92 protein-coding genes, 1 pseudogene and 1 riboswitch are annotated in these 81,635 nt (G+C 73.1%); of the genes and pseudogenes, 40 read left to right on the forward strand and 53 right to left on the reverse strand.

What is annotated here, in order from left to right; all coding sequences use genetic code 11:
- The 26 genes from ACFWUY_RS27110 to ACFWUY_RS27235 form a co-directional block, all read right to left on the reverse strand.
- Positions 1-320: hypothetical protein (locus tag ACFWUY_RS27110; protein ID WP_384114712.1), on the reverse strand; the 320-nt coding region annotated here is incomplete at its 3' end.
- Positions 317-607: a hypothetical protein gene (locus ACFWUY_RS27115; RefSeq protein ID WP_384114714.1), complete on the reverse strand. Its 291-nt coding sequence runs from the start codon at positions 605-607 to the stop codon at positions 317-319. The genes ACFWUY_RS27110 and ACFWUY_RS27115, both read right to left, overlap by 4 nt.
- Positions 604-909, reverse strand: a complete 306-nt coding sequence (locus ACFWUY_RS27120; protein ID WP_384114717.1) for a hypothetical protein — start codon at positions 907-909, stop codon at positions 604-606. The genes ACFWUY_RS27115 and ACFWUY_RS27120 overlap by 4 nt, the downstream gene beginning before the upstream one ends.
- A complete protein-coding gene (locus ACFWUY_RS27125; RefSeq protein WP_384114720.1) occupies positions 906-1,427 on the reverse strand; it encodes a hypothetical protein in 522 nt (173 codons plus the stop codon). The genes ACFWUY_RS27120 and ACFWUY_RS27125 overlap by 4 nt, the downstream gene beginning before the upstream one ends.
- 68 nt (positions 1,428-1,495) lie before the next feature.
- Positions 1,496-1,732 carry a hypothetical protein gene (locus tag ACFWUY_RS27130; RefSeq protein ID WP_384114723.1) on the reverse strand — a complete coding sequence of 79 codons (237 nt, stop codon included), beginning with the start codon at positions 1,730-1,732 and terminating at the stop codon, positions 1,496-1,498.
- Positions 1,733-1,805: 73 nt separating this feature from the next.
- A complete protein-coding gene (locus tag ACFWUY_RS27135) occupies positions 1,806-2,627 on the reverse strand; it encodes a hypothetical protein (RefSeq protein WP_384114726.1) in 822 nt (273 codons plus the stop codon).
- The gene (locus ACFWUY_RS27140; RefSeq protein ID WP_384114729.1) at positions 2,624-3,145 is read right to left on the reverse strand and encodes a VUT family protein; all 522 of its coding nucleotides are present in this window, start codon (positions 3,143-3,145) and stop codon (positions 2,624-2,626) included. Before ACFWUY_RS27140 ends, ACFWUY_RS27135 begins: the two co-directional genes overlap by 4 nt.
- A gap of 31 nt (positions 3,146-3,176) precedes the next feature.
- Positions 3,177-3,512 carry a helix-turn-helix domain-containing protein gene (locus ACFWUY_RS27145; RefSeq protein WP_384114732.1) on the reverse strand — a complete coding sequence of 112 codons (336 nt, stop codon included), beginning with the start codon at positions 3,510-3,512 and terminating at the stop codon, positions 3,177-3,179.
- Positions 3,513-3,520: 8 nt separating this feature from the next.
- Positions 3,521-3,790, reverse strand: a complete 270-nt coding sequence (locus ACFWUY_RS27150) for a helix-turn-helix domain-containing protein (RefSeq protein ID WP_384114735.1) — start codon at positions 3,788-3,790, stop codon at positions 3,521-3,523.
- On the reverse strand, positions 3,787-4,095 hold the full coding sequence (locus tag ACFWUY_RS27155; protein ID WP_384114738.1) for a hypothetical protein: 309 nt from the start codon (positions 4,093-4,095) through the stop codon (positions 3,787-3,789). Before ACFWUY_RS27155 ends, ACFWUY_RS27150 begins: the two co-directional genes overlap by 4 nt.
- The gene (locus ACFWUY_RS27160; RefSeq protein WP_384114741.1) at positions 4,092-4,430 is read right to left on the reverse strand and encodes a hypothetical protein; all 339 of its coding nucleotides are present in this window, start codon (positions 4,428-4,430) and stop codon (positions 4,092-4,094) included. The genes ACFWUY_RS27155 and ACFWUY_RS27160 overlap by 4 nt, the downstream gene beginning before the upstream one ends.
- On the reverse strand, positions 4,423-5,190 hold the full coding sequence (locus ACFWUY_RS27165; protein ID WP_384114746.1) for a hypothetical protein: 768 nt from the start codon (positions 5,188-5,190) through the stop codon (positions 4,423-4,425). Before ACFWUY_RS27165 ends, ACFWUY_RS27160 begins: the two co-directional genes overlap by 8 nt.
- A complete protein-coding gene (locus ACFWUY_RS27170; protein WP_384114750.1) occupies positions 5,187-6,269 on the reverse strand; it encodes a hypothetical protein in 1,083 nt (360 codons plus the stop codon). The genes ACFWUY_RS27165 and ACFWUY_RS27170 overlap by 4 nt, the downstream gene beginning before the upstream one ends.
- A gap of 34 nt (positions 6,270-6,303) precedes the next feature.
- Positions 6,304-7,143 carry a hypothetical protein gene (locus ACFWUY_RS27175; protein ID WP_384114753.1) on the reverse strand — a complete coding sequence of 280 codons (840 nt, stop codon included), beginning with the start codon at positions 7,141-7,143 and terminating at the stop codon, positions 6,304-6,306.
- Entirely contained in the window at positions 7,140-7,325 is a 186-nt protein-coding gene (locus ACFWUY_RS27180; RefSeq protein ID WP_384114756.1) for a hypothetical protein, read from the reverse strand. The genes ACFWUY_RS27175 and ACFWUY_RS27180 overlap by 4 nt, the downstream gene beginning before the upstream one ends.
- On the reverse strand, positions 7,322-7,696 hold the full coding sequence (locus ACFWUY_RS27185) for a hypothetical protein (protein WP_384114759.1): 375 nt from the start codon (positions 7,694-7,696) through the stop codon (positions 7,322-7,324). Before ACFWUY_RS27185 ends, ACFWUY_RS27180 begins: the two co-directional genes overlap by 4 nt.
- Before the next feature lie 30 nt (positions 7,697-7,726).
- Entirely contained in the window at positions 7,727-8,695 is a 969-nt protein-coding gene (locus tag ACFWUY_RS27190) for an AAA family ATPase (RefSeq protein ID WP_384114762.1), read from the reverse strand.
- A complete protein-coding gene (locus ACFWUY_RS27195; RefSeq protein WP_384114765.1) occupies positions 8,692-9,531 on the reverse strand; it encodes a PD-(D/E)XK nuclease-like domain-containing protein in 840 nt (279 codons plus the stop codon). The genes ACFWUY_RS27190 and ACFWUY_RS27195 overlap by 4 nt, the downstream gene beginning before the upstream one ends.
- 97 nt (positions 9,532-9,628) lie before the next feature.
- Positions 9,629-10,165: a hypothetical protein gene (locus ACFWUY_RS27200; RefSeq protein WP_384114768.1), complete on the reverse strand. Its 537-nt coding sequence runs from the start codon at positions 10,163-10,165 to the stop codon at positions 9,629-9,631.
- A gap of 162 nt (positions 10,166-10,327) precedes the next feature.
- Positions 10,328-10,510 carry a hypothetical protein gene (locus ACFWUY_RS27205; protein ID WP_384114772.1) on the reverse strand — a complete coding sequence of 61 codons (183 nt, stop codon included), beginning with the start codon at positions 10,508-10,510 and terminating at the stop codon, positions 10,328-10,330.
- Positions 10,511-10,595: 85 nt separating this feature from the next.
- A complete protein-coding gene (locus ACFWUY_RS27210; RefSeq protein ID WP_384114776.1) occupies positions 10,596-10,799 on the reverse strand; it encodes a hypothetical protein in 204 nt (67 codons plus the stop codon).
- Entirely contained in the window at positions 10,796-10,987 is a 192-nt protein-coding gene (locus tag ACFWUY_RS27215; protein ID WP_384114779.1) for a hypothetical protein, read from the reverse strand. The genes ACFWUY_RS27210 and ACFWUY_RS27215 overlap by 4 nt, the downstream gene beginning before the upstream one ends.
- Positions 10,984-11,460 (reverse strand): hypothetical protein, encoded by a 477-nt coding sequence (locus ACFWUY_RS27220; RefSeq protein WP_384114783.1) that lies wholly within the window; start codon positions 11,458-11,460, stop codon positions 10,984-10,986. The genes ACFWUY_RS27215 and ACFWUY_RS27220 overlap by 4 nt, the downstream gene beginning before the upstream one ends.
- Before the next feature lie 8 nt (positions 11,461-11,468).
- The gene (locus ACFWUY_RS27225; protein ID WP_384114786.1) at positions 11,469-11,708 is read right to left on the reverse strand and encodes a hypothetical protein; all 240 of its coding nucleotides are present in this window, start codon (positions 11,706-11,708) and stop codon (positions 11,469-11,471) included.
- 118 nt (positions 11,709-11,826) lie between these two features.
- Positions 11,827-12,138 (reverse strand): hypothetical protein, encoded by a 312-nt coding sequence (locus ACFWUY_RS27230; protein ID WP_384114794.1) that lies wholly within the window; start codon positions 12,136-12,138, stop codon positions 11,827-11,829.
- Positions 12,107-12,340, reverse strand: coding sequence for a helix-turn-helix domain-containing protein (locus ACFWUY_RS27235; RefSeq protein WP_384114797.1), 234 nt, complete (start codon positions 12,338-12,340; stop codon positions 12,107-12,109). The genes ACFWUY_RS27230 and ACFWUY_RS27235 overlap by 32 nt, the downstream gene beginning before the upstream one ends.
- 246 nt (positions 12,341-12,586) lie before the next feature.
- Between ACFWUY_RS27235 and ACFWUY_RS27240 the strand changes: the two genes are divergently transcribed.
- Together ACFWUY_RS27240 and ACFWUY_RS27245 are read left to right on the forward strand one after the other, a co-directional pair.
- On the forward strand, positions 12,587-13,081 hold the full coding sequence (locus ACFWUY_RS27240; protein WP_384114802.1) for a multiprotein-bridging factor 1 family protein: 495 nt from the start codon (positions 12,587-12,589) through the stop codon (positions 13,079-13,081).
- Positions 13,082-13,451: 370 nt separating this feature from the next.
- Positions 13,452-14,750 (forward strand): tyrosine-type recombinase/integrase, encoded by a 1,299-nt coding sequence (locus tag ACFWUY_RS27245; RefSeq protein ID WP_384114809.1) that lies wholly within the window; start codon positions 13,452-13,454, stop codon positions 14,748-14,750.
- A gap of 96 nt (positions 14,751-14,846) precedes the next feature.
- On the opposite strand, the gene ACFWUY_RS27250 is transcribed toward ACFWUY_RS27245, so the two are convergent.
- A complete protein-coding gene (locus ACFWUY_RS27250) occupies positions 14,847-16,058 on the reverse strand; it encodes an acyl-CoA dehydrogenase family protein (RefSeq protein ID WP_384114812.1) in 1,212 nt (403 codons plus the stop codon).
- Between the two features lie 162 nt (positions 16,059-16,220).
- On the opposite strand from ACFWUY_RS27250, the gene ACFWUY_RS27255 reads away from it, so the two are divergent.
- Complete coding sequence (locus ACFWUY_RS27255) at positions 16,221-16,868, forward strand: TetR family transcriptional regulator (protein ID WP_384114815.1); 648 nt, start codon at positions 16,221-16,223, stop codon at positions 16,866-16,868.
- 61 nt (positions 16,869-16,929) lie between these two features.
- On the opposite strand, the gene def is transcribed toward ACFWUY_RS27255, so the two are convergent.
- A complete protein-coding gene (gene def / locus ACFWUY_RS27260) occupies positions 16,930-17,490 on the reverse strand; it encodes a peptide deformylase (RefSeq protein ID WP_384114817.1) in 561 nt (186 codons plus the stop codon).
- A gap of 126 nt (positions 17,491-17,616) precedes the next feature.
- On the opposite strand from def, the gene ACFWUY_RS27265 reads away from it, so the two are divergent.
- The 5 genes from ACFWUY_RS27265 (at position 17,617) to ACFWUY_RS27285 (ending at position 22,241) form a co-directional block, all read left to right on the forward strand.
- Entirely contained in the window at positions 17,617-18,864 is a 1,248-nt protein-coding gene (locus ACFWUY_RS27265) for a MurT ligase domain-containing protein (protein WP_384114821.1), read from the forward strand.
- Between the two features lie 19 nt (positions 18,865-18,883).
- Positions 18,884-19,612 (forward strand): type 1 glutamine amidotransferase, encoded by a 729-nt coding sequence (locus ACFWUY_RS27270; RefSeq protein ID WP_384114825.1) that lies wholly within the window; start codon positions 18,884-18,886, stop codon positions 19,610-19,612.
- 158 nt (positions 19,613-19,770) lie between these two features.
- A complete protein-coding gene (locus tag ACFWUY_RS27275; protein WP_384114829.1) occupies positions 19,771-20,796 on the forward strand; it encodes a 6-phosphofructokinase in 1,026 nt (341 codons plus the stop codon).
- Between the two features lie 104 nt (positions 20,797-20,900).
- Positions 20,901-21,851 carry a cytochrome c oxidase assembly protein gene (locus ACFWUY_RS27280; protein ID WP_384114833.1) on the forward strand — a complete coding sequence of 317 codons (951 nt, stop codon included), beginning with the start codon at positions 20,901-20,903 and terminating at the stop codon, positions 21,849-21,851.
- A 183-nt stretch (positions 21,852-22,034) separates the two neighbouring features.
- Positions 22,035-22,241 (forward strand): hypothetical protein, encoded by a 207-nt coding sequence (locus ACFWUY_RS27285; RefSeq protein ID WP_384115036.1) that lies wholly within the window; start codon positions 22,035-22,037, stop codon positions 22,239-22,241.
- Here the strand turns inward: ACFWUY_RS27285 and ACFWUY_RS27290 are convergent.
- Complete coding sequence (locus ACFWUY_RS27290) at positions 22,238-23,230, reverse strand: DUF3048 domain-containing protein (protein ID WP_384114842.1); 993 nt, start codon at positions 23,228-23,230, stop codon at positions 22,238-22,240. The two genes, ACFWUY_RS27285 and ACFWUY_RS27290, sit on opposite strands and share 4 nt — an antisense overlap.
- 79 nt (positions 23,231-23,309) lie before the next feature.
- On the opposite strand from ACFWUY_RS27290, the gene ACFWUY_RS27295 reads away from it, so the two are divergent.
- Together ACFWUY_RS27295 and ACFWUY_RS27300 are read left to right on the forward strand one after the other, a co-directional pair.
- Positions 23,310-24,023: a lysophospholipid acyltransferase family protein gene (locus ACFWUY_RS27295; protein WP_384114849.1), complete on the forward strand. Its 714-nt coding sequence runs from the start codon at positions 23,310-23,312 to the stop codon at positions 24,021-24,023.
- A 70-nt stretch (positions 24,024-24,093) separates the two neighbouring features.
- Entirely contained in the window at positions 24,094-25,131 is a 1,038-nt protein-coding gene (locus ACFWUY_RS27300; protein ID WP_384114852.1) for an NAD-dependent epimerase/dehydratase family protein, read from the forward strand.
- Between the two features lie 55 nt (positions 25,132-25,186).
- Here the strand turns inward: ACFWUY_RS27300 and ACFWUY_RS27305 are convergent, their stop codons facing one another.
- The 8 genes from ACFWUY_RS27305 to ACFWUY_RS27340 all read right to left on the reverse strand — a co-directional run bounded on the left by ACFWUY_RS27305 (position 25,187) and on the right by ACFWUY_RS27340 (position 32,196).
- The gene (locus ACFWUY_RS27305; protein WP_384114855.1) at positions 25,187-26,767 is read right to left on the reverse strand and encodes an alpha/beta hydrolase; all 1,581 of its coding nucleotides are present in this window, start codon (positions 26,765-26,767) and stop codon (positions 25,187-25,189) included.
- 130 nt (positions 26,768-26,897) lie between these two features.
- On the reverse strand, positions 26,898-27,641 hold the full coding sequence (locus ACFWUY_RS27310; protein WP_384115024.1) for an urease accessory protein UreD: 744 nt from the start codon (positions 27,639-27,641) through the stop codon (positions 26,898-26,900).
- Positions 27,638-28,315 carry an urease accessory protein UreG gene (gene ureG / locus ACFWUY_RS27315; RefSeq protein ID WP_384114859.1) on the reverse strand — a complete coding sequence of 226 codons (678 nt, stop codon included), beginning with the start codon at positions 28,313-28,315 and terminating at the stop codon, positions 27,638-27,640. The genes ACFWUY_RS27310 and ureG overlap by 4 nt, the downstream gene beginning before the upstream one ends.
- 20 nt (positions 28,316-28,335) lie before the next feature.
- Complete coding sequence (locus ACFWUY_RS27320; protein WP_384114862.1) at positions 28,336-29,001, reverse strand: urease accessory protein UreF; 666 nt, start codon at positions 28,999-29,001, stop codon at positions 28,336-28,338.
- A complete protein-coding gene (locus ACFWUY_RS27325; protein WP_384114864.1) occupies positions 29,001-30,722 on the reverse strand; it encodes an urease subunit alpha in 1,722 nt (573 codons plus the stop codon). Before ACFWUY_RS27325 ends, ACFWUY_RS27320 begins: the two co-directional genes overlap by 1 nt.
- Positions 30,715-31,056, reverse strand: coding sequence for an urease subunit beta (locus tag ACFWUY_RS27330; protein ID WP_384114867.1), 342 nt, complete (start codon positions 31,054-31,056; stop codon positions 30,715-30,717). The genes ACFWUY_RS27325 and ACFWUY_RS27330 overlap by 8 nt, the downstream gene beginning before the upstream one ends.
- A gap of 11 nt (positions 31,057-31,067) precedes the next feature.
- A complete protein-coding gene (locus tag ACFWUY_RS27335) occupies positions 31,068-31,370 on the reverse strand; it encodes an urease subunit gamma (RefSeq protein ID WP_384114873.1) in 303 nt (100 codons plus the stop codon).
- Positions 31,371-31,530: 160 nt separating this feature from the next.
- Positions 31,531-32,196, reverse strand: a complete 666-nt coding sequence (locus ACFWUY_RS27340) for a TetR/AcrR family transcriptional regulator (protein ID WP_384114879.1) — start codon at positions 32,194-32,196, stop codon at positions 31,531-31,533.
- Between the two features lie 107 nt (positions 32,197-32,303).
- Between ACFWUY_RS27340 and ACFWUY_RS27345 the strand changes: the two genes are divergently transcribed.
- Entirely contained in the window at positions 32,304-33,341 is a 1,038-nt protein-coding gene (locus tag ACFWUY_RS27345; protein WP_384114885.1) for an ABC transporter permease, read from the forward strand.
- A 109-nt stretch (positions 33,342-33,450) separates the two neighbouring features.
- Here ACFWUY_RS27345 and ACFWUY_RS27350 read toward each other — a convergent pair whose 3' ends face one another.
- Positions 33,451-33,729, reverse strand: a complete 279-nt coding sequence (locus ACFWUY_RS27350; protein WP_384114893.1) for a type II toxin-antitoxin system Phd/YefM family antitoxin — start codon at positions 33,727-33,729, stop codon at positions 33,451-33,453.
- 58 nt (positions 33,730-33,787) lie between these two features.
- Between ACFWUY_RS27350 and ACFWUY_RS27355 the strand changes: the two genes are divergently transcribed.
- From ACFWUY_RS27355 to ACFWUY_RS27365, 3 genes are all read left to right on the forward strand, one after another.
- Positions 33,788-34,411 carry a ClpP family protease gene (locus ACFWUY_RS27355; protein ID WP_384114896.1) on the forward strand — a complete coding sequence of 208 codons (624 nt, stop codon included), beginning with the start codon at positions 33,788-33,790 and terminating at the stop codon, positions 34,409-34,411.
- Positions 34,412-34,418: 7 nt separating this feature from the next.
- Positions 34,419-34,724: a hypothetical protein gene (locus ACFWUY_RS27360; protein ID WP_384114900.1), complete on the forward strand. Its 306-nt coding sequence runs from the start codon at positions 34,419-34,421 to the stop codon at positions 34,722-34,724.
- A gap of 400 nt (positions 34,725-35,124) precedes the next feature.
- A riboswitch (cyclic di-AMP (ydaO/yuaA leader) is annotated at positions 35,125-35,247 on the forward strand.
- 2 nt (positions 35,248-35,249) lie between these two features.
- Positions 35,250-35,726: a C40 family peptidase gene (locus ACFWUY_RS27365; RefSeq protein ID WP_384114907.1), complete on the forward strand. Its 477-nt coding sequence runs from the start codon at positions 35,250-35,252 to the stop codon at positions 35,724-35,726.
- 236 nt (positions 35,727-35,962) lie between these two features.
- Here the strand turns inward: ACFWUY_RS27365 and ACFWUY_RS27370 are convergent, their stop codons facing one another.
- Positions 35,963-36,400, reverse strand: a complete 438-nt coding sequence (locus ACFWUY_RS27370; RefSeq protein ID WP_384114914.1) for an ATP-binding protein — start codon at positions 36,398-36,400, stop codon at positions 35,963-35,965.
- A gap of 235 nt (positions 36,401-36,635) precedes the next feature.
- Positions 36,636-37,823 (reverse strand): 8-amino-7-oxononanoate synthase, encoded by a 1,188-nt coding sequence (locus tag ACFWUY_RS27375; RefSeq protein WP_384114919.1) that lies wholly within the window; start codon positions 37,821-37,823, stop codon positions 36,636-36,638.
- A gap of 143 nt (positions 37,824-37,966) precedes the next feature.
- Between ACFWUY_RS27375 and bioB the strand changes: the two genes are divergently transcribed.
- The 12 genes from bioB to ACFWUY_RS27435 all read left to right on the forward strand — a co-directional run bounded on the left by bioB (position 37,967) and on the right by ACFWUY_RS27435 (position 50,189).
- Positions 37,967-39,235 (forward strand): biotin synthase BioB, encoded by a 1,269-nt coding sequence (bioB, locus tag ACFWUY_RS27380; protein WP_384114922.1) that lies wholly within the window; start codon positions 37,967-37,969, stop codon positions 39,233-39,235.
- 5 nt (positions 39,236-39,240) lie between these two features.
- Complete coding sequence (locus ACFWUY_RS27385; protein ID WP_384115027.1) at positions 39,241-40,521, forward strand: adenosylmethionine--8-amino-7-oxononanoate transaminase; 1,281 nt, start codon at positions 39,241-39,243, stop codon at positions 40,519-40,521.
- 28 nt (positions 40,522-40,549) lie between these two features.
- Positions 40,550-41,287 (forward strand): dethiobiotin synthase, encoded by a 738-nt coding sequence (bioD, locus tag ACFWUY_RS27390; RefSeq protein WP_384114925.1) that lies wholly within the window; start codon positions 40,550-40,552, stop codon positions 41,285-41,287.
- 102 nt (positions 41,288-41,389) lie between these two features.
- Entirely contained in the window at positions 41,390-41,734 is a 345-nt protein-coding gene (locus tag ACFWUY_RS27395; RefSeq protein WP_384114928.1) for a VOC family protein, read from the forward strand.
- A 10-nt stretch (positions 41,735-41,744) separates the two neighbouring features.
- The gene (locus ACFWUY_RS27400) at positions 41,745-42,416 is read left to right on the forward strand and encodes a class I SAM-dependent methyltransferase (RefSeq protein WP_384114931.1); all 672 of its coding nucleotides are present in this window, start codon (positions 41,745-41,747) and stop codon (positions 42,414-42,416) included.
- Between the two features lie 168 nt (positions 42,417-42,584).
- Positions 42,585-43,010, forward strand: coding sequence for a GNAT family N-acetyltransferase (locus ACFWUY_RS27405; protein ID WP_384114934.1), 426 nt, complete (start codon positions 42,585-42,587; stop codon positions 43,008-43,010).
- A 214-nt stretch (positions 43,011-43,224) separates the two neighbouring features.
- Positions 43,225-44,568, forward strand: a complete 1,344-nt coding sequence (locus ACFWUY_RS27410) for a hemolysin family protein (protein ID WP_384114937.1) — start codon at positions 43,225-43,227, stop codon at positions 44,566-44,568.
- Positions 44,565-45,584, forward strand: a complete 1,020-nt coding sequence (locus ACFWUY_RS27415) for a hemolysin family protein (protein WP_384114940.1) — start codon at positions 44,565-44,567, stop codon at positions 45,582-45,584. The genes ACFWUY_RS27410 and ACFWUY_RS27415 overlap by 4 nt, the downstream gene beginning before the upstream one ends.
- 148 nt (positions 45,585-45,732) lie before the next feature.
- Positions 45,733-46,515, forward strand: coding sequence for an SGNH/GDSL hydrolase family protein (locus ACFWUY_RS27420; RefSeq protein ID WP_384114943.1), 783 nt, complete (start codon positions 45,733-45,735; stop codon positions 46,513-46,515).
- Positions 46,516-46,755: 240 nt separating this feature from the next.
- Positions 46,756-48,198: an adenylosuccinate lyase gene (purB, locus tag ACFWUY_RS27425; RefSeq protein WP_030545949.1), complete on the forward strand. Its 1,443-nt coding sequence runs from the start codon at positions 46,756-46,758 to the stop codon at positions 48,196-48,198.
- A 62-nt stretch (positions 48,199-48,260) separates the two neighbouring features.
- On the forward strand, positions 48,261-48,752 hold the full coding sequence (gene mug, locus ACFWUY_RS27430) for a G/U mismatch-specific DNA glycosylase (protein WP_384114947.1): 492 nt from the start codon (positions 48,261-48,263) through the stop codon (positions 48,750-48,752).
- Between the two features lie 279 nt (positions 48,753-49,031).
- Complete coding sequence (locus tag ACFWUY_RS27435; RefSeq protein WP_384114950.1) at positions 49,032-50,189, forward strand: ROK family transcriptional regulator; 1,158 nt, start codon at positions 49,032-49,034, stop codon at positions 50,187-50,189.
- A 72-nt stretch (positions 50,190-50,261) separates the two neighbouring features.
- On the opposite strand, the gene ACFWUY_RS27440 is transcribed toward ACFWUY_RS27435, so the two are convergent.
- Both ACFWUY_RS27440 and ACFWUY_RS27445 read right to left on the reverse strand, forming a co-directional pair.
- Positions 50,262-51,002, reverse strand: a complete 741-nt coding sequence (locus tag ACFWUY_RS27440; protein WP_384114953.1) for a GntR family transcriptional regulator — start codon at positions 51,000-51,002, stop codon at positions 50,262-50,264.
- 280 nt (positions 51,003-51,282) lie between these two features.
- A complete protein-coding gene (locus tag ACFWUY_RS27445; RefSeq protein ID WP_384115030.1) occupies positions 51,283-52,176 on the reverse strand; it encodes an RNA polymerase sigma-70 factor in 894 nt (297 codons plus the stop codon).
- Positions 52,177-52,371: 195 nt separating this feature from the next.
- Between ACFWUY_RS27445 and ACFWUY_RS27450 the strand changes: the two genes are divergently transcribed.
- The gene (locus ACFWUY_RS27450) at positions 52,372-53,202 is read left to right on the forward strand and encodes an alpha/beta fold hydrolase (RefSeq protein ID WP_384114956.1); all 831 of its coding nucleotides are present in this window, start codon (positions 52,372-52,374) and stop codon (positions 53,200-53,202) included.
- A 480-nt stretch (positions 53,203-53,682) separates the two neighbouring features.
- Here the strand turns inward: ACFWUY_RS27450 and ACFWUY_RS27455 are convergent.
- A pseudogene (locus ACFWUY_RS27455) lies at positions 53,683-54,144 on the reverse strand (EamA family transporter); the annotation flags it as partial.
- A 65-nt stretch (positions 54,145-54,209) separates the two neighbouring features.
- Here ACFWUY_RS27455 and ACFWUY_RS27460 point away from each other — a divergent pair.
- From ACFWUY_RS27460 to ACFWUY_RS27485, 6 genes are all read left to right on the forward strand, one after another.
- Complete coding sequence (locus tag ACFWUY_RS27460) at positions 54,210-54,620, forward strand: RidA family protein (RefSeq protein ID WP_384114959.1); 411 nt, start codon at positions 54,210-54,212, stop codon at positions 54,618-54,620.
- 14 nt (positions 54,621-54,634) lie between these two features.
- Positions 54,635-56,107 (forward strand): PLP-dependent aminotransferase family protein, encoded by a 1,473-nt coding sequence (locus ACFWUY_RS27465; RefSeq protein ID WP_384114962.1) that lies wholly within the window; start codon positions 54,635-54,637, stop codon positions 56,105-56,107.
- A gap of 245 nt (positions 56,108-56,352) precedes the next feature.
- On the forward strand, positions 56,353-57,942 hold the full coding sequence (locus ACFWUY_RS27470; RefSeq protein WP_384114965.1) for an alkaline phosphatase D family protein: 1,590 nt from the start codon (positions 56,353-56,355) through the stop codon (positions 57,940-57,942).
- A 160-nt stretch (positions 57,943-58,102) separates the two neighbouring features.
- Positions 58,103-59,482 carry an SWIM zinc finger family protein gene (locus ACFWUY_RS27475; RefSeq protein WP_384114968.1) on the forward strand — a complete coding sequence of 460 codons (1,380 nt, stop codon included), beginning with the start codon at positions 58,103-58,105 and terminating at the stop codon, positions 59,480-59,482.
- Positions 59,483-59,520: 38 nt separating this feature from the next.
- Complete coding sequence (locus ACFWUY_RS27480; protein ID WP_384114971.1) at positions 59,521-62,352, forward strand: DUF6493 family protein; 2,832 nt, start codon at positions 59,521-59,523, stop codon at positions 62,350-62,352.
- Between the two features lie 76 nt (positions 62,353-62,428).
- Positions 62,429-63,892 (forward strand): GNAT family N-acetyltransferase, encoded by a 1,464-nt coding sequence (locus ACFWUY_RS27485; protein ID WP_384114974.1) that lies wholly within the window; start codon positions 62,429-62,431, stop codon positions 63,890-63,892.
- Here ACFWUY_RS27485 and ACFWUY_RS27490 read toward each other — a convergent pair.
- A complete protein-coding gene (locus ACFWUY_RS27490; RefSeq protein ID WP_384114977.1) occupies positions 63,792-65,030 on the reverse strand; it encodes a trans-sulfuration enzyme family protein in 1,239 nt (412 codons plus the stop codon). The two genes, ACFWUY_RS27485 and ACFWUY_RS27490, sit on opposite strands and share 101 nt — an antisense overlap.
- Before the next feature lie 59 nt (positions 65,031-65,089).
- Between ACFWUY_RS27490 and ACFWUY_RS27495 the strand changes: the two genes are divergently transcribed.
- The 3 genes from ACFWUY_RS27495 to ACFWUY_RS27505 all read left to right on the forward strand — a co-directional run bounded on the left by ACFWUY_RS27495 (position 65,090) and on the right by ACFWUY_RS27505 (position 67,857).
- Positions 65,090-65,587, forward strand: coding sequence for an Lrp/AsnC family transcriptional regulator (locus tag ACFWUY_RS27495; protein WP_384114980.1), 498 nt, complete (start codon positions 65,090-65,092; stop codon positions 65,585-65,587).
- Positions 65,588-65,635: 48 nt separating this feature from the next.
- Positions 65,636-67,339, forward strand: a complete 1,704-nt coding sequence (locus ACFWUY_RS27500) for a DUF885 domain-containing protein (RefSeq protein ID WP_384114983.1) — start codon at positions 65,636-65,638, stop codon at positions 67,337-67,339.
- A 68-nt stretch (positions 67,340-67,407) separates the two neighbouring features.
- Entirely contained in the window at positions 67,408-67,857 is a 450-nt protein-coding gene (locus tag ACFWUY_RS27505; RefSeq protein ID WP_384114986.1) for an Lrp/AsnC family transcriptional regulator, read from the forward strand.
- 57 nt (positions 67,858-67,914) lie between these two features.
- Here ACFWUY_RS27505 and ACFWUY_RS27510 read toward each other — a convergent pair whose 3' ends face one another.
- The 4 genes from ACFWUY_RS27510 to ACFWUY_RS27525 all read right to left on the reverse strand — a co-directional run bounded on the left by ACFWUY_RS27510 (position 67,915) and on the right by ACFWUY_RS27525 (position 74,479).
- Positions 67,915-70,956, reverse strand: a complete 3,042-nt coding sequence (locus ACFWUY_RS27510; protein ID WP_384114989.1) for an AAA family ATPase — start codon at positions 70,954-70,956, stop codon at positions 67,915-67,917.
- A complete protein-coding gene (locus ACFWUY_RS27515; RefSeq protein ID WP_384114992.1) occupies positions 70,953-72,122 on the reverse strand; it encodes an exonuclease SbcCD subunit D in 1,170 nt (389 codons plus the stop codon). Before ACFWUY_RS27515 ends, ACFWUY_RS27510 begins: the two co-directional genes overlap by 4 nt.
- A gap of 269 nt (positions 72,123-72,391) precedes the next feature.
- Positions 72,392-73,018: a YigZ family protein gene (locus ACFWUY_RS27520; RefSeq protein WP_384114995.1), complete on the reverse strand. Its 627-nt coding sequence runs from the start codon at positions 73,016-73,018 to the stop codon at positions 72,392-72,394.
- A gap of 9 nt (positions 73,019-73,027) precedes the next feature.
- Positions 73,028-74,479, reverse strand: a complete 1,452-nt coding sequence (locus ACFWUY_RS27525; RefSeq protein WP_384114998.1) for a PucR family transcriptional regulator — start codon at positions 74,477-74,479, stop codon at positions 73,028-73,030.
- A gap of 310 nt (positions 74,480-74,789) precedes the next feature.
- Between ACFWUY_RS27525 and ACFWUY_RS27530 the strand changes: the two genes are divergently transcribed.
- Positions 74,790-75,236, forward strand: a complete 447-nt coding sequence (locus ACFWUY_RS27530) for a CoA-binding protein (protein ID WP_384115001.1) — start codon at positions 74,790-74,792, stop codon at positions 75,234-75,236.
- Positions 75,237-75,271: 35 nt separating this feature from the next.
- Here the strand turns inward: ACFWUY_RS27530 and ACFWUY_RS27535 are convergent, their stop codons facing one another.
- Entirely contained in the window at positions 75,272-75,835 is a 564-nt protein-coding gene (locus tag ACFWUY_RS27535; protein ID WP_384115004.1) for a YbaK/EbsC family protein, read from the reverse strand.
- A 44-nt stretch (positions 75,836-75,879) separates the two neighbouring features.
- Positions 75,880-76,452 (reverse strand): helix-turn-helix domain-containing protein, encoded by a 573-nt coding sequence (locus tag ACFWUY_RS27540; RefSeq protein ID WP_384115007.1) that lies wholly within the window; start codon positions 76,450-76,452, stop codon positions 75,880-75,882.
- A gap of 104 nt (positions 76,453-76,556) precedes the next feature.
- Between ACFWUY_RS27540 and ACFWUY_RS27545 the strand changes: the two genes are divergently transcribed.
- Entirely contained in the window at positions 76,557-77,420 is an 864-nt protein-coding gene (locus ACFWUY_RS27545; protein WP_384115010.1) for an EamA family transporter, read from the forward strand.
- 51 nt (positions 77,421-77,471) lie between these two features.
- Here the strand turns inward: ACFWUY_RS27545 and ACFWUY_RS27550 are convergent, their stop codons facing one another.
- Positions 77,472-78,239, reverse strand: coding sequence for an acyltransferase (locus ACFWUY_RS27550; protein WP_384115013.1), 768 nt, complete (start codon positions 78,237-78,239; stop codon positions 77,472-77,474).
- A 131-nt stretch (positions 78,240-78,370) separates the two neighbouring features.
- On the opposite strand from ACFWUY_RS27550, the gene ACFWUY_RS27555 reads away from it, so the two are divergent.
- Complete coding sequence (locus tag ACFWUY_RS27555; protein ID WP_384115016.1) at positions 78,371-78,898, forward strand: gamma carbonic anhydrase family protein; 528 nt, start codon at positions 78,371-78,373, stop codon at positions 78,896-78,898.
- A gap of 108 nt (positions 78,899-79,006) precedes the next feature.
- Here the strand turns inward: ACFWUY_RS27555 and ACFWUY_RS27560 are convergent, their stop codons facing one another.
- Together ACFWUY_RS27560 and ACFWUY_RS27565 are read right to left on the reverse strand one after the other, a co-directional pair.
- Positions 79,007-79,666, reverse strand: a complete 660-nt coding sequence (locus tag ACFWUY_RS27560; RefSeq protein ID WP_384115019.1) for a DedA family protein — start codon at positions 79,664-79,666, stop codon at positions 79,007-79,009.
- A 197-nt stretch (positions 79,667-79,863) separates the two neighbouring features.
- Positions 79,864-80,301: a DUF4442 domain-containing protein gene (locus tag ACFWUY_RS27565; RefSeq protein WP_384115033.1), complete on the reverse strand. Its 438-nt coding sequence runs from the start codon at positions 80,299-80,301 to the stop codon at positions 79,864-79,866.
- Between the two features lie 121 nt (positions 80,302-80,422).
- Between ACFWUY_RS27565 and ACFWUY_RS27570 the strand changes: the two genes are divergently transcribed.
- Positions 80,423-81,535 (forward strand): hypothetical protein, encoded by a 1,113-nt coding sequence (locus ACFWUY_RS27570; protein ID WP_384115022.1) that lies wholly within the window; start codon positions 80,423-80,425, stop codon positions 81,533-81,535.
- Positions 81,536-81,635 lie beyond the last annotated feature (100 nt).

The raw sequence follows: 81,635 nt of genomic DNA on the forward strand, positions 1-81,635 counted from the left end.
GTCGGGCAGGGGTGGCCTTGGGGGCCGTTGTCGCAGCTGCCGCCGCCGTAGCCGGAGCAGTGGCCGCAGATGGTCCGCCCTCGGTGGTTCACGGGGGCGTGCAGCTTGCGCACGGCAGTGAGGGCGGCCTCGGCCTTGTCGGCGCGGGCGTGCTGCTCGTTCCGCTCCCGCTGAAACTGGTCGCGTTCGGCGGTACGCCGGTCTTCGTAGTCGCGTGAGGCGAGATAGGCCTGGTGCCACCAGTCCCGTTCGGCGTACAGCTGGTCGAGCTGGTCGCTGGTGAGTTGGTCGATGCCGGGCCGGTCCGTGGGCTGGGTCACCGGGCGTCTCCCTGCTCGGTGTACTGGTGGGCGTCGCCTCGGAGGACGGCGTAGTAGTTGCCCTCCTCGCGGAGAGTGGCGTAGACGACACCTCGCATGATCGGAACGTCCAATGGGAACGGCTCGCTGTCCCGGTGACGGCTGCCGAGGACGTAGCCCATGACGGCGGCGTCGCGGACGAGGGAGCGTTCGCGGGGGGTGAGTTCGGCGAGGCGGGCGTCGATGTCCTGCTCGCGCTGTCGGGCGCGCGTCTCGAAGTACGCGGCCAGCTCGGCGGGGGTGGTCATGAGCGGGCCTCCTCGGCCATCCGGCGGAGGTGGGCGGCCATGCTGCGGGTCGCGGCGCCTTCGAGTTCGGTGTCGCGGTCGAGTTCGCCGTACTCGGCGCGGATCTCGGCGTCGAGCTTGTTCTGCCGCGCGTCGATGGCGTCGGCGGCTTCGCGGAGAGCAGCGGCCCGGACTTCGGCCGCGTGGGCGTCGATGAGCCGGTTGAGGCTGTCGGTCTTCGGTGTACCGGGCGGGCCCCAGCGGTACCAGGACTGGTCGAGTGCGTCGTACAGGTCGGTACGCGCGGGCTGCTGCTGGGTCATCGGGTTTCGTCCTCCACGGTCCAGGTGGTCGTCTCCCGCACAAGGCGGTGGGTTGCTTCGGGGCTGCTCTCCCGGGTGGCCTTCAGGTACTTCTCAGCGCTGGTCCGGTCGTCGACAGCGGGCAGGGAGAACGTGCCGCCGTTGGGGTAGCGGGACTCGACGCCCCACCGGACGCGCGTCTCGGCCTCGTCGGTGGCCTGTGCTTCGGCCGGCTGCCCGACAGCGGGGCACTCGGCGCCGCAGGTCGCGTGCTGGTCGGTCTCGCAGGCCGGGTCGGGGCACTTCTCTCGGGGACCGGCGTGGGGCTCGGGGTATCCGGCGATGTCGTAGCCCGAGTGCGTCTCGGGCTGCTGTCCGCTGGCGGTGCGGGCGGCGCCCCGGACCGTGGCGGCGTCGGCGAGGAGCTGGTTGTACAGCTTCTGGGTGCGCTCGTCGACGACGGTCGGCGACGTCCATGAGTCGGCCGTGGCCATGCGGACCATCTTGCGGAGCTGGGCGTAGGCGGGGCGGTCGTTCACGTGTGGCTCCTGTCGGGTTGGGCCCGCCCCCGTGCGGGGTGTGGGGGCGGGGATGGAGACGAGGGCGGTCAGGCGGGACGTTCAGCGGTGAAGCTGATGACGATCGCGTCGTCGGTGACGTGGAACTGGAGGGCGTTGCCCGGGAGCGGGGCGTCCTCAGCGAAGCCGTGGATCTTGCGGTAGTGGATGGCCGCGACTGCGGTGGCGGACTCGACATCGGCGAGGGCGGCGCCCCACGGTTCGGCGGCGGGGATCTCCCACTCGTGGCGTGTGCTGGTAATGGTGCGACTGGTCCACGTGGCCATGGGTCTGCTCCTGGGTGGTGGGATGCTGGATACCGGTCCCCCCGCGCTGCCTGCGGGGGGACCTGCTGCGTGCTCAGGCGGCGGTGGCGAAGTAGTCGAAGGCGAGCTGCTCGGGCACGAACGGGGCGGGCCGGGAGTCAGCGAGCGCGGCCAGGACTCGGTCGCGCCAGGCGAGGGCGTAGCGCAAGCAGTTCGCTTCGTTCTTGTGGGGCCCTGGGTGGCGGGGGAAGCGGAAGTCGCAGCCCTGCTCCTCGCGCCGTCCGGCCGCGCTCCAGGCCATGGAGTCGGAGGAGGGCAGGAGGTGTCCGACCCGCCGCAGTCCGTCGATCTTGAAGCCGAAGCCGTGGAGCCGGATCCCGTGAGCCGCGATCCGCTCGATCAGGCGGGCGGCCTCGATGGTGCCCTGCCGGCGGCATACCGATCCGATCCCGACGAGCGGCAAGCTCCGCAGGTCGATCCCGGCCTGGTCGTACAGGGTGATGCAGTGCTCGTAGTCGGCGATCTCCCAACCCTGGAGCACGGGAATGATCGGCGCCGCGGGGTCGATGCCCTTGAGGTCGAGGTAGTTGCCGACGGTGCGCCGCTGGTGCTCGATGACGGACAGGCCGGTCTTGGCGACGATCCACGGCTCGCACATCCAGTCCTGTGGGGCGGCCCAGTTGATACCGACCTCGTCGACGTAGCGGCGGACCTGGCCGGCGTACTGGCGGGGGGTGGGCCCGTGGTCCCAGTTGCCGTGGTCGTCGAGTTCGGAGAAGCCGCCAGAGTCGACGGAAACGGGGCCTTGTGCCCGGTACAGCTTCTTGAGCTTCGACAGGGGGCGGTTGGAGATGAACAGGGGGACATCGGTGTATTTCATGAACGCGGGCGGGGCGCCGAGGAGGAAGACGTTCACGCGACCGCCGCCTGGGCCCGGCGCCGCTGGATCAGCGCAATGACGGCGACGGCGGCGAGGGTCATCCACGTCTTGCCGAGGATCTGGCCCGGCAGGTAGGCGTAGGAGTCGAAGGCGAGCTTGAGGAAGATCAGGCTGTCGGCGAGGAGACCAATGGCGTTCGAGGCGAGCATGGCGATCAGCAGGCCGCGCTGGCGGAGCGGTTCGTAGACGGCGAAGTCCATCGTCTCGGCGACGGCGAAGGCTGCGGCGGACGCGACGGCCAGCTGCGGGTCGGCAAGGACGAACGACAGCACGGTGCCGACGGCGATCGCGGCCAGGACCGCACGACGGCCGAGGGTCTCGCGGGCGAGGTCGCGCAGGACCAGGGCCAGGCCGACCAGGTACACGCCGGCGGGTGCGGCCTGGCCGAAGCCGACGGGGAGGACTCCGATGTGGGTGACGGCCAGGTTCGCGGCGGGGATGGTGGCGATGTAGGCGGCGAGGGTGGCGACACCGGCAAGGGTGGGACGGTTCACAGGGGTGTGTCTCCTTCGTGGCGGGTCCGGATCAGGCGGCGGTGCGGATGCGGCTGCGGATGCGGTGGACGGTGCGTGGGGTGCAGCGGGTCTGTTCGGCGATCTGCCGGGCACTGAGCCCGCGGGCGTCGAGTCGGCGTATGGCGGCGGCTCGTTCGCTCGGGGTGAGCCGCGGCGGCGGGTCTCCGAGGACAACCCGTTCGACGGCGATCTCGTCGGGGGCGGCGGGGACGTAGTGGGCGTGGTACCAGCGGCGGTAGGCCATCCGTCGGCATTCGCGGCAGCTGGTCCAGCCGCGGGCGTCGACGACGAGGTTCTCGGGGTACGGGTGGCCGTGGGCACAGCGCTCGCTCGTGGGGCGGGTCACGGTGGCTCCTAGGCGGCGGGACGGAGGGCGGCGAGAAGCCGTTCCCGGTTGGCGGCTTGCTGTGCGGGCGAGGTGGGCATCCGCTCGGGCCGGTAGTCGCGGACCTGCCCGGTGGGGGCCTCTTCGGCGTACAGGCGGCCCAGGGCGTCCGCGGGCGGGAGCCGGAGGGCTCGTCGGACCTCGTTCACGGTGCCGCGGCCGCATCCGAGGCGTCGGGCGATGGAGGCGTCGGAGTGGCCGGCGCGAACAAGGGCGGCGATGTCGGCGCGGACCTTCATGCGGCCATCTCCTCGGCCTCGAGGTAGCGGCGGGCGTGGACAAGGTCGGGGAGCGGAATGCCGTCGGTGTGGCAGGGGGTGCCGGGGGCGACCTGGCAGTGGGGGCAGCAGGCGGTGGCTTCGGCCCAGGCGGAGCGGCGGGCGGGGTGGGTGTCGGCGAGGGTGCGGCCGCTGGACATGACGCGGCAGGGCCGGTGGGCGGCGGCACCGCAGTGGGGGCAGGCGACGGACCGGGTGGGGTGCTGGCCGGCGCGCATGAAGTGGCGGAGCTCGATCGGCATGGGGGCGTTGGGGCGGATGGTCACTGGTCCTCCTTCTGGGTGGGCGGGGTGCAGCCGGTGCAGCCGCAGATCTGGCCTTGGTCCATGAACTCGGGGTGGTCGGCGGTGCGGAGCCATTCGCGGTAGTCGTCGAGGGCTCGGGTCCAGTCGGCGGCGGTGTGCCGGGAGGGCGCGCGGCCGACGGGGGCGGTTCCTGTGGGCCAGGCACCTGGCGGGCGGCCGGTGGGGCGCCTCGGGGCCGGGATGGCGGGCTGGTCGCGCTGGGCGCGTCCGGCGCGGAGTTGCTCGCGGAGGAAGCTGGACAGGTCTCCCTCGCGTCGCATGGCCGCGATGTCCTCGGTGCTGAAGTCGTCACTCACTGGCGGGCTCCTCGTCGATGATCTCGGCGTCCGGGATGTCCTCGTCGGCTGCGATTCGGGCAAGGGCGAGGCGGGATGCTTCGCGGATGCGGTCTTCCTCGGCGGCCTGCCGGGTGGGGTCGACCGCCGGTTCACCGGCCGCGACCCTCCGCCGGACGGTGTGCGGTTTGGCGAGCGGCTTGCCGAGAGGGTGCTTGGCGGTGGAGATGCCGGACTTGCAGGGGTGCCCGATCTCGGCGGAGCAGGCGGGGCACTGGACACCGAGGGGTCCGGTACGGCGGACAGTGTCGGCGAGCCGGGGCTGCGGGATGCTGCCGTCCTCGTCGGGGACGGTCCGGTTGCCCTGCCAGCCGATGGCTTCGAGCTCGGCCAGAACGCGGGGGTGCGGTCCGCCTTCAAGCTGCGGCCGGCCGGTGGGGGCGGCGAAGCGTCCGCTGGCGATGGCCTGGACCTGGCCGCGATAGCGGGCGAGGTACTCGCCGGTGGTCTCGTCGGGGCGGGGCTCGTACTGGAAGTTCTCCAGCCGGGCGGACCGGATCTTGGAGCGGAGGGTGCGGACGTGGTGCGGCAGGATCCACAGGCGTTCGTTCGGGTTCTGTGGCGGGGTCGTGTAGTAGGCGGCGACAGCGGCCTTGGTGTCGTCGTCGAGGGGCAGGTCGTGGAGGGCCGAGGCCCATGCGGTGGCGGCGGCTTCGGAGGGTTGCCGGTTGTCGAAGGCGGCGCAGTGGCCGAGGAGCACGCTGGCTTCGGTGCGGTTCATGCGGAGTCCTCCGAATCTTCGGCGGCGAATTTGGCGGCGATGGCTCCCCAGCCGGCGACCTTGGCGTCGGTGCCGGTGAGGGTCTGGCCGCTGGGGAGCTGGATGACGTTGCCGGTCTGGCGTCGTTCGCTGGCTCGCTTGGCGGAGTCCCCGAGCCACTTGCGCCAGGCCTCGTGCCAGTTGCGCTTCTTGCGGCCTTCGGCCCGCCAGTAGGAGATGAACTGCTGGGTCTCGAAGTCGGGGTCGAGTGCCGGATAGGTCGAGGCGGCGAAGCGGCGCATCGTGTCGTTGAGGTGGAAGTCGTCAGGGATGGAGTGGAGGCCGTCAGGCCGCTGCTGCTCCGCCACCGCGAAGGGTTCGACTTCGACGCCGGAGGCACCCACCCCCTCCTCTTTCGGGGCTGGGGCAGGGGTAGGGGTAGGGGCAAGGGCAGGGGAATGCGCGCGTGACGCGCCCGCGCGCCCGCGCGTAGAGGCTTTCGGACCCCCCTCGTCACCCCCTTCGCGAGGGGTATCGGAGGGGGTTACCGAAGGGGTTCCGGAGGGGGTTACGGAACCCCTTCCGGAAGGGTCGGGCGTGAGGTCTCCGAAGGCCTTCCGCAGGGCCTGAATGTGGGCGGCAACCTGAGCCCGGATTGAGGGCCCGTCCTCGCCGCGGTACTTCGTCGGCTCGCCGCTGAGTTCGTCGAGGGGGATGCGGTCCATCTCTTCGAGCAGTGCCCGCTGCAGGTGCTTGGAGGAGATCTCCAGGGCGCCCGAGACCATGGCGCCCATGACCTTGGGCATCCTCCAGACGCCGTCGTTGCGGACGAAGGAGCGGATGAGGAGTTCCTCGGTGTCCTCGTCCATGACGATGAACCGGGCTCCTTCGAGGGACTGGAGCAGCTTCTCCAGTTCGACGGAGGTGAGGCCGCGGGCCTTGCGGGACCAGCGGCGCAGGGTCAGGTCGAGGAGGCCGGCGTGGTTGAGGTTGGGCTGGGAGATGAGGAACAGGTAGAGGCGCTGTTCCCGCTCATCGAGGGCGAGGAAGTCGGTGTCCTCCCAGATGCTGGTGAGGATCCGGCCGTGGCCACGTGCCATGGGAGGTCTGCTTCCTGGAGTAAAGGGTGGTGGTCTAGGCGGCGACGTCGAGCGCGTACTTGGGGTGGTCGCGGAAGGCGTGTTCGACGTAGGCCTTGCTGACGCCGAGACGTTCGGCTGCGGCGAGCTTGGTGAGGCCGTTGGTCCGCATCAGCCAGGCGGCGTCCTGGGCGATCAGCTCGCGCTTCGTGACGCCGTACAGCGGCTCGAAGTCCGGGTCGTCGATGACGTCCATGCGGGTCGCCCAGTAGGCGACAGTCGGCCAGCGGCGCTCTGCAGCCAGCTTCTTGGCCCGCTTGATGCTCACGGTTGAGATGCCATGCTTGGCCGGCGACTGCACCCGCAGCTCGTCGTAGACCACAGCAATGCGCTGAGCTGTGGTGGCCCGCATAGACGCGGCCTTGAAGATGGTGTTGCGGTTCGACGGGTGGATGCCGACTCGCTGGGCCGTGTGCAGGGTGGGCCAGCCCAGGGTCACCAGCGCCTGGAAGCGGCGCTGACTGCCCACGGGGCTGACGTAGCCGGAGTCGGTGAAGCCGATCGCGAGGATCTTGGCCGCTACCTCGGGAGTTGCGCGGCGGCGACGCGGCGAGGCGTACCCGTAGTCGTGGTGGACGAAGGCGCGCACCGACTTGTACGGGAGGCCGGTGAGGACCGAGACGCGGTGGATAGTGATCCCAGCTGCGTCGAGTGCGAGCAGGTGCTGACGGACGGGCTCGGCATCGACGAGGGGCTGCCAGGTGCCGGCGGTGATGGCCTGTCCGCGTTCGCGATTCCAGGCGTTGTACCTGTCCCGGCAGTTCGGGAGGCGGCATCCGTAGTCGGTGTAGCAGGTGAGTGTGTTGTGGTTCGGGGGCTGGCGGTCGGTGGTCACTGTCCGTTCTCCTTCCGGGTGGGCTGGCGCGCGGGGAGGGCGTAGAGGGTCTGGCAGAGCTCGAGGGATTCGACGGCTTCGCGCATAAGCTGGTCGGCTCGCCATCGGGCGACGTCGGCGCGGATCTGCTCAGCGGTACGGTGCCGTTGCCAGGCGCGGTCCTGGCCGTCTCCGGCGCTCATGCCGCGGGCCTCGTCTGCTGGGCCCGGGCGCGGCGCTGCTCGGCTATCAGCAGGCCCTTGACGGACAGTCGCCACAGGGCGAGGCGGTGGCCGTGGGTGGAGTCGAGGGTGGAGGGCACGACCTGACCGGTGTGCTCGATGACGCCGGCGCTGCGGAGGCTGTTGATGGCGGCGCCCAGGAAGCCGTGCCCCATCTCGGGCAGTACGTCTCGGACGTCGTTCGCGGAGAAGGTGTCGTGGCGGAGACCGAAGGCGTACACGGCCTGCTCGACGAGGAACCGGTCCCAGGACGACTGTTCGGCGATGGTCTCGAGGAGGAAGTCCTTCTCGGCGGAGGCGAGACGCTCAGCCGGGGAGAGGCGGCGGGTCATGGCGGTGTCCTTCCGATCGGGTGGGGTGGGCTACTTCGCGGCCTTGAGCGCGAGGCCGCGCTCGCGGATGTAGGCGCCGAGGTTGGTGGGCTGGCCGGTCTCGGGGTGCATGAGCGGGGTGGCGAGCGCGCTGGCCGCTTCGACGTCGCGGTACAGGGCGAGGAGGCTGTCCGGGGTAGCCGCGCTCGAGCTGGCCGCGTCGACCCAGGCGGTGGTGTCGATCTCCTTGGCGCCGGCGCGCAGCCAGTCCAGGTACGGCTTGGCGATGTCGACGGCGCCGTTGGGCCTGTCGATTTCGCGGCCGTTGAACGCGGGGCAGCGGGACTTGATGAACCGCAGCTGATTGGCCCGGCTCAGTTCGGCGGCGACCCCGAACTCGAACTCGATGCCCTGCCGCTGTTCGGCAAGCATCCCCTTGCTGACGGGGGTCTTGCTGCCGTTCTCCAGGACCATCTTGATTGAGGACCGCATGGTCGCGACCACGTGCCCGGGGTAGGACATGAGCGCTTCGATCATCTCGTCCTGGATCTCGCCGCCGTCCTTCCAGGCCGCGAACGTGTTACCGCGGTACTTGCTGTCGGCGACCTGCGAGACCTGGTCGAGCGTGCCTTCGGCGCCCTTCCAGAAGTGGGTGAGCGAGTCGACCATGACGACCGGGTAGCCGGCCTGGGCGGCAGCGGCGAGCGCCTTGACGAGGCCCCGCGGGTTGTAGCGGCGCATGGGGAGAACGTCGAACGGGGCGCCGACCTCGGTGACGTAGAGGCCGGAGGCGCCGCGCTCCGTGTCGATGACGGCGAACCGCTCACCCTCGGCGAAACCCGCGGCGGCGAACAGCCCGGTCCACGTCTTTCCCGATCCCGAGGGGCCCTGGAGGGAGAGCCGGGCTTTCTGCCCGTCCTTGGAGGCGGGGCGGAACGTGACCGGTCCGTCGTCGTACTCGTCGGCGGCCGGCGTCTGCTGGGGCTGTGCCCGGCGGACGGGCGGGGGCAGCTGGGTCACGAGGTCTCCTCGATGTACTTGCGCTCGGCCCACGGCGGGAGCGAGATGTACGTGGTGGTGTTGCTGTAGGCGGGCCACTCGCCGGTGGCCATGCAGCGGAGGTAGGTGTGGATGGCCCGGTCGTTGCGCTCGGAGCCGATGACGCGGGCGGGGAAGTCGAGCTCGACGACCTGCACGAGGTAGGGCTCGGTCTTCTCCTGGAACACGAACTTGAAGAAGCCGTGGGGCGGGATGAGCCCGAGCTCGATCGCGGTCTCCCGGTAGAAGGCGTCCTGCTGGAAGTAGGCCCACTTCTCGACCGTCTTGCTGATGGCGTCGGGGTGGACGGAGGTGGTGGTCTTGTAGTCGGCGATGCCGTCGGGCCGGAGCCAGTCGAAGCGGACTCGCCGCCAGACGCCGCGGGGGTCGGGCCAGAACGCGGACTGCTCGGCAACGCCGGCGCCAGGAGTGAGGAGGTCGGATGCTTCGGGGTGGGAGGCGAGGACTTCGGCCATGTCGTCGATCCGCTGCTTGGCCGCGGCCTTGAGGGGCACGTTGCCGGCGGCCCGGATCTCAGCGACCTGGGCCTTGATCTCCTTCGTGTCCCAACGGTCGGCGTCGACGACGATCAGCTCGGGCCCGTCGCCGAGGACGACGGTGTGGGCTGCGGTGCCGAACTCGTAGGCGGGCTTGTAGGGCTCGGGGTTGTCGAGGAAGTACTTGAAGCGGGCGGGGCAGTCGGTGAGGCGCCGGATGCCGGTGGAGGAGAGGCTGCCGCCGGGGATGGGATCACTGTGGTAGAGCTCGGCGGGGATGTCGTACAGGCCGGGCTCGACCCCGTCCCCGGCGGCGGTCACTGGGTGCCGTCCTGAGCGTCGAGGCAGTCCTCGCAGACGGGGCCTTCGGGGCGGCGGACGAACGGGCCGACGGTGTCGGTGCAGCGGGAGCAGGTGATCACGCCGCCACCTCGGCAAGGTTCGCGATGGCGAGGATGCGGGAGTGGGCCTCGTTGAACGGCTCGGTGTCGAGGCCCATCCACGGCACCGTGTGGGCCATGGCGGAGAGGAGCTCCAGCCCGTCCATCTGCTCGTCCGCAGCGGCGCGGGCCGCCTCCTCGATGTCGGCATCGGTGTAGCGGCCGTTGTGGCTGACATCGTCGGCCATGCGGTCGACGTTCGGTCCGCAGCAGTCGTGTCGGAGGAGGATCGCGAAGAGCTCGTCGGTGTCGATGCTGGCCTTGACGGTGTCGGCGTCCCGGGTCCAGTCGGCGAGGGTGGAGATGACCTTGATGGCGCGGATGCCGTCCTCGCGGCGCATGGCGTCAGCGATACCGAGTCCACTCGGCGTGTGGCCAATTCGCCAGCGCCGCGGGTTGGTGGGGAGCATGCCGTCCGGGAGACGGAAGAGGACGAGGCCGGGCGAGAGCGGGAGAGCGTCAGGGACGGTGTAGGTGCCGTCCTTAGTGGTGACCGTGTACGGGATCGGTTCCATGCGGAGCTCCTGAGGGTGTAGGAGGCCAGGCCGCCCCGGCGTGAACGGGGAGGGGCGGCCTGGCTGGCGCGGAGCCCAGGGGGTGGCTCGACGCGCCGTCTATGGGGTTGTGGTCTTGTCCCGCCGGCCTGCCGGTGGTGGCACGTCAGGCCGGCGGGCGGCTCAGGCGGCGGCGCGAGGGCCGGTGATGGGGAGGAGCATCTGCGCCTGGTGGCTGGCGGAGAGCTCGGGGAATTCGTGCTTGGCGATGAGGTGGTCGGTCATGTCCTCGGCCGCGGCCCGGGTGGTGCTGAGGTACGTGTGGTGCTCGCAGTTCGGCGCCGGGCAGCGCAGGTAGCCGGTCATCGGGTCTCCTTGGAGAGGTGGCGCCCGAGGAGGATCAGGGCGAGGGATATGGCGGTGCCGCCGGCGAGCTGGAGCCAGATGCGGGTCACGACGCCTCCCGTCCGAGGACTCGCAGCGTCCAGTCGTCGAGGCTCTCGGTGTGCCCGTCGCGGATCGACGCCGTGAAGTCCGGGTCAGGGGTGAGGCCGAGGGAGCGGAGCAGCATCCCGCCAGCCGACTCGCGGACCGGGGCAGGCGCCGCGTCCAGGTCGCACAGGAGAGCGGACACGATCGCCGTCTGCGGGGTCACGGGCGCCTTCCTCCGGTGTAGTCCTGTCCGCGGAGGTCGGGGTCGATGTCGAGGTACTCGTGCCACTGGTCCCAGTGGGCGCCGTCGGGGTCGGGGTTGGCGGCGCGGGCGTGGGTACGGATCTCTTCGATCTGCTGCTCCAGGTCGGCGAGCGGTACGTCCAGGCGCTCGATCGGGTTGATGGTCACGACGCCTCGCTCCTCTGCTGCGGGATGGAGACCGGAGTGCCGCATCGGCAGGTGTGGGGGCAGCGCTCGCAGTCCTCGCAGATCTCGTGCGGGCAGTGGCCGCAGTCGAGGCGGCGGACCAGCGGGATACCGCATCGGTGGGTGACGCCTGCTTCGGGACGCTCAGCTTCGATCCGGCGCCACTCGGCGGCCGGGTCCACGGTGCCCTCCTCGACAGCGGCCTCCAGTTCGGCAACCCGGGACCGCAGCTTGGTCAGCTCGGCCTCGGCGTCCAGCAGGCGCCGCAGAACCGGGCCCATCCGCTCACCCATGAACGCGGTGAGGTTCATGCAGTACCAGTCCTCGCGCTGCGTGGCGTGGTCGTGCGTGAGCCGGTCCCGGACGGACTCGGCGAGCTCGATCAGGACCGAGTCCCTCGCGGGCTTCGCTCCGCCGATCAGGTCGGCGATCTCCGCGAGCTGCTGCTCGCTCATCGATCCGCTCATGCCGCACCCCGCACGATGAGCAGCGGGTTGTAGGCGGCGAGCGTCTTGTTGGCGCGGGCCAGGTCGGCGAGCGCGTACTCGCGGGCCTCGCGGTACTCGGGCTTCCGGCAGAGGCTCACGTTGTACGCCTGGTTCGTCGCCTCGATCTCGGCGGCCAGGATGTGCTCGGGGATCTGCCGGCCGATCAGCACGGCAACCGCATCGGGGATCGGGACGGGCACCAACTCGGGGTGCATGGGGGATACTCGGGACACGGGGTTCTCGCTCTCTCTCGCAGGTGTTTGCGGTGGAGGGGTTGATCTCGGAGGGCTGGCCGTCGCGGTGTAGGAGCCCGGCGGCCGCCCGCAAAGCCGGCTAAGCGGCGAGGGCGCGGGGGCTGTACTTGTGCGGCATGACCTCGCCGTTCTTGATGACCCACCGGATGTGCTCGGCGGTCAGACGGGGCGTCTTGCCGATGCGCGTGAAGGGGATCGTGCCGAGCTGGATCTGCTCGGTGACCCAGTTCTCGCTCTTGCCGATGAAGGCTGCGGCGTCGGCCGGCGAGTAGGTGCGGATCTCGGCGTCCGGATCGGCCTTCAGTGCCTCGACGGCCCGGACGAGCTGCTCGAGGATCGTGATGTCGAGGTTGGGCTGATCAGCTACAGGGGCCAGGGTCTTCCTGGTCACGGGTTTTCTCCCTTGTGATGGCTTCAATGGGGACCGCCAGTGATGTGGCGATCCGGCCGAGCGTCTCGGGCGACGCCCCGTCGTCCTCCGTCTCAATGTGTGAGAGGAATCCCGGGCTTCGTCCTATGAGGCTTGCGAGCCGTCGCAGGCTCAGTCCGCGTGCCTCACGGATGGACCTGATTGCGGCTCCGTTCGGTGTCACGACACACAAACTATGGGTGTAGCGCCGGGAATGCAAGCGGTACCCCCGGATTCTTTGGGTGTTGCTCTGCCTGGACTGGGTGCCTTTGTGTGCACGGCGTGCCAAGGGAGGGCTGCGCGCGAGGCACTGCGTGCGTGCGCCGGAGCTTGAAAGGGCAACATAAATGCGCCTTAAGCACCGATCGGTACAGGTCAAATGGGTGCCGCAGTGGGTGTGTGTTGCCTAGATTTCATGCATCATGAGCGCATGGGCAGTAGGGACTGGAAGCACCTCGCAGACACCATCGAGGCAGCCAGGGAGACGAGGAACCTGACTCAGGTGGCGCTCGCCGAGAAGGCAGGCGTCAGCGAGTCGACGATCCAGAACCTGGAGTCAGGACAAGAACGCAAACGCGTACCGGCTTCGCTCCACAAGGTCGAGCGGGCACTCGGCTGGACGCCGGGCTCCGGCGAGCGCGTCCTCGAAGGGGGCGAACCTGAAGAGCAGCAGGAGGAGACCGCGGCCCCGCCGTCCGACCTTCCTCTGCGGATCGTGCACGAGTTGCAGGACGGCCCCCTCCTCGATGCCACCGTCCTCGACCTTGGCGGGTTCGGCTCGCAGGCCCGGATGATCGTCGTCGTCAAGGGCGCTCCGGATGCGAGCCCCGAGCAGATCCGCGCCGATCTCCTCGCCTGGGCCAGGACCCAGAAACACCTGCAGAACCTGCCGGCCGACGACGAGCCGGACGAGACAGGTAACTGACCGCCACATTTTGCTCACAAGTAGGCGCAAGGCACTCCCCTACGCATATGCCGATGTGATCTCATATGCGGTACCAGCGAGCGGGCCAACCTCGGTGGCACGTGGGGGACCTATGTCAGTCAGGGTTCTTCGAGTTTCCGGAATGCCGCACAGCGTGCAGGTGTGGTGGACCACTCGGAACGGCAAGCCGGTTCTCTGTATAGATGAGAGCCTCACTACGAGCGAAGGTGCGCGACAGCTGGAGGCACGGCTCAACGCCTTGCCGCAGGGAGGGGCTTCGACGCCCCGGGTCTCCCACACTGGATGACGGCGACGCCGGCAACCCCCATGAGCCGGCTCCCCGTCGACCATCCCGTCCAGTGAGGTGAGCGTGGCGTACTCAGAGAAGCGCGGCAAAGGCCGCGACGGCCGCATGCGGTACCGCGGTCGCTACAAACTCCCCAACGGCCGCTGGGGCTCCGTCTCCCGCGACGACCAGGGGAACCCGTTCTACACCGCCCGGTCTGCCGAGCAGTACGCCTCCGGCCTCGAGACCGACGTCCGCCGCAAGACGTTCATCAACCCGCGCGACGGACGCATGACCGTCGAGGAGTGGGCCCAACACTGGCTCGAATCCATCGACGTTGGTCCGCTCAGCGAGAAGGAGTACCGGCTCCGCATCAAGAACCAGATCCTGCCCGAGTGGGGATCGGTGGCGATCGGAGACCTCTCCCCCACCGGCATTGCGGCCTGGGAGAAGCGACTCCGGCAGCAGCTGAGCAAGAACTACGCAGACGGCGTCCTGTCGGTCCTCAGGACCATGCTCGACGACGCGGTCGCGGAACGACTTCGGATGGACAACCCCGTGGCTGCGAGGAAGTCCGGGCGCCGCGGCAGGTACCTGCCGAAGGCGAAGGACGAGAAGGTCACCGCCACCCCGCGGCAGGCGCTGCTCATCGCGCGCAACGGGCTCGCGATGCGAGGACTGAACGAGTACGCGATCGTGCTGGCGAGCGCCTACACCGGCCTGCGGATCGGCGAGCTGGCTGGCGTACACCGTAGCCAGGTCGACCTCAAGGACACGGGACAGGGTGCGCGCCTGCACTCGGTGCAGCAAAGCCAGTACGTGAACGGTGCCTTCACCGAGATCGGCAACAAGTACGACTCGGGGCGCGGTCTGATCCTCCCGCCGTTCCTTGCCGAGTTGCTTGGCGAGTTGATGGCGAGCAGGCCGGAAAGCGAATGGGTCTTCACCGCCCCGAAGGGCGGTCGGCTGCTTCGGGGCGGCGACTGGTACGCGGAGACCTGGCGGCCGATGGTGTCGGGCCGCGCGCCACGAGGGGTCGTGCGAGGAGCCAAGGAGAGGGCCGGCGTCCGGCCGGTGCTCGGCGTAGAGGGGCTGACGCCTCACGGTCTGCGGCACTCACAGAAGGTGTGGCTGGACGAGGGCATGCACCCCCGGGTCGCGGTCGAGGCCCGCATGGGACATGTGCTGCAGGGTGTCGAAGGAACGTACTCCCATGTGACACTGAAGATGGAGCTCGCCATCGCCGACTACCTGCAGGGCCTGTGGGAGGAGTCGCTGCGACCGGTTGTCGACCGCCGCGAGTTCGGCGCCTACCCCGTGTTCATCCCCACTCGCCGTAAACGATCTCCCAAGAATCTCCCAGAAGCGCAAATGACCGTCTAAGCCAGACGCAACCGGGCCCGCACCGGCTTGGTGCGGGCCCACTCTTCAAGGATCCCTCTATGCGCGTCCTACTGGCATGTTGCCCCGTCCGGTCGGCTACTTCGCGAGCGCGCGGCTGATGACCATGCGCTGGATCTCGCTGGTGCCCTCGAAGATCGTGTAGATGGCGGCGTCGCGGTGCATGCGCTCCACCGGGTACTCGCGGGTGTAGCCGTTGCCGCCGAGGATCTGGATGGCCTGGGCGGTGACCCGCTTGGCGACCTCGCTGGCGTACAGCTTGGACATGGAGCCCTCGGCCGCCGTGAAGGGCTTGCCCGCCGTGGCCATCCAGGAGGCGCGCCAGACCAGGAGCCGGGCCGCGTCGATCTCGGTGGCCATGTCGGCGAGCTGGAAGGCGACGCCCTGGTTCTCGATGATCGGACGGCCGAACTGGACGCGGGTCTTCGCGTAGTCGAGGGCCACCTCGTACGCGGCGCGGGCGGTGCCGACGGCCATGGCGCCGACCGCGGGGCGGGAGGCCTCGAAGGTGGCCATGGCGGCGTTCTTCACGCGCTCACCGCTCTGGGCGCGCTCCCGGGCCCGGGCCAGCCGCTCGTCCAGCTTCTCCTTGCCGCCGAGGAGGCAGTGGCCGGGGATCCGGACGTCCTCCAGGACCACCTCGGCGGTGTGGGAGGCGCGGATGCCGTGCTTCTGGAACTTCTGCCCCTGGGACAGACCGGGGGTGTTCGGCGGGACGATGAAGGAGGCGTGGCCCTTGGAGCCGAGTTCGGCGTCGACGACGGCGACGACGACGTGGACGTTGGCGATGCCGCCGTTGGTCGCCCAGGTCTTGGTGCCGTTGAGCACCCACTCGTCCTTGGCCTCGTCGTACACGGCCCGCGTCCGCATGGAGGCGACGTCCGAGCCGGCGTCGGGCTCGGAGGAGCAGAACGCGGCGACCTTGATGTCGTCGGCGTCGCCGTACATCTGCGGGATCCAGGTGCCTATCTGCTCCTCGGTGCCGTTGGCGAGGACGCCGACGGCGGCGAGGCCCGTGCCGACGATGGAGAGGGCGATGCCGGCGTCGCCCCAGAAGAGCTCCTCCATCGCCATCGGGATGCCGAGGCCGGTGGGGTCGAAGAACTGCTGGGCGTAGAAGTCGAGCGAGTAGATGCCGAGCTTGGCCGCTTCCTGGATGATCGGCCAGGGGGTCTCCTCACGCTCGTCCCATTCGGCGGCCGCGGGGCGCATCACATCGGCGGCGAAGCCGTGGAGCCACTCGCGGACCTGCTTCTGGTCATCGTTGAGTTCGAGCGTGAACTCGCCCATTTTCCCTCCCAGCGTTAGGTTACTTGCGGTAACACCAGTCTGTTACCGGCTGGTATGGGCTGTCAACCAGCGGCGGAGCGGTTCGGCCCGGCCAGCGACGGGCACCGGCCGGGTGTTACGTTGCGACAGCCTCACGGAATCGCACGGGCGGGGAGACACGCTATGGACATCGCACACCGGACCACCGACCAGCAGACGCCCACCGAGCAGCGGCGGCGCGAACTGCTGGAGGCGGCGGACCGGGTGGTGCTCCGGGACGGCCCCAAGGCGTCCATGAACGCGATCGCCGCCGAGGCCGGCATCACCAAGCCGATCCTCTACCGCCACTTCGGCGACAAGGGCGGCCTGTATCGCGCCCTCGCCACCCGGCACACGGACGCCCTCCTCTCCGCCCTGCGGGCCGCGCTCGACGCGCCCGCCGACCGGCGCCGCCGCGTCGAGGCCACCCTCGACACCTATCTCGCCTCGATCGAGGCGATGCCCCAGGTCTACCGCTTCCTCATGCACCCCGCGGAGGAACCGCACCAGACCGAGCAGGGCTTCGACGTCGGCCGCCACTCCGCGCCGCTGCTCCGCCGCATGGGCGAGGAGCTCGGCCAGGTCATCGCCGAGCGCGTCGACCTCGGGCCCGCCGCCGAGGCCGAGGCCCGGATCTGGGGCCACGGCATCGTCGGCATGATGCACGCGGCCGGCGACTGGTGGCTCGGCGAGCGCCCCTGCTCCCGCGCCGAACTCGTCCGAAGCCTGGCGGACCTGCTGTGGGGCCGCCTCGCGAAGGCCGACGACCGCCCCGACGGACCCGGGTTCTAAGGGCATCCGGGACATCGGGGCATCAGGGCACCGGGGCGTCAGGGACGTCGCCGGTCGGCCCTCAGGACCCCAGCACCCCTGCGCCACTCCCCCACGGCTCCTTGCGGATCGACCGGAGCAGACGTGACTTGCGCCACCCCGTGACCCGGTCCGCGTAGACCCCGCCCTCCAGGTGGTCGCACTCGTGCTGGAGGCAGCGGGCGAAGAAACCCGTCCCCTCCACGCGTACCGGCGTCCCGTCGGCCCGTACGCCCTCGACCACCGCACGGTCGTAACGGGGCGTCGGGGCTTCGAGTCCCGGCAGCGAGAGACAGCCCTCCGGGCCCCGGACCACCTCGCCGTCCGCCTCCACCAGGCGCGGGTTCACCACATGGCCCAGATGGCGGTTCTCCTCGTCGTCGGGACAGTCGTAGACGAAGACGCGCAGGCCCACGCCCACCTGGTTCGCCGCGAGGCCCACGCCGTTCGCCGCGTACATCGTGGCGAACATGTCCTCGACGAGCCGGGCCAGTTCGGGCCCGAAGTCGGTGACGGGCTCACACGGACGGTGCAGTACGGGGTCGCCGAGCAGAGTCATCGCTCGGACGAGGCCGGAACTGCCGGGGATGGGGCGGTTTCGCATGGCCGTAAGGGTACGGTCCGCCGTGACCTGGCTGTTTCCCGCGGCCGCTCCACGGTGCCGCTGTTCGGGCTGCTGGCCGGATCTCGATAGGCTGAGCCCGGACCGACGCAAGGAGGAACAAGAACGATGTCAGGACACCCCGGTAATCCAGAGCCGCTGTCGCCGCGCGCCAAGCTGGCCGTGACGGCGGGCAGGGCCGCTGCCGCGGTGTCGCGTGCGGCGGGGCGCGGCAGTGGATCCGTGATCGGCGGCAAGGTGGCGCTGAAGCTCGACCCGGACCTCCTCGGCCGGCTCGCACAGCATCTGGACGTCGTCCTGGTGTCCGCGACCAACGGCAAGACGACGACGACCCGGCTGATCGCGGAGGCCCTGCGCGCCGCGGGCCCCGTCGTCTCGAACGCGCTCGGTGCCAACATGCCCGCCGGCATCACCTCGGCGCTCGCCGGCGGCTCGGACTCCAAGTACGGCGTGATCGAGGTCGACGAGAAGTACCTCGCCGGAGTCGCTCGTGACACCACGCCCAAGGTGATCGCGCTCCTGAACCTCTCCCGCGACCAGCTCGACCGCGCCGCCGAGACCCGGATGCTCGCCGAGAAGTGGCGCGAGGGCCTCAACGGCACCAAGGCCGTCGTCGTCGCCAACGCCGACGACCCGCTGATCGTGTGGGCCGCCTCCTCCTCCCCCAACGTGGTCTGGGTGGCCGCCGGCCAGGAGTGGAAGGACGACGCCTGGTCGTGCCCCGCCTGCGGCGGCGTGATGCAGCGTCCGGGCGACGACTGGTTCTGCGGCGAGTGCGGCTTCCGGCGTCCCGCGCCGAGCTGGGCGCTCAGCGGCGACCACGTGCTCGACCCGCACGGTTCGGCCTGGCCGATCCGTCTCCAGCTGCCCGGCCGCGCCAACAAGGCGAACGCCACCAGCTCGGCCGCCGTCGCCGCCGTCTTCGGGGTGCCGCCGCAGGTCGCCCTGGAGCGCATGTACCAGGTGCAGGCCGTCGCCGGACGCTACGACGTCGTCTCCTTCCAGGGCCGCGACCTGCGTCTGCTGCTCGCGAAGAACCCGGCGGGCTGGCTCGAAACGTTTTCCCTCATCGACCAGCCGCCGACCCCGGTGATCCTCTCCGTCAACGCGCGCGGCGCCGACGGCACGGACACCTCCTGGCTGTGGGACGTGGACTACGGCCGGCTCGCCGGCCACCCGATCATGGTGATCGGCGACCGCAAGCTGGACCTCGCGGTCCGCCTGGAGGTCGCGGGCGTGGACTTCCGCGTCTGCGAGACCCTCGACGAGGCCGTCGCGATGGCCCCGCCCGGGCAGATCGAGCTGATCGCCAACTACACCGCCTTCCAGGACGTCCGCCGCCGCGTCGGCAACTGACCCGTAGAGGACATGCAGCATGACTGACAGCAGCCTGCGCCTGGTCTGGGTCTACCCGGACCTGCTCAGCACCTACGGCGACCAGGGCAACGTCCTCGTCGTCCAGCGCCGCGCCGAGCAGCGCGGTCTCAGCGTCGAGCGCGTCGACGTCCGCAGCGACCAGCCGGTGCCGACCTCGGGCGACATCTACCTGATCGGTGGCGGCGAGGACCGTCCGCAGCGGCTCGCGGCCGAGCGGCTGCGCCGCGACGGCGGACTGAGCCGGGCCGCCTCCAACGGCGCGATCATCTTCTCGGTCTGCGCCGGCTACCAGATCCTGGGTCACGAGTTCATCAACGACCTCGGCGAGCGCGAGGCCGGTCTCGGCCTCATCGACGTGATCTCGACCCGCGGCGAGGGCGAGCGGTGCGTCGGCGACGTCCTCGCGGACATCGACCCGCGGCTGGGCCTGCCCCAGCTGACGGGCTTCGAGAACCACCAGGGCATCACCCACCTCGGCCCGACGGCCCGCCCGTTCGCCCGGACCGTCCTCGGCAAGGGCAACGGGACCGGCGACGGCACCGAGGGCGCGTACAACGACACCGTCTTCGGTACGTACATGCACGGCCCCGTCATGGCCCGCAACCCGCAGATCGCGGACCTGCTCCTGAAGCTGGCCCTCGACGTGAACGCGCTGCCGCCGACCGACGACCGCTGGTACGAGGCGCTGCGCGGCGAGCGCATCGCGTCGGCCACCCAGCCCGCCTGAGTCGTCCCGCGCGCCGCCGTTGGTCCCTCGTACGAACGTACGTTGTCCACTGTGCGGACATCCGGTTCGGTCCCGCCACCCTGCGGCGATAGGGTGGCGGGAATCCAGCCGGACGACGTGGTCCGGGAGTCGGCCCACGTTGCAAAGGTTTTTGGGCTATGCGCATTGGCGTGCTCACCTCCGGCGGAGACTGCCCCGGTCTGAACGCTGTCATCCGTTCCGTCGTGCACCGCGCCGTCGTCGACCACGGCGACGAGGTCATCGGCTTCCACGACGGGTGGAAGGGCCTCCTGGAGTGCGACTACCGCAAGCTCGATCTCGAAGCGGTGGGCGGCATCCTGGCCCGGGGCGGCACCATCCTCGGCTCCTCGCGGGTCCAGCCCGCGCACCTGGTCGACGGCGTCGAGCGCGCCCGCGGCCACGTGGCCGACCTGGGACTCGACGCCATCATCCCGATCGGCGGCGAGGGGACCCTGAAGGCGGCGAACCTGCTCTCCGAGGCGGGTCTCCCGATCGTCGGCGTCCCGAAGACCATCGACAACGACATCGCCTCCACCGACGTCACCTTCGGCTTCGACACGGCCGTCACCGTCGCCACCGAGGCCCTCGACCGGCTCAAGACGACCGCCGAGTCCCACCAGCGGGTCCTCGTCGTCGAGGTGATGGGCCGCCACACCGGCTGGATAGCGCTGCACTCCGGCATGGCCGCCGGCGCGCACGCCGTCGTCGTCCCCGAGCGCCCCTTCGACATCGACGAGCTGACCGCCCGGGTCGGCGCCCGCTTCGAGGACGGCAAGCGCTTCGCGATCGTCGTCGTCGCCGAGGGCGCGAAGCCGCGCGAGGGCTCGATGGACTTCAAGACCGCCGGCACCGACATCTACGGCCACGAGCGCTTCACCGGCGTCGCCAACCAGCTCTCGGTGGAGCTGGAGCGGCGGCTCGGCAAGGAGGCCCGCCCGGTGATCCTCGGGCACGTCCAGCGCGGCGGCACCCCGACCGCGTACGACCGTGTCCTCGCCACCCGCTTCGGCTGGCACGCGGTCGAGGCGGCGCACCGCGGCGAGTTCGGCATGCTGACCGCCCTGCGCGGCACGGACATCACGATGGTCCCGCTGGCCCAGGCCGTGGAGGCCCTCAAGACGGTCCCCGCCGACCGCTACGCCGAGGCCGAGTGCGTGCTCTGAGCCGCCGCCGTACGTGACATCCGCCCCCGGTCGTGGTCGCGACCGGGGGCGGTTCTAGTCTGGTGCGGACAACAAGCGCGAATCGGGCTCCAGGAGTGCACACGATGGATCACAGCGGGCACGGCATGACCACGGATCTGCCGCCGTTCACGCTGGGGCGGGGCCTGGAGTTCTCTCCCGACCTCTTCTTCCTGATCGGCTGCCTCGCGGCGCTCGGGCTCTACGGCGTGGGCGTGGCGCGGCTGCGGCGGCGCGGGGACGCGTGGCCGGTGAGCCGGACGGTGTTCTTCGCCGTCGGCGTGCTGACCGTCGCGCTCGTGACCTGCACCGGGCTCAACGACTACGGCATGGTCATGTTCAGCGTGCACATGGTGCAGCACATGGTGATCTCCATGCTGTCGCCGATCCTGCTGCTGCTCGGCGCGCCGGTGACGCTCGCGCTGCGGGCGCTGCCGGTGGCGGGACGGGGCTCGACGGGTCCGCGCGAGCTGCTCCTGAAGCTGCTGCACAGCCGGTACATGAAGGTGGTCACGCACCCCGGCTTCACGATCCCGATGTTCATCGCGAGCCTGTACGGGCTGTACTTCACGCCGCTCTTCGACTTCCTGATGGGCTCGACGCCCGGCCACATCGCGATGATGGTCCACTTCCTGATGGTGGGCGTGGTCTTCTTCTGGCCGATCATGGGCGTCGACCCGGGCCCGCACCGGCCCGGCTACGTGATGCGGATGCTGGAGCTGTTCGCCGGCATGCCGTTCCACGCCTTCTTCGGCATCGCGCTGATGATGGCGTCGGAGCCCATGGTCGAGGCGTACGCGAACCCGCCGGCCTCGCTGGGGATCGACGTGCTCACCGACCAGAACGCGGCGGGCGGCATCGCCTGGGCGTTCAGCGAGATCCCGTCCGTGCTCGTGCTGATCGCGCTGGTCTACCAGTGGTACCACTCCGAGCAGCGGCAGGCGGTCCGCCAGGACCGGGCCGCCGACCGGGACGGGGACAAGGAGCTGGAGGCGTACAACGCGTACCTGGCCTCGCTCCGGACGCAGCAGCGCTGACGCTCCGCGCGCTCCTTCCGGGCACTCCTCCGGGCACTCCTCACCGGGCCCCGCGTCGATCACGGCGCGGGGCCCGGTTCTCGTTCCGGCGCGCACCGGAGCGTCCGGGGAGTAGCGCGCGCCCCTCTCCGGGGGTCACGATGGCCTGGACGGCTTCCGTGGCCTCGGCGAGGAGGGCGGACCATGTCCGGTCCCACGAAGACGATGACGGTGCTCACCTGCGCGGCGCTGGTGCTGGCGACGGCGTACACGGTGGCGCTCGGCGGCAGCGGCTGGCTCTGGTTCGGCTGGGTGGTGCTCGGAGTGGCCACGATCGGGATGGCCGCCTCGGACAGCGCTCCCCCGTCCGGTCCCCGCCGCCGCCCACCGACCGGCCCGGCGCGTTCCTAGCCCTTCGGGGCCAGGACCACCCAGGTCTGTCCGGGCGCGAAGGCCAGTGGCGCTCCGCCCGGGGTGGTGAAGGTGGTGCCGGACGCCGTCGAGGGCCGGGACCAGCGGGCCTCGTGGGCGCGTCCGTCGCGCAGGACGAGCGCGGTGCCGCTGCCGACGGTCTCGGTGTACGGGGAGACCGCGCCGGTCCTGTCGTGGAACTCGGAGGCGCGGACGGTGACGCGCTGGACGACCACCGTGGACGGGGTCAGCGGTCCGGTGTCCGTGGCGCGGGCCGCGCGGCCGTCCATCGCCACCCGCCAGTTCCGGTCGGCGGCGGACCAGGTGAAGGTGTAGCGGGCCGCGGGGAAGCGGACGGTCTCGGAGTCGACCGGGGTGCCGCCGGCCGGGGCGGGTCCGAAGCGGAAGCCGATGTCCCGGGCGTTCGGCGCCCCCGGGTCGGTGGCGAGGGCCCGCTCGGGGCGCAGGTAGAGGTTGTGCGGGGCGGGCCGGTCGGGGGAGCGGCGGAAGGCGCCGGGGGTGGTGCTCTCGGTGACGGGGTGCAGCGGCGCGGCCCCGAGCAGCGGGTTCAGGGCGGACTGCGCCCCCGAGTAGGCGAGGACCGGCCGGCCGAAGGCACCGAGCAGCTCGATGTCGGACTCGCGGGCGCTGCGGACGGGTCCGGCGAGTTCGGGGAGGCGGGAGGAGTACACGGCGAGGAGCCGGGTGGCGCCGCCCTCGACCTGTTCGACGTAGACGAGATCGGCCGCGCCGAGCCCGGTGTGGGGGCGGGCCGCGACCACGTTGTCGATCTTGACGGCGAGGACGGGGGCGGGCCGCGCGGGCAGCCCGGTGAAGGGCGAGCGGCCGGTGGGTGCCGTGGTGGCGGGCGAGGGGGCCGGTTCCGGCGCGCCGGAACCGGCGCAGCCGTACAGCCCGGCCGCCGTCAGCGCGCAGAGCAGCGCGGTGAGGACGCGGCCGGGACGCCTGGCTCCCCGTTCGCCCGTCATATGACGCTCCCCCACCAGTGGACCACGGGCCCGCGTACGGATACAACGGGCATGACCGGACGACGAACGGGGGTCGCGGGTGTTCTACCACCTGATGAAGTACGTACTGCTGGGACCGCTCCTGAAGCTGCTCTTCCGACCGCGGATCGAGGGGCTCGAGCACGTCCCCGAGGAGGGCGCGGCGATCGTCGCGGGCAATCACCTCTCCTTCTCCGACCATTTCCTGATGCCGGTCGTGCTCGACCGGCGGATCACCTTCCTCGCGAAGCAGGAGTACTTCACGGGGCCGGGCATCAAGGGGCGGCTCACGGCGGCGTTCTTCCGGGCAGCCGGTCAGATCCCGGTCGACCGCTCGGGGAAGGAGGCCGGGAAGGCGGCGATCCGGGAGGGCCTCGGGGTGCTGGACCGGGGCGAACTGCTCGGCATCTACCCGGAGGGGACGCGTTCGCACGACGGGCGGCTCTACAAGGGGAAGGTGGGGGTGGCGGTGATGGCGCTGACGGCCGGGGTTCCGGTGGTGCCCTGCGCGATGGTGGGGACCTTCGAGATCCAGCCGCCCGGGAAGGTCGTGCCGAGGATCCGGCGGGTCACCATCCGGTTCGGGGAGCCGCTGGACTTCTCGCGGTTCGCCGGGTCGGCGGACGAGCGGGCGGTGGTCCGCGCGGTGACCGACGAGATCATGTACGAGATCCTGCGGCTGTCGGGTCAGGAGTACGTGGACGAGTACGCGACGGTGGTGAAGGCCGCGGAGACGGACGGCGCGGGACCCTCGCGGAAGTTCCCCCGGAGCTGACGCTGAGGGCGGATCCGCGCACGGCGCAATCCCCTGGGCCGGGGCGCCGGACGGCCGTAGCGTCGCGTCCATGAGCAAAGGAAACGCGTTCGTGCTGGGCGGGACGGGACAGGTGGGACGGGCGTCCGTGCGGGCCCTCGTCGCGGACGGCTGGGAGGTGACGGCCGCCTCGCGGGGCGGCGTCAGGGACGAGAGGTGGCCGGACGAGGTCCGGTCGGTGCGGCTCGACCGCACCGAGGAGGGGGCGCTCGCGGCGGGGCTCGGCGACGGCTGTGACGTGCTCGTGGACATCGTCGCCTACGACGGGGCGCACGGCCGTCAGCTGACCGGCCTCGCCGACCGGATCGGTTCGGCGGTGGTGGTGTCGAGCGGCGCCGTCTACGAGGACGAGCAGGGCCGCAGCTTCGACACGCAGGACCGGCCGGACGGCTTCCCGGCCTACCCGGTGCCGGTCCCGGAGGACTGGCGGACGGTGGCGCCGGGCGACACCTCGTACAGCACGCGGAAGGTGGCCCTGGAGCGGGAGTTGCTCGCGGCGGGCGACGCGCTGCCGACGACGCTGCTGCGGGCGGGCGCCGTCCACGGCCCGTACTGTCCGGGGCCGCGCGAGCTGTGGTTCGTGAAGCGGGTCCTCGACCGGCGGCCGGTGCGCCTCCTCGCGTACGGCGGCGCCTCGCGGTTCCATCCCGCCCACGTGGACAACCTCGCGGAGCTCGTCCGGCTCGCCGCGGCGAACCCGGGCAGCCGGGTGCTCAACGGCGCCGATCCCGAGGCGCCGACGGTGGCGGAGATCGGGGCGGCGATCGACGCGGCCATGGGGGCCGGGAGCGAGACGGTGCTGATCGAGGGTGCGCCGCCGGAGGGGATCGTCGGGCTGACCCCGTGGACCGCTCCGCGTCCCATGGTCTACGACATGACGGCGGCCGAGCGGGAGCTCGGGTACCGGCCGGTGGTGTCGTACGCGGAGTCGCTGCCGGAGACGGTCGCGTGGCTGGCCGGGCACCTGGCGGGACGGGAGTGGCGGGAGGCCTTCCCGGGCCTCGCGAAGTACGGGGTGGACTTCTTCGACTACGCGGCGGAGGACGCCTGGCTGGCCGCCCGGCGGTGAACGCGGGTCGGGGGGAGGGACGGCCGCCCCTCCCCCCGGCCGGTGGCGCGGGCCGTTACGGCTGCGGAGTGGCGTGCGGGGCGCAGGTCTGGTTCCCGGCGTCCAGCTTGCCGGTCAGCAGGTAGGCCTCGACCTTGGTGTTGAGGCAGGGGTTGACCAGGTTGGTGATGCCGTGCGATCCGGCGTCCTTCTCCGTGATCAGGCGCGAGCCCTTGAACCGCTTGTGCAGCTCGACGGCGCCGGCGTACGGAGTGGCGGCGTCGCGCTCGGCCTGGGTGATGAGCACCGGCGGCAGGCCCTTGCCGGTCCGCACCTCGGTCGGGCGCTGGCGCGGGGCGGACCAGGTGGCGCAGGGCAGGTTCATCCAGGCGTTGGCCCAGGTCATGAACGGGTACTGCTCGTGGAGCCGGCTGTTGTCCCGGTCCCACTTCTTCCAGCTGGTCGGCCAGGGCGCGTCGGCGCACTCGACCGCGGTGTAGACGGCGTTGCCGTTCTCCGAGGCGGCGTTGCCGACGGTGTCGGTCGGGTCCGAGGCGGCCGAGTCGATCAGCGGCTGCGGGTCGCCGGCGGCGTACGCGCTCCAGGCCTCGGCCACCGGGGCCCACATGGAGTCGTAGTACGGGGCGTTCTGGAAGAAGCCGATGAGCTCGGCCGGGCCGACCTTGCCGCCGAGCGGCGCCTTCTTGGCGGCGGCGCGCAGGGTCTCCCACTGCTGCCGGACCTCCGCGAGGGTGTCGCCGAGGTGGTAGGTGGCGTCGTGCCGGGCGACCCAGGTCATCCAGTCCGTGAGCCGGCCCTCGAAGGCGATGTCCTGGTCGAGGTTGGCCTCGTACCAGATCTTGCGCGTCGACGGGTTGACGACGCTGTCGAGGACCATGCGGCGGACGTGGCTCGGGAAGAGCGTGCCGTAGACCGCGCCGAGGTAGGTGCCGTAGGAGACGCCGACGAAGTTGAGCTTCTTCTCGCCGAGGGCGGCGCGGATGACGTCGAGGTCACGCGCGGTGTTGAGCGTGTTGATGTACGGCAGGACGTCGCCGCTCTTCTCCACGCAGCCCTGGGCGTACTCGGCGGCGAGCTTGCGCTGGGCGCGCTTGTCGGCCTCGCTGTCGGGGACCGGGTCGAGCTTGGGGCCCTTGACGAACTCGGCCGGGTCGACGCAGGAGATGGGGGCCGACTTGCCGACGCCGCGCGGGTCGAAGCCCACGAAGTCGTAGGCCTTGGCGGTGTTCGCCCAGATCGCGTTCTTGGTGGTGACCCGGCGCGGGAAGCGCAGGCCGGAGCCGCCGGGGCCGCCCGGGTTGTAGAGGAGCGCGCCCTGGTGCTCGGCGGGCGTTCCGGTGGCGTCGATCCGGTCGACCGCGATCCTGATCTTCTTGCCGTGGGGCTTGGCGTAGTCGACCGGGACGCTGACCCAGCCGCACTGGATCGGCTTCTCCAGGCCCCAGTCGGCCGGGCAGTCCTGCCAGTCGATGCCCGTCGCCGCGGCCCGGGCCGCGGCGACGGTGACGCCGATCGCCTCGGCGTCGCGCAGGTGACGGTCGTTGTCGGCGTTCGCCGCCGGGGCGGTGAGCGCGCCCATGACGAGCGTGCCCGCTATCAGAGTGCCGGCCGAACCGAGTGCTGCCGTACGTCGCACAAGTCCTCCCCCTGTAGGTGTCGTTCTGTCCGGGTGATCCTTTCGTCCGTGGGCAGTACGACGTAAGCCCGCACAGGTGTTTCTTTGCCGAACCAATAACCGGAGACGGCGTCCCGGTGAGCGGTGCTCCTCAGGCGGGCGCGAGCAGCTCCAGTGCCTCGTCGAGGAGGCGGCGCAGGGCCAGGGCGTCGGGGGCGACGGCGGTGGCGAGGGCGGCGGGTCCGGCGAGCGGGGTGACCGCGGCGTGCTCGCCGAGGAGCTGGGACGCGACCGGCTTCTCCGCGAACGCGGGGTCGACGACGAGGAGTTGACCGGTGGCGCGGTGGCCGCCGAGGACCGCGCCGCCGTCCCAGCCGCCGGGGGCGCCGGGGCCGAAGGCCAGCTCCTGGTCGAGGAGGGGGTGGCCGGCCCGGCGGACGGTGAGGCGGGTGAGGAGGGTGCCGGGCGGTTCGCCGTGGCGGCCGAGGATCTGTTCCTCGCGGAGTACCAGCCGTGCCGTGGCGGCGAGTTCGACGACGGTGCGCGTCCGGAGGTCCGATCCGTCGACGGAGACCAGCTGTTCGGGCAGCCAGCGCAGGACGCCCTCCTCGCCGACGGTGATCCGGACCTGGTACTCGGCGGGCTCGGCGCTCCGGCCCGGCAGGGCGAGGGTCGCGGCGGCCGAGTCGACCAGGAGCCGGGCCCCGTCCCGCACCTCGGCCTCCACGGCCAGCCGGTCGCCGCCGAGCGGGGCGCTCATCGCCCCGACGACGGTGACCCGGGTGTACGGTCCGGCGGCCCTGGTACGGCGCAGGGCGAGCGGCCCGTCGCTGACCAGGAGCGGCAGCCCGCCGTCGGCGGCGGCGGCGATCCTGGCGGTGGCGCGCAGGCTCACGCGGTCCATGCCCCGAGCTGGGCGCGGACCCAGTCGGCGACCGGGGCGACGCCGTTCTCCGCGCGCAGCGAGGTGAAGGCGACGGGCAGTTCGCCGCGCTGCTCCTTGGCGTCGCGGGCCATCCGCTCCAGGTCGGAGCCGACGTGGGGGGCGAGGTCGGTCTTGTTGACGACGAGGAGGTCGGCGGCGGTGACGCCGGGGCCGCCCTTGCGCGGGATGTCGTCGCCGCCCGCGACGTCGATGACGAAGATCTGGGCGTCGACGAGTCCCTTGGAGAAGGTGGCGGTGAGGTTGTCGCCGCCGGACTCGACGAGGATCAGGTCGAGCGGTCCGACGGCCTCCTCCAGCTCCTCGACGGCTTCGAGGTTGGCGGAGATGTCGTCGCGGATGGCGGTGTGCGGGCAGGCGCCGGTCTCGACGGCCTGGATGCGCTCGGGCGGCAGGACGGCCTCGCGGAGCAGGAACTCGGCGTCCTCGCGGGTGTAGATGTCGTTGGTGACGACCGCGAGGGAGAGGGTGTCGCGCAGTTCCCTGCAGAGGGCGGCGACGGTCGCCGTCTTGCCGGAGCCGACGGGGCCGCCGAGTCCGATGCGCAGGGCACGGCGGGTGCCGTCGGGGCGGTGGGCGTCGGCGGAGACGGCGCCGTGGTGGGCGTGGGAGTGGTCGAGGTGCATGGGGCGGCTCCTTGCGGGTTCTACGAGGCGAAGAGGCGGACGGGCCAGGCCGCGTGCTGTTCGGCGGTGAGGTCGAGCAGGGGGGCGGAGGCCGCGGGCAGGGCGTCGATGCCCTGGCGGGCGGCCGCCGCGGCACGCTCGGCGACCCGGTCCGTCTCGGGCGCGAGGCGCGCGAGGACGGCGGTGGCCTGGTAGGGGTCGAGGCCGAGGAGGCGTACGGCCGCGGTGGCGGGGCCGCCGACCGTCTCGTACGCGGCGCAGTGCGCGGCGTCCTCGGGGCCGAGTCCGGCGGCGAGGGCGGTGGTGCCGAGGACGACGGGCTGGTGGGCGCCGCGCGGGAACATCGCGGCCAGCGCGTCGAGTCGGGGGTCCGGCCAGGTGGCGCGGGCGGCCCGCATCAGCTGGCGGCCGAGTCTGCGGGTGACGGCGCGCAGGGCGGGCGAGGGCGTGCGGGCGTCGGCCGCCGCGTCGAGGCCGGCCGGGTCGAGTCCGTACGCGGCTCCGGCGGCGAGCGCGGCCGAGGTGAGGCCCGCGGTGTGCAGCCGGCCGCGGCAGAAGGACTCGAGACCGGCGGCGTCCTTGACGCGGCCGGCCCGGACGGCGGCCTCGACGCCGCCGGAGTGGGCGTGCCCGCCGGCGGGAAACCGCCCGTCGGCGAGCACGAGCAGAGCCGATCGCGTCCCCATCAGAAGAGGAAGTAACGCTGGGCCATGGGCAGTTCGACGGCGGGGGCGGGTTCGACCGCCTCGCCGTCGATGGTCACCGTGAAGGTGTCGGCGTCGACCTCGACCCGGGGCAGGGCGTCGTTCTCGCGCATGTCGGCCTTGGTGACCCGGCGGGTGGAGCCGATGGCGGCGAACTCCTTGTGGAGGCCGAGTTTCCGGGGCAGGTCGTCCTCGATGGCCGCCTGGGCGACGAAGTTGACCGAGCCGGCCGCGGCCGCCCTGCCGAGCGCGCCGAACATCGGGCGGGGCAGCACCGGCTGGGGGGTGGGGATGGAGGCGTTGGCGTCGCCCATCTGCGCGTACGCGATCTGGCCGCCCTTGACGACGACGAGCGGCTTCACGCCGAAGAAGGCGGGCTCCCAGAGGACCAGGTCGGCGAGCTTGCCGGGCTCGACCGAGCCGATGAGGTGGTCCATGCCCTGGGCGACGGCCGGGTTGATCGTGTACTTGGCGACGTACCGGCGCACCCGGTGGTTGTCGGCGCGGCCGTCCCCCGGCAGGGCGCCGCGGCGCTTCTTCATGACGTGGGCGGTCTGCCAGGTCCGCATGATCACCTCGCCGATCCGGCCCATGGCCTGGGAGTCGGAGGAGATGATCGAGATCGCGCCCAGGTCGTGGAGGACGTCCTCGGCGGCGATGGTGGACGGCCGGATGCGGGACTCCGCGAAGGCGAGGTCCTCGGGGACGGCCGGGTTGAGGTGGTGGCAGACCATCAGCATGTCGAGGTGTTCCTCGATGGTGTTGACGGTGTGCGGCCGGGTCGGGTTGGTGGAGCTGGGCAGGATGTACGGCTCGGAGACCACCGTGATGATGTCGGGGGCGTGTCCGCCTCCGGCGCCCTCCGTGTGGTACGCGTGGACGGTGCGTCCGGCGATGGCGGCGAGGGTGTCGCCGACGAAGCCCGCCTCGTTCAGGGTGTCGGTGTGGATGGCGAGCTGGGCGCCGGTCTCCTCGCACACGCCCAGACAGGCGTCGATGACGGCCGGGGTGGCGCCCCAGTCCTCGTGGATCTTGAATCCGAGGGCGCCGCCGCGGAGTTGGGAGTGCATGGCCTCCCGGGACATGGTGTTGCCCTTGCCGAGCAGGCCGATGTTGACCGGGAAGGTGTCCAGGGCCTCGAGCATCCGGGCCGTGTGCCAGGGGCCGGGGGTGACCGTGGTCGCCTTGGTGCCCTCGGCCGGTCCCGTACCGCCGCCGACGAGGGTGGTGACGCCGGTGGCGAGGGCCTGCTCGACGACGGTGGGCGAGATGAAGTGGACGTGGGCGTCGACGGCGCCGGCGGTGACGATCCTGCCGTTGCCGACGATGATCTCGGTCTCCGGGCCGACGACGAGGTCGGGGTGGACGCCGTCCATGGTGTCGGGGTTGCCGGCCTTGCCGAGGGCGGTGATCCGGCCGTCCCTGATGCCGATGTCGGCCTTGACGATCCCCCAGTGGTCGATGATCACGGCGCCGGTGATCACGGTGTCGGGGGCGCCCTCGGCGCGGGTGGTGCGGGCCTGGCCCATGGACTCGCGGATGACCTTGCCGCCGCCGAAGACGGCCTCGTCGCCGGCGCGGCCGGGGCCGCCGCTGCGGTCCTCCTCGATCTCGACGAGGAGGTCGGTGTCGGCGAGCCGGACGCGGTCGCCGGTGGTGGGGCCGAAGAGGTCGGCGTAGACGGCGCGGTGGAGGTCAGGCACGGTCGCCGTCCTCGGTCTGTCCGGTGGTGTCGAGGGGTCCTGCGGTCTCGCCGCGCAGGCCGGGGACGATCCGGCGGCCGGCCACGGGTACGAGCTCGACCTCGACGGGGATGCCGGGCTCGAAGCGGACGGCGGTGCCGGCGGCGATGTGGAGCCGCTTCCCGTGGGCGGCGGCACGGTCGAACTCCAGGCCGGGGTTGACCTCGGCGAAGTGGTAGTGGGAGCCGACCTGGACGGGCCGGTCGGCGGCGTTGAGCACGGTCAGGCGGGTGACGGGCCGCCCCTCGTTGAGGGCGACGGGCCCGTCCGCGTACAGGATCTCTCCGGGGATCATCGGCGGCCCGTTCAGACGATGGGGTCGTGGACGGTGACGAGCTTGGTGCCGTCCGGGAAGGTGGCCTCGACCTGGACGTCGTGGATCATCTCGGGGATGCCGTCCATGACCTCCTCGCGGGAGAGCACCTTGCGTCCGGAGGCCATCAGCTCGGCGACGGTGCGGCCGTCGCGGGCGCCTTCCAGGATGTGGGCGGTGAGGAGCGCGACGGCCTCGGGGTGGTTGAGCCGCACTCCTCTGGCCCGGCGCTTCTCGGCCACGTCCGCAGCCACATGGATGAGCAGGCGTTCCTGCTCGTGCGGGCTCAGTTGCACTCTTCCACCTCACAGTCGTCGACCGGGACACCCGGACAGCTGCGGACCCTACCGACCGTCAACACACCGTCGCGCTGCCGAGTTGCGGCACGCGGTCGGACATTGCACGTTAGGGCGGAAGTTTTTCCGGCTCGTTAACTGGGGCTTTGCGTTTTCATGATCATCCGGCGGGCGCGGCGGGGTTCGCGTCGGTCGCTCCCCCTCCGGCTCCCCCGGCAGGCAGGGACATGGACATGAGGCCGCGCAGCCCGTCCTCCAGGATCTCGAAGGACACGTCGCCGAAGAGCGCCTGCTGGGCGATGAAGCCCTGGGCGGTGGCGATGAGGGTGCGCGCCATGTGGTCGACCGGGACGTCGGCGCGCAGGAGGCCGTTCTCGCGGTAGGCGACGACGAGCTTCCCCCAGGCGGCGCGCATCCCGTCGTAGCCCTCGGAGAGGGTCTTCGCGAGCTCCTCGTTGCGCAGGGTCTCGGTCCAGGCCTGGATGATCAGGCGTGCGAAGGCCTGCCGGTCCGCGCCCGGGATCCGTTCCGCGAGGAAGAGCCGGAGCACCCCGCCGAGGAGGACGTCCGGGGTGGGCGGCGGCGTGGCCTCCGAGGCCTCCACGAAAGCCGCCCGGATGCCGGCGAAGGCCTCGCTCACGATGGCGGCGATCAGTTCGTCCTTGCCGCGGAAGTAGCGGTAGACCGCGCCCGCCGAGAGGCCCACCTCGCTGAGGACGTCCTGCATGGAGGTGGCGTGGAAGCCGTTGCGGGCGAAGCAGCGGGCCGCTCCGTCGAGGATCTGGCGCCGTCGGGCGTCGAGGTGTTCCTGGGAGACACGTGCCATGCCTCGAATCTAAAACGAATATTCATTCTTGACAACGCCAGATGGGCGGCGGACAGTGGCAACAAGGAAAAACGAACGATCCTTCTCTATAGATCCGGAGGCCCGCCATGCCCGCCACCACCACCCCTGCCGGCGCCACCGCCCACTCCGGCACCACGGCGCGCACCGGCGCCGGGAGACGCAGGACCCTCGCGATCCTGGCGCTGATCCCGACCGTCGCCGCCCTCCTCCTCTGGACCTTCGCCTGGCCGGCCGCCCGCATCGCCCCGCGCGACCTGCCCATCGGCGTGGCCGGGCCGGCCGCGGCGGCCGAGACCGTCGAACGCGAACTGGGCCGACGCGAGGGGGCCTTCGAGATCCACCGCTACGAGGACGGCGCCGCGGCCCGCGCGGCCGTCCTGGACCGGGAGGTGTACGGCGCGGTGGTCGTCACCCCGGGCGGCACGGAGCTGCTCACCGCCTCCGCCGCGAGCCCGGTCGTGGCGGGGCTGCTGCGCGAGGCCGTGGCCGCGCGGGCGCCGGGCGGCACGGCCGTCTCCGTCACGGACGTGGTCGCGACCCCCGCCGGGGACCCTCGGGGCGCGGTGCTCGGAGCGAGCCTGCTGCCCCTCGCCATCGTCGGGGCGGCCACCGGAGCCGCCGTCGTCCTGCTCGGCCTGCGCGGAGTCCGTGCGACGGGTGTCCTGGTGGGCGCGTCGGCCCTCGCGGGGCTCGTGGGCGCCGTCGTCGCCGGCAGCTGGCTCGGGGCGCTCGGCGGGAACTGGTGGGCCGGTGCCGGGGTCCTCGGGCTGACCGTCCTCGCGATCGGCGCGACCTTCGCGGGGCTCGCCGCCCTCCTGGGCAAGCCCGGCCTCGGGCTCGGAGCGGTGCTCACGGTGCTGGCCGGCAACGCGTTCTCAGGGATGTCGAGCGCGCCGGAGCTGCTGCCGACCGGGATCGGTGCGCTGGGCCAGTGGCTGCCGCCGGGCGCCGGGGGTGCGGCGCTCCGCTCCGTGTCCTCGTTCGAGGGGGCCGCGGCCGGTGGACCGCTCCTCGTCCTCACCCTCTGGGCGGTGGCGGGACTGGCCGCGACCGCGCTCGGGACCCGGTCGGACCGGTCGGACGCGGTCCCCGCACCGGCTCGCGCCGCGGTGCCCGCGGGCTGAGCCCGCTTCGAAGACGGCCGCGTGCTCCCGCTGCAGCGGGAGCACGCGGCTTTCCGCATGCCCGTTCACGTACCCCGGGCGCCAGGAGGCGCGGACCCGGGAGCAGGCGTCAGGAGGAGCCGGGCTCGCGGTGGTGGGCGGCGAGGCCGAAGCGGCGCTGTTCGCCGGAAGCGGAGTCGAGCGGGTGGAAGCCGGAGACCGAACTGATCACCTGCTCGTCGTCGGGCTTCTCGGCGGCTTCGAGTTCCTCCAGGTCAGCGGCGGAGACCAGGGCGACGAGCGGCTTCCCGTGGCGGGTGACGACCACGCGCTCACCGCCGTACACGACGCGGTTGATGAGGTCGGCGAGCTCAGCCCGCGCTTGCGTCACCGGGATCTCGTAGGACATGCTCCCCATCTTACGCACTGTACGTCCTGTACATTTTTTACAGATGGAGGTGCCCCACATGCACGCTCGCCACGCCCTGCCCGAGTTCACGGAGCGGACCGGCTACGGAACCCGGACCCTCGACCCCTACTCCAAGCTCCTCGAATCCCGGATCGTCTTCCTCGGCACACCGATCGACGAGACGTCGGCCAACGACGTCATCGCCCAGCTCCTGTACCTCGACCACGCGGCACCGGACCAGGACGTCTCGCTCTACATCAACTCCCCCGGCGGCTCCGTCAGCGCCATGACCGCGATCCACGACACGATGCGCTCACTCCACTGCGACGTGGCGACCACCTGCCTCGGCCAGGCCGCGTCCACCGCCGCACCGCTGCTCGCCGCCGGCACCCGGGGCAAGCGACTGATGCTCCCCGGCGCCCGGGTCACGCTCCGTCAGCCGGCGATGGAGGAGCCGCTGCGGGGACAACCGAGCGACCTCGACCTCCAGGCGCGCGAACTCCTCCGGCTCCGCTCCCTGATGGCCGGGATGCTCGCCGAGACGACGGGACAGGACCGGGAGCGGATCGACGCCGACCTCGACCGCCTCACCGTCCTGGACGCCCCGGCGGCGGTCGCGTACGGCCTGGTGGACCATGTGATCACCAGTCGGCGCGCGGCCTCCGGCGCCACGGCACGGTGAGCCGGCCGTGATTCCCGAGGTGCCGCCGCTGCCCGCCCTGACCCGGGCCGAGGGCGAACTCGTCGACGCCTACCTCGAAGTCGTCGACCTCCTGGGAAGGATCAATCCATCCAGGGGTACGCATACCTATGGAGCGCTGCGTGCGGCACAGGCCCTGGTGGGACGGGCCGAGGCGCTGCGCGAGGCCCTGACGCTCATGCATATGCGGGGTGAGACCGAGGTGCACGCGGACACATTGGCACGCGCCCTGCGGGTGTTGGACGGGGAGCGCAGGACCGGCCGGGTCACTGTTCCGGCCCCACCGGCAAGTTGACATTCCGGCATGTCGTGTAGAGGTCCGTACGGCCGACGCGCGTCGCAGAATCCCTCCCCTGTTCGGCGTAGTCGACGAGTCGACATCTGAGGGCGTGTGACTTGCGCGTCATGTGTACGCATTTGGCGGAATGGGACGTTCCACCCCTGGTGCGGGGCTCGTTGACCACACCTCCGAAGATCACGAAAGCATCCTGTCCACCTGAATGGATCAGTCGTGAGGAGCCTCACATATCGCTGTTTCAGCTCGGATTTCGCCCTCGGTGTGAGTCAAGATCCCTGTCGACGACAAGCCCCCGCCGCCGCGGCGGGGCGGTCCGGGCGGACGCCGAGTCCTGCCGCTGTCCCGGACGTCTGGTCGACAGGAGTGGTTCGGCAGGAGTGGAGGACCCGATTTTGACGGGGCGTACGCGCTGTTTCGGCAGCGGAGCCGTCCCTTGGGGTGAAGCCGCGTCAGCGGCCGGGCATCTTCGCCAGCCCGAACCCGACAGGTCATCCTTCGCAGGCGGCTGACGAAGGGTTGCGCATGACCGCGCAGATGCACGTCCCGTCCCTGCTGTCCCGGGCCGGAGCCGTCTCGGCTCTCACCCTCGCCGCCGTCGGCGGCACGCTGCTCGCACCAGGAGCGGCGCCGGAGGCCCAGGCGGCCACCACGCACGCGAACAAGGCACTGAGCGTCGCCGCGTCCAAGAAGGGAGCCCCGTACCGGTACGGGAGCACCGGACCCTCCAGGTTCGACTGCTCCGGTCTGACGCTCTACGCGTACAAGAAGGCGGGCAAGTCGCTGCCACGCACCGCGCAGCAGCAGTACAACAAGACCCGGCACATCTCCGCCTCCGGCAGGCAGAAGGGGGACCTGGTCTTCTTCCACTCCGGCGGAAGGGTCTACCACGTGGGCATCTACGCCGGCAGCGGCAAGATCTGGCACTCGCCCAAGACGGGCTCCTGGGTGAAGCTCGACAAGATCTGGTCGTCGAAGGTCTACTACGGCCGCGTCCGGTGAGCCGACGGCGGTGGCGGCCGGTATCGCGTCGGGTGAGCCGACGACGATGAGAACCTGGCGCCTCGTCCGGTGAACCGACGGCGCCGGGAACCCGGCGCCGCGTCGGACGACCCGGCGGCGGTCGCGGTCGGTTCGTGAGGGGGGCGGTGGCGCCGCCGCGTCTCCTCTCCGGCCCTCGCGCGACCGCGCGGGTCCGAGAGCCGTCCGACACGCCCTGGACGCGCCCTGGGCGCTCCCTAACAGCTCGCCAAGGGTGCCGGGGTCCAGGGGAGGGTGATCCAGACCGTCTTGCCGCCGTCCGCGGTCGGGGTGACCGAGAGGCGGCCGCCCGCCTCCGCCGCGAGGACGCGGATGATGACCATGCCGCGGCCGTTGTCCTGCTGGACCGCCGCCGGGAGGCGGCGTGGCCGGCGGGGGTCGCTGTCGGTGACGCCGATGTGGAGCCGCTCCTCGCGCTCCAGACGGACGTCCACCGTGAAGGTGGGCGACTGGCCGAGGGTGTGCAGGACCGCGTTGGTGGTCAGCTCGGAGACGATCAGACGGATCGAGTCCGCGGTGTCCGCGGTGCCGTCCAGGCCCCAGTCGGTGAGGACGTCCGCGACGTACCGCCGGGCCGCGGGGACCGAGGCGGGGTCGCTCGGCAGCGTGACGGATGCTTCCTGGTGGTCTGCCATGGCGACGCTGTCCCTTTCCCGCCGGGGCGGCTGCCCCGGATCGCGCTTCGCGTCAGAGTGCCACCGATCGTGCCGCGCCGGGCCGCGTTCCGCCAAGATATGTCCCCATCTGTCGCCCGAAGCGGTGAACTCTGCTGCCGGGGAACGCTCTTGGGCCGCCGGACGCGATCACGACGGGCGAACGGCGGACGGGCGGCGGGCGGGCGGCGGGCGAGCGGTGGACGCCCGCCCGCCCTCACTCCCCCGGGACGGCGGGCGCGGTCGCCAGGATCGTCTCCACCGCCCGCTCGATCTGCGCGTCCGTCAGGTCGGCGCGCGCCGTGAGCCGCAGCCGTGAGATGCCGTCGGGCACGGACGGGGGCCGGAAGCAGCCGACGGCCAGGCCCTGTTCGCGGCAGTCCGCCGCCCAGCGCAGCGCCGCCTCGGGGGAGGGCGCGCGCACGGAGACGACGGCCGCGTCGGGCCGGGCCGCCGTGAGGCCCGCCCCGGTGAGCAGCCCGTGCAGCGTGGTGGCGACGGTACGGGCCCGCCCGGCGAGTTCCGGTTCCGCCACGAGCAGCCGGAGGCTCGCGAGCGCGCCGCCCGCGGCGGCCGGGGCGAGCCCGGTGTCGAAGATGAAGGTGCGGGCCGCGTTCACCAGGTGCTCGATCACCCGGGCCGGGCCGAGGACGGCACCGCCCTGGCTGCCGAGGGACTTGGAGAGGGTCAGCGTGGCGACGACGTCCTCGTCGCCCGCGAGCCCGGCCTCGTGGAGGGCGCCCCGGCCCCCTTCGCCGAGGACGCCGAGGCCGTGGGCGTCGTCCACCACGAGCCCGGCGCCGTGGGCGCGGCAGGCCGCGGCGAGCTCCGGCAGCGGGGCCTTGTCCCCGTCGACGGAGAAGACGGAGTCGCTGACGACCAGGGCCCGCCGCCCCGGGTGCGCGCCGAGGGTCTTGGCGACGGCCTCGGGGTCGGTGTGCGGGACGACGGCCGTCTCGGCGCGCGCGAGGCGGCAGCCGTCGACGATCGAGGCGTGGTTGGAGGCGTCGGAGACGATCAGGGCGTCCCGGCCGCCGAGCGCGGTGAGCGCGGCGAGGTTGGCGGTGTAGCCGGAGGAGAAGACGAGGGCCGCCTCGAAGCCGCAGAACTCGGCGAGTTCGCGCTCCAGGCGGGTGTGCAGCCGGGTGGTGCCGGTGACGAGCCGTGACCCCGTGGAGCCCGCACCCCAGCGCCTGGCGGCCTCGGCCGCCGCCTCGGTGACCTCCGGGCGCCGGGTGAGTCCGAGGTAGTCGTTGCTCGCCAGGTCGAGCAGCTCGGATTCGGCCGCCCGGGGCCGCAGCGTACGGACGAGACCGGCGTCCGCCCGGCGGCGCGCCTCGGCGTCGGTCCAGTCGAACGCGGTACGGCGCGGGCCCGCGGCCCGTGCGTCGTCGGCCTGTGGCATGCGGCGATCCTTTTGTAGGCAGCGCACAGACCCTAACCGGCCGGTGCCGAGGTCGGGATGTGGTCATCCACACACCTCTATCGGGGGCGTTTGTTCGGTTCCTCCTTGGCCCGGGGGTGGGCGGTAGGCGAGGATCAGCGCTTATGGACCTGCTGAACACGCTGGTGGAGAAGGGGCTGCGGCGCGAGCTGCCGACCCGTGAAGAAGCGCTCGCCGTCCTGGCGACCTCCGACGACGAACTGCTCGATGTGGTGGCGGCGGCCGGCAAGGTGCGCCGCCAGTGGTTCGGGCGCCGGGTGAAGCTCAACTACCTGGTGAACCTGAAGTCGGGGCTCTGCCCCGAGGACTGCTCGTACTGCTCCCAGCGGCTCGGCTCCAAGGCCGAGATCCTCAAGTACACCTGGCTGAAGCCGGACGAGGCGTCCCAGGCCGCCGCGGCGGGCGTCGCGGGCGGGGCCAAGCGGGTCTGCCTGGTGGCGAGCGGCCGCGGTCCGACGGACCGGGACGTCGAGCGGGTCGGCCGAACCATCGAGGCCATCAAGGAGCAGAACGAGGGCGTCGAGGTGTGCGCCTGCCTCGGTCTGCTCTCGGACGGTCAGGCGGAGCGGCTGCGGGACGCCGGCGCCGACGCGTACAACCACAACCTCAACACGTCCGAGGCGACGTACGGGGAGATCACCAAGACCCACACCTACGCGGACCGCGTGGACACCGTGCAGAAGGCGCACGCCGCCGGCCTCTCGGCCTGCTCGGGTCTGATCGCGGGCATGGGCGAGTCCGACGAGGACCTGGTCGACGTCGTGTACGCGCTGCGCGAGCTGGACTCGGACTCGGTGCCGGTCAACTTCCTCATCCCCTTCGAGGGCACCCCGCTCGCCAAGGAGTGGAACCTCACCCCCCAGCGCTGTCTGCGGATCCTGGCGATGGTGCGGTTCGTCTGCCCCGACGTCGAGGTCCGGATCGCGGGCGGCCGTGAGGTGCACCTGCGCTCGATGCAGCCGCTGGCGCTGAACATCGCGAACTCGATCTTCCTCGGCGACTACCTGACGAGCGAGGGCCAGGCCGGCCAGGCCGACCTGGACATGATCGCGGACGCGGGCTTCGAGGTGGAGGGCGCGGGCACGACCACGCTGCCGAAGCACCGCGCGGACGCGCTCGCGGCGACGGCCGGGGGATGCGGTTCCCAGGCGTCGGCGGGCTGCGGGTCGCACGACGCCGCGGAGGGCGCGGGCTGCGGCTCGCACTCCGGCGGCGGCTGCGGTCCCTGCGGCGCCTCCGCGGTGCCCGCGTCCGCCGAGGCACCGGAGGCCGAGGCCGGGGCGGAGGCCGGGGCCGCGCCGAACCAGGCCCGCACCGACCTGGTCGCGGTGCGGCGCCGGGGCGCCGGCACGGACCTCGCGCCGAACGCGTGACGGCCGTGCGCGACGACGAACTGATCGCCCTGGACCGGGCGCACGTCTGGCATCCGTACGGCCCCATGCCGGGACGGACGGACCCGCTGGTCGTGGAATCCGCGTCCGGTGTACGCCTCCGGCTCGCCACGCCCTCCGAGGGGCGGGCCGAGCTGATCGACGGCATGTCCTCCTGGTGGTCGGCGATCCACGGCTACAACCACCCCGTGCTCAACGAGGCGGTCCGCGGCCAGCTGGAGCGGATGAGCCACGTCATGTTCGGCGGGCTCACCCACGAGCCGGCCGTCCGGCTCGCCGCCCGGCTCGTCGAGATCACCCCCGGACCGCTGCGGCACGTCTTCCTCAGCGACTCGGGCTCCGTGTCCGTCGAGGTCGCGGTCAAGATGTGCCTGCAGTACTGGCGCTCCCTCGGCCGCCCCGAGAAGCGACGGCTGCTCACCTGGCGCGGCGGCTACCACGGGGACACCTGGCAGCCGATGTCCGTGTGCGACCCCGAGGGCGGGATGCACGAGCTGTGGACGGGCGTCCTCCAGCGGCAGGTGTTCGTGGACGCGCCGCCGGCCGGGTACGAGGAGTCGTACGCCGATCTCCTGCGGACCGAGATCGGGAAGCACGCGCACGAACTGGCCGCGGTGGTCGTGGAGCCGGTGGTGCAGGGCGCGGGCGGGATGCGCTTCCACGACCCGGAGTACCTGCGGGTGCTGCGTGAGGCCTGCGACGCGCACGACGTGCTGCTCGTCCTCGACGAGATCGCCACCGGCTTCGGGCGGACGGGCACGCTGTTCGCCGCCGACCAGGTGGGGATCTCCCCCGATGTGATGTGCGTGGGCAAGGCGCTGACCGGCGGCTACCTGTCGATGGCGGCGACGCTCTGCACGAGCCGGGTCGCGGACGGGATCTCGCAGGGCGAGGTCCCGGTGCTCGCGCACGGGCCGACGTTCATGGGCAACCCGCTGGCGTCGGCGGTGGCCCTGGCCTCGATCGACCTGCTGCTCTCCCAGGACTGGGAGGTCGAGGTCAAGCGGATCGAGGCCGGGCTGCGGGAGGGACTCGCCCCCGCGGCCGGCCTCCCGGGCGTGCGCGAGGTGCGGGTGCTCGGCGCGATCGGCGTCGTCCAGCTCGACCACCCGGTCGACATGGCGGCGGCGACGCGCGCGGCGGTCCGGGAGGGCGTGTGGCTGCGTCCGTTCCGGGACCTGATCTACACCATGCCGCCGTACGTGACGGGCGACGAGGACCTGGCCCGGATCTGCGCCGCGGTGCGCGCGGCGGCGGCAGCGGGATGACGGTGTGAACGGAAGGACTGGGGCAGCAGTGGGAATCGTCGTCGTCAGCGGTACGGGCACGGAGATCGGCAAGACGGTGGTGACCGCGGCGGTGGCCGCCGTGGCCACCGCCGCCGGCCGGTCGGTCGCCGTACTGAAGCCCGCTCAGACGGGTGTCGGACCGGACGAGCGCGGCGACGCGGACGAGGTCGTCCGGCTCTCGGGCGCCGTGGGCTCCGCCGAGCTGGGCCGCTTCCCCGAGCCGCTGGCTCCGGGTACGGCGGCCCGGCGGGCCGGGCTCGCCCCGGTCGGGCCCCGTCAGGTCGCCGAGGCCGCGCGGGAGCTGGCCGCTTCGCACGACCTGGTCCTGGTGGAGGGCGCGGGCGGGTTGCTCGTCCGCTTCGACGAGGAGGGCGGCACACTCGCGGACGCGGCCGCGCTGCTCGGCGCACCGGTCCTGGTGGTGACCCCGGCCGGTCTGGGGACGCTCAACTCGACGGCCCTGACGGCCGAAGCGCTGCGGGCGCGCGGGATCGAGCAGCTGGGTGTCGTGGTCGGCAGCTGGCCGGCCGAGCCGGACCTGGCGGCGCGCTGCAATCTGGCCGATCTGCCGGAGGCGGCGGGCGCGCCGCTCCTCGGAGCCGTACCGGAGGGGTCGGGGGCACTCGACCCGGCGGAGTTCCGGGCGGCGGCGGGCGGCTGGCTGGGGCCCGTCCTGGGCGGCACCTGGGACGCGGGGGCGTTCGGGGAGCGGTTCGCGCCGGGAGCCGTGGCCCTGGTGCCGTAATCCCTGGTGCGGTAGTCCCTGGTGCCGTGATCCCTGGCCTGGTGCCGTGATCCCTGGTCTGGTGCCGTAGTCCCCGGTGCGGTGACTCCGTAGGCTGGAGGCATGCGTGCTTCCGTGCAGGAGATCGTCCTCGACTGTGCCGATCCGGCCGCCCTCGTCCGCTTCTGGGCGGAGCTCCTCGGCGGTGCTCCGGTCGACCGGAGCGGCGACTGGTCGTACGTGGACCCGCCCGGCTTCGTCCGTCTTGCCTTCCAGCGGGTGCCGGAGGGCAAGACGGTGAAGAACCGGGTCCATCTCGACCTGGAGGTGGCGGATCCCGAGCGGGCCGCCGACGAGGCGCTGCCCCTGGGCGCGTCCCGGGTCGGCGGCCCGGTGAAGGACGAACAGGGCGCCTTCCAGGTGATGCGGGACCCGGAGGGCAACGAGTTCTGTTTCGTGACGGGCTGAGGCGGCTCCGATGACACCCCCGCGCCCGGTACGGCCAGGATCCCCGTCACCTCCCGTCCACCACCCGCTGTTCGCCCGGTTCTACGCCCGGTTCAGCGTGTCCGCCGACACCAGGGGCGGCCTCGGCGACCTGCGCGCGGAACTGCTCGCCGGGCTCTCCGGCCGGGTCATCGAGGTCGGGGCGGGAAACGGGCTGAACTTCGCGCACTACCCGGCCGGGGTCGTCGAGGTGGTGGCCGTCGAGCCGGAGGCCCGGCTGCGCCGGCTGGCCCAGGAGGGCGCGCGGCGGGCCGCCGTCCCGGTGACCGTGCTGCCGGACACGGCCGAGGCGCTGCCGTTCGAGGACGCCTCCTTCGACGCGGCGGTGGCCTCGCTCGTCCTGTGCACGGTACGGAACGTGCCGCAGGCCCTCGCGGAGCTGTACCGGGTCCTGCGTCCCGGCGGTGAACTCCGTTTCTTCGAGCACGGCGTGGCGGAGACGCCCGGCCTCGCGCGCGTGCAGCGGGGTCTCGACCGGACGGTCTGGCCGCTGCTCTTCGGCGGCTGCCACACCTCCCGCGACCCGCTCGCGGCCATCGAGGCGGCCGGTTTCGTCCTCGGGCCGTACCGCTCCTTCGACGTCCCGGAGAAGGGGCCGCGCCTGCCGTCGTCGCCCTGTGTGCTGGGAGCGGCCCGGCGGTAGGGGACGGCGTCGAGCGGTCCGGCGTCCGTGCCGGACGGCCCGGCGGTGGGGTACGGCGTCCGCGCCGAGCGGCCCCGTGTCCTCGCCGGACGACCCGGCGGTGGGGCCGCCGTCCCGCCGGTCGGAACTCCGTGGCCCCGGCCCGGCGCCTCATGGTGGGATCCGGTCATGACTGATCTTCGGATACGTGCCGCCACCCGCGACGACGTCGAGGCCGTCCTCGCCTTCTGGAGCGAGTCCGCCAAGGGGACGTCCGTCTCGGACGACGTGCCGGGGGTGACACGGCTCGTCGAGCGTGACCCCGAGGCGCTCATCCTCGCCGTGGCCGACGGGGTGATCGTGGGGTCCGTGATCGCCGGGTGGGACGGCTGGCGCGCCTCCCTGTACCGGCTCGCCGTGCTGCCCTCGCACCGCCGGCGGGGCATCTCCACCGCGCTCCTGCGGGCGGCCGAGGAACGTTTCCTCACGCTCGGCGGACGGCGTGCGGACGCCATGGTCCTGGAGGCGAACGGGACCGGGCAGCGGTTGTGGACGGCCGCCGGGTACGAGCGTGACGAGGGCTGGCGCCGGTGGGTGAAGCCGCTCGGGGGATGAGCCGCGGCAGGGCGGGCAAAGGATGACCAGGAGGGTGACCACCACCCTGCTTTGCCTGTCCTTTACCATGATTGCTCATCCCGACGACCGAAAGGTGTGAGCGTCCGCCCATGGGCGAGCCTCCCAGTAGCACTGGTTCCGACGACCCCCGCTTCGCCGAACGACATCGAGCGATCCTCTCCGCCCTGGCTGATCATGGGACGGAGGTGAACCGATGACCGAAGTGCTCCTGCTCCTCCTGGCGCTCCTCCTCTCCCTCGCGTGCGGCGCGTTCGTGGCGGCCGAGTTCTCGCTGACCACGGTCGAGCGCGGCGAGCTCGAAGCCGCCGCCGACCGCGGCGAGCGCGGGGCGCCCGGCGCGCTCAAGGCCGTCAAATCGCTGACGTTCCAGCTCTCCGGCGCCCAGCTGGGCATCACCGTCACCAACCTGGTGGTCGGCATGCTCGCCGAGCCCTCGATCGCCAAGCTGATCCGGGGCCCGGCCGAGGCCGTCGGCCTCTCCCCCACGGTCGCCTCCTCCGTGGCCCTCGTCCTGGGCACCGCCCTGTCGACCGTCGTCCTGATGGTCGTCGGCGAGCTGGTCCCCAAGAACTGGGCGATCTCCTCGCCGCTCGCCGTCGCGAAGGTGGTGGCCACCCCCCAGCGGATCTTCACCGCCGCCTTCAAGCCGCTGATCAGCCACCTCAACAACACCGCGAACCGGATCCTGCGCCGCCTGGGCATGGAGCCCACCGAGGAGCTGGCGTCCGCGCGCTCCCCGCAGGAGCTCGTGGCGCTCGCCCGGCACTCCGCGAAGGAGGGCGCCCTCGAGGCGGACACGGCCGAGCTGTTCGTCCGCACCCTCAACCTGTCGGAGCTGACCGCCGAGAACGTGATGACGCCCCGCGTCCAGGTCACCGCCCTCGACGTGCAGGCCACCGCCGAGGACGTCGCCAACGCGACCCGCGCGACCGGCCTGTCCCGCTTCCCCGTCTACCGGGGCAACCTCGACTCGGTCGTCGGCATCGCCCACATCAAGGACGTGCTCGCCATACCGGCCGCCGAACGCCCGCGCCGCCGGATCGGCGAGATGCTGCGCGAACCGCTCCTCGTCCCCGAGACGCTCACCGTGGACCGGCTGCTCGACCGGCTGTCCGGGAAACAGACGATGGCGGTCGTCATCGACGAGTACGGCGGTACGGCCGGGGTCGCCACCCTGGAGGACATCGTCGAGGAGGTCGTCGGCGAGGTCCGCGACGAGCACGACCCGCACGAGACGCCCGACCTGGCACGGGCCGGCGAGGACGCGGACGGGCGCGAGGTGTGGTCCGCCGACGGCGCGGCCCGTACGGACCAGGTGGGGGCCATCGGCCTGCGGCTTCCGGACGGCCCGTACGAGACGCTCGCGGGCGTCGTCGCGACGGAGCTGGGCCGCATCCCGGCCGTCGGCGACAGCGTGGAGCTGGACGGCTGGCGGCTCGACGTCGTGGACGCCTCGGGCCGGCGCGCCGCGCGGGTGCTGATGCACGCGCCCCTGGCGCACGCCACCGACGACGAGACCGGGGAGGCCGGCCGATGACCGCGATCCAGTTGCTGATCGGTCTGCTGACCCTGGTCGTCAACGCCTTCTTCGTCGGCGCCGAGTTCGCCCTGATCTCGGTCCGCCGCAGCCAGATCGAACCGCTGGCCGAGACCGGGGACCGGCGGGCCCGCAGCGTCATATGGGGCCTGGAGCACGTCTCCGCGCTGCTGGCAGCGGCGCAGCTCGGCATCACGCTCTGCACCCTGGTCCTCGGCATCGTCGCCGAGCCGGCCATCGCGCACCTGCTCGAACCGGTCTTCGACGCGGTCGGTGTGCCGCACGGTCTGGTCCACCCCATCTCGTTCGTGATCGCGCTGAGCGTGGCCACGTACCTGCACATGCTGCTCGGCGAGATGGTGCCGAAGAACATCGCGCTGGCCGAGCCGACGCGTACGGCGCTGCTCCTCGGGCCGCCCCTGGTGGCGCTCGCGCGGGCGCTGCGACCGGTGATCTTCGCGATCAACGCCTCTGCCAACGCCCTCCTCAAGCTGTTGCGGGTGGAGGTCAAGGACGAGGTCGCGGCGACCTTCTCGGACGACGAGCTGGCCCGTATGGTCACCGACGCGGGCGACGCGGGACTGCTCGACGACCGGGCCGCCGAGCGGCTGCACGACGCCCTGGTGCTGGGCCGGCGTCCCGTTCGGGACGTCGTGATGCCGGCGGAGAAGGTGGTGTACGCGCAGGTCGGCACCACTCCGGAGCAGCTTGAGGCACTGTCGGCGCGGACGGGCTTCTCGCGTTTTCCCGTGGTCGACACGGAGCGCCGGATCCTCGGCTATCTGCACGTCAAGGACGCCCTGGACGCCTCCCCGCGCGATCTGCCGTTCCCGGTGTCCGCGCTGCGGCCGATCGCCCGGGTCCGGGCGGCCACACCGCTGGACGACGTCCTGACCGCGATGCGCCGCAGCCGGACGCACCTGGCGGCCGTGCTCGACGAGGACGGCAAGCCGGCCGGGCTCGTGTCGATGGAGGACGTCCTGCGGAAGCTGGTCGGCCGCCCGGCGGCGCCGTAACGCCCACCGGTACGACAGGGGGGCTCCGGGTGTTCCGGGGCCCTCCCGCCGTGTTTCCCCCGGGCTCCCTCGGGCTCCCCTGACTCTGGGCCCTCCGGGGCTCTCTCCGGGGCAGCGCGTGCATACCGCGCGGTATGATCGCTCCGCCATGCAGATCAATGCCACATACAACAGTTTCGTCGCCCTCGGCGACAGTTTCACCGAGGGAATGTCGGACCTGAGGCCCGACGGGTCCTACCGGGGCTGGGCCGACCTCCTCGCGGACCGCCTGGCCGCCCGCGCCCCCGGCTTCCGGTACGCCAACCTCGCCGTGCGCGGCAAGCTCATCGGCCAGATCGTCGAGGAGCAGGTCGAGACGGCCGCCGCCATGAAGGCGGACGTCGTGACGCTCGTCGGCGGGCTCAACGACACCCTGCGGCCCAAGGTCGACATGGGGCGGGTCCGCGGACTCCTCACCGAGGCGGTCGAACGGCTCGCGCCCTCCTGCGGGCAGCTGGTCCTGATGCGCAGCCCCGGCCGGAACGGCCCCGTGATGGAACGCTTCCGCCCCCGCATGGAGGAGCTCTTCGCGCACGTCGACGAGCTCGCCGCCCGGCACGGAGCCCTCGTCGTCGACCTGTACGGGGCCCCGTCGCTCGGCGACCCCCGGCTCTGGGACGTGGACCGGCTCCATCTGACGGCCGACGGGCACCGACGGGTCGCCGAGGCCGTGTGGCAGGCGCTCGGCCTGGCACCCGAGGAGGACTGGCGCGCGCCGCTGGCCCCGACTCCCCCGCCCGGCTGGACGAGCCGCCGCGTCGCCGACGCCCGCTTCGCCAGGCAGCACCTGGGCCCGTGGATCGGACGGCGCCTGACCGGCCGCTCGTCGGGGGACGGCCGTGCGCCCAAGCGCCCGGAACTGCTGCCGTACGAGGGGCCGACGGGCCCTTGACCGCCCCGGGGCCCGCGCCCTCGGGCAACGCGAGCCGAGATCGGGGGCGGCCGGGGCGTACGCGAGCCGGGACCGGGATGCGGCCGAGGCATACGCGAGCCGGGACCGGGACACGCGGCCAGGACGTACGCGAGCTCGGGCCGGGGCGCGCGGCACGGCGCGCGTGAGCTGCGTCTCGTAGCAAGCTCCAGCTCGGGCCGTGGCGCTGGCCTGCAGAAACCGCCAGTAGAATCTGTCCACGTGACTGCTGTGACTGCGAAGCCCCGTATCCCCAACGTTCTGGCCGGCCGCTACGCCTCCGCGGAGCTCGCCGTCCTCTGGTCCCCCGAGCAGAAGGTGAAGCTGGAGCGTCAGCTGTGGCTCGCCGTGCTGCGTGCGCAGAAGGACCTCGGGATCGAGGTTCCCGAGGCGGCGCTCGCCGACTACGAGCGCGTGCTCGACCAGGTCGACCTCGGTTCCATCGCCGAGCGCGAGAAGGTCACCCGGCACGACGTGAAGGCCCGGATCGAGGAGTTCAACGCCCTCGCCGGCCACGAGCACGTCCACAAGGGCATGACCTCGCGCGACCTCACCGAGAACGTCGAGCAGCTGCAGATCCGGCTCTCCCTGGAGCTGATGCGGGACCGTACGGTCGCCGTCCTCGGCCGTCTCGGCAAGCTCTCCGCCGAGTACGCGGAGCTGGTCATGGCGGGTCGCTCGCACAACGTGGCCGCCCAGGCGACCACCCTCGGCAAGCGGTTCGCGACCGCGGCGGACGAGCTGCTCGTGGCGTACGCACGCCTGGAGGAGCTCCTCGGCCGCTACCCGCTGCGCGGCATCAAGGGACCGGTCGGCACCGCGCAGGACATGCTGGACCTGCTCGGCGGCGACGCCGGCAAGCTGGCCGACCTGGAGCAGCGGATCGCCGGTCACCTCGGCTTCGCGCACGCCTTCACCTCGGTCGGCCAGGTCTACCCGCGCTCGCTCGACTACGACGTGGTCACCTCGCTCGTGCAGCTGGCCGCCGCCCCGTCGTCGATCGCCAAGACGATCCGCCTGATGGCGGGCCACGAGCTGGTCACCGAGGGCTTCAAGCCGGGCCAGGTCGGCTCCTCGGCGATGCCGCACAAGATGAACACCCGCTCCTGCGAGCGCGTCAACGGCCTCATGGTCATCCTGCGCGGCTACGCGTCGATGACCGGCGAGCTGGCCGGCGACCAGTGGAACGAGGGCGACGTGTCCTGCTCCGTGGTCCGCCGGGTCGCGCTGCCCGACGCCTTCTTCGCCCTCGACGGCCTCTTGGAGACCTTCCTCACCGTGCTCGACGAGTTCGGCGCCTTCCCGGCCGTCGTCGCCCGCGAGCTCGACCGCTACCTGCCCTTCCTGGCGACCACCAAGGTCCTCATGGGCGCCGTGCGCGCCGGGGTGGGCCGCGAGGTCGCCCACGAGGCGATCAAGGAGAACGCCGTCGCCTCCGCCCTCGCCATGCGCGAGCAGGGTGCCGAGCGCAACGAGCTCCTCGACAAGCTGGCCGCCGACGAACGCATCCCGCTGGACCGGGCGCAGCTCGACGAGCTGATGGCGGACAAGCTGTCCTTCACCGGCGCCGCCGCCGACCAGGTCGCGTCCGTGGTCTCCCGTATCGAGGAGATCCTCAAGCAGCACCCGGAGGCCGCCGCCTACGCCCCGGGGGCGATCCTCTGACCGGGAAGCCCCGGTTCTCCGAGCAGGAGCTGGAGGCCGCTCGCGACCGCGTCGTTCCCGACGTGGTCGCGAGCGGCCTTTCCGTGCTCTTCTGCGGGATCAACCCGGGTCTGATGTCTGCGGCGACGGGCCACCACTTCGCCCGCCCCGGCAACCGGTTCTGGCCGGTGCTCCATCTGTCCGGGTTCACGCCGCGGCGGCTGCGGCCGGACGAGCAGGAGGAGCTCCTCTCGTACGGGCTCGGCATCACCAACGTGGTGGCGCGGGCGACCGCACGGGCCGACGAACTGAGCCGTGAGGAGTACCGCGAGGGCGGCCGGCTCCTCGTCGAGAAGGTGGAGCGGCTCGCGCCGCGCTGGCTCGCGGTCGTCGGCGTCACCGCGTACCGCACGGCCTTCGGCGAGCCGAAGGCCGTGATCGGGCCGCAGCAGCGCCTGATCGGGTCCAGCCGGGTCTGGGTGCTGCCCAACCCGAGCGGTCTGAACGCGCACTGGACGGCGACGACGATGGCCGAGGAGTACGCCCGTCTCCGGGAGGCGGCCGGGACTCCGTGACGGGAACTCCGTGCCGGGGGCTCCGGAACGGGACTCCGTGCCGGGGGCTCCGGAACGGGACTCCGTGACGGACTCCTCCGCTCTCCGCCGTGCCGCGGTCACGGGTCCGGTGAAGCGGCCTCCACCGGTGATCGGCGTTCGGCGGTCGGCGTTCGGCAGCTGGCGTTCCGTCAGGAGGCGGCGGAGAGCGGGGAGGCCCACCGCGGGGGCGGCACTCGCCGCGGCCGGACCCATTGAGTACCATCCGCCGAAGAGGTGCACGAGCTGGAAGGACACACTGTGGGGCGGCTGACCGGCGGGGATCCGTCCCTGCTGCGGCGGATCAACTCCGCGGTGGTACTCCATGCGCTGCGGGGCGCCGAAGCGCCCACGCTCACGGATCTGACCCGGATCACGGGCCTCTCCCGGCCCACGGTCGAAGGGGTCGTCGAAGGCCTCATGGAGGGCGGTCTCGTCGTCGAGGCGGCGCCCGAGGAGGGCGAGGCCCGGCGACAGGGGCGTCCGGCACGGAGGTTCCGCTTCCGCGCGGAGGCCGGTCACCTGCTCGGCATCGAGATCGGCCCGCACCGCGTGGCCGCGCTGCTCTCCGGTCTGGACGGGCGGATCATCGGCGCCGGATCGCGCGAGGTGTCGGAGACCGCGCCCGAGGACGAGCGTCTCGACCGGGTGCGCGCGGTCGTGGCCGACGTGCTGCGCAGGGCCGGGGTCGCCCGGTCCAATCTGCGGGCGGTCGGCGTCGGCACCCCCGGCATCGTGGAGGCCGACGGGACCGTCCGCCTCGGCACGGCCCTGCCCGGCTGGACGGGCCTCGCGCTCGGCGAGCGGCTGCGACGCTCCTTCAAGTGCCCTGTCATCGTGGAGAACGACGCGAACGCGGCGGCCGTCGCCGAGCACTGGAAGGGCGCGGCGACCGACTCCGACGACATCGTCTTCGTCCTGGCCGGGCTGAGCCCGGGGGCCGGTTCGCTGATCGGCGGCCGGCTGCACCGGGGGTTCGGCGGCGCGGCCGGGGAGATCGGCGCGCTGCACCTGCTCGGCCGGGGCGTCACCCCCGAGCATCTGCTCTCGACCACGGACGAGCCGCTGCACCCGCTGGACGAGCAGGCGGTCGCCGAGGTGTTCGCGCTGGCCCGCAAGGGCGACGCGCGCGCGGAGGCGGCGGTCGAGCGGTTCATCCAGCGGCTGGTGCACGACGTGGCGGCGCTGGTCCTCGCGATCGACCCGGAACTGGTGGTCGTCGGCGGCTGGGCGGCCGGCCTGGACGGCGTACTGCAGCCGCTCCGGGACGAGCTCGCTCGGTTCTGCCTGCGGCCGCCGCGGGTGGTGCTGTCCCTGCTGGGCGAGGCCGCGGTGGGCACGGGGGCGCTGCGGCTGGCCCTCGACCACGTCGAGGAGCAGCTGTTCGCGGTCGAGGGCACGGTGACGGCCCGCCGCTAGGAAGTTCCTTGCGGCGGGCCGGTGGCGCTGGACGTGGGGTGCTTCGGGCGCGGGGCGTCGCGACGTGCGGTGCTACGAGGCCATGACCAGGTCGACGGAGTCGCCGAAGGTCAGACGGCAGGTGTCGGCCCGGTAGGTGGCCACGGAGACGGCGGCGGTACGCCCTCCGGAGAGGTAGCGGGTCGTCACGACGAGGACGGGCGCGCCCGGCAGCCGGTCGAGTTCCTTGGCGTCGTCGGCGCGGGCGGAGCCGAGCTCGACGGAGCGGTCCTGGCCGTCGAGGGCGAGGTGCTGGAGTTCCCGCAGCACCACGCGGGCGCGGGCCGGGCCGGCGGGCGCGTCGATGGTGCTGAGACCCGGGACGGAGCCGGCGGGCACGTACAGCAGCTCGGCGGCGACGGGCTGGCCCTGGCTGACGCGGAGGCGGCGGACGATGTGCACCCGCTCCTCCGTGCCGCTCTCCAGGACGCGCGCGACGGCGGCGGGTGCCACGTCGGAGGCGGAGTCCAGGGACTGCCAGGCCTCGTCGCCGACGCCCGGCCAGGCGTGCTGGGTGGTGGAGACGTCGACGCCGACGCGCGGCGGGGCGACCGTGGTGCCGACGCCGCGGCGGCGCTGCAGCCGGCCTTCCAGCTCCAGCTGCTCCAGGGCCTGCCGGAGCGTGGCGCGGGCGACGCCGAAGCGTGCCGCGAGCTCGCGCTCGTTGGGAAGGATCTCCCCGACCGCGAAGTCCGAGTCGAGCGCTTCGCCGATGACTGTCTTGAGGTGCTGGTACTTCGGTTCCGCGACCGATGCCAGCTGCGTGGTCCCCACCCTGATCCTCCGCAATTCGCCGTGTCCCGCGGCGTTTCCGCGCCCTTGTTTATTAAAGGTTCCTGCACTAACTCTGCGACCATAAGGCGAGCCACCCCCTTGGTCAAGACCAATCCTCCGCCGAACGCCCCCGAATGTGCCCCTCTGACCTAGATCGTTCACAGGACGTTCGCGCCCTCGTGAGCCCCGCGCAGCAAAAGGCCCCGCCTCCCTGGAGGGAAGGCGGGGCGAGTTCCGGCCGCTTGGCGTGATCCGGAGGTGTTCGGGTCGGTGCCGGGACTCAGGGTGCGGCGGGAGCGGCGAAGCCCTGGAGCTTGTCGGGGTTGCGGATGATGTAGACGCACTGGACGCGCCCGTCGCGCACCTCGATCTGGAGCAGGCTGTCGGGCCGCCCCTCGGCGAGGACGAGGACGGCGGGAGCGCCGTTGACCTCGATGACGCGCATCTCGTACAGGGCGTCCGCTCCCTTGGAGGTGGCGGCGAGGAAGCGTCCGACCTTGTCGGCGCTCTCGATGATCCGCCGCGGCGTCCTGGCCTTGCCTCCGCTGTCGCCGACGAGGCGCGCGTCCGGGGCGAGCAGGGCGAGCAGCCCGCCGAGGTCGCCGCCCGCCGCGGCGGAGAGGAAACGCTCGGTGAGGTCGCGGCGCTCGACCGGGTCGACGTCGTAGCGCGGCCTGCCCTCGTCGACATGGCGCCTGGCGCGTCCGGCGAGCTGGCGTACGGCCGCCTCGGAGCGGTCGAGGGCGGCCGCGATCTCCCCGTACGGGAAGCCGAAGGCCTCGCGCAGCACGAAGACGGCCCGCTCCAGCGGGGAGAGGGATTCGAGGACGACGAGGACGGCGAGCGAGACGGAGTCGGCGAGCAGGGCGCGCTCGGCGGTGTCGGGGGCGGCCGGGCCGAAGTCGGTGACGACGGGCTCGGGGAGCCACGGGCCGACGTAGGCCTCGCGGCGCGCCTGGGCCTGGCGGAGCCGGTCGATGGCGAGCCGCGTGGTGATCCGTACGAGGAAGGCGCGGGGTTCGCGGACGGCCGCCCGGTCCTCGGCGGTCCAGCGCAGCCAGGCCTCCTGGACGACGTCCTCGGCGTCGGCGGCGCGGCCGAGCATCCGGTAGGCGACGCCGAGGAGCATCGGGCGGTGCTCCTCGAAGAGTTCGGTCAGGGTGTCGGTCGGAATGCCGGCGGGGCTGTCGGTGGTCGGGATGTCGGTGGGCACCCGTCCATCCCAGCCCACCGTCGGCACTCTGTCCAGTTTCGGACAGGGTTTCGGGCGGGGTTCGAGCGGGGTTTCGGGCGAGGTCTTGAACTCCAGGCTACCGATGGGTAATTCTCACTGACGGGACGTCTGACAAGCTTCAGGACTGGAGTCCGCATGCCCGCACGGATCATGTTCACGATCGAGACCCCGGCGGGTCCCCGCGCGACGTCCCTGACGTACGAACGCCGGGGCTCGGGCGAACCGTTGCTGCTCCTGCACGGCATCGGGCATCACTGGCAGGCCTGGGAACCGGTCCTCGACATCCTGGCCGCCGAGCGGGACGTGATCGCGGTCGACCTGCCCGGCTTCGGCGCCTCCGACGAGCTGCCCGACGGCTGCCCCTACGACCTCGCCACCGTCGTCGCCGCGCTCGGCGGCTTCTGCGCGGCCCTCGGCGTCGAACGGCCGCACGTGGCGGGGAACTCGCTCGGCGGGCTGCTCGCCCTGGAGCTCGGCCGGGAGAAGCGGGTGCGCTCGGTCACCGCGCTCTCCCCCGCCGGATTCTGGTCGGAGGGCGAGCGGCGGTACGCCTTCACGACGCTCCGGGCGATGCGGGGCGCGGCCCGGTCGATGCCCGTCCCGCTGATCGAGCGCCTCTCCCGTACGTCCGCCGGGCGCACCGTGCTCACCAGCAGCATCTACGCGCGCCCCGGGCGCCGTTCACCCGAGGCGGTCCGCGCCGAGACGCTCGCGCTGCGCGGCGCCACCGGCTTCCGGCAGACCCTGGCGGCCGGCGGGGCCGTACGCTTCCGCGACGACGTCCCCGAGGTGCCCGTCACCGTCGCCTGGGGCACCCGTGACCGGCTGCTCCTTCCCCGCCAGGGCGTCCGCGCCAAGCACACCCTGCCCGGCGCGCGGCTCGTCCGGCTGCCCGGCTGCGGCCACGTACCGATGAGCGACGACCCGGCTCTCGTCGCGCGCGTCGTCCTGGACGGAAGCCGCTGAGGTCCGGCGCCGCGTCCGCGCGAACAGGCCGGTGCCCACGGCGGCGCCGGCGCCCACGAGCAGCCCGCCGGCCGCCTGCGGGAGGCCGAAGGCGGCGTCCGCGACCAGCGCGGCGCTCAGCGCGGCGGCGACCGGGATCGCACCGGTGAAGAGGGTGGCGCGCTCCATGCCGACCCGCTGGACACCCATGTAGAAGAGGACGAAGCCGACCACGGTGGCCAGCGCCGCCTGCCAGATCAGGGCACCGGTCTCCACCACCGTCGGCAGGCGTACGAACGCGGACCCGTCCACCACCAGGCCCACGAGCGTCGCCTCGACCGCGCCGACCCCGCAGACGGCGGCCGTGAGGAGTTTCGGCCCGAGCAGCCGGAGCACCGGGACGGCGAGGACCGTGAACCCCACCTCGCCCGCGAGGGCCGCCACCGACCAGCCGATCCCGGCCAGGTCCGTCCGCCCCCAGCCCTGCACGGTGAAGGCGCCGGCGGCGACGAGCAGCGCCCCGTACAGCACGGCGGGGGCGGGCCTGCGGCCCTCGGCCAGCGGGACCAGGACGGCGACGACGACCGGGGCGCAGCCGACCAGGACACCGGGCACGGCAGGCTCGGCCGTCCGCTCGGCGGCGAGGACCGCCAGGTTGAAGCCGACCATGCCGACGCCCGCGAGGGCGGCGAGCCTCAGCCAGTGACGGGTGGTCAGGGTCCCCAGCGGGGCGAGTCCGCCGCGGCCGAGGAGCGGGAGCAGCAGCAGGCAGGCGGCTCCGTAGCGGAGCGCCTGACCGCCCGCGTACGGATAGGCGCCGAGCAGGCTGTTGGCGGTGAAGGAGGCACCGACGAGGGCGTAGGCGAGGGTCACCAGGAGGACCCCGCGCAGGGCGTTCGCGTTCATGGCTCCGACGCTAGGCAGCCGGGCGGCCCCTGTTGAGGTCCACTTTCCTCGCGTCATCGGGGACCACTTCGGGGCGGGGAAAACCCCGTGCGCGTCGGCGGCCCGCCGGTCAGACTCCCGCCATGACCAGAACCATCACCCGGATCAATCCCGACCCCTTGCACCCGACGCCCGGATACCACCACGTCACCGTGGTGGAGGCCGGCCGCACCGCCTACCTGGCGGGGCAGTGCCCGCTCGACCGGACCGGTTCCCTCGTCGGCCCCGGGTCGCTCGAGGCACAGGTCGACCAGGTCGTCGAGAACGCTCTCGCCGCCCTGACCGCGGTGGACGCGGAGCCGCAGCACGTGGTCCGCTCCGTGATCTACGTGCGGAGCGAGGACAGGGACGCCCTGGCGACCGCGTGGCGCCGGCTCACCGGATCCGGCCTCGGCCCTGCGTTCACCACCGCGAGTACGCTCCTGGGCGTCGCGCAGCTCGGCTACCCGGGTCAGCTCATCGAGGTGGACCTCACGGTGGCCCTGCCCGACTGAAGGGGGCACAGAGGATGAGGACCCACGGACAGGCGGCCTGGGAGCTGCTCCTGCCGTCCGTCGACGCACCGGCGCGGCAGCGGGGGCGGGCCCTGCAGGAGGCGCTGCGCGAGGCGGTGCGCTCGGGGAGGCTCGCGGCCGGGACCCGGCTGCCGTCGACGCGCGAGCTCGCGGCCGACCTGGGCGTCTCGCGGGGTCTCGTCACCGAGGCGTACGAGCAGCTCACCGCCGAGGGGTATCTGCGCAGCGGCCGGGGTGCGGGCACCTGGGTCGGTGAGGCGGCCAGGGCCCGGCGGGCGGATCCCTCCGGGGCGGTGGGCGGACGTCACGGGTCCGGGAGGGACGGCGGTACGCCGGTGCGCGGCGCCCTCGACCGGACCCCGGGGACGTCCCGTGTCCTGGTGGACTTCCGCCCCGGGACCCCCGATCTGTCGCTCTTCCCGAGGACCGCGTGGGCGGCGGCCCAGCGCGCCGTGCTCGCGCGGCTCCCCCATCCGGCGCTCGGATATCCGGATCCGCGCGGGCTGCCCGCGCTGCGGGAGGCATTGGCCGGGATGTTGGCCAGGCGCCGGGGCGTCGTGGCCGATCCCGAGCGGCTCGTGGTCTGCTCGGGCGTGGCGCAGGCGTCGACGCTGCTCGGCTTCGTCCTGCGGGCACGGGGGCTCGACGCGGTCGGCATCGAGGATCCCGGCAGCCCCGAGCACGGACGGCTGTTCGCCTCGACCGGTCTGGACACGGTGTGGCTGCCCCTGGACGAGGAAGGGCTGCGGACCGGACCGCTGGCCGCCGCGGGCGTGCGGGCCGTGGTCGTGACGCCCTCGCACCAGTTCCCCTCCGGGATCAGCTGGTCGGCCGAGCGCCGTGCCGAACTCCTCGACTGGGCGCGGACGGTGGACGGGTACGTCCTGGAGGACGACTACGACGGCGACTTCCGGTACGACAGGGCGCCCGTCGGCGCTCTCCAGGGTCTCGATCCGGAGCGGGTCGTCTACGCGGGCTCCGTCAGCAAGTCGCTGGCGCCGGGGCTGCGGCTCGGCTGGACGCTCGTCCCCGAGGCGCTGCTCGACGAGGTCGTCGAGCGCAAGCGGACGATGGACCTCGGCAACCCCGTGCTCGACCAGGCGGTGCTCGCGGAGTTCGTGACGCGGGGCGGGTACGACCGGCAGCTGCGCCGCTGCCAACGCGCCTACCGGGAGCGGAGGGACGCCCTGCTCGCCGCGCTCGCCGAGCGGCTGCCGGGCACCCGGGTGAGCGGCATCGCGGCCGGACTGCACGTCATCGCGCGCGTACCGGGGGAATTCGGGCCGCCGGAACGGTTCCTGGCGCGGGCGGCGGAGGCCGGGGTGGCGCTGCGGTCGCTGGAGGAGTACGGCACGGCACGGCACGCCGACGGGGACGTACGGCTCGTCATCGGGTACGCGCACCTGGCGCCGTCGGCGGTGGCGACCGGGATACGGCTGGTGGCGGAGGCGGTCGGGCGGGGCTGAGGCCCGATGACCGGTTCAGTCGGGGTTCGCGCGCGTGGGCCCGTTCAGGCGGGTTCACGCGCGCGGCTCCGCTCGGGTCGGCTCGCGCGCGTGGCTCCGGTCGGACGGGTTGACGCACGTGGCTCCGGTCGGTCGGCTCGCGCGCGTGGTTCTGTTCACGCGGGGTTCGTGTGGGCGCCGTTCCCGGCCGTTAGGCATGGGGCGACGCACCGCCCCCGCCCGGACACCGCCTCGGAGGCCCTTCCATGTCCCAGCCCGTACCCGCCCCTTCCCCCTCCCCCGCCCGCCGCGCCGTACTGCGCGGCTCACTGGCCGCTTCGGCGGCGCTCGCCGTCGGCGGCGCCGGTCTCGCGGCGCCGGCGTTCGCGCTGTCGGGCCGGCCCCGCGCCGGGTGGGGCGTCCAGACGGGCGACGTCACGGCCTCCTCCGGTCTGGTGTGGGTGCGCTCGGACCGTCCGGCGCGGATGCTGGTCGAGACCTCGGCGAGCGAGTCGTTCCGTCGGGTACGCCGCCACCGGGGGCCGCTGATCGGCTCGGGCACGGACTTCACCGGCACCACGGCCCTGCGCGGTCTGCCCGCGGGCGAACAGATCCACTACCGGGTCACCCTCGCCGACCCGGACGATCCGCGCCGTACGGGCGAGCCGGTCGTCGGTACCTTCCGTACGGCCCCGGACCGGCGCCGCGACGGGGTCCGCTTCCTGTGGTCGGGGGACATCGCGGGGCAGGGCTGGGGCATCAACCCGGACATCGGGGGCTTTCGCGCGTACGAGGAGATGCGCCGTCTCGACCCGGACTTCTTCCTGTGCAGCGGCGACTCCGTCTACGCGGACGGGGTGATCCGGCCGAGCGTGACGCTGCCCGACGGACGGATCTGGCGGAACGTCACGACGCCGGAGAAGTCCAAGGTCGCCGAGACGCTGGACGAGTACCGGGGCAACTTCCGCTACAACCTGCTCGACCACAACGTCCGCGCGTTCAACGCGCAGGTGCCGTCGGTGGTGCAGTGGGACGACCACGAGGTGCGCAACAACTGGTACCCGGGCCAGATCCTGGACGACGCGCGCTACACCGAGAAGGACGTGGACGTCCTGGCCGCCCGCGCCCTGCGCGCCTTCGGCGAGTACACGCCGGTCTCCACGCTCCACGCGCGCGCGGGGCGGGACCGCCGGATGCACCGGGTGGTGCGGTACGGGCCGCTGCTCGACGTGTTCGTGCTCGACATGCGCTCGTACCGGAACGCCAACTCCCCGGGCCGCCAGGCCGACGACACCACCGGCATCCTCGGCGCCGAGCAGCTGGCCTGGCTCAAGCGGGAGCTCGCCGCCTCCACCGCCGTGTGGAAGGTGCTCGCGGCGGACATGCCGCTCGGCCTGGTCGTACCGGACGGCTCGGCGGACTTCGAGGCGATCGCGCAGGGCGATCCGGGCGCGCCGCTCGGCCGTGAGCTCCAGATCGCGGAGCTGCTGCGGTTCGTCAAGCACCGCCGGATCACCGGCACGCTGTGGCTGACCGCGGACGTGCACTACACCTCGGCGCAGCACTACGCGCCGGAGCGGGCGGCCTTCCGGGACTTCGCGCCGTTCTGGGAGTTCGTGTCCGGGCCGCTGGCGGCGGGCGGGTTCCCGGCGAACGCCCTCGACGCGACCTTCGGTCCCGAGCGGGTGTTCGTCCGGGCGCCGGAGCGGGCCAACGTCTCGCCGATGGAGAGCCCGCAGTACTTCGGGGAGGTCGACATCGACGGGGACGGCGGGGAACTGATTGTACGGCTGCGCGCCGAGGGCGGGACCGTGCTGTTCGAGAAGGTGCTGCGGCCGGGGCTCGTGGGGCAGTAGCGCGGGGCCGGGCGCGCCGGCGGTCGCACCCCGTCGGGACCGGGCGCGTGGGACGGTCACCTTCTGTCCGGGCCTGACGCGCCGGGCGGTCCTGCCCCGTCGGGGCCGTCGCGGCGTCCTGCCCCGGTGATTGTCAGTGCCGGGACCTACCGTCGTACCCATGACGCGATCCGTACAGGCGCTCGCCTACGTCCGCCCGTCCGCGCTGGAGTCCACGGGCTCCGGCCGGCTGCTCGGGCTCGAGACGGCGGGGGGTCTCACGCCCCGGGGGGCCGAGGCCCATCCCCGCTTCTTCTCCGGGTTCCTGGCCTCTCCGCAGGTCGCCGCCCGTGGGCTGCTCGCGGTCGCCGACGTGGCCGCGGCCCGGTACGACCAGCGGATGCGGCCCGGGTCGCTGGATCCGGTGGTGACGGGGAACGGGGACCGGCTGCGGTTCGAGTCCTTCTCCGGCTGCGGCGGGGTGTACGCGCGCCTGGACGTGCTCGACGAGGGGCTCGGCGGTGCGGAGACGGGGCACGGCACCACCAATGTCGACGTCAACGATCCGCTGCGGCAGGCGCTGTCGCGGATGACCGGGGACGATCCGCTGCATCTGCGGGTGGGCCCCGAGGAGATGGCGGTGACCACGCTCGCGGGGGCGGTCGTGGAGAAGAAGGTCCCGCTGCCGGACCGCTGGCTGCGGGGCTTCGCGGAGGCGCAGGTCGTCTCGGCCCGGTTCGATCTGCGGGCCGAGCTGAGCGGGGCGGAGGCCGTCCGCTTCCTCCGGTCCCTGCCCCGGGGGCGGGCTCGCGGGCGAGGTCCGCTGTGGATCACGCAGTCCGGCCGGGCACTGCGTCCGACGACCCGGCCGGGCAGCGGCGGGGTGTGCCTGCCGGGTCCCGACCGCCTTGCCGCCCTTGAGCGGGTGCTGCGGCACGCGACGGGGCTGCGGGTCTACGGGCCGCCGGTGCCGGACGGCACCCCGGCCACGGCGAGCGCCTGGGAGGTGGCCCTGCCGGGCATGCGGCTCACCCTGACGCTGTCGCCGGACCCCGCGCGGGGCTTCTCGGGCGAGGGCGGGGTCCTGGAGGCGCTCGCGACGGAGGAGGCCGCGCAGGACGCCGAGCTGGTCGCGGTCCTGCTGGCCTGGGAGCCCAGGATCGACCCGGCGGAGCTCGCGGCGCAGGCCGGGCTCACGGCCGACCGGGTGCGCGCGGCCCTGACCCGGCTCGGCACGGCGGGCCGGGTGGGGTACGACGTGGCGGACGCGGCCTACTTCCACCGGGAGCTGCCGTACGACGCGGACCGGGCGGAGCGGCACAATCCGCGGCTGGTGAGCGCGTGCCGGCTGGTCGCGGACGGCGCGGTGGAGCTCGAGGGGGACCTGGCCACGGTGGCCTCGGGGGAACGGCGTTACCGGGTGCGGGAGTCGGACGGGGCGCTCAGCTGCACCTGCCGGTGGTGGGCGGACCATCGGGGTCGGCGGGGCCCGTGCAAGCACGCGCTCGCGGTGCGGATGGTACGGCGGAGCACGACGGTCACCGCCGGGGCCGGGCGATGACGGGGCCCCGGCCGGAACGGCGGGGGGAGGAGACCACCATGGGGGACGGCGTGGAGAACGGGACGGGGAAGGGCGTGGGGATCGATATGGGCGACGGCGAGGTCGGCGTGACGGACGACGGCGGGGCGGGCACGGCAGACGTGACGGGCGTGACGGGTGACGGCGAGGAGGTCGGCGAGGGGGGCGGCGCGGCAGAGGGTCCTGGCGGCGGCTTGGGGGCCGGGCCCGGGGTCGAGAAGCTGCTCGCGGCGGTACGCGCGGGCGTGGCCGCCGACGTGCCGGTGCTGCTCGAACCGCTGGACGCCGCCGAGCGCAAGGCCGCCCTCGCGCGACTGAAGGTGCTGCGTGCCGAGGTGCGCGCCGGGCAGTGGGCGACGCCTCCGTACCTGGCGAACCGCATCCGCAGCGCGCTGTACGTGGCGGGCGCGGGCTGTCTGACGGGGGTCGCGGCGACCGCGAGCTGGCTCGGCGCGCGCGATCTGCTGATGTGGGACACGGACGGGCCGCTGGCTCTCGCGGCGCTCGGCGAGCGCGATCCGGAGTGGGCGGCGGACCTGGCGGGGCGCCTGGCCAAGCGGCAGGCCGTGGCGGAGAACAGCTATTCGCTGCTCCACGGGCTCGTGGTCCGCTCCGGGTACACCGTGGCCCCGACGGACGGCTACGTCACCGGCTGGGTCTGGCACATCACCGACGACCGGCTCGTGGAGCGGCTCCGGGAGGATCCCCAGACGCCCACCCTGGTGGCCCACGCGCTCGCGATGGCCGAGCCTCCCGAACGGTTCACGCGGACGCTCCGTCCCGGCTCGCCGAGGCACTGGCCCACGGCGCTGCGGACGCTCGTCGCGGAGGGCCTCCTGGACCGGTCTCAGGTCCTGGACCTGTGCGTCTCCCGGCTGCTGCGCGGCGGGCCCATCCGGAACCTGCGCTTCCCGCTGGAGATGGTGCGGCTGCTCGAACCGGACGCGGACGAGCTGCGGGAGCGGATCCCCGACTGGGTCGGGATCGCGTCCGACGCGCCGTCGCTCGTCGCCGGGTACGCCCAGGACGTCCTGACGGAGCTCGCCTCGGCGGGGAAGCTGCCGGTCGGAGCGCTCGCCGAGATGACGGCCGGGGTCCTCTTCCGTACCGAGAAGAAGCTGGTACGGGCCCAGTTGGCGCTGGTCGGCAAGGCGCTGGCGCGGGATCCCGGCGCGGCGGGCGAGCTGCTGCCCGCCGTGACGGAGGCCTTCGGGAACGAGGACACCAGCGTCCAGGAACGGGCTCTCAAGCTGGTGGGCCGTCATCTGGCGGCGGTGGAGCCCGAGGTGCGGCGTGAACTGGCCGAGGCCGCCGGGCTGCTGAGCCCGACGCACCGGCAGGCCGCCGAGGCGCTGTTCGGCGACGCCCTGGAGGAGCCGGCCGGGGCGCCGTACGAGGAGATCCTGCCGCCGGTGCCCGAGCGGCTGCTCGTCGCGCCCCCGTCGTCGACGGTCGAGGCGCTGGTGGCGGAGCTGGTGGCGAAGGGGCTCTCCGAGGAGCCCGTGGCGTTCGAGCGGGCGCTCGACGGGCTTGTGCGGCTCGCGCACCGGGACCGGGCGGCCGTGGTGGAGGCGATACGGGAGGCCTTCCCCCGGACGGAGTGGCGGGAGCCCTACTACTTCACCTACCACACCCACGGGATCGAGGTGGTGCTCGCGGGGCTGCTCGGTCTGCTCGACCGGGCGCGGGTGGAGCTCGGCCGGACGCGGGGGAACGGCTCCGACTCCTGTTTCCACGAGGCGCTTTCGGGCGTCCTCGAGGCCCGGCTGTGGGAGGCGGCCGATCTGGTCGGCACGGGCGCGCTGCCGTTCCTCCTCGCCACTCCGACCTGGCACACCGGCGGGATCGACCCGCTGGTCCTGGTGGAGCGGCTGCGGGCCTACCGGGACGCGGGCGCGGAGCCCGCTCCGGCCGATCTCGCCCAGGCCCTGCTCCGGGTCCTGAGGACCGATGTGTCGGCGGGGCGGGCGGTCGAGGAGGCGGCGGCGCTCGGCACGTCGGCCGGCCACCGGCTCGCCGTGTGGCTGCGGGAGGAGGACCCCGTGGCGGCGTCCGTGCGGTTCCTCGACCGGGGCGATGACCGGTCCTCGATGAAGTGGTGGCTGATCGACCGGCTCGTGGTCGACGTCGCCGACCGCCCGGCGGTGCGGGAGGAGTTCCCGCCCGCCTTCCGGTGGCTGGGCGGCGCGTTGGAGGCGACGCCGCGCCGCTGCCACCACTGGGTGGACAGCCGCGCGCAGTGGGCCATGGTCCTGCCGGCCGACCGCGAGGTCCTCGCGGCCTGTCTCCTGCCGAGCCTGGCGTGGGGTGTCGACGGGGACTCGCGCGGGGTGACCGAGCCTCTGACGGCGCTGGCCGAAGCGGAGGGGCCGGTCGGCCGGGCGGTCCAGCTGACCCTGGCGTTCGGGCTCGGCTGTGCGGACGCCGACGACCGGCTGCGCGCGGTGGACGCCCTGCTCGTGCTGGCCGCGCGGGGCGAGCTGGACGCCCCGCGGGTCGGCACCGAGCTGGCGTGGCTGGTCGCGGAGGGTTCGGCCAAGCCGAACCGGCTGGCGGACGCGGCCCGGACGGCTGCGGCCGGCGGGGCGTACGGGACAGTGTGGGCGGTCCTGTCGGCGATGCTGCCGGACCCGCTCACCGCCGCCAAGCCGGTGCGGGGGCTCGGTGAGGTGCTGGCGGTCGCGGCCGACTGCGTGGAGCGGTGCGGGGCGGGCGGCGTACCGGCGGGGCTCGGCGAGCTGGCGGCGCGGGGCGGTTCCACACAGCTCGCCACCCAGGCGAAGCGCCTGCTGAACGCACTGCGTCAGGGGACCGGTCGGAGCCTGACAGAAACGGTCCGAACCGCTCTTTAAGCCGCCAGATGGGCGCTTAACCCGTCAGTCACAAAGCGTTCGTGATCACGCAACACCACTGGGTCACAGTGAGGTCATGACCGATGTGACGTCTTCGAAGAGCGCCCGCCGCCCGCACCACTGGCGGCACGACCTGATCGAGCTCGCCGCCCTGTTCACCGCCGTGGTGGTGGCCGACACGATCGCCAAGACCATCGCCAAGGGGCCCGACGGCCACTACCTGCTGGTCTTCTCGGCGATCGCGCTGGTCGCCACCGCCGCCTTCCACACCTGGTGGGCGCGGAGGCACAGTCATGCGAGCCATGCCCCGCCCGCCGGTCACACCGGCGGGCACTCCACCGTGACCCGCCCGGCCGAGGCGGCCCCCGCCGCCGGGACACGGGAGGACGCGGAGGAGTCCGGGGTGCCCGTCGAGACCGCACTGTGGCGGATGCGCACCACCGTCGCCGACACCCCGGGCAGCCTCGCCGCCCTGTGCACGGTCCTCGCCCGCCTGGGCGTGGACATCCTCACCCTCCAGACGCATCCGCTCGCCGACGGCACGGTCGACGAGTTCCTGCTGCGCGCTCCCGCCGGCCTCTCCGCCCACGCCCTCGCCCGCGAGACGGCGGCGGCCGGCGGCCGCGACACCTGGACCGAGCGGGCCGACGCCCACGACCTGGTGGACACCCCCACCCGGGTCCTGGGCCTGGCCACCCGTACCGCGCTCGACGCGGCCGAGCTGCCGCTCGCGCTGCGCCAGCTCCTCGGCCGCTGCACGCTCCACTCCGTGCCCGCCGTCTCGCTCACGGGCCGCCCCATCGGCGAACAGGCCCCGGTCGAAGGGGTCCTGGAGGAGACGGTGATGCGGCTGCGCGACCCCGACGGCGGCACGCTCATCGTGGAGCGGCCCTACCTCCCCTTCACCCCGACCGAGTTCGCCCGGGCCCGCGCCCTCGTGGAGCTCGACGCGCGGCTCGGCCCGCGGGTCCCGCGCAGCCAGGACGTGCTGACCCTGCCCGAGGGCAACGAGATCACCGTCCGCCGGGCCGACCAGCGCGACCTGTCCGCCGCGCGCGCCATGCACGACCGCTGCTCGTCCCGCACGCTCGGCCTGCGCTACCACGGCCCCGTCGGCGACGCCGACCGCTACCTCGACCATCTGCTCAGCCCCCGCTTCGGCCGCACCCTCGCCGTGCAGACGACCTCCGGCCGTCTCGTCGCCCTCGGGCATCTGCTCTGGGACGGCGACGAGACGGAGGTCGCGCTGATGGTGGAGGACGACTGGCAGCGGCGCGGTATCGGCTCCGAGCTCCTCGGCCGGCTGGTGGCGATGGCCGAGGAGGCCGGCTGCGCGAGCGTGTACGCCGTGACCCAGTCGTCCAACACCGGGATGGTGGCCGCGATGCGGGCGCTGAACCTGCCCCTCGACTACCAGATCGAGGAGGGCACCCTGGTGATCACCGCCCGGCTGTCCTCGGCACCGCGACCGGCCGGCCGGCCGCAGCAGGAACAGCGGCAGGAGCAGCGACACGAAGGGGTCCGGCGGGCGGAGCGCTGAGCGCCTGGGTCAGATCCCGCCACAGGTCCTCGACGTCCTCCAGGCCCACCGACATCCGCAGGAGCCGGTCGCTGACGCCCGCCGAGCGCCGGTCTCCCTCGGCCACGATCCGGTGGCTGATGGAGGCCGGGTGCTGGATGAGGGTGTCGACGCTGCCGAGGCTGACGGCGGGAGTGATCAGCCGGACGCCGGCGATGACGTCGTGCGGGTCCCCGTAGACCTCGAAGGCGATCATCGCGCCGCCGATCCGCGGGTAGTGGACGCGCGCGATCCGGGGGTCGGTGGCCAGCCGCCGTACGAGCTCCGCGGCCGTCGCGGACGCCGCCCTCACCCGTACCGGCAGGGTGGAGAGACCGCGCAGCAGCAGGTAGCCGGCGAGCGGGTGGAGCACCCCGCCGGTGGCGAAGCGCACCTGGCGGAGGGTACGGGCGAACTCCTCGTCGCAGGCGACGATCCCGCCCATGACGTCGCCGTGTCCGCCCAGGTACTTGGTGGCGCTGTGCAGCACGATGCGGGCGCCCTGCTCGACGGGCCGCTGGAGCACCGGGGTGGCGAAGGTGTTGTCGACCAGGAGCGGCACGGAGCCGCAGGAGTGCGCGAGGGCGCGGATGTCCGCCTCGGCGAGGGTCGGGTTGGCGGGCGACTCCACCATGACGAGGCCGGTGTCGGGCCGGATCGCGTCCGCGACGCCCGCGGGGTCGGTCCAGGTCACCTCGGTGCCGAGCAGTCCGGCGTCGAGGAGGTGGTCGCTGCACCCGTACAGCGGGCGGACCGCGACCACGTGGCGCAGGCCCTGGCTCGCCCGGGCGAGGAGCACGGCGGTGAGGGCCGCCATGCCGCTGGCGAAGGCGACCGCCGATTCGGCGCCCTCGAGGCGGGCGAGGGCCTCCTCGAAGCGGGCCACGGTGGGGTTGTCGAGCCGGGCGTAGACGGGCGGCCCGTCGAGCCGGGCGCCCGTGGTGGCGAACTCGTCGATCCGCGCGGCCTCGGCACGCGCGTCGTACGAGGGGTAGGTGGTGGACAGGTCGAGCGGCGGGGCGTGCAGACCGAGCGAGGCGAGGTCTTCGCGGCCGGCGTGCACGGCTTCGGTGGCGAGGGCCCTCGGGGTGACCGAGGAGCCGTAGTCCATGGCGTCCATGGCGGCACTGTGAACGGATACCGGGAAGTAGGGGGAAGTCACCGTGCTACGTTCGCCCGATGGCCGATTCTGTCGTACTGGACGCGGTCGATCTGCACATTCTTCGCCTCCTGCAGAACGACGCCCGGACCACCTACCGCGAGCTCGCCGCCGAGGTCGGAGTGGCGCCGTCCACCTGTCTGGACCGGGTGGCGCGGCTGCGCCGCACAGGCGTCATCCTCGGACACCAGCTACGGCTGGATCCGGCCAAACTCGGCCGTGGGCTTGAAGCGCTCCTCCTCGTCCAGGTACGCCCGCACCGGCGGGAACTGATCGGTCCGTTCGTCGACCGGATCCGGGCCCTGCCGGAGTCCCGTGCGCTGTTCCATCTGACCGGACCGGACGACTACCTGGTGCACGTGGCCGTCGCGGACCCCTCCGACCTGCAACGACTCGTACTCGACGAGTTCACCTCGCGCCGCGAGGTGGCCCGCGTCGAGACCCGGCTGATCTTCCAGCAGTGGGAGTGCGGCCCGCTCCTGCCGCCCTCCACGGGCCCTTCCTTGTCGGCCGACTGAGCCCGGACGAGGGTGACGGGGCCCGCCGGAGAGGCCAGGATGGCCCCCATGCCAGAGATCTCCAGCAGCCCGCTGCCCCGCCAGGTCGCCGACGACCACGTCGACGCACTCATCGCCCTCGACCCGATCACCGGTACGTACCTGGGAGTCAAGGAGAGCGCCGGACTGCTGCCCGACTTCTCGCCCGCCGGCCAGCGGGCCGTGGCCGACCTCGCCCGCCGTACGCTCGCCCGGCTCGACGAGGCGGAGCGCGCCCCCGGCGCGGACAGCGAGGCCGAGCGGCGGTGCGCCCGGCTGCTCCGGGAGCGCCTGACGGCGGAACTCGCCATGCACGAGGCCGAGGAGGGGCTCCGTACGGTCAGCAACATGCGCTCGCCCGCGCACAGCGTCCGCATCGTCTTCACCGTGATGCCGACGGAGACCGTGGAGGACTGGACGGCGGTCGCGGCCCGGCTGCGCGCGGTCCCGGCGGCTTTCGAGGGGTACCGTTCCTCGCTCGCGCTCGGCCTGGAGCGGGGGCTGTACGGCGGGCCGCGCCCCACCGCCACCTTCGTCGGCCAGCTCACCGAGTGGGCCGGCGCGGAGGGCGGGGGCCCCGGCTGGTTCGAGGAGTTCGCCGCCGCCGGGCCCGACAGCCTGCCCGAGGGGCTGCGCGCCGAGCTCACGAAGGCCGGCCGGGACGCCACCGGAGCCGTCGCGGCGCTGCGGGACTGGATGCGGGACGTGTACGCCCCCGCCGTCGCGGACGCCCCGGACACCGTGGGCCGCGAGCGCTACCGGCGCTGGACCCGCTTCTTCAACGGCACCGACCTCGACCTCGACCAGGCGTACGCGTACGGCTGGGCCGAGTACCACCGGCTGCTCGGCGAGATGCGGACCGAGGCCGAGCGGATCCTGCCGGGCGCCGGCCCCTGGGAGGCGCTCGCCCACCTCGACGAGCACGGCACGCACATCGAGGGGGTGGAGGAGGTCCGGGTCTGGCTCCAGGGGCTCATGGACGAGGCCATCGAGGCCCTCGACGGCACCCACTTCGAACTGGCCGACCGGGTGCGCCGCGTGGAGTCCCGCATCGCGCCGCCGGGCGGCGCCGCCGCGCCGTACTACACGGGTCCCTCGGAGGACTTCTCACGCCCCGGGCGCACCTGGCTGCCGGTGGACGACACGACCCGCTTCCCGGTGTACGACCTGGTGTCGACCTGGTACCACGAGGGCGTTCCCGGCCACCACCTCCAGATCGCGCAGTGGGTGCACGTCGCCGACCGGCTCTCCCGCTACCAGGCGACCATCGGCAAGGTCAGCGCCAACTCGGAGGGCTGGGCGCTCTACGCCGAGCGCCTGATGGACGAGCTCGGCTTCCTGCCCGACGCGGAACGGCGGCTCGGCTACCTCGACGGCCAGATGATGCGCGCGTGTCGGGTCATCGTGGACATCGGCATGCACCTGGGTCTCGAGATCCCCGGGGACTCGCCGTTCCGCCCGGGCGAGCGGTGGACCCCGGAGCTCGCGCAGGAGTTCTTCCAGCGGCACAGCAGCCGTCCGCCGTCCTTCGTGGAGAGCGAGATGACCCGCTACCTCTCCATGCCGGGCCAGGCCATCGGCTACAAGCTGGGCGAGCGTGCCTGGCTGCTCGGCCGCGCCAACGCGCGGGCGGCGCACGGCGACGCCTTCGACGCGAAGGCCTGGCACATGGCGGCCCTCTCACAGGGTCCGCTGGGCCTGGACGACCTGGTCGAGGAACTCTCGCGCCTCTGAGCCGTGAGCGGCGGGATTCCCCGGCCGATCACTTGATCGGCCGGGGAATCCCCTGCTATTCCTCGTCCATGACCAGCGAGTACATTCCCGACGCCATCGACTGGCGCATCCTCGAAGCCCTCCAGTCCGAGGGCCGCGCCAGCTTCGCCGAACTCGCCCGCACGGTGTCGATGTCGCCGTCCGCGGTGACCGAACGGGTGCGGCGCCTGGAGGAGGCGGGGGTGATCACGGGGTACACGGCGACCGTCGACCAGGACCGGCTCGGACTGCCCATCCTCGCCTTCGTACGGCTGCGCTATCCGCACGGCAACTACAAGCCGTTCCACGACCTGCTCGACACCACGCCGGAGGTCCTGGAGGCCCATCACGTCACCGGCGACGACTGCTTCGTCCTCAAGGTCGCCGCCCGCTCCATGCGGCACCTGGAGGAGATCTCCGGGAAGATCGCCACGCTCGGCGCGGTGACCACCAGCGTGGTCTACTCCTCGCCGCTGCCCCGGCGTTCGCTCAGCCGCTGAGGCGTCGCCGCCGGTGCGTTCGCTCAGCCACCGAGGCGTCGCCGCCGGAGCGCGGACTCAGCCGCCGAGCGCGTCACCGCCGGTGCGCAGCCGCACCGCCGAGCCCTGCCGCGCCTTGACGACCTCCAGCTGGGCCGGGATCCGGCGGCGCAGGTCGCCGACGTGACTGACGATGCCGACGCTGCGGTCCCGCTCGCGCAGCGAGTCGAGGACGTCGAGGACCTCGTCGAGCGTCTGCTCGTCCAGGCTGCCGAAGCCCTCGTCGATGAAGAGGGTGTCGAGCCGTACGCCGCCCGCCTCGTCGGTGACGACGTCGGCGAGGCCGAGGGCGAGGGCGAGGGAGGCGAAGAAGGTCTCACCGCCGGAGAGGGTGGCGGTGTCGCGCTCGTTGCCGGTCCAGGCGTCGACGACGTGCAGACCGAGCCCGGCCCGCTTGCCGCCGGAACGGGCGTCGGAGTGGACGAGGGTGTAGCGGCCGGAGGACATCCGCTGGAGGCGGGCGGTCGCGGCGGCGGCGACCTGTTCGAGACGAGCGGCGAGGACGTACGACTCCAGGCGCATCCGGCGCTCGTTCTCGGCGGAGGTGCCCGCGGTGAGGGCGGCGAGGCGGGCCACCCGGTCGTACTCCTCGCGGAGCGGTCCCAGGCGGCGGGCCTCGGTCACGGCCTGCCGGGAGAGGCCGGCGAGTTCCGTCACCCGCTCACGGGCGGCGGCGAGGGCGGAGGCGGCCTCGCGGAGCCGGCGTTCGGCCGCCGCGTGGGCGGCCCCGGCGGCGGCGGGATCGGCGGGCGGGAGGCCGGCGGCGGCCGCGGTGCCGGGCTCGGCGAGCCGGTCCGCCACGGCGGCGGCCTCGGCCTGCCAGGCGTCCACGCGGTGCCGGTGGTCCCGTCGTTCGCTCTCGCCCAGGAGCGCGGCGGCGGCCTCGGCCGGGGTCGCGAAGCCCGCGCGGTAGGCGGCGTCGGCGAGCCGGTCGTCGGCCTCCTTGAGCCGCTGGGCGGCGAGTTCGGCGGAGCGTACGGCGTCGGTGGCGTCGACCAGGAGGGCGATCCGCCGCTCCAGGCGGGTGGCGTGCTCGGCCACGCTGCCGAACGCGCCCCGGCCCCGGGCGAGTTCCTCGTCGAGCGCGGCCTGTTCCCGCTCCAGGGCCTCGCGCCGTGAGGTCCTGGCGGCGACCCGCCGCTCGGCCTCCCGCTGCGCGCCGACCCGCTCCTCGTACTCCCGCTCGGCCCTCGCGAGCGCCTCGCGCGCGCTGTGGCTCTGTCCGGCGAGCGCGTGGGCCTCGGCGTGCAGCCGCGCCAACTCCTCGGTCTCTTCGAGGAGTTCCTCGACCGAGGGGGCGGCGCCGTCGGGGGCCGTGGTGCCCGCCAGGACCTCCGTGCGGGCCGCGGACCAGGACTCCCGGGTGACGGCCAGCTCGCGTTCGGCGGCCGTACGGGTCTCCTCGGCTCGGGTGTAGGCCGCGTAGGCGGCCTCCTCGGCGGCGCGGTCGACATGGTCGGCGGTGGTGCGGGCGGGGGCCGGGTGGGCGGTGGAGCCGCAGACCTGGCAGGGGTCGCCCGCCGTGAGGGTGACCGCGAGTTCGGCGGCGATGCCCTCCAAGCGGCGGGACTTGACGTCGAGCCAGCTCTCGTGGGCGGTGTTCCGGCGCTCGCGGGCGGCCGCGAGGCGCCCCTCGGCCGCCCTGGTGTCCTCGGCGAGGGCGTCACGGCGGCGGGCCGCGGCGAGCCGGCGGCGGGCGGGTTCGAGGCGGCCGGCGAGGTGCTCGGCCCGGGCGGCGGCGTCCCTGGCGGCCTCGACGCGCTCGGTGAGCGCGGCACGGCGCGGTTCCCAGCCGGCGAGCCAGTCGGCCGCGTCGCGCAGGACGCCGTCGTCGGCGCGCGCCTCGCGCGTGAGGGCGGCGCGCTCCTCGGCGATGACGGCGGCGCGGCGCTCGGCGCGGCGGGCCGCCTCCAGGCCGCCGAGCTCCTCGCGGAGCCGGTGCTCGAGGGCGGAGAGGTGCTCGGCCCCGGCGTCGGCGAGGTCGGCGGGCAGCAGGGCGCGGGAGCGTTCCCAGTCGGCCCGCGCGCCCGCGTACTCGCGTTCGGCGTCCTCGCGCAGTCCGAGGGCGGGGGCCACCCGGTCCGCCCTGAGGCCGCGGTCGAGGGCGGCCTGGAGCCGGTCGCGCTCGGGGGCGCGGGCGGTGAGCCGCTCGTGGCGCAGGAGCGCGTCGGCGTGCCGGGCCTGACGGGCGGCGAGGTCGTTCTCGGCGTCGAGGGCGGCGCGCGCGGCGCCCTGCCGTGCCTCGGCCCCGTCGAGCCGTACGCGCGTGATGTCGAGTGCCTCGCGGGCCTCCGTACGGGCCACGGCGGCCCAGGTGAGGACCGCGTCGGCGAGCCCGGGGTCGCCGGGCCGTCCCTCGACGGAGGTACGGGCGACGCCGAGGCCCCCGGCGGCCTGGCCCATCCGGTGGGCGAGGGCGAGGAGCCGCTCGTCCCCGTCCTCGACCTGCTGCTGCGCGGCGCGCCGGAGTTCGGCGAGGCGCTCCTCGACGGCGGCGAAGCGCCGGGTGTCGAAGAGGCGGCCGAGGAGCTTGCCGCGGGCCTCGGCGTCGGCGCGCAGGAAGCGGGCGAAGTCGCCCTGCGGGAGGAGGACGACCTGGCAGAACTGCTCGCGGCTCATGCCGACGAGCTGGGTGATCTCCTCCCCCACCTCCTGGTGGGAGCGGCTGAGACCGGCCCAGGTGCCGGTGGCGGGGTCGTACTCGCGCAGCCAGGTCTGGGCCTTCTCGGTGGTGAAGCCGTCGCCGCGTTTCTTGGGGCGCCGCTGGGCGGGGCGCCGGGTGATCTCCAGGCGCCGCTCCCCCACGGTCAGGTCGAGGACGACCTCGGTGGACGTGCCGACGGGGGCGTGGTCGCTGCGCAGGGAGGCGCCGGGGGTCTGGCGGACGCCGGGCACGCTCCCGTACAGGGCGAAGCAGACGGCGTCGAGCACGGAGGTCTTGCCGGCGCCGGTCGGGCCGTGGAGGAGGAAGAGCCCGGCGGCGGACAGGGCGTCGAAGTCGACGGTCTGGGTGCCGCCGAAGGGGCCGAACGCGGTGATCTCCAGGCGGTGCAGTCTCACCGGCCCGCCTCGCGCTCGGCCGTGTCGACCCGTACGTCGTCGAAGGCGCCGTACAGCACCGTCCGCTCGGCCCCGTCGAGGGTCGCGCCACCGCGCACATGGGCCACGAAGTCCTCCGCGATCTGCTGGTCGGTGCGGTCCCGGAGCCGCTGGGCGTAGGAGGCGCCGGAGTCGTCGCCGGTCCGCTCGGGGTCGAAGACCAGGTGCAGGGCGTGCGGGAAGCGCGCGGTGAGCCGGGCCATGGGTTCGGCGGGGCGTACGGGGTCGGTGAGCGTGGCCTCGACCCAGGACTGCTCGTGGGGCGTGAGCGCGGGATCGTCGAGGAGGTCGTCGAGCCGCCCCCTGAGACGCGCGAGGGGGCGCGGGACGGGACAGTCGAGCCGTTCGGCGGTCAGGACGGCGCCGTCGGCGCCGAGGTCGATCAGCCACATCGTCTTGCGGTGGTCGGCCTCGGAGAAGGAGTACGCGAGGGGCGAGCCGGAGTAGCGCACGCGCGGGGTGAGGGTCTGGCTGCCGTGCAGGTGACCGAGGGCGACGTAGTCGACGCCGTCGAAGACCCCGGCGGGGACGGCGGCGACGCCGCCGACGGTGATGTCCCGCTCGCTGTCGCTGGGCGCGCCGCCGGCGACGAAGGCGTGGGCGAGGACGACGGAGCGGGTGCCGGCGGGGCGGCCGGCGAGGTCGGCGCGGACCCGGTCCATGGCGGCGGCGAGCACGGCCTCGTGACCGGCCTTCTCGGCGCCGAGGCGGTCCCGGACGAGGGCCGGTTCGAGGTACGGCAGGCCGTAGAGGGCGACCTCGCCGTGCTCGTCGGTGAGGACGACGGGGGCGCCGATGCCGGCGGGGTCGGTACGGAGGTGGATGCCGGCCCGCTCGATGAGTCCGGCGCCGACGCCGAGGCGGCGGGCCGAGTCGTGGTTGCCGGAGATCATGACGGTGGGCACCCCGGCCTCGGCGAGGCGGTGCAGCGCGGTGTCGAAGAGCTCGACGGCGGGCAGCGAGGGCACGGCACGGTCGTAGACGTCACCGGCGACGAGGACGGCGTCCACCCGGTGCTCGTGGACGGTCGCCACGAGGTGGTCGAGGAAGGCGGCCTGGGCGTCGAGGAGGCCGACGCGGTGGAAGGACCGGCCGAGATGCCAGTCCGAGGTGTGCAGGAGCCTCACGATGCCGTCCCACCCCGCATGTGCGCCGCTCCTCGCCGCTGGTTCCCGTCGTGTGCGGCCTCCACGCTATCCCGCCGGAGGGTGTGGTCGGGGCCGTACGAGCTCCGCGGCCGGGGCCCGACGCGCGCCGAACGGGCAGGAGGGGCCCGGGAGTACGGGTGGGGCGGCGGCGCGGGGAACGGACCTGCCGTCGTCCGTCACGTGCCGGGCGTCACGCGGTACGCCTCACATGTCGCCGTACGTCTCACACGTCACATCGCACGCACGGGTCACACGGTGCCGTACGCCTCGCCGCCCGGTTCGAACGAGGCCGTGCCCGCCGTGGCGTCGGCGAGCCAGGCGCGGAAGGCGGGGACGTCACTGTCCGGGAGCCCGATCTCGATGGTGACGGCGTCGGCGTACCGTACGTCGCGGACGGCCCGGCCGGTCGCCCTCAGGTCGTTCTCCAGCTTGCCCGCCCGCTGGTGGTCGACGGTGACCGTGGCGATCCGGAACCGCTGCCGGGTCACCGTGCCGAGCGCGTCGAGCGCCTCGCCGACCGCTCCGCCGTAGGCGCGGATGAGGCCGCCCGCGCCGAGCTTCACGCCGCCGTAGTAGCGGGTGACGACGGCGGCGACGTACCGCGTCTCGCGGCGCAGCAGCATCTGGAGCATGGGGACGCCCGCCGTGCCGCCGGGCTCGCCGTCGTCGCTGGCCTTCTGGACGGAGGCGTCGGCGCCGAGGACGTACGCGAAGCAGTTGTGGGTGGCGGTCGGGTGCTCCCTGCGGACGCGCGCGACGAACTCCTGCGCCTCCCGCTCGTCGGCGACGGGCGCGAGCGCGCAGAGGAAGCGCGAGCGGTTGATCTCGGTCTCGTGCACGCCCTCGCGGGCCACCGTGCGGTACTGCTCCTGCATCCGGCCAGCCTACGTTCCTTCGGTGTCGCGCTCCCCGGCGGCCGGTTCGGGCCCGGTCGCGAGGCCGGCGTACGGCAGGGCGCGCAGGGCCAGGGCCCAGCCGAGGCGGGCCTCACCGGACTCGCTGGAGCGGCCGGTGAGCTCGGCGACGCGGCCGATGCGGTTGAGGACGGTGTTGCGGTGGCAGTAGAGCCGGTCGGCGGCCCGGGAGGCCGAGCAGCCGTGGTCGAGCCAGACCCGGAGGGTGGTGAGGAGCGCGGCCCGTTCGCCGCCGGTCGCGAGCACGGGGCCGAGGTGGACGGTGACGATCCGTTCGGCGATGTCGGCGCGCCCGCTGAGCAGCACCTGGGCGAGCCGGTCGTCGAAGGCGGCGATCTCGCCGCTGCCCGTGGGGAGGGTGCGGAGGGTCTGTTCGGCGAGTCGCAGGGCGCGGCCCGCCTGGGAGAGGCGTTCGAACTCCGGAGAGACCCCGGCGGTGGCCCCGGTCCGCTCCCGCAGGGTGCCGAGGAGGGCGCGCAGGGCGGGGTCGTCGCCCGGTCCCGCCGCCTGCGGCCGGCCGGCGGGCGCGTCGCGGCGGGGCAGCCGGACGATGCCGGCGTACCGGCCGGAGCGGGGCCGCCAGAAGGACCACAGGCCCTGGGCCTCCAGGACGGGTGCGGGGTGCGGCGGGGCGGCCGGGTCCTGGGCGGCGACCACGACGACGTACCGGTCGACCGCGGGGACGCCGAGCGCGGCCGCGGCGGCCGAGGCGACGGCGGGGTCGTCGGCGCGGCCGTCGAGCAGCGCCTCGAAGAGCGCGACGCGCCGGGTGTCCTGGCGGCTCTGCAGTTCCAGCTGGGCGATCCGGTACGCGTCGGCCATGGCGACCGAGTAGCGGTCGATGGTCTCCCAGACGCCGCTCGCCATGTCGAGCTCGACGTCCCGGCTGTCGGACTCCCGTCCGGCCCTGCCCCGGAGGTGCTCGGCCATCACCTGCCAGAGCACCCGGCCGCCGCGCCGGTAGGCCTGCAGCACGGTGTCGAGCGGCACGCCCTGCTCGGCACGGCGGCGGCCGGTCTCGCGGGCCGCCCGTTCGAAGTCGCCGCCGGTCGCCCGGAGGCCGCCGAAGTCCTCCAGGGCGCGCAGCAGGTTGTCCCGGCAGATCTCCCAGAGGTCCTCGCGGGTGACGGGGGCGTCGGAGGCGTACGTACCGGAGTGGGCGCGGATGTCGTCGACGGCGCGGTCGGTGAGCCGGTCGACGTCGGCGAGCATCGCGGTGGCGAGGGAGCGGCGGAGCGCGCCGGAGCCGCTCAGCGGGGTGTGGGCCCCGCCGGAGCCGCCCGACGGGCTGTGGTGGGCCCCGTCGGGGTCGCCCGCGCCGCTCGCGGGAGTGCGGCGGCCGGCGGGACGCGCGCCCGCGGGTTCGCGGCCGCCGGGGCGCGCGCTCCCGGGCTCGCCGGGCGTCGCCGGGTTGTGCGTCATGGCTGGCACCGTAGCGCCGGGATGTGGCGAATGCCACGGGACGGGCGGGCGGACGGGGCCGCTGCCCAGCTCGGCGGGCCACATGGTGGGCATCCGCACACGGCGTCCGGGCGGGGTCGCGGCGGATTCCGTGCCGTGTCACCGATCGTCGGCAGAGCTGTTGACTCCGTGTCCCCGGAGCGTGTCATGGAGGCCCCGCGGGAGGCCGAACGCCGGGCGGGGGAGGGCTGAGCGTCCATACGGGAATCACGGCACGGGGCGGCTCGTTGACCGGGAGGACGGGCCGCGCCGAGGAAGGGCAGCAGAGAAGATGAGCGTCGACACCACGACCACGGAACCCACCGAGTACTCCGCGTCGGAGGCGGTGCGGCGGATCCTCACGTCCACCGGCGACACCTGGGCGGTGGTGGGCCTCTCCTCGAACCGGGAGCGGGCCGCGTACGGGGTGGCCGCCGTCCTGCAGCGCTTCGGGAAGCGGATCGTCCCGGTCCACCCGAAGGCGGAGACGGTCCACGGCGAGCGGGGGTACGCGTCCCTGGCCGACATCCCCTTCCCGGTCGACGTCGTCGACGTGTTCGTCAACAGCGGTCAGGCGGGCGGGGTCGCGGACGAGGCCGTCGCGATCGGCGCGAAGGCGGTCTGGTTCCAGCTCGACGTGATCGACGACTCCGCGTTCGCCCGCACCCGTGCGGCGGGCCTGGACATGGTCATGGACCGCTGCCCCGCGATCGAGATCCCGCGTCTCGGCCTCGGCTGATCCCACGTCTCGGCGCCGGCCGGTCCCGCCCTGCCTCAGCCGACGGGGACGCCGAGCCCCTCGATGACGACCGCGCCCGGGAGTTGGGCGAAGGCCTTGCCGGGGAGGATGAGTTTGCCGCGGCGGCGGCCGCTGCCGATCAGGACCCACGCGGTGTCGACCACCGCGGCGTCGACGAGGAGGGTCCAGGCGGCGGGGAGGCCGACGGGGGTGATGCCGCCGTACTCCATGCCGGTCTCGCCGGTCGCGGTGTCCATCGGCGCGAACGAGGCCTTGCGGGCGCCGAGACGCTTGCGTACGACCCCGTTGACGTCGACCCGGGTCGCCGACTTCACGACGCACGCGGCCAGGGTCGTCGTCTCGCCGCGCCTGCCCGCGACGACCACGCAGTTGGCGGACGCGTCGAGCAGTTCGGGCCCGTGGTGCTCGACGAAGACGGCGGTGTCGGCGATGGCCGGGTCGGTGTCCACGTACAGCAGCTGATCCGCCGGTACGGGCCCGGTCCAGGCGCGGACGGCGGCGGCGACGGGGTCGGTCAGCAGGTCGAGGCGGTCGGGGGCGGGGCGGGCGTCGTCGAAGTCTCCGATGGGTGCGCGCATGCGGCTCAGGCTAGCGACCGCCGCCCGGTGCGCGGCGGGGCGTCTCAGCGTACGGGCGGGATGGAGACGGCCATCGTCATCTCGGCGGGCTCGGCGCCGTCGTTGCGGTAGGCGTGTGCCGTACTGGCCTCGAAGGTGGCGGAGGTACCGGCCGGCAGCAGGTGCTCCTCGCCGTCCACGACCAGGGTGAGGACACCGGCGGTGACGTGCAGCAGCTCGACCGTGCCCTCGGGGTGCGGGTCGGAGGCACTGCCGTCGCCCGGCATCAGGGTCCAGGACCAGAGCTCCAGGGGGCCGCGGGCCTCGGTGCCGACGAGGAGCGTGGTGTGGCTTCCGGTGGAGGTGGACCACATGCGGACGGCCTGGTCCGGCGGGACGAGCCGGACCTGGGGGCCCTGCTCGTAGTCGAGGAGGGTCGTGATGGAGACGCCGAGGGCGTCGGCCAGCTTCACGGTGGTGCCGACGCTGGGATTGGTCCGCGCCTGTTCGATCTGGATGATCATGCCGCGGCTGACGCCGGCCCGGGCGGCGAGGGCGTCCAGGGTGAGGCCCCGCTCCTTGCGCCAGTGCTTCAGGTTCCGGGCGAGCGACTGCGTGAGCTGATCGAGGTCCGACACATTCCGTCCAATATTCTGGATGACAGAGTTCAATGCATTGAACTACGGTGAGGTGTACCCGATTGTTCACTGCACTGTACTGCCGTCCGTGACTGCGAGGCCCCATGACCGCCCTGTTCGCCCTGGCCACCAGCGTCCTGTGGGGCTTCGCCGACTTCGGCGGCGGCCTGCTCACGCGCCGGATGCCCGCCCTCACGGTCGTCGTGGTCTCCCAGCTCCTCGCGGTCCTCGCCCTCGGCGCCGTCGTCCTCGCGACCGGCGCGTGGACGGAGGCGGGACCTCTGCTCTGGTACGCGGTCGGCGCGGGCGTCGTCGGCCCTGCGGCCATGTTCGCCTTCTACAAGGCCCTCGCGCTCGGCCCCATGGGCGTGGTCTCGCCGCTCGGCTCGCTCGGCGTCGTCGTCCCCGTCTCGGTCGGCCTCCTCGTCGGCGACCGGCCCGGACTCCTCCAGTTCGCCGGGATCGGGGTGGCGGTCCTCGGCGTGGTCCTGGCCGGCGGACCGGAGCTGCGCGGAGCGCCCGTCCAGCGCCGGGCGGTGCTGCTGACCCTGGTCGCGGCCTTCGGCTTCGGATCGGTGATGGCGCTCATCGCCGAGGCCTCCACGACGGTCACCGGCCTCTTCCTCGCCCTGTTCGTCCAGCGGGTCACCAACGTCCTGGTGGGCGGCGGAGCCCTGTACGCCTCGGTGCGGCGCGGCGGCCGGGCCCTCCCCGAGGGCGGTCCCGGGGTCGTCCGCGCGGCGCTCCCGGCCCTCGCCTTCGTCGGCCTCGCCGACGTCGCGGCCAACGGTACGTACGCGATCGCCGCCCAGCAGGGCCCGGTCACCGTCGCCGCCGTCCTCGCCAGCCTCTATCCGGTGGTGACGGCCCTCGCGGCCAGGGGCGTCCTCAAGGAACGCCTCCGGGCGGTCCAGGCGGCGGGCGCGGGCCTCGCCCTGGTGGGCACGGTCCTGCTGGCCACCGGCTAGTGCGCACCGGGCCCTCGCGACTCCGTCCCCTCATGAGGGGACGGTCGCCCCTTATGAGGGGACGGTCTCGGAGCTGCCCGTACGCCCGGCCTCCCACGCCGCGAGGGCCGCGAGCTGCGCGGCGGTGACGTGCTCCGGGATCGGGACCGGGGCCGGGGTGCGCAGCGGCGGCTGCCAGCCCTTCTCCGGGTCCCAGCCGCGGACGACCTTCGCCGGGGCGCCCGCCACGACCGAGTGGTCCGGCACCTCTCCGCGTACCACCGCGCCCGCCGCGACGACCACGTTCCGGCCGAGCCGGGCGCCGGGAAGGACCACCGCGCCGGTGCCGAGCCAGCATCCGGGGCCGATGCTGACGGGCTCGGAGCGGGGCCACTGGCGGCCGACCGGCTCGTCCGGGTCGTCGTAGCTGTGGTTGGTCGAGGTGATGTAGACGTACGGGCCGCAGTACGTGTCGGAGCCGATGGTCACCTTCGCGTCGGCGATCACATGGCTGCCCCGGCCGAGGACGACCCCGTCACCGAGCGTCAGAACGGTGTCCTGGCCGAGGTCGAGGCCCGGCAGCATTCCCGCCGTCAGCGTGACCTGTTCGGCGACGATGCAGCACTCGCCGATCTCGATCCACCGCTCACCGAAGACCGTGCCCTGCGGGAAGGCGAGCCGGGTGCCCGCGCCGAGACGGCGGAAGCGCAGCTTCCCCGGGTGTTCGGCGGTGACGGAGCCGGCCTCCTGCACCCAGCGCCAGCCGCCCTGTACGGCGCGGGCGAGGACCCGGCGCCGCCAGGCGGCGAGGGATGAGAACGTGTTTCTGTTCCTGGGCACCCGGACACCGTAGTCGGCGCCGTCGTACCTGATCGGCACGGTGCGCTGTGATGTCCGTCATGAGCACGGCATAGGGTGCGGCCGGGGGCATCCCCGGGCGCGACACGACGGCTGACGATCAGGAGCGAACCATGACAGAGGCGTTGATCAAGGGCGTGGGCGGCAAGGAGCCGCTGATCGACCCGACCGCCTTCACCGCCCCCACCTCCGTGGTCCTCGGCGAGGTGACGCTCGGCGCCCGCGCCAGCCTCTGGTACCACACGGTGCTGCGAGCGGACTGCGGGCCCATCGTGATCGGCGAGGACGCCAACGTCCAGGACAACTGCACGGTCCATGTCGACCCCGGCTTCCCCGTCTCGATCGGGGCCCGCGTGACCGTCGGCCACAACGCGACCGTGCACGGCTGCGTCATCGAGGACGACGTCCTCGTCGGCATGGGGGCGACCGTCCTCAACGGGGCGCGGATCGGCGCCGGCTCGCTCGTCGCCGCGCAGGCCCTCGTCCCGCAGGGCATGGAGATCCCGCCGGGCTCGCTCGTGGCCGGCGTCCCGGCGAAGGTACGTCGCCCGCTGACCGAGGAGGAGAAGGCGGGCATCAAGCTCAACGCCGAGATGTACCTGCACCTCGCCAAGGCGCACGCCGAGGCGTTCGAGGACTGAGGGGACCTGGAGGACCGAGCCGTACGGCCCCGGGACACGAAGGAGGGCGGCACCCGTCGACGGGTGCCGCCCTCCTTCACGTACCGCCGGGGCACGTACCGCCAGGGGTCAGTCGGCCACCGCGACCGGCTCCGGAGCCGACTCCGCGGCCTCCGAGCGCTCCGCCGCGGCCTTCTTCGCGCGGTTCTTGATGATCAGCATCGAGGCGACGCCGATCAGGACGGCGAGGACGAGGCCGAGCCACGAGAAGCGCTTCAGCCACGCCTCGGCGACGATGCCGACCGAGTAGATGACGGCCGTGGTGCCGCCGGCCCAGAGGATGCCGCCGAAGACGTTGGCGACGAGGAACTTCCAGTACGGCATGTGCAGGACGCCCGCGAGCGGCCCGGCGAAGATGCGGAGGAGGGCGACGAAGCGGCCGAAGAAGACCGCCCACATGCCCCACTTCTGGAAGGAGCGCTCGGCGAGACCGATGTTCGCCTCGCTGAAGTGCTTGGGGAACTTCCCGCCCAGCCAGGCGAGCAGCGGCCGGCCGCCCCTGCGGCCGATCGCGTAGCCGATCGAGTCGCCGATGATCGCTCCGGCGGTGGCGCAGGCGCCGAGCACCCACGGGTTGATGTCGCCGTGCTGGGAGGCGAGCAGCGCCGAGCTCACGAGCACGATCTCGCCGGGAAGCGGGATGCCCAGGCTCTCGAGCCCGATCACCACTCCCACAAGGATGTAGACGGCGATCGCGGGAATCGTCTCCAGCCACTCCTGGACGTGCAACGCGGCTTCCTCCCGTTTCGACTGTCGTGCCGCGCCGGGCCCGTGGTCGGGGGCCCTGGCACAGGCGCGCGCCGCGACCGGGCACGCCGGGGCAGCCTACCCGGTCGCGACGGGACGTCCGGATCGGCACCGGGTGGCCCGGAGCGCGGCCGCCCCCGCACCCGTGGGGGTGCGGGGGCGGCGCGTGGCGCTCGGGATCAGGCGTTCGGGCGCAGGGTCCAGACGACGGTCATCTCGCCGGTCACGGCGCCGTCCTCGCGGGTGATGTCGATCCGCACCGGGAACTCCGGCCGCTGGCCGGCGTCGAGCTCGGCCACGACCTCGGCGACGGGGCGCCCCAGGGTGGCGGTGGCCGTGACGGCGCCCATGGCCAGCTTCTTGTAGCCGATCTCGGCCTTGACGGCGAGCGGCACCGCACGGCTCAGCTGGTCGCCGAAGGCGGCGAGCACGATGGCGCCGCTGGCGGACTCGGCGAGCGTGAACATCGCTCCGGCGTGCGGGCCGCCGACGTGGTTGTGGTAGGCGGGCTGGTCCGGCAGGCGCACGACGGCGCGCTCGGCGGTGGTCTCCAGGAACTCCAGGTTCAGGGTCCCGGCCATGGGGACCGTGGCGGCGAGCATCTCGCCGACGGTCATCTGGTCTGCGCTCATGGACCGCGATGTTACCCACGAGTAGCCAACTTGGCCATCCCCGGGGCCCCTCGCTTCCGGGACCGGGCGTGGTCGAGGGCGCCGCGCACCTCTATGGTTACTGGCCATGTGGCCAGGACAGCAGCCGCCCGGGGGCGAGCAGAACCCGCAGGACCAGAGTCAGAACCCCTACCAGCAGTCGGGGTACCAGCAGCCGAACCCGTATCAGCAGCCGCCGGCCCAGCCCGGATACCCGCAGCCGCCGACGCAGCCGGGCTACCCGCAGCAGCCGCCCGCGCAGCCCGGCTACCCGCAGCAGGGGTACGGCCAGCAGCCGGGTTACGGCCAGCCCAACCCGTACCAGCAGCCGACCGTGCCGCAGCAGTACGCGGTGCCGGGCCCCGGTCAGCCCGGCGGCCCCGGCGGCGGGAGGAAGAAGCAGACGACCCTGGTGGCGATCGTCGCCGCGACCGCCGTGGTCGTCGCGGCCGGTGTCACCGGCTACCTGGTGCTCGGCAAGGACGACGACAAGCAGCCGACCGCCGACGGCAAGACGCCGCCCTCGGCCCCCGCGTCGGTGGACCCCTCGGCCGACCCGAGCGGCTCCCCGTCCCTCGCCAACCCGCGCGACGGCGCCGGCCAGCAGCCGACGATCCCCGGCTGGAAGGTCGTCCACAACCCGAAGTACGGCACCCTCTTCGACGTACCGCCGGAGTGGGAGGTGCTGAAGACCGGGATGATCACCGCCTTCGAGGACGAGAAGAAGAACGACGGCAGTCCCCTCGTGACGATGTCGTCGCCGGCGCGCCTCAAGAGCGAGTGGTGCACGTACGACACCGACAAGAACGGCACCGACGAGACCTGGGGCCTGAGCACCGCCGGCACCAAGGGCGGCCAGGGCGCCAAGAACACGGCGGAGGCAGCGCGCGGCGAGGCCGCTTCGTGGGTGTGGGGCGGCTACGCGCAGCACATGCCCAAGAACACCATCAAGATCACCAAGGCCGTGCCGTACACGACGGCGTCCGGGCTCACCGGCAGCATGGCGACCGCCACGGCACCGGGCGTCAAGAAGCGCAACAAGTGCGAGTCGGACGGCAAGGCGTTCGCCTTCACCTTCAAGAACACCGCGGGTGACTTCTCGACCTGGGTGCTCTACGGGGCCGACAACGTCCCGGGCGAGCTGCCGGACGACGTCATCCGCCGGATCCTCTCGACGGTCCGCCTCGCGCCGGAGTCCTGACCTGCCGGGGCCCCGCGGGCGGGGGACGCGCGCCCGGGGCCCCCCCGCCCCGGCGGGGCCCCACCCGCCGCGGGCCGCACCCACCAGGGGCGGGGGGCGC

The organism is Streptomyces sp. NPDC058664 (assembly GCF_042716635.1).
Classification (GTDB): domain Bacteria; phylum Actinomycetota; class Actinomycetes; order Streptomycetales; family Streptomycetaceae; genus Streptomyces.

What these genes read in the sequence shown, in the direction of transcription:
- ACFWUY_RS27115 (WP_384114714.1), bottom strand. Translation starts at nt 607, where the DNA reads ATGACCACCCCCGCCGAGCTGGCCGCGTACTTCGAGACGCGCGCCCGA.
- ACFWUY_RS27120 (WP_384114717.1), bottom strand. Translation starts at nt 909, where the DNA reads ATGACCCAGCAGCAGCCCGCGCGTACCGACCTGTACGACGCACTCGAC.
- ACFWUY_RS27130 (WP_384114723.1), bottom strand. Translation starts at nt 1,732, where the DNA reads ATGGCCACGTGGACCAGTCGCACCATTACCAGCACACGCCACGAGTGG.
- ACFWUY_RS27150 (WP_384114735.1), bottom strand. Translation starts at nt 3,790, where the DNA reads ATGAAGGTCCGCGCCGACATCGCCGCCCTTGTTCGCGCCGGCCACTCC.
- ACFWUY_RS27165 (WP_384114746.1), bottom strand. Translation starts at nt 5,190, where the DNA reads ATGAACCGCACCGAAGCCAGCGTGCTCCTCGGCCACTGCGCCGCCTTC.
- ACFWUY_RS27170 (WP_384114750.1), bottom strand. Translation starts at nt 6,269, where the DNA reads ATGGCACGTGGCCACGGCCGGATCCTCACCAGCATCTGGGAGGACACC.
- ACFWUY_RS27180 (WP_384114756.1), bottom strand. Translation starts at nt 7,325, where the DNA reads ATGAGCGCCGGAGACGGCCAGGACCGCGCCTGGCAACGGCACCGTACC.
- ACFWUY_RS27185 (WP_384114759.1), bottom strand. Translation starts at nt 7,696, where the DNA reads ATGACCCGCCGCCTCTCCCCGGCTGAGCGTCTCGCCTCCGCCGAGAAG.
- ACFWUY_RS27200 (WP_384114768.1), bottom strand. Translation starts at nt 10,165, where the DNA reads ATGGAACCGATCCCGTACACGGTCACCACTAAGGACGGCACCTACACC.
- ACFWUY_RS27205 (WP_384114772.1), bottom strand. Translation starts at nt 10,510, where the DNA reads ATGACCGGCTACCTGCGCTGCCCGGCGCCGAACTGCGAGCACCACACG.
- ACFWUY_RS27220 (WP_384114783.1), bottom strand. Translation starts at nt 11,460, where the DNA reads ATGAGCGAGCAGCAGCTCGCGGAGATCGCCGACCTGATCGGCGGAGCG.
- ACFWUY_RS27225 (WP_384114786.1), bottom strand. Translation starts at nt 11,708, where the DNA reads ATGCACCCCGAGTTGGTGCCCGTCCCGATCCCCGATGCGGTTGCCGTG.
- ACFWUY_RS27240 (WP_384114802.1), top strand. Translation starts at nt 12,587, where the DNA reads ATGGGCAGTAGGGACTGGAAGCACCTCGCAGACACCATCGAGGCAGCC.
- ACFWUY_RS27250 (WP_384114812.1), bottom strand. Translation starts at nt 16,058, where the DNA reads ATGGGCGAGTTCACGCTCGAACTCAACGATGACCAGAAGCAGGTCCGC.
- ACFWUY_RS27255 (WP_384114815.1), top strand. Translation starts at nt 16,221, where the DNA reads ATGGACATCGCACACCGGACCACCGACCAGCAGACGCCCACCGAGCAG.
- def (WP_384114817.1), bottom strand. Translation starts at nt 17,490, where the DNA reads ATGCGAAACCGCCCCATCCCCGGCAGTTCCGGCCTCGTCCGAGCGATG.
- ACFWUY_RS27265 (WP_384114821.1), top strand. Translation starts at nt 17,617, where the DNA reads ATGTCAGGACACCCCGGTAATCCAGAGCCGCTGTCGCCGCGCGCCAAG.
- ACFWUY_RS27270 (WP_384114825.1), top strand. Translation starts at nt 18,884, where the DNA reads ATGACTGACAGCAGCCTGCGCCTGGTCTGGGTCTACCCGGACCTGCTC.
- ACFWUY_RS27275 (WP_384114829.1), top strand. Translation starts at nt 19,771, where the DNA reads ATGCGCATTGGCGTGCTCACCTCCGGCGGAGACTGCCCCGGTCTGAAC.
- ACFWUY_RS27280 (WP_384114833.1), top strand. Translation starts at nt 20,901, where the DNA reads ATGGATCACAGCGGGCACGGCATGACCACGGATCTGCCGCCGTTCACG.
- ACFWUY_RS27285 (WP_384115036.1), top strand. Translation starts at nt 22,035, where the DNA reads ATGTCCGGTCCCACGAAGACGATGACGGTGCTCACCTGCGCGGCGCTG.
- ACFWUY_RS27290 (WP_384114842.1), bottom strand. Translation starts at nt 23,230, where the DNA reads ATGACGGGCGAACGGGGAGCCAGGCGTCCCGGCCGCGTCCTCACCGCG.
- ACFWUY_RS27300 (WP_384114852.1), top strand. Translation starts at nt 24,094, where the DNA reads ATGAGCAAAGGAAACGCGTTCGTGCTGGGCGGGACGGGACAGGTGGGA.
- ureG (WP_384114859.1), bottom strand. Translation starts at nt 28,315, where the DNA reads ATGCACCTCGACCACTCCCACGCCCACCACGGCGCCGTCTCCGCCGAC.
- ACFWUY_RS27320 (WP_384114862.1), bottom strand. Translation starts at nt 29,001, where the DNA reads ATGGGGACGCGATCGGCTCTGCTCGTGCTCGCCGACGGGCGGTTTCCC.
- ACFWUY_RS27330 (WP_384114867.1), bottom strand. Translation starts at nt 31,056, where the DNA reads ATGATCCCCGGAGAGATCCTGTACGCGGACGGGCCCGTCGCCCTCAAC.
- ACFWUY_RS27340 (WP_384114879.1), bottom strand. Translation starts at nt 32,196, where the DNA reads ATGGCACGTGTCTCCCAGGAACACCTCGACGCCCGACGGCGCCAGATC.
- ACFWUY_RS27345 (WP_384114885.1), top strand. Translation starts at nt 32,304, where the DNA reads ATGCCCGCCACCACCACCCCTGCCGGCGCCACCGCCCACTCCGGCACC.
- ACFWUY_RS27350 (WP_384114893.1), bottom strand. Translation starts at nt 33,729, where the DNA reads ATGTCCTACGAGATCCCGGTGACGCAAGCGCGGGCTGAGCTCGCCGAC.
- ACFWUY_RS27355 (WP_384114896.1), top strand. Translation starts at nt 33,788, where the DNA reads ATGCACGCTCGCCACGCCCTGCCCGAGTTCACGGAGCGGACCGGCTAC.
- ACFWUY_RS27365 (WP_384114907.1), top strand. Translation starts at nt 35,250, where the DNA reads ATGACCGCGCAGATGCACGTCCCGTCCCTGCTGTCCCGGGCCGGAGCC.
- ACFWUY_RS27370 (WP_384114914.1), bottom strand. Translation starts at nt 36,400, where the DNA reads ATGGCAGACCACCAGGAAGCATCCGTCACGCTGCCGAGCGACCCCGCC.
- ACFWUY_RS27375 (WP_384114919.1), bottom strand. Translation starts at nt 37,823, where the DNA reads ATGCCACAGGCCGACGACGCACGGGCCGCGGGCCCGCGCCGTACCGCG.
- bioB (WP_384114922.1), top strand. Translation starts at nt 37,967, where the DNA reads ATGGACCTGCTGAACACGCTGGTGGAGAAGGGGCTGCGGCGCGAGCTG.
- ACFWUY_RS27395 (WP_384114928.1), top strand. Translation starts at nt 41,390, where the DNA reads ATGCGTGCTTCCGTGCAGGAGATCGTCCTCGACTGTGCCGATCCGGCC.
- ACFWUY_RS27400 (WP_384114931.1), top strand. Translation starts at nt 41,745, where the DNA reads ATGACACCCCCGCGCCCGGTACGGCCAGGATCCCCGTCACCTCCCGTC.
- ACFWUY_RS27405 (WP_384114934.1), top strand. Translation starts at nt 42,585, where the DNA reads ATGACTGATCTTCGGATACGTGCCGCCACCCGCGACGACGTCGAGGCC.
- ACFWUY_RS27410 (WP_384114937.1), top strand. Translation starts at nt 43,225, where the DNA reads ATGACCGAAGTGCTCCTGCTCCTCCTGGCGCTCCTCCTCTCCCTCGCG.
- ACFWUY_RS27415 (WP_384114940.1), top strand. Translation starts at nt 44,565, where the DNA reads ATGACCGCGATCCAGTTGCTGATCGGTCTGCTGACCCTGGTCGTCAAC.
- ACFWUY_RS27420 (WP_384114943.1), top strand. Translation starts at nt 45,733, where the DNA reads ATGCAGATCAATGCCACATACAACAGTTTCGTCGCCCTCGGCGACAGT.
- ACFWUY_RS27450 (WP_384114956.1), top strand. Translation starts at nt 52,372, where the DNA reads ATGCCCGCACGGATCATGTTCACGATCGAGACCCCGGCGGGTCCCCGC.
- ACFWUY_RS27460 (WP_384114959.1), top strand. Translation starts at nt 54,210, where the DNA reads ATGACCAGAACCATCACCCGGATCAATCCCGACCCCTTGCACCCGACG.
- ACFWUY_RS27465 (WP_384114962.1), top strand. Translation starts at nt 54,635, where the DNA reads ATGAGGACCCACGGACAGGCGGCCTGGGAGCTGCTCCTGCCGTCCGTC.
- ACFWUY_RS27470 (WP_384114965.1), top strand. Translation starts at nt 56,353, where the DNA reads ATGTCCCAGCCCGTACCCGCCCCTTCCCCCTCCCCCGCCCGCCGCGCC.
- ACFWUY_RS27475 (WP_384114968.1), top strand. Translation starts at nt 58,103, where the DNA reads ATGACGCGATCCGTACAGGCGCTCGCCTACGTCCGCCCGTCCGCGCTG.
- ACFWUY_RS27480 (WP_384114971.1), top strand. Translation starts at nt 59,521, where the DNA reads ATGGGGGACGGCGTGGAGAACGGGACGGGGAAGGGCGTGGGGATCGAT.
- ACFWUY_RS27485 (WP_384114974.1), top strand. Translation starts at nt 62,429, where the DNA reads ATGACCGATGTGACGTCTTCGAAGAGCGCCCGCCGCCCGCACCACTGG.
- ACFWUY_RS27490 (WP_384114977.1), bottom strand. Translation starts at nt 65,030, where the DNA reads ATGGACGCCATGGACTACGGCTCCTCGGTCACCCCGAGGGCCCTCGCC.
- ACFWUY_RS27495 (WP_384114980.1), top strand. Translation starts at nt 65,090, where the DNA reads ATGGCCGATTCTGTCGTACTGGACGCGGTCGATCTGCACATTCTTCGC.
- ACFWUY_RS27500 (WP_384114983.1), top strand. Translation starts at nt 65,636, where the DNA reads ATGCCAGAGATCTCCAGCAGCCCGCTGCCCCGCCAGGTCGCCGACGAC.
- ACFWUY_RS27505 (WP_384114986.1), top strand. Translation starts at nt 67,408, where the DNA reads ATGACCAGCGAGTACATTCCCGACGCCATCGACTGGCGCATCCTCGAA.
- ACFWUY_RS27520 (WP_384114995.1), bottom strand. Translation starts at nt 73,018, where the DNA reads ATGCAGGAGCAGTACCGCACGGTGGCCCGCGAGGGCGTGCACGAGACC.
- ACFWUY_RS27525 (WP_384114998.1), bottom strand. Translation starts at nt 74,479, where the DNA reads ATGACGCACAACCCGGCGACGCCCGGCGAGCCCGGGAGCGCGCGCCCC.
- ACFWUY_RS27530 (WP_384115001.1), top strand. Translation starts at nt 74,790, where the DNA reads ATGAGCGTCGACACCACGACCACGGAACCCACCGAGTACTCCGCGTCG.
- ACFWUY_RS27535 (WP_384115004.1), bottom strand. Translation starts at nt 75,835, where the DNA reads ATGCGCGCACCCATCGGAGACTTCGACGACGCCCGCCCCGCCCCCGAC.
- ACFWUY_RS27545 (WP_384115010.1), top strand. Translation starts at nt 76,557, where the DNA reads ATGACCGCCCTGTTCGCCCTGGCCACCAGCGTCCTGTGGGGCTTCGCC.
- ACFWUY_RS27555 (WP_384115016.1), top strand. Translation starts at nt 78,371, where the DNA reads ATGACAGAGGCGTTGATCAAGGGCGTGGGCGGCAAGGAGCCGCTGATC.
- ACFWUY_RS27565 (WP_384115033.1), bottom strand. Translation starts at nt 80,301, where the DNA reads ATGACCGTCGGCGAGATGCTCGCCGCCACGGTCCCCATGGCCGGGACC.
- ACFWUY_RS27570 (WP_384115022.1), top strand. Translation starts at nt 80,423, where the DNA reads ATGTGGCCAGGACAGCAGCCGCCCGGGGGCGAGCAGAACCCGCAGGAC.